This window comes from Pigmentibacter ruber (assembly GCF_009792895.1).
Taxonomy (GTDB): domain Bacteria; phylum Bdellovibrionota_B; class Oligoflexia; order Silvanigrellales; family Silvanigrellaceae; genus Silvanigrella; species Silvanigrella rubra.
The window spans coordinates 57672-173014 of the sequence record NZ_WSSC01000004.1 but is presented as its reverse complement, the minus strand read 5'-3'; the positions used below and the strand labels follow the sequence as shown (position 1 = coordinate 173014).

The following is a 115343-nucleotide window of genomic DNA, read 5'->3' as shown; positions in this document are numbered from 1 at the left end:
AATAGAATCATCGGAAATCTTTCAAAAGGTTACAGACAAAGAGTTGCGTTATGCTCAGCTTTAGTTCATAAACCAAATGTTTTAATATTAGATGAGCCAACAGAAGGTTTGGATCCAAATCAAATTTTACATATTAGAAAGTTAATCAAAAAATTAGCAAAAGAACGCACTGTTATTTTAAGTTCTCATATTCTATCAGAAGTGCAGGCAACATGTGATGAGGTTATAATTATTAATCAAGGTCATATTGCAGCAAAAACTTCAATTCAAAATGATTCAACAAAGCCTGCATATTACCTTTATACATTTGCTTCAAAAGCAGAAAGTGCTTTGCATTGGTTTCAACAACGTAATTATGTAAAATCAGCAAAACCTATGTCACAAAAATTAAATTCTATTTTAGTTGAATTTGGTAATGAGTTTTGGGCTGATAGAAATAATGAAAGCATAGCTAATGTAACAGAGCAAATTGTGCAACAAAATTTTCCTTTAATAGGTATTGAAGAGAAAAAAGAAGGATTAGAAGAATTATTTTTTGAAGTGATTCGTTCACAACCAGGACATCATCAAGTTCAAATTTTACCTTCAGGAGAACTTTTATGAGCGCAACATTATCAATTGCTGAAAGAGATTTTAAAGGATTTTTTGGAACTCCCCTTGGCTGGATTGCTGCCTGTATCATTTTTGTAATTTCAGGAATAGTTTTTTTTATTGTTGTAAATATGTTACTTATCCGAGGACAATCAATAGATCCTGTCGCAGATATTTTTGGACAAGTTCTTGGTTTTTTAAACTATATTAATATATTTATAATTCCTGCATTTACTATGCGGGCAATTAGTGAAGATTTAGGGAGTGGTACTTATCGCTTGCATTCAGCTGCTCCCATCTCTACTTGGGAAATTGTGTTAGGTAAATTTTTAGGAATTATGTTTTATTTTGGTGTATTAATTACTTTAATGTTAATTTATCCACTTTATTCATTTATATTTACCCAACCTGATCTAAAGGTTTTATTTACTGGTTGGCTTGGGTTGGTGTTAAATTCAGCTGCAATTGTCTCCATAGGATTATTTATTAGTTCTTTGACAAAAAATCCTGTCCTAAGTTATCTTGGGTCTACTTTTTTTATCTTAATTTTTATACTTTCAGGCTTTATTACAGGCGTACCAGATTGGTATAGAAAAAATGTTAATTTATTAGAACTTAGTTCAGATTTTACTAGAGGTTTAATTAAAACAGGATCTCTAGCTACTTATTTAGCTATCATTTTTGTTTTCTTAGTTCTTTGTCGTTTTGTAATGGAAAGTAAAAAGTGGAGATTATAAAAAATGAAAAAGCATAAACTTGAATTTTCTATTGGCGCGTTGTTTGTTGCACTATTAGTACTCTTAATGTGGCAATACCTATATTTTATTTCAAAGCCTTTGCCTATTATTTTAGTTTCTATCTCAGTAGCAATAATTGTATATATTATTTTACCAATTGGCGAGAAAAACAGAGAGCACGAAGCATATGCTCCCAAATTTTTTGCTCAAGCAGCTGTTACAAGTTTAATAGCTGTTGCAATTATTATTTTAGCAGCAGTTATTCTTAACAAGACTACATTTTCAAAAACTTTTGATTTAACAAATAATAAAATTAATTCATTGAGTGATGAGTCTGAAAAATTATTAGACTCTTTAAATAAACCAGTACAAATTTATTGTATTCCTGCTTCAAATCCTACCGATAATTACTGTGACAATAGTACAGATTTATTAAATTTATATATGCGTCGTTCTAAAAATTTAATGTATATGGGAGCGTTAAGTTTAACAGATAAAGCTATTTTACAAAAGTTACAACCTTCAGGTTATTCACGCTTGATATTATTAACTGATAATAATAAAAGTGAAGTAGAAGGACAAATAACTGAAAGTAAGTTAACAAATGGAATAATTAATTTAATAAAATATAAGAAAGTTGTTTACTTCTTAACAGGTCATGGAGAACCATCTATAAATACTGAGGGTAATGCAGAAAAAAATTATTCAGATATAGTGATGGCTTTACGCTCTAAAGCATATGATGTTAAAGAATGGAATATTAAGCAAGGAAATTTGCCAAAAGAGGCAAGAGTTTTAGTCGCTGGTGATAACAACCTAACTTATTCTGAGCAGGTAGAAACTCTTCTAGAGAACTTTATTGCACAAGGCGGCCGTTTAGTTTTAATTGTAAATCCATATCGTGAGCAAGGTCTTGAAAAATTATACACAAAGTTAAATTTAAAATTAGATCCAATATTATTGACTTTGAATACTAATACACCTATTGGGCAACAAATAATGAAACAAAATTTGTCTCGTCCTCCAGTTATTGCAAGTAATTTTAGTACAGAATCACCAATTACTAAAGTGATAACTCAGGTATATGGTGCTCAAGGTGTAATGCCTATTGATGGAGCTCGACCAATTACAGTCTTAAATGAAAATGGAAACTCTAACATAAAAACACATTCAATTGTCCTTACATCAGCTTATAATGCAGCTCCTATAACAATAACAACAGAAGCAAGGAATAAAATTGACTTGAATTCTCCATTTCAGTTGATACCTGACAAAAATTTTGATCCAAACAAAGCTTGGCCATTAGCTGTAAGTGTAGATATTAATGGAGCATCAAATTTTTCCTCTGATAAATCTATTTCTAAACCAGCAGATGCAGCAAAAGATAAATCAGAAGTTGTTATATATGGATTTAGTTTAGTAGGACCATATTCAAAATCTGTACCAATAAGTGAAGAATTGTTACCTTTAACAATTGCTCATTTATATCAAGATCAAGAGCTTGTATCTATTCCTACAAAAGATTTCACACCTAAGCAATTTAATTTGACACGAAATCCAGCTTTATGGCTAGTCTTATTTTCTGGTGTGTTACCTATTTCAACAGCATTGGCAGGCTTTTTCATTTGGATGAGGAGGAGATCTGCATGAAGTTTTCTACTACAGTTGGCTTAGGAGTAATTGCAATTGCTGCATTAGTTGGTGTTTATTTTGGTGAAGGATATTACACTGAAAAAAAGGAAGAAAAAGCTAAAGAAGCTTCTTTTGCCCTTTATTTTCAGACAAAAGATATTTTAAAATTTTCAATTCAAAATACTACTGGGAATTTTACTTTTGTCCGTGATGCAAATGATAAACCTTGGCGTCTTGTTACTCCTCTTCAATTGTCAGCAGATCAAGATGCCGTGAATAATATTTTGGCCTCAATTCAACAATTGGGAATACAACAAGAACTAGCAAATACAGAAAAATTGCTAACTGGAGACAAAAAACAGTTGGCACAATTTGGTTTGGAGACACCTAATTTAACAATTTCTGTGGAGTTAAAAAAGAATCAAGAAGGTAAACTATTTATTGGAAGTTCTCTTGAAATAGGTGGGAAAGTATCAGGTAATATTTCTCCCGCTTCTGTTTACGCTATGAACCCAAGCAAAACAAAACTTTTAGTGATAGATCATGGTTTTTCTGAATCTATAAGGAATAAAAAATTAGAAGATTTTAGAAGTAAGCGGGTCAGTACTTTTGCCAAAGAGGATATCCATTCGATTGAAATTACCAATAATGGGACAGTGATTTCAATTGGAAAGCAGAAGAATGGCTGGGAATTGTTGAAACCAAACAAGTGGCCTGCCGACGGTAGCTATGTCTCAGATTATTTGATGAGATTTCAAGGTCTTCTTGCTAAAAAAATATATGAAAAATCTGAAATTAATGAAGCTCTACTGGAAAGACTAAATATGAAAAATCCAGTAGCGCATATTTCTTTTAAGGATTCTTCTGGCAAAGCAATAGATACATTTGATTTAAGTATCACCAAAGAAGGAATTTATACTTATGTTAAAGATGGTTCGATTGCAAAATTAAATTTAGATCTCTGGCCTGAGTTGGTTCCTCTAGAAAAAATGTTCAAAAATAGATTGGTTATGCTAAATGTTGCAATTGATAAAATAAATAAAATTAGTCTAGCAAGCACCCTAGCTTTCGTCAAAAAAGATAATAATTGGTACAAAATAACTTCTCCAAACCAACAACCATCAGTCTCTGAGACTCCAAATCAAGATGCTTTTTCTTTCTTTTCTAATTGGGAATTTATGACAGCTGATGATCTTATTTTAAAACCATCGGAGAGCGAATTAGTCCAATTTGGGATGACAAAACCTTTAAAAGTTTTCTCATTTGAATTTGGAGCAACAGAAAAACTTCAACCAATAAAAATAATTGTTGGGAATAGGGTTCCAAAAAATGAAAAAAATGTGTATTTAAAACGATCAGACTCACCTATCGTTTATATCGTAGATGCAGGGTGGCTCTCTCTACTTGCCCAGCTTTATTCAGTTGGTGATCCTTCAAATGCATCAGTGAAAAAACAGATGGAGTAACCTTTCTTGAAAACAGAACTTTTTTTGATTCCGATTGCAGCCGTAAATGGTAGCCTACGCGTATTGGTAACAAAAGATCAAAACAGCGAAAGACAGACTTTTCCGAGTGTTGTTCTTAGACAGGACATGCATTTACATGGAGGCACTCGCCGGATTCTTAGTGATCTTCTTGCAGGGTCACATCTCGCAGAGCTAGAAACTTGGTTTAATTCAGCACGTTGTAAAGATCGAATTGTAGATGTTTACGATCGTGATCTTTTATTTGAACAAGTCCAAAGCATTGCTATCGTCCGTGCAATTGCCTTGCCGCAAGAGTTTTCTGCGCATGCAAAGGGAATGTGGCTAGATGCAGAAAACTTATTTTCACAAGACTCCATTTTAGCTCCTGATAGCAGACTTTTCTTGCGCGAGTGTTTAAATCAAGTCCCGTTATGGGTAAAAAATACAACTTTTACTTTTGAACTCCTTTCTCAAGTCTTTTCTATTCAAGATTTACGTTTGTTAGTTGGTATGCTTTCAAGTCAGGAAATAGACCCAGGTAATTTTCACAGGCGTCTAAAAAGATTGGATATCTTGCGTCCTCTTGTTTCTGGACAGCAACGGGTGCATAAATGGGAATTTGCTTGGGAAAAGAGCGATATTCTTGGGGTTGAGGGGCTTATTCCCTAGAAATAAGCAATTTTTTGCTCTATTGTGAGCAAAAAAGAAAGGACGAAAAAAATTTTAAAATTTTTTTCAAATCGACTTGACCTCTTTGCATTGATTATGTAGACACACTTCACGAAGAAGTTCCTCAGTAGCTCAGTGGTAGAGCAAGTGACTGTTAATCACTTGGTCGGGTGTTCAATCCACCCCTGGGGAGCCATTCCTTCTTGCCTCTCTAAAGGCTGTGCCTTTGTCTTTCTATTTCCCTATGCGTTTAGCTAAAATTATGTTTTTAACCTAGCACCTTACATGTTTGCTATTTATCAACTTGTTTATGGTAACCATTTTTTTATTTTGCTATTTACCAACTGATTTGTAGTAACCATTTTTTTATTTTGCTATTTACTAACTGATTTGTGGTCATTATTTTTCCTATTTCGTCACATATTTATGCTGTTCGATTCTTCCCTCTCTATCTCCTTTGTTTACATACTATTATCTAAAGAATGCCATTTTTAGTAGCTAGTAAATGCTTTTCAGAAAGCTAAGGGGAGTCTTAGAGTGAAAAAAATATTAATAGCCGATGCCAGCAAAGCTAGTTTGGTAATGACAAGTGAAGTTTTCAAAGATCACTATCCAGGAGTTCAGGTTATCGTTGCAAGAAACTCTTCTGAAGCGATAGAATTGGCAAAAATAAATGAAAACATTGATGCTTTTATCATTGACTATGATTTGCCAGATGCAAATGGGGCACAAACGGCTGCAAAACTAAAAAAACATTATAGCATCCCTGTTTTAATTACTGCTTTCGACACAGCTGAAGTCGCACAAAATATTGAATCTACGTTAAAGCAATATCCTGATTGCCAAAGTTGGCTTAAGAAACCTGTTAATCCTGATGTCGTTATAGCTGTAGCTCAACGTTTTTGTGATGGAAAAATTCGCGCACAAAAAAGAATTACTTGCAATTTACCAGCAATTGCAGAAATTATTTTAGAAAATGAGAGTCTTATAGCATACCAGCAAATGCTGTCCCCTTTCCAAGATAAAAGCACAAAAAATACAAAAAGCGTAGAAAAAGGCAAAATAAAGGCTAAGAAAGAGTTGAAAGCACCAAAAAAAGTGGCAGGAAAAAAAGAAATAATAAAGTCTATTCCTCTGTACTTCTGTGGGATTATAGAAGACTGTTCACTTAGTGGAGTAAAATTAAAGCCAAGTAAAAATAGTAAAATTGGTCTAACTGACTGGAATCAGTTGTTAGCGAGTATGGAATTTATTTCTTCGGGAAGTTCAGTGATTTTGAAAATACCTTCTACAAGTGATATTGAAAATGGTAAAATTCTTGAAATCACTAAAATGATTTCTAATCAAATTGAGAATGGGAAGAAAAAAGTCAATGAGATTAATAATAGCAAAAAAAAGCCTGCATCTAGCAAAGGGCAATCTATTGCTAAGAAATCCGTAGAGGAAAAAATGCCTGCATTAGCTACTTTGAATGAAACTACAAAGGCTAAAGTTGCAACTAATCAGACTTTAGAAGATAGGCTGCAATCTCTTACAGGAAAAGTTGCTTGGACAAGTTCAGAATCTGGGGAATGGTGTGTTGGTGTGGAATTTGAAAGTCCTAGTTTGTCTAAAAAACTATTCGAATCCATTCTTTCATATCAATTAAAACAGCAAAAAAACATTAGTAATCAATCAGTTATGAAAACCTCTCGAGTAAGCTAAAATTCTTTTAACTTATCCAATCGGCATAGCATTGAACCATGAATGGCATCCCTAATATTATGGTGAATCTATTTAGTCAACTTCCAAAAGAAGAAACTTATTATTTGATTGGAATTAAAAATCTCAATTATATAGGATAATACGTCAAAAAATAAACTATCAATTGCAAAAAAGTGGTTACGATCAATCTGAGTATATTGTGCTTAGAAAGGGTAATAAATGTTTTATCTTAAACAAATATATATCTTCTTATTCATGTCTACTATTGCAGCTCACGCTGAAGATTCTTTTGAATGTGGGATGAAGGGGCCATTAAGTTGTGGTTATCCAACATACGAACAAAGCTCAAACTCTACAATTTTTCAGGCTGGTGAGGCTTTTACAATGAAAGAGGGTAGCATTCAGCCAGGTCGTGTTGGAGCGCGAGATTTTTTTCTTGTAGGAAAATTTAAATATATTAACAAATATTTAAAATCAAAGGAAACAGCAATTGTCATAGCTCAATCATATATTAATGAAGGAAAATGGGTTGATGCTACTAAAAGACATGTATTTGTTGTGTTAACTAATAAAATGGTTTCCCCTCCTACTTTAATAATGGATCATATTCGTTCAAGAATATTTGAAGTGGTACACTCAGACTCTCTTGGTTTAGATAAAATAAGCTATATATCTGGAGCATTAGATACAAAATTAGTCCTGCAAAATAAAGAAAATCAGGTTGCAAATAATGTTGATGATGAAACGAAATCAAAAAATTTAGTAGCAACAATTCAAAATATGGGTGCAGTTGAAAAGGTAAATTACTTAAATAGTTACTTTCAAAAAATAGTAGATCAAAAAATTTCAAATGGAGAAAATATATCAAAAAGAGGAGAAGTAATTGTAACTTTAACAGCATATCCGCCACCACAAACCAGCTCTAGATTGGTTTGTGACATTGGAAACGCTAAAGTTACATTCAGGCAAGTCAGAAAAACTGTTGATAGTATGTTAAATAAACGCGGTTGTGTAAAGTTTGAGAATTTTCCTTAATTATCTATTTTCCATTAGCACAGCATTTTTTACGACTTTTTCAGCTATTTCAGCAAAACGAATACGGATAGGATGGTTTACTTGTGTTGTAAGGGGTTCTCCCTCATCTCCAGCGGCTCTGACTTCTGGTAATAAAGGAACGTGGCCTAACAATTCAACTTCAAATTTATTAGCAACTCTTTCAGCTCCGCCAGTTCCAAAAATATGTGATTCGCTTCCACAAGAAGGACAAGTAAAAGTAGACATATTTTCAACAACCCCTAAGATGGGCACCTCAGTTTTCCTAAACATTGCGATGCCTTTAACGGCATCAAGTAATGCAACGTTTTGTGGGGTTGTTACTATAACAGATCCTGTAATAGGAATGCTTTGAACTAGCGTTAGTTGAGCATCACCAGTGCCGGGTGGAAGATCTATAATTAAAAAATCAAGAGTACCCCAATCAACATCCCAGAAAAATTGTTGAAGAGCCTTCATAATCATTGGTCCACGCCAAATAACAGCCGTTTCTTCAGGCGCAAAAAAGCCAAAAGACATAACTTTTAATCCATGGGCTTGTGGTGGAATAATTTTATTGTTTTCATTCACTAAAGGATCTTGATGGAGATTCAGCATAGTAGGAATGCTTGGACCATATATATCGGCATCAAGTATGCCAACTTTGTACCCTTGATTGTGTAAAGCGATTGCTAAATTAACACTAACAGTACTTTTACCAACACCACCTTTACCGCTAGCAACTGCTATAATGCGTTTTACGCCTGAAATAGGCTTTTTGCTGGAAGATGTTTTTTTGTGGGAGTCTTCGGGTGCAGGTTTCTCCTGAGTGTCTGATTTGGGAGCTGCTGTATTTGGATTAGTAGTAGCTTTTTCTTTGCGCTCAAAATAAACAGCAAATTCTTCCTGAAAAGAAGCTAATTGTTCTTTTAGAAATTGTTCAACAAGAGTTTTGCTTGTTAGATTTAATCCGTCAGAATAAAAGCGTATTAAGGTTTTTGAATCTTTATTCTCAACTGAAATGATACGATCTTGCCAATTAAAGGCACCCAAAAGATCATATATTTCTTTTGGTAACTTTGAGCTCAATTCTTTCACAAAATGGAGCGTTATTAAATTTTTAGTATTTTCCATCTTACCAGACCTGTTCTATGCCTTTAACTTCAGGCACTTTATCCATCAACATTTTTTCCACTCCTTGGTATAATGTCATAGCGCTAGAAGGGCAATGAGAACAAGCACCTACAAGGCGAACTTTTACAATTCCGTCTTCAACATCAATCAACTCGATATCTCCTCCGTCTGATTGTAGAGCAGGTCTAATTTGTTGTTCGATGATTTCTTGAATTTTTGCAATCATTTAAATAACCTTTCAAAAATATGCCAACCTTGCTTGGTTGAAGATAATATCTGTATAAACATATTATCTAATCTTGCTCGGTCAAGGGCGACTTGCTTGAGTATTTTGAGTTATATCATAATTTTTTGTAGGATAAATCAATTTGTTTTATATAAGATGCTGTAATAATACTTCTTTATTGAAGTTTTTAAATAAAAAGAAGTATTTTCTTTTGGTTAGTCTTTTTCTTCACTTTCAACAAAATGTAAGTGCCGAAGAAAAATATAAATTTTTAGATGACTGGGCTTTATCGGCAAGTGGTTCATTTCGCGGTAATTTTAATACAGCCCGAGAAACATTTCAAAGCAATGATATTCCTAATCAAAACTTAGAAAATCAAGCAACCAGTGCTGCGGCTTATAGTACTGATTACATTTCTTTAAAACTAGGATTAGAAAAAAATGATGCTTTTTCTTTGGTAAGTTCTGTGCAATATGCTTGGCAAAAAAAATATCATCTAGATTTATTTCCTAAAACTTATTCCGAAAAAGTTGTTCAACTTAGAGATCTTTATTTAAATATTCCATTTGGAAATCATGGATATTCTGTTTGGCTTGGAAGAAGAACATTTGAGTTTGAAGAAATTTATTTATTTCAAGAAACAAATCCTTTTAATCAGTTGGAACTAAATGGCTTTGGGATAGAAACTGATGTTTTTCAAGTTTCATTAGCCATAAATAAAGAAACAGTTTATACAACTGCAAAAGATCAAAACGGAAATGCATTAATAGATAAAAATGGCAATAAAATTTTGTATGAAAATGATGATTATGTTGCAACTTTATTTTTGTCAGGTAAATTTTTATTATTTGAAGGAAAAATGTTTCAACCTATTTTATCAGTGCGAGCATATAATAGCTATGGAAAAGATACATCTGATAATGTTCAAAAAGATAAAGTAAGTTTAGCATCTTCGTTTATTCTTGGAGGTATTTTTTATAGACCATTAACAGATGGAATAAAAGGAACAACTACAATTTGGTTTTCCTCTTTGCCTGCTGATAAAGAGGCAAAGCCAACAAACACAACTGTAAATAGTGCTTTTTATGGTGAAGGAAGAATTCCTCCTAATTATCCTCAAAATACTATTGGAATTGCAGATTCTTCTCAATTTTTATATGAAAAATATGGTGGACTATTAACTAGCATTATAATTTTAAACAATGTATATGCATCTAATTTACCTGTATTACATATCAGTGATGACCAGAAATCTCTGCAAACTGACGGAAAAAGTTATTCAAGAACAACAAATAGACTTAGTATTGGGGTTCAACCAGTTGTTTATTTATCCAAAAATTTTCAGTTTGGATTAGATCTCAATTTTAATTATGTTACGAAAAAATTACTAGCAAATGATGCCAATTCATTTGTTGTAACACCAATTTTAAAATATGCTTTTGATGAGCAGTTAAACACTAAAAAATATTTATTTTTTAGTATGAGTTATGGTTACTATGACTGGAAGATAAAAACTTATTCTGATGGAACAAAAACTAACGAACTTTTTACTACACAGACTGGAGTGGAGTTTAATTTATAATCTAGAACATTATTATGTTTGGTTAGAAGAATAAATATTTAAAAAGCTCTTTCCAATATGTTTTCTAAAACTTGGTAAGCCAGTAAAATCTATAAATTCAGAAACTTCATAAATTCTTTCATACATTCTTGCACCAAGACGTTCTAATAATGTTTGGTTCCAAAAGCTTTCATGTATGGGTATGTTTTGGTTTTTTCCATTATTGATTTCTTGCCCCCAGTAATTGGAAGTTTCACGATTTGGGTTTCTTGGAATTTCCTTTTCTTCATATTTGTACATTGGCGGTAGATAATTTGTTGTTAGAATTGTTACTTTTCTAGCATTGTATCTTGAATTAATTAAATCATCTAATTTTTCTAATTGCCATTCATTTTCATTCCGCCCTTTTCCAAGCTCATCAATTACTAATATATCAACATTTCTTAATTTTTTTAAAATTTCTTCACCCGATTTATTTTGTTCATATTCTGCTTTAAGTTGATTTAATAAAAATTGAAAGTCTACAAATTTTCCACTAAATCCAAAATCAATAATTAACATTTTTAAGGCAGATATTGCTAATAATGTTTTTCCAGAACCTACAGGACCAAATAATGTAACAAAATATTTTAAATCTTTATCGTAAATGTCTAATTTTTTTATTGCTACTTGCTTGCAAAATGAATGAATTTTTTGAATATTTTCTGTAAGTTTTTTTTCTTGGTTAGGATTTAAATGTTCATCTTTAATGTTTATAAAATCAGCATCCATATATTTGCAAGGGATGTCGGCATTATTTAACAAATTGACTAAGTGCTCTGTGTGCATACAGGCGCAAGAGTTTGGTGATAGTTCTTCTACTAAATGTTCTTCAGTTTCTCCATCATCAGTCTCATACACATGAACTTTATTTAAAAATCTGTGTCCTGTTCCTTCACACATTTTGCAATCAATACGCGGATTACAAGCAGGACAAACTGCAAATTTAAAATTCAATTGATTTTTTTGGATATATATAGGTTCTTTTGTTTGATTTGATTCCAAATCTTCATTATCAATAAATTCTTCTGATTGTTGTGAAATCAGATCATTTCTTCCACAAACACATTTTGTTTTTGGATTTCTTCTAAAAAATCCTTCTTCTTGTTCACGCATTTCAGCTAGTTTTTGTAGCGACGAAAATATGTCTTCAAATGATCTATTTTCATTCATTTCTCTCTCTCCTAAGTTTCAGCAGACTGCGCTAAAATAGAATGTAAGCGGCGAGAAATTGGTGCAAGGGTACTAGGAAATTCCCTTGCTTTTAATCGACATTCAGAAGCATATTCAAACATTACCTGCATTATAAATTCTGGTTTTAGATTAGCTTTTTCCCAAGCTAGCAGTATTTCAAGATCTGCAGAGGAAAGGGATACCCCCCTACCTCTGAGATCAATAAATAAGCTTGCTAAAATTGAATAGTCACATATTTCAATATTTTGGATGCTTGTCATATTTATTTCTATTTGTTTAAAGACAATTAGCTTGAGCGACGACCCATTCGCCACGCAAATTGAGCAGTAGTCCCTAATTCTTCTTCAATTCGAATAAGTTGGTTGTACTTCGCAATTCTGTCGGTGCGTGAAGCACTACCAGTTTTAATTTGTCCTGAATTTGTTGCAACTGCTAAATCAGCTATAAATGCATCTTCAGTTTCACCACTACGATGTGAAATAATTGTTGTATAACCATTTACTTTTGCAAGTTCAATCGCTTTTAATGTTTCAGTTACTGTTCCAATTTGATTTAGCTTAATCAAAATAGAATTCCCAACTTTTCTTTCAATTCCTTTTGCAAGTAATTTAGGATTTGTAACAAATAAATCATCACCTACTAATTGAACTTTACTGCCAAGGCGATCTGTTAATAATTTCCAGCCTTCCCAATCATTTTCATCTAAGCCATCTTCAATACTTACTATAGGGTATTTATTGCAAAGCTTTTCATAAAAATCGACCATTTCAGATGATGTTTTCTTAACACCTTCCCCATCAAGGTTATATTTACCATCTTTGAAAAAAGAGCTTGCGGCTACATCTAAAGCAAAACTCACTTGCGTACCAATTTTATATCCAGCTTTTTCTATTGCAGATGTTAATAATTGAAGAGCTTCTTCATTACTTTTTAAGTTTGGAGCAAATCCTCCTTCATCACCAACAGTAGTTGCTAAGTTTTTTTCATTTAAAACTTTTTTCAAGTGATGAAATATTTCTACGCCTGCTCTTAAAGAATCGGAAAAGTTATTAAAACCATGTGGGACAATCATAAATTCTTGAAAATCTATATTGTTATCTGCATGTGCACCACCATTGATCACATTCATTAAAGGAACTGGCAATGTTTTCGCAAATGTTCCGCCTAAATAACGATATAATTGTAATCCAGCTTCTTCTGCAGCAGCCTTAGCACATGCCATAGATACAGCTAAAATTGCGTTTGCTCCAAATTTTGATTTATTTTCTGTGCCATCAGCTTCAATAAGTAAATCATCAATAGCTGCTTGTTCAGATACTTCCATTATACCTTCAAGAAGAGGTGCAATATGTTGTTCAATATTTTCTACTGCTTTTAGTACACTTTTTCCAAGATAAATTGATTTATCACCATCACGAAGTTCACATGCTTCATACTCACCAGTACTTGCACCAGAAGGAACAGAAGCGCGTCCTATATAACCTTCAGAGGTTAAAACTTCAACTTCAACAGTAGGATTACCACGAGAATCAAGAATTTGTCTTGCACGAATAGCGTCGATTAGTGACATATAAACTCCTTTTTGATAAAAAAACAGGCATCAAATTGCCTTTCAATCAACATTGTTATGCTACAATTTCAATTTCACAGCAATAGAGTTGTAAATAGAGGTCACCTAGTGCCGATTATACGCTAGCTTTATTACAATTTTTTCGGTCTGCTATTGACTTATATAATGATTTCCTTATATTTAAGTAACAGGAGCATGCAGAACTTCCATTTTAAAAAAATTACGTGTCAATTTTGACAGTTAAAATGGGCAAAGCATTTGGCTCTTGTTCTTTTTTTCTTATAAAGGAGGCGTACCCTATGGCTAAGCCAGAGACTGTTTCTACTAGTCAAATGATTGCAAATGTTGCTGCTAAATTTGACCAACTTCCAAAAAAAATCACTAAGGAAGTTATTGCTGACTTTTTAAATACTGTCGAAAGTGAGGTTGCTTCTGGCAAAAAACTTCGCATAGATAAAATTGGTATTTTGCAAGTTAAAGAGCGTGCTCCACGTATGGGTCGCAATCCTCAAACAGGAGAAGAAATTAAAATTCCTGCTTCAAAGAAAATTGCTTTCCGTGCAGCTAAATCTTTAAAAGAACAAGTTACTGGTTCCCGCTCACCAGCAAAAGCTAAAAAAGCAGCTGCTGTTGCAAAGAAGAAAAAGTAATTTAAATTTTTTGAAACGGGTTCTTACAGAACCCGTTTTTTTTATAGCTATATAAGCATATTATATTCTATATAAGTTGTAGATTCTAATTTCAGTAATTTAAATATAATTCAAGACTAAAAAATAAACCGCAGTGCCTAATATCATACTGAGAAGTACTGAGCGAATGGTGCAATAGAAAAAAATTGAAGCAAGACAAGCTATCCATCCATTTACAATATAATTAGGATCGAATTCTTTTAATGCATCAATCGAGTGAATAGTTAAAATTGCCATAAAACATACTGGCAAATGAATTCCCGTTTGTTTTATCAAACTATTCTTTATATTTTTTAAGAAAATGAAAGGTACTAGCCTTGTTGAATAGGTGACAAAACTCATTAGTATAATTGCTGTTAAAATATATGCTTGATATTTATCAAGAGACATTTTTTTCCTCGCTATTTTCTGTAAAAAATGTCCAAAAATAAATTATAAAAAAACTGCTAAGCATACTAAAAAATAAAACCTCTTGAACTCCTATAAATTTAAAAAAGATGTAAGTTAAAATTCCAATTGAAATTGAGTAAAAATCTTTATTTATTTTATATGCATCAACTGTTAAGATAGCAAAAAGTGCTACGAGAGAAAAAAATAAAAAATTAATATCAAATTCAGAAATTTCTTTATGCAAAAATATTCCTATTATGGTGCCAATAATCCAATAAATATGACAAAGTATAACTATTGTAGCTTCATATTTTCTATTATATTTCATATTTTTGGCACTAATTATAGAAAAACATTCATCTGTCAATCCAAATATTAAATAGCCTTTTAAAAATTTATTTACCTTAAACTTATCTAGGAATGCTATCCCGTAAAAAATATGTCTTAAATTAACAATAAATGTTGCAATTGCGATACTAAATAAAGAACCATGGGATGCTAGAATTGGAATTGCTATAAATTGTGAAAAGCCAGCATAAACCGTAGCGCTCATCAAAACACCATATATCCAATGGACATTTAAGCTCTGAAATAAAACACCAAATGCAGCACCCAGTAAAAGATAACCAAAAGCTGTAGGTTTACTATCTTTCAAAGCTTCAAAAAACATTTTTATTCCTTCAGTAGTACACAAATATCATGTTGCATGAGAGTATTGGAGAAAATGATAATTGGTGGTTTTATTATTCTATCGATAAAAATTTATACGGAATAACACTTTAAGATTGCTCCATGTTCAGCATAAAAGAAAATATCGGAATTACTAAATATTCCAAATTTCCATATCTTTAAATTTTTTAATCAAATAAGTCAATTTTTTTATATTAAAAATAAAGTGAAAAAGTTGTTTCTTAATTTAGAGATATCATATTTGATTTAATGCATTATAGTCGAAATTATGTTTGTAATCTGATGATAAATAATTTCTTAAAAATTAGCAAAGTAATTCTTATTTGATTTTCTCTTCTTCCTAATATTTTTAGTTTTTCCTATTTTTTTTGCTAACCAATAAAAAAAAAATTACAATAAAGAGTTCCAAAATTTCTGATTTGTAATCTTATTTTATGATGAATATTTAAGCATAAAAAATTCTTTGGCCTACCAGTTTTTTTCTATTTTATATTAAATAACTTTCTTACATAAAATTAGTTAAAATAAGAAAAAATAATACAAAAATTGGTAGTTATTATTTAAAGGAATAAATATTAAAGGTAAGCAAAATATTTGACATTTAGAAAAAATTAGAAGAAAATTTCTTTCAAATTAAATTTAAAAGAAGGTTATTATATGCAGCTAAAAAAAAATAATTTATCAAAAAAAATCTGTATCATTTCTTTTTTTCTACCATTTAATATTTGGGCGCAGGATTATCCAACTATACCTGATTCACAGTTTTTTGTGCCTGAGAAAAGAGAGTTTAAATTAAATGAATTAGTAATGCCATGTAATAATTTTTATAAATTTGTATGTTCGAATGAAATTTCTCAATTTAAAATTCCACAAAGCAAAAGCAGATATGTTTTTAGTTTTAATGATTCTGCTGAGAAAATTACTAAAAAAAGATTGAGTTATATTAACTCTATTTTGGCGAGTAATACACTACCAAAAAAAATAGAAATGCTTAAAAATTTCTATACTTCATGTACAAACATTGAAGCAAGAAAAATAGAGGAAAATAATTTAATAACTTCAGCAGTTGATCAAATATTGAAAATGAATAGACAAATGATTTTGAATGAATTTACTGAAAAAACTTTGAAAGGAGATTCTTCATTAGTCAATATAGAAGAAATGGATAATATAACTAATCCAAAGATCAAGGATCTAATTTTTAGTTATGACTTACCTTTAAAAGTAAAAGAATATTATAATAACTTAGATATGATAAATGATTACAAATCAATTATTACATTCCTTTTAGATGAACTAAATATTGAAAATTCTGAAAGAAAAGCTGATTTTATAATACATTTTGAAAAATCAATAGCTAGTCATTATCCAACAAAAGCAGAAATGCGTGAGCTGGAAACAAAGGATAATACTATTCAACGTAAATATCTTTTATTTAGATATCCTGCTTTAAATTTTGATAAAATTCTTCAAAAAATACCTGCAGATGTGAACTTAAATCTAATCTTGACTGCTGTATATTCTCAAATGAATTCAATGCTACAAAAAGCTAGTTTGGAAGAATTACAAGCATTACTTTTATGGAATACCCTTTCAAATAATATTACAGTAAAATACTCTCACCCGAATTATTATGCAAAATATAGAGAATTTAAACTTAAATATAATGGGATATCAAAAATTGATGAATCAATTGAAAAACAATGTGTGCAAGAAACTGTTTCTGCTTTAGAAAGAAATTTAGATTATGAAGTAGTTAAACAATATTATAGTGATTTTCCATCTGATAGAATAAAAAGTATTGTTGAAAAGGTTCAACATACAACTTTAAATAATATAAAAAATAATAATTGGCTTTCACCAGCGGCTAAAGAAAAAGCAATCTTAAAAATTGAAAAAATAAGATTTCAATTAGTTAAACCAGAGAATTTAAAAGATTGGGATCTTAAACCAGTTTCGTTTTTATATCCCGACAAATTTCAAACAAATAAGCAAATTATTAGAGAAAATGATTTCAATAAATTGCTAAAAAATATTTTGTTACCAGTTAACGAGATGCGTTGGGATATGTCTCCTTTGACTGTAAATGCCTATTACAATCCAACTTCTAATCAATTTGTAATGCCTATGGGCATACTGCAACCACCATTCTTTGATCCAACCAAATCTGATAAAATTAATATGGGATCTGTGGGTATGGTAGTTGCACATGAAATTGGGCATTCTATAGACGATCAAGGTTCCAATTATGATGAAACTGGCCGTTTGAGCCCTTGGATGTCCAGTATAGATTTAAGCAATTTCAAAATAAAAACGCAAAAAATAATTACTTTGTTTGATCATGAAGGAATTGATGGAAAATTAACATTGGGTGAAAATATTGCTGATTTTGTCGGGTTACAAAATTCATTTCAATCAGCATTTTTTGATGGAACATCGTCTTCAAACCAAGAGCAAAAAGAATTTTTTGTTCAATATGCTAAAACTTGGTGTGGTGTCATTCAGCCAAAATATAGAGAATTTATGATAAAAACCGATCCTCACTCACCTATTGATCTACGTGTGAATGGACAAATGAAACTATCTAAACAATTTGAAGAGACATTTATGTGTAAAAAAGGTGATGATATGACTCTTCCTGATTCTGAAAGAGTAACGCTTTGGTAAGTTAGAATACTAAATATATTTTATTGATAATAATTTTAATTGAATAAAAACTGAAATTAATTTGTATTTGTTTTTTTTTAACTTTTTTGCTAGTAGTAGTATGTTTTTTTAGAAAAATGTTTTACTTGCAAAAAGGTTTACAAATGCAGTTATCAAAAAGAATGACTATATCTCTTATCTTTTCAATATTTTCTAGTTCATCATTGTTAGCAAATGAAGTTAAAATTAAAACGATACCAGATGAAAAATTTCAAGTACCTTCTAGTCGTGAATTTCAATTGAATTCTAATATAAATCCTTGTAATAATTTTTATTCTTATGTTTGCTCAATTGAAAATAATAACTTTAAACTTCCTGAAAGCAAAAGTAGATATATTTATAGTTTTAATGACTCAGCTGAAAGAATTAAAAATCAAAGATTACAATATATAAAAGGTTTGGAATCAGTCAGCAATTTAACAAAACAGCAAAAAATGATTCAAAATTTCTATAGTTCTTGTATGAATACTAAAGAAAGATTAAATGAAGAAAAAGAATATTTGACTGAGGTTAAAAAAATATCAGCAATAAAAGATAAAAAACAATTATTGAAAAAATTTGCTGAGAATTCAATAACCGGCGATTTTAATTTTATGCATATTTTTGAGTTTGTAAATCGTTCTAATTCTAAACAAAAGGATATAATGTTTTACTATGCGTTGCCATTTGGTGCTAAGGATTATTATTCGGATAGTAAATTAATGCAAGAATATGAAAAAATTATCGAAAACTTTGCAAAAACAATTAATTTAAGTCAAAAAGAAAGTAAAGCTAAATTTATAGTTAAATTTGAAAAATCGATGGCTAAAATTTATCCCACTAGAGCAGAAATTCGTGAATTTTTTTCAAAAGATAATTCAGTATCTAGAGAAAAATTAATTAAAGAATATCCAGAATTACACTTTGATATTATGCTAAATAAAATACCAAATTCAGTTAAAATAAATGCTATTTATGGAAATATTCTCACTGAACTTAATAACCAACTAAAAACAGCGTCTTTAGAAGAATTAAAATTTCTCTATTTATGGAATTATTTAAGCTATAAAGATTTCAGATATTCAAATCCCGGATATTATAAAATGGTAAAAAAATTTAATAATCAATTTTTTGGTTCATCCGAAATTGATGAACCTCTGGAAAAAGAGTGTGTAAAAGAAACAGTAGATGCTATGGATAGAATATTAGATTTTAATGTAATTCAAGCATTTTATAAAGATTTTCCAGAAGATCGTGTAGAAAGACTTGTTAAAAAAATTCAAGCGACTACTTTAAAAAATATCCAAAAAAATAATTGGCTTTCAAAAAGTGCAAAAGAAAAAGCAGAAGAAAAAATTAGTACAATTCGTTTTCAACTTGTAAAGCCTAAAAATTTAAAAGATTGGGATTTTGAAAGAGAAATTGAATTATCGGCGACAAAATTTTTAAATAATCAAAAAATAATAACTCAAAGCGAATTTCAAAAAACTTTGGATGATATTACCTTGCCAGTAAATCCAAATGAGTGGAAAATGTCACCTTTAACAGTGAATGCTTATTATATGCCGACTGCAAATCAATTTGTTATGCCAATGGGTATATTACAACCGCCATTTTTTGATTCATCTAAATCGGATTTTGTTAATTTAGGAGCAATGGGAATGGTTGTTGCGCATGAAATTGGTCATTCTATTGATGATCAGGGTTCTAAATATGATGAAACTGGAAAAGTGAATCCTTGGATGGATAAAAAAGATTTAGAAATATTTCATCAAAAAACTGAAAGGCTAGTTAAGTTATTTGCAAAAGATGGTGTTGATGGAAAACTTACTTTAGGGGAAAATATAGCGGATTTTGTTGGGTTAAAAAATGCTTTTGAAACTGCATTTCCTGAAAATAATAATTCAGATAAAGAGCAAAAGAAAGAATTTTTCATTCAATTTTCACGTGCATGGTGTGGAGTTATGCAACCTAAAGAAAAAGAGTATTTATTAAAAATTGACCCTCACTCTCCTATTGAATTAAGAGTAAATAATCAAGTTAAACTCTCTAAAGATTTTGAACAGACTTTTTCTTGTAAAAAAACAGACCCTATGGTCTTACCTGATGATCAAAGAATAACTTTGTGGTAACAAATAAAAGCGAAAATTTAGAATAACTATATTTTCGCATTTGTGTGGACTTATGTTTGTCTTGTTTGGCCATTTCCTCTAACAAGCCATTTATAGCTGGTTAGTTCATTTAGAGCCATAGGCCCCCGTGCGTGTAGTTTTTGTGTGCTAATTCCTATTTCAGCTCCCATTTCAAATTGCCCACCATCTGTAAAAGAAGTCGGAGCATTTGCATATACAACAGCAGCATCAACTTTATGTAAAAACTCTTCAAGAACTTCTTTATCTTCTGCAATAATAGCTTCACTATGACTTGAAGTATATTTGTGAATGTGTGCTATGGCATTTTCTAATGAATCAACGGTTTTTATAGACATTTTATAATCTAAAAATTCAATGCCATAGTGCTCATTATGAGCGATATTAAGGAGACTAGCTGGATATTTATTTACTAAAAAAGCATGACTTATTTCATCGGCGTATATTGTCACATTCTTGCTTATAAGTGGTTCAATTAACTTAAATAAATCACTTAATCTATTTTTGTGAATAACTAATGTATCAAGAGCATTGCAAACACTAACTCTTCTTGTTTTAGCATTTTCAATAATACTTATTCCCTTAAGAAGATCACCGCTCTCATCAAAATATGTATGTACAATACCCGCCCCTGTTTCAATCACTGGAATTTTAGAGTTTTGTCTGACATAATCAATTAAACCTTTTCCACCCCTAGGAATACAGACATCAATTAATCCTGTTGCATTAAATAGTTCTTCAGCAGCATTTCTTTCATTAGGTAGAAGAAAAATAATTTTTGAGTTAACTTTATTTTCTTCTAAAGATTTTTTTATAATATCTATTAAAACTTTATTTGAATAATAAGCTTCTTTCCCACCTTTTAATATACAAATATTTCCAGATTTTAAGCACAAAGAAAAAACATCTAAAGTGACATTGGGTCTTGATTCAAAAATAACGCTTACAACTCCTAACGGAACTGAAATTTTTTGGAGTTTAAGCCCGTTTTTAAGATTTCTTTCTTCTAAAATTTTCTTTAATGGTGAAGGTATTTTTATAATATTTAATAAATCATTTGCAATTGTATTAATTCTATTTTCATTTAGCAGTAAGCGATCATACATAGGATTTTGAGGATTTACATTTGCAAGATCTTTTTTATTTTCATCAATAATTAATTCTTTATTTTTGATTAATTTATTAGAAATATCTAGTAAAATATCATTTATCTTTTTTTCATCTAGAGAAAAATTCTTTGATAAGTTTTTCATTTCAGTAAAAATTTTTATCAAATTACTCATAAAATTGACTCACATTAAAATGAAGTTGGTCGTAATGAACTATTTCAGGTTTACCTTTTTGTCCAATAAACTCTTTTAACTTTTCAGAGTGGTATCGTGCAATGCCTACGCCTATTTTTTTTCCTTTAGAGTTACAAATTTCAATTAAATCGCCTTTTTTAAACTCACCAGAAACTTTTTCAATTCCTACAGGTAAAATGCTTAAAATTCTTTGGTTGTCTTGAATTATTTTAAATAAACAATCATTAATATAAATTATTCCAGATGAAACAGGTGTATTGAAAGCAATCCATCTTTTTATATTAGATTTCTTTTTTGTAGGTAGTATTGTTGTTCCTATTTGTTTGTTACTTAATACCGCTAAAATGGCTTGTTCTTCTTGAATACTACAAATATGAGTAGTTATTCCTAAGTCTGACATTCGTTTTGCTATTCCTAATTTAGTAATCATTCCACCTCTTCCATGCTTTGATTTGGTAGTAGAAACTTCGGGCCAGCCATTTTGAGCAGGATCTATAATTGATATTAATTTGGAGTTAGGATCCTCTGGATTTCCATTATATACCCCTTTTACACTCGTTAAAATTATAAGTTTATCTGCATTAAATTGGGAGGCAATGAGTCCTGATAACTCATCATTGTCAGTAAACATAAGTTCTTCAATAGCTACACTATCGTTTTCATTAATTATTGGAACTATATTATTTTGTTGAGTGACTTCTTTTAATAATCTAGAGATATTTAAATAGTGTTGACGAGTATTAAATTCTTGTTTAGTAAGTAGTATTTGAGCGGCTAAAATACCATATTTTTTAAACATAATTGAATATGTGTGGAGTAATTCATGCTGACCAATACTTGCTAACAATTGTTTTTCTGCTGTAGTTGAACCATATTCTTTATCAAGAATATCTTTTGCAACTTTTCTACCCGATCCAACTGCACCAGAACTTACCAAAATGACCTGTATTCCATCTCTTTGTAACTTTGCTATTTGTTTTACAAGGTCTTGCATAGTCTCTTCTAAGACCGTTCCGTCTTTGTCTAAAATAGCTTGAGTACCTACTTTTATAACAATTTTCATTAATAATATCCTTTAATTAGGATGGGGATTGCTGGTGTTTTGGGTATAAAATTCTTAAAAAGAAGTTTGCAAAACTCTACCAATAATTTTATATCGTAAAATGAATTGCATTAGCAATCTTCTTTTTCTTACTTTTTAATATCTTCTTCTAACTAAAAAAGGTTTGTTATGAAAAGTATTTGTGTATTTTGTGGCTCAAATGATGGAGCCAAAGGCATATATATTGAGACGGCTAAAGCTTTAGGAAAATATTTAGCTAATAAAAACATTACCTTAATTTATGGGGGAGGGAATGTTGGTTTAATGGGTTCTATTGCTAATTCTGTTTTGCAAAATGGTGGTAAAGTTATTGGAGTCATGCCAGAATATTTAGTAAAAAAAGAAATTGCACATAAAAATTTAACTGAACTTCATATAGTGGAATCAATGCATGAACGTAAAGCATTAATGGCAAAATTAGCTGATGGTTTTATAGCTTTGCCTGGAGGATTTGGAACATTTGAAGAATTACTAGAAATTGTTACTTGGGCACAATTACTTTACCATAAAAAACCATGTGCTATATTAAACGTTGAGGGATTTTTTGATTATTTAATTAAATTTATAGAGCATGCTGTCAATGAAGAATTTATAAAAAAAGAAAATGGAAAACTTTTAATTTGTGAAAACAATATCGAAAATTTATTTTCAGTAATGTTAAACTGGAATCCTGTCATTGTTGAAAAGTGGATTAAATAAAATTAGGGGCATTTGTTACTTAATTTTGTAATTTTTTGCGCCTCTTTTTTGAATTTTATTTCGTATTTTTTATTTACTTCTTTTATCGATAAAATGTAAATAGAGTCAAAATCATCATCAGGCCAAAGAGGTATTTCATCTTTTATATTATTAGTATCACGTATAAATATTTCAGTCACAATATCAACTATTTTTCTATGTTCCCAAGAAATAAAAATCGTACTATTTTTGTAACCTGGTTTTAATAGCTCTTCTGCTAGTTTATTTACTTCATTGTATCCAATTTGAGTGTTAACTGGCATTGCAAGCTTAATTGCTGTAGGTTCTATAGTTGCGAGAGGTCTTACATATGAATGCTTAATTTCATCTTTCCCTATTTCTACGCTTGGATTAGGTGCAAATATATAGTCAGGTTTTCCAAATTTCTTTATCAAAATGTTTGGTAGTTTTAGTGATCTATTTAATCCTTGGCAATTTAACTGGCCAAGAGAAGAGTCGTTAAGCTTTTCTCCATGCCTGATAAAAACCAATTTTTCCAGATCTTGCCCTACAGCAAAAAAATGAATGGTTAAGAATGCTAGTATTCCAGTGATTTTGAATAGTTTGATCATTTTAGCCTCAAATTTAATGAAATTAAAATTACTTTCTTCATAAATATTCTATCTTTTTAGAATTAATTTTCTAGGTTGTCCCTTAATTGTTTCAGTGGTAATAAATTGAGGTGTATTTTAAATAAAGGAGCTACCCGTGACTAAATTTGAAGCTTTTAGTAAAGCCTTCGAACCATCGCAAACTGAAGATAAATTGCGTAATTTCTGGAGTATTAATAAATTTTATAGTTCAAAGAGAAATCCAGAAAAGAAACCTTATACCATAGTCATGCCTCCTCCTAACGTCACGGGCGATCTCACTATGGGCCACATGATGTTCACCCTTCAAGATATCCTTATTCGCTGGCATAGAGCTCTTGGGCTTGAAGCGTGTTGGATTCCTGGAACAGATCATGCCAGTATTGCTACAGAAGCTAAGGTAACAAAAATGTTAGCCGATCAAGGGATTTCAAAACGTGAATTAGGACGTGAGAAATTCTTAGAACATGCTTGGCAATGGAAAAATAATTATGGAAATAGAATTGAAGAAAACTTAAAAACGTTAGGAATTAGTTGTGATTGGTCTAGAAATACTTTTACAATGGACGAAAAATATTCTGCAGCAGTTACTAAAGCAATTGTAAAACTTTATAAAGATGGCCTTATTTATAAAAGTCATCGTCTTGTAAATTGGTGTCCAGTAAGCCAATCTGTTATTTCTGATGAAGAAGTAAATTTTGAAGAAAAAAATGGTTCGCTTTGGTATATTAGATATGCAATAGAAAATTCAAATAATGAGCATGTGATTGTTGCAACGACACGACCAGAAACAATGTTTGGCGATTTGGCAGTGGCTGTTCATCCAAGCGATGAAAGATACATGCATTTAATTGGAAAAAATGTAATTTTACCAATTACTAATAGAAAAATACCAATTGTAGCAGATCATTTTGTGGAAAAGGAATTTGGTACTGGTATTGTAAAAATTACTCCTGCACATGATATGAATGATTTTGAAGTAGGAAAGAGACATAAATTAGGTTTGTTAAATATTTTTCATCCCGATGCAAGATTAAATGAAAATGTTCCACATGCATATCAAGGTCTTGATAGATTTGTAGCGCGAAAAAAATTAATAGCAGAACTTGAAGAAAATGGTTTCGTTGAAAAAATACTTCCGCATAAGTTAGTTGTCGGTATCTCTGAACGTGGAAATGTTCCAATTGAGTTCTATTTAAGTGAACAATGGTACATAAAAATGGAAAAACTTGCTGAACTTACTTTAGATGCTACACGCTCTGGAAGATTAAAATTAATACCAGCTCATCAAGAAAAAACTTGGGAATATTGGCTCACAAATATCCAGGATTGGTGCATTTCTCGTCAATTATGGTGGGGACATCGCTTGCCTATGTATACTTGTGATCAATGTCAGCATGTGCATTGTGAAGAACATGCTCCTTTGAAATGCAGTAAGTGTGGACATACTTCTCTTACGCAAGATCCCGATGCATTGGATACATGGGCTAGTTCATGGTTGTGGCCATTTGGAGTTCATAATTGGGCTAATCCTTCGGAAGATGAAAAACTGGATTTAGAATATTACTATCCGACAGACGTTATTGTTACTGGAGCTGATATTATTTTCTTTTGGATAGCGCGTATGGTAATGGCAGGCGAATACTTTACAGGAGAAACTCCGTTTAAAGCTTGTTATTTTACCCCAATTGTTCGTGACTCGCGTGGAAGAAAAATGAGTAAGTCTCTTGGCAATTCACCAGATGTTTCTGCTGTAATGGCCAAATATGGTACAGATGCAATGCGTTTTTCTTTAGTAAACCAAATTGTTACGGGTCAAGATATTTTTTGGAGTGATGAATGTTGTGATCTAGGGAAAAATTTTGCTAATAAAATTTGGAATGCAGCTCGTTTTTTAACTATGAACGCTGAAAAATTTGATATTAATCCTGCAAATATTTCTTTTGATCAATTAAAAAATCGTTCAGATGACATAATAATGGGATGGATAACTAGTGAGTTTTTTGATTTAATTCAAAATGTTCATCAGGCGGTTGAAAAATTTGAATTTTCTCAATACACAAGTTCCATGTATGAATTTATTTGGATGACATATTGTGACTGGTTTGTTGAGTTAATAAAACCAAGATTATTTGATGAAACAAATTCTAAATTAGCAAAAGAAACATTAACTTTAGCTTTCCAAATTTTTGATGGTATCTTAAGGCTTATGCATCCAGTTATGCCATTTGTTACTGAAGAAATTTGGCAACAATTAAATCCTGAAAAGAAAAGTAAAACAATTGGATTTGAACAATTACCTTTGCCTAATATAAAATTAATTGACGAAAATTCTATTAGACATATGCGGGAAGTTCAAGCTGTTGTTGTAGCTGTTCGTGCAATTCGAGGTAAATTTAATATTCATCCAGCTACAGATTTACAAGTATATTTGCAAGATAAAAAGAATAAATTTGGAAATCTAGTCCCACAAATGGAAGCATTGGCTAAAGCTCAATTTCATTTTGAAACAACTAAACAAGGATTTTGTGCTCCTAGTTTAGTTAATGGTTCAGAAATTTTTGTTAGTTTGGAAGGTTTAGTTGATAGACAAGCAGAAAAAGAGCGACTAACTAAGAAAATAGAAAAAGTAACTACGACATTACTTGGTATTGAGAAAAAATTAAGTAATGCTGATTTTGTAAAAGGAGCTCCACCACATATTTTAGAAGGTGCCAAAAAGCAACTTCTTGATAATCAAAAAGAACTAGAAATGTTGCAAGAATCCTTAAAGTTACTTTAAGATAAAATTAAATATTTTTCTTAAAACGAAAGTAATGATATGAAATATTTATTTTGGTTAGATATGGAAATGTCAGGATTAGATCATTTAAAAGAGCGAATATTAGAAGTAGCTCTTTTAGTTACTGATCTAAATTATAATACTATCTATGAATATGAAGCTATTGTATATCAAGATCAAAGTATATTACAGGGGATGGATGCTTGGTGCACGGAGCATCATGGAAAAAGTGGTTTAACAGCTAAAGTTCCTAATGGAAAAAAAGAAACTGAGGTAGAAAAAGAACTTCTTGCTATTATTCAAAAGTATTCTCCGGGTGAAAGAGCTATATTAGCTGGAAATTCGATTGGACAAGATAGAAAGTTTATTGATCAGTGGATGCCCAATTTATCAAATGCTCTGCATTATAGAATGCTTGATGTTTCTAGTTTTAAGATTGTATTTGAGGGTATTCATAATAAAAAATATGATAAAAAGCATAAGCACAGAGCCATAGATGATATTAAAGAATCTGTTGAAGAGTTAAAATATTATTTACAGTTTGTTAAAATATCATAGTTAGCTTTAAATATTATCTCTTAACTCTTCTAACATATGGTTTTCACCTACAATCCAGAGAATATCGTTTTCAAATAATTCGCAATTGGCTTTTGGACTTTTAATACGAATATTATTTCTTTCTATTCCAACAATAGTGCAGTGATATTTTTCACTGATATTTGTATCTTTAATTAATTTTCCATTTAAACTTGAGTCATTTTTAACTATAAATTTTTGTAAGCAATAATCCATAATTTCTTTAGCTTTATTTTGTGTATTTGATGAAAATTCAAGATCTTTTTTGAATTTTTCAATTTCTTCATCAGTAGCAAAACAAAGTAAAATGTCTTGCGGAAAAATTGTTTCATTAGGTTGAGGAGATATAAATAAATTTTGATTTCTAAGTAACCCTACTATGTTAATCCCATATTGATCTCTAATATTAGTATCAGAAATTTTTTTTCCAGCCAAAAAAGAATTATAAGGAATTATTATTTCTATTAAATGTGCATCCCATGGAGCTAAACTTGAGTTAACGTGTTCTAAATTACTTGAATTTGATTCTTGATTAAAATTAGATTTAAACTTGTCTTCAAACCAGATATAATAAGCAGAAACTTGTCTTCTAAAAAATTTAAGAAAAATTAGAGAAATTACAATTATAACACTTAATGTGATAATTGAGGGAATAAAATTTAAACTTAAAAAACCAATAATTAGTAAGGTAATAATTCTTACTAAAAACTGTATGATAGCTTTTCCTCGCATAGAACTTTTTGAGTGTATATTTTTAGTATCGCACGTGAAAATATTTAACATTGCCCAAGTACTTGGAGCTCCTAAAATAAAAGCAGTAAGCCAAGAAAAAAAGTTTGCAAGTTTTTCAGACTCAATATATATGTTTATTTGCGGCTCTAAAAATACAGATACTAATGAGTAAATTGTTATTAAAACTATTAAATTTAATAACCATTTGAGAATTTTTAAATTATTTGTTTTTTGTTTTTCTTCAACAATACTAAATTTTTGGAACCAATTTATATAATTGTTAATATAATTCATAAGTTTTTTTGGTATTATATTTTCTACATTACTTGCAGAAGTTAAAGAGTATTTGATTAAATAAGGTGTTGTAAATGTCGTTATTGTTGAAGCTGCTACTATAATTGGATAAAGTTTAGAATCAATCACTTTAAAAGCAGTCCCTAAAGTTGCAATAATAAAAGAAAACTCACCAATTTGCGCAAGGCTGAAACCAGATTGAACCGCAACAGGAATTCTTTGTCCCGTTACTATTGAACCTAAAGTAACAGAAGACATTTTTCCTAAAATAATTACAAAAGAAATTACAAGTATAGTTGATAGATTGTTTATAATTGCACTTGGATCTAACAACATACCAACAGAAACAAAAAATACAGCTCCAAAAAGATCTTTTAATGGCTGGACTAAATGTTCTATATGTTTTGCTTCTGGGCTTTCAGCAATAATTGAGCCCATAATAAATGCACCTAATGCCACTGAGTAGTTAAAATATGAGGCTAATGCAACTAGTCCAAGGCAAAGTGCAATTGCAACAACTACTAACATTTCATTATTTTTTTGCTGCCCAACTTTTTTTACAAATCGTGGAACTAAAAACATTCCAATTAAAAACCATGCACCAACAACTACAGCTAATTTACCACTAGCAATTAATAATTCTAAGCCATTAAAACTTGCTGTCATGGAAATATTTGTCAGAGCTACTAGCATTAATATTGCTGCAAGATCTTCAACAATTAATATTCCAAACACCAATTCAGCAAATCGTTTGTTTTTTAGTCCAAGTTCTTCAAATGCTTTTATAATTATAGTTGTTGAGGAAATTGCAATCATACAGCCGAGGAAAATAGAATCCATATTGGACCAACCAAGAAGTTTGGCAGTTAATAAGCCAATAGAAATCATAAAAATAATTTGTATGATAGCTGTACCAGCAGCAGAAATTCCTACTTTTGCTAAACGGCGAAAACTGAATTCTAAACCTAAAGCAAACATGAGAAAAATAACACCTAATTCAGCTAAGGTTTTTAAAGAATTAACATCTACGATTGAAAAAAAGGGATGAGTATAAGGTCCAACTATAATACCTGCAACAATATAGCCTAAGACAACAGGTTGATTAATTTTCCTAAAAACATATGTGACTACTGCAGCTACACCAAGAATCACCGCTAAATCAATAATTAATTGTGGAATATGGGTCATTTATTATCCTTCATTTAGTAAAAAAATGAATTTACCATTATAACCTAATTCATAATCTAGCATTGAAAAATAATAAAGAATTATAAATAATGTTTTGTTTTTTTAAAAACAAGCATTAAGGAAAGTTTATATGTAAGTATTATCAAAAAAATTAATTAATAATTTATATATTTTATTTAATATATAAATTATATAAATTATTTATTACAGCTTAAAGGACTAAATAAAAGAAACTGACCTTTTTTATAAGTATTTTCAATTGCAAAACTAGAAAGATGTTCATTAGAATTATTTACTGGTATCAGATTGTAAAAAGAAGAATCATCAAGGTTATATTGAATTCCTTTTTTGCACGATTCACTAAGTTTTCCTAAAATCTCAAAAAAATGTTTTTCATTTTTTGAAATGGAAAAGATTTTAGTTTCATTCCCATTACATAGTATAGTTTTAGTTTCTCCTAAAATCTTGATATTTTTATCTTCCAAATAAGAATTTGCGTAATTACTTTCTGATTTACAAAAAATATTTACTTCTTCTAATTGGTTAGCAAGAATAATATTAGAGAATAAACAGGATGTAAAAATGAAACTTATGTTTTTTAGCATATAAAAACTCCCTTTTTTTGCTAACTTTTCTAAAATGTGGATACTAACGGGAAAGGATTTAATAAATTCGTGATCTTATAGATAACAAATTTTGCTTGTAAAGCAAAATAGGATTTACCTTTAAATAAAAATTATTAATATTATGTGGTTATCTAGTAATCTTTTTTTTTGAGTTTTTTGTTTGACAATGCAACTGAATTGCTTTACAAACCTTTTAGTCGGTAGAGTTTTCTCTCCAAAGGAGTTTGAATGAAAAGGCTTGAGGATTTATCTCCTATAGCACATCGCATTATTGATGCCGCTGAACAATTGATTCAGCAAAATGGGTATAATGGTTTTTCTTACGATGATATCTCACGGCAGGTAGGGTTAAAAAAACCAAGTATTCACCATCATTTTGCGACAAAAGCAAATTTGGTTAGTATGGTAGTTGAAAGATATACAAGTCGTTTTGCAGCACTTTTAAGTGAATTAGAACGCAATAATCATACAGCACTGCACAAACTAAATGGATATATCCAGCTTTTTAGTAAAACTTTCGAAACGAATAGAAGGCTCTGTGTTTGTGGAATGTTAGGCGCTGAAGCGGATATTCTTCCTCCTGAAATAACAAAAGCAGTAGGAGAATTTTTTGAACTCAATCAGCAATGGCTAACTAAAGTATTTGAAGAAGGTACAAAAAGTTTGGAATTTAAAAGTAACATTGATTCTAAAAAACAAGCTTTGTACCTGTTGTCTGCTTTAGAAGGAGCTATGATTGTTGGCAGAGGTGTTGGTTCTGATTCTGCGTTATTGGAAGTAGCGCAATCAGCAATTCATTCCCTTGTGAAGTGAATTTTTTTTGAGAACATTACAAACCAACTAGTCGGTTTGTAATACAAGGATGGATCTGTTTCTGTCTTTTGCTACTAAATTTTATGAAATTGGAGTTTTGTCATGGCTAAGAGAATATTAATGGTTTTAACTTCTCACGAAGATATGGGCTTAAGCGGTAAAAAAACTGGTAACTGGTTTGATGAGGTAGCTACTCCTTACTACACTTTCAAACAAGCTGGGCATGAGGTTGTTATTGCTTCTCCAAAAGGTGGAAAAGCACCAATTGATCCTTTCAGTTATGAAGAAATGTTTATGACAGAAAACACTCATAAATTTCTCAAAGATGAAGCTGCTATGCGTGCATTAGCAAATACATCTGTACTTCGGAATATTGATTATCGTGCATTTGATGCAGCCTTTTTCCCTGGTGGTTATGGACAACTTTGGGACTTAGCAAGTGATTCTTTTGCACTTCAAATGATTCAAGACTTTTTATATTCTGAAAGATTTGTTGCTCTAATTTGTCATGCACCAGCTATCTTGCGTGATGCTAAAAAACCAAATGGTGAACCTTTAGTAAAAGGTCTAAACGTTACAGGATTTTCTAACTCAGAAGATGATGAACTTGATTTATCAAGACATCTATTGTTTCAATTAGAAACAGCTTTAAAAGAAAAAGGAGCAATTTATCATCGTTCAGAGAAAAATTGGGTACCTAAAGTTGTTACTGATGGTTTCTTAATTACAGGTCAAAACCCCGCTACTTCTCCATTTATTGCTAAAACTTTAGTTGAGCAAATGGCGAAATAAGTAAACAAAGTTTAGTATTTACTAAACTTTGTTTTTTTTGTTTGTCAAGATCATCACTGTTAAATTCTTTTAAACTTTCTTAATTTAAATTAGAATAAAATCTATTTATAAAATGGGAGGAGTTAAAAGGAATGTTGGCGAAAATTAAAAAAACTTTTTATATTCTTAGTATTATATTCTTTAGTATATCATCCTATGCCAAAAAACCAAAAATTGCAGTTGTAGTTAAATCTTTAAATAATGAATTTTTTAAAGAAATGCGCAATGGTATTGAGCAATACAAAACAATTCACTCGGATAAAGTAGAAGTTATTTTTAAAGGAGTTCAAACGGAAACTGACCATGAAGGACAACTAAAAATTATTAATGAACTTGTTAAAGCAAAAATAGATGCCTTAGTAATAGCTCCCGTTGATTCTTCTAAAGTAGTGCCCACAGTTTTAAAACTCCTTAATCAAAATATAATAGTTATTAATATGGATAATAAAATTGATGATAGAGAATTAGCAAAATATAAAATAAATATTCCATTTGTTGGGCCAAGTAATTTTAATGGAGCAAAGGAAGCTGGAGCTGTACTTGCCCAAGAAAAATTAAAAAATGGGGATAAAGTTGCAATTATTGAGGGCTTATCATCATCTGTAAATGCAAAATCAAGAAGTGAAGGTTTTAGAGAAGCTATGCGTGAAGCTCAAGTAACTGTGGCACAAGTAAAGTCAGCTGATTGGGAAGAAGCTAAGGCGTATGAAGTTACAACTCAATTTTTAAAAGAAATAGATAATTTAAAAGCTATACTCTGCGGAAACGATACAATGGCAATTGGAGCAATTAAAGCAATTGAAAAATTGAATTTTAAAGATAAGGTTTTTGTTGTTGGATATGACAATATTCCAAGTATAAAACAATATTTCAAAACAAAGGAATTGTTTGCAACTGTAGATCAATTTCCGGCTTTACAAGCTACAACTAGTATAGACTTAGCTGTTGAAGCTGTGAATAAAAAGATGAAACAAAGTGATTTACCAAATGTATTAAAAACTAAAACAGGTGTTATTTTAAAAGATTAAACTCGATACGATTTGTATTATAGAATTTTATCATATTATATTTTTGCCAAATTTCTTTTGTTTTACTTGAAAATAATGCTTCGGATAGTGCTTCACGCAATTTTTTTACTAATTGTTGCTTTAAATTATTGTTACAAATTAACCATTTTTCCACTTTAAAAATTTCTAAATTAGGTTTAATTTTTTTTGTATCTTCTTTGTTTAAAAGATCTAAATTAATGTCGCTTATTAAAATATCAAATCTATTTGAAAGTAACATTTTTATTGCTGAATCAGACTTAAATATTAAAGAGTATTGTATTCCATTCAAGGATAAAATGTCTTTAACCTCAGCTATATCTATCACTCCAACTTTATATTTTTTTAAATTTTGAATACTTTTTAAATTTATGTTACTTTTTTTTGCGCTATATGCCCATATCTTTAATTGAGCTAGTTTACTGACATACAAAAGAATTTCCGAAGTTTCTGGTGAATAATTGGCAGAAAATACACAATGATTTGGCGTTTTTTCAATATCTTTAAGACCTCTGCGTGTAGGTGTTTTTTGAAACTCAAATTCTATATCGTGTTCATTTGCTATTATTTGAAATGCTTCAATAAAAGGTCCAGTTAATTTATCGTTTTTTTCAATAATAAATGGTTCCATAGTTTCAGCTAATAAGATAATCTTATTGCTTTGAGAAAATACAGGCAAGTAAATAAGGCAATAGAAAGCAAGAAAGCACTTAAATAGCATTTAGAATTTCCTTATTTGCTGTCATTAGTTTTTTAATTATATCAAACAATTAATTTTTACAAAATACATTTAAATTAAGTTGTTTTAAATAGGAATTGTTACTTTGGAATATAGCCAGTATTAATTAAAAAAAATTCTTGAGATAATTTAATTGAAGTTTTGGAAATAAAAAAGGCTAGCTTTACAGAAAGCTAGCCTTTTTTTCGCGGAAGAAATTATTTCGAATTTCTTGCTTTATTAACAAAAGAATTTAAACGGCTGATACGACGAGCCATATTATTCTTATGAATAGTGCCTTTTTGACGAGTTTTAGCAATTGCTGATTGAGCGTTGCGTAATAATGCATCAATCTGAGAAAAGTCTTTTGCTTGTACAGCTTCAAGAACTTTTTTTACCGCAGTTTTCATAGTGCTCATATTAGCACGGTTGCGGAGACGGCGGACTTCAGTTTGACGTGCGCGTTTTTCGGAAGATACGTGATTTGCCATGATGGACTCCAAAAAATAAATAAGTATGTGCTGCGAAAAAAAAAGGTGTTATTACACATACTTGGCTGAACCAATATAACACCAGAAACACTCACTAGGTGCATTGGATACCTAGTAGATTAAACAATTATCTTTTAGTAAGAGCAGCAAGATCTACTTTTTTGATTTTAAGAAGATTTGCAACGCTATCAGTCGGACGACAACCTACACCATACCAGTGAACTAATCTGTCAGTTTTGAGTTCTACTTCAGATTGTGCTGTCATAGGGTTATAGTAGCCTACTCGCTCAATAAAACGGCCATTACGCGCATTACGAGAGTCAGTAACTACCACGTGGTAAAAAGGACGGCCTTTGTTGCCTAATCTTTGTAATCTAAATTTAAGAGCCATGATTTACTCCTTGAATGACTTTTGCCATGTATTGAGGCACTTGCTGCCAGGGTGTCATGTTTAAAGCGTAATTGCCTTAAACTCAACCAAGCACAGGGTGCGTTGCGAGTGAATAATCGTATGAAGCTAGGTTCAGACGACAACGTAATTGCCTCTGATAGACCCTTCTGCAAGAATTGTCAAGAAAATATAAGGATATCTACAGAAATGAGGGATAGGAGTTATAACTAGAAGAAATTCTGCTTTTTGGTATAATTTCATAAATTTAAGGAGTTCAATGTGCAAACAGATTTTCTTAAACGAGCATTATATATCACTAGCGAAGAAAATTTAGCACAAATTATGGCAGGTGCCTTAAAAAGGTGTGGAGCTCGAGAAATTATTAGAGTCCGAAATGTCGCTGAAGCTATTGATATTATATATAAAAAAAGGGAATTAATTCATTTTGTATTAGAAGATGTCACAATTTTTGAGCATTACCACTTTTTTCCATCTAGGTTTATCAATGCAGGATACAGGTTTAAAGTTCCTCCTCCCTGCATAGCAGTCTGTGAAGTTAATGATAATCTTGATTTAAAACTTCTTAAGGAAGCAAAATATGCAGATTATGTACCCAAGCCACTGAATGAATCTTTTTTAGAGCAACGAATTAGAAATTCATATTTAAAAAGCTATCAATATCAAGAAACGGGTATTCTAGTGGCTGCTATTGAATCATTACTTACCAACAAAGAACCTGAGAAAGCATTGGCAATAGCTCTACCTGCATTTGCAAGAGTAACCCGAAAAAGAGAAAATATTATGGCTTTAGCTAATATATACTATGAATTAAAAGAATATAAATTTTCAGAACTCGCTGTAAAATTTCTTCTTGCGCAGAATAAAAACGATATTGGAGCTAAAAATATGCTTATGAAAATATTGTTAGCTAGTGGTAGAGTTAATGAAGCAAATAAATTAAAATTTTAATGAAAATGAAATATCTGAAATTACAAAGGGGATTATTTCATGCAATTGATAAAAAAAATATTATGTGTCACTGATCTATCTGATGAATCAAAAAATGCAGAAGTTATTGCATTAAGATTTGCTAATGTATTTCAAGCTGAATTAACTATTCTTAGTTGTGGAGAGTATTATGCTCATGTTCCAAATAATTATTTTGATGAGAATGTAATTCAACCACAGCCTGAGTATCCACATACTGAAGATTATATAAGATTTATAGAACAAAAAAAGCTTGAAACTATCGATCATTTTAAAAACTTAAGTAAAATATTTAATTTAAGTCTTCCTGAAAATATTCTTTTTGAAATTAAGCTAGATAATGAAGTAACAGCGACAATCGATGCTGTTGAAGAGAAACATTATAATTATGACTTAGTGATTGTTGTCAAGCAGCAATATAATTTTTGGGAAAGAATTTTATTTGGTTCACCTGCAATAGAAATTTGTGACGAATGCCATATTTCAACTTTGCTTGTTCCTGAGAGTGAAGATTGGATTAATTGGATGCCTAAAATAATTACTTTTGCAAGTTCATTAACTGAAGATAGTTTATTAGCAGAAAAATATGCTACTGAAATAACTGGAAAACTTAAAACAGATTTAACAATTTTACATATTATTGATACATTAAATTTGCATTTTGATTTAAATGTATCACATATTTTTCCAATAGATTATGTCCCTTCACAAGTACAAAAAGAAACTATTGAAGAAATAAAAAAGCAAAAACAAATTCAGTTAAATACTGTCTATGAAAGAGTTAAGCAAGAAATTAAAAATAGTAATATTGTAACTTATATGGATTTTGGTCGGGTTGGAGATGAAATATTGAATTACATTAGTAAAAATTCTGATCGAAATCTGCTTGTCATAGGGGCAAGTGCTGGTAGTGCTTTGAAAAGATTTTTTTTAGGGAGTAAGACAGCAGCAATTGAGGAAGCTTGTCAAATTCCATTATTAATTGCTCAAAAAATACCCACCCATTTTATTGAAAAACAGTAGCATTAAAATACAATTTATGTTAGTCTCCAGCTAGACTTCGTTGAATAAAGGAGTACTTATGCCAATTCAAGTTGCAGCGGATGGTTTTGAATTAACTAATGCATTAAAAGATGCTTGTGAAGCAGAAACAAAAGATAAATTGTATCCTATTGCTTTAAATAATATTACAACTAAATGGACCTTATCAATCCAAAGAGAAGAGCAAATTTCCCATTTAATTTGGTCAGATGGTAGTTTTAATGGTAATGTAACAGTAAAATCATCTGATATGTACAATAGTATTCATCAATGTGCAAAAAAAGCATTAGAACAAATGAAGAAGAGTCATGAAAAAAAGCAAAACCATAAAGCAACTAAATTTTCTCAAAACATTTATGCTGAGGAATAAAATAACTTAACAAATTCAGATTATGAAGTTTAAAAGCAAAGCAGAAGTAAAAATTTACTTCTGCTTTGCTTTTTCCTCTAAATGAACTATCAAAGAAAGTACTTCGTTCATTTTTTTTGTATTGCTAGCTAAATAAAAAGACTCTAAAGATTTTATTGCAAAATTATCTTCAGTGAAATCTAATCCATATGCGCACTCATATAAAGAACCCGATATGTCAAAGTAACCTAAGGTCATAAAAAGTGCAGCGGGTTTTGCACAAATATCTGTAGAAATTTTAGATGTATTCCTAATTTTGTCAGTTAATTCTTTTGGCAGAGGTTTTTTTTCTTTAGCCAAACTCAATGCATTTGTAATAATTTTTTTATTATCTGCATTGCTAAACATTGGAGAGTAAAAATTATTTTCAATCATTAAGATTAAAACTTCATAAATTTTAATAGCAGAAAAAAAGATACTATTACTATGAAGTAAAAACGCATCAAGAAGCATATTTTCTGGATTTGTTTCTTTGTTCTGAATTGCTAATATAAATTCATATTGCTTTAAATCATTGTATTTGAGATAATTAGTATTATTTTTAGCAGTATTTTTTAACGCTTCTCCATAAATTAATTGATAATTTTTTATATTAAAAAAAGAAAGTAGAAATAAAAAGTTTACTAGTATAATTGCTATAAAATAAATATAATAGTTATCAATAAATTTCTTTTTTATTAAAGAGTTACTTTTTTCAGACAATATAATTTTCAAATTCCAATTGTGCTTAGTAGTTAAGGCAAAACCAAATAATACTCCAGCTATTGAGCCGCCTAAATGAGCTGCCCAATCAAATATAGTTGAAAATATTCCAAATCCAATATTCAATATTATATTAACAAGAATAATGTTCCCAAGTTGCATTCCAGTTCTTTGATGTTTTAATTGAGCTGAAATTTTTTCTTCGTACTTTTGGATAACATAAAGACAAAACAAAATGCCAAATATACTGCTCGATGCTCCAGCAGATGTACTTGGTATAAAAGCAAAACTACAAATATTTCCTGTAATACCAGCTACAAAATATAAAATAATTAAATTTTTAGAACCTGCTATATATTCAAAAATTCTGCCAACAGACCACAAACCAAACATATTCACTACAAGGTGAATTAAATTTACATGAAGAAAAATTGGAAAAAAAAACGCTGGATTTCGCCTAAGGCGATAAGACCATTTTCTTTAGCTCCAAATGATATAAGAGAAATTAAGCCAGGTCCTTGAACAATTTTTTCTAAATTAAAAGTATTTTGATAGCTAGTAAAAAAATATATGCTGATGTTTAAAAAAATAAAAAACTTTGTTGCAGGTGCATTGCTTCTTGCTAAAAAGTTAAATCGTTCCTGTTTAGTCATACAATTTACTTCCGAAACTAAAAATTAGTTAGATGAATTGTTAAGGGATATCAATTTTTCGAAAAAAACTTTCACCTTAGAGCTATTCGATAAATAAGATAATTCCTGCAATTTTGCAAGAAAATATTCAATTGGTTTTGTATTGCCATGATACCAAGCATATGAAATGCTATTTATATTTTCTCCCGTAAATTTTATAGTTTGTTCAAAATAAATTTTTATAAATTTAGGTTTTATTTCATTTTTAAGAAATAGATAACTATAATTGACAAAAATATCGTCAAGTAATATGGGAGATATAAGGTTATAAATTTCTTTATTTTTAAGAAGTTTGTTTTTTATGAAAAAACCTAAAATAAAATTAGTAATAAATTTTGCTTTCTCTACATTAAAGATATTTTTTTTATACTTGAATATAAAATATTTTTTGGGAAAAATTTTAACACTTACTTTTTTCCTTGAATTGTAGTAACCGTAATAGATATTTTTTCCTGAAGTGTTTTTGACCAAAATATTATTTTTATTTATTATTCTTACAAATCCTGAAATAACTATACTTCTTATAAAAAATGAATTAAATTTATTTTCGTATTCTGCAAAGTATTGGTAATTAGTAAGGCCATTATTTAAAAATACTACAATTTTTCTTCCATTTAAAGAACAAAACTTATTTCCTAATTCGATTATATATTCTCTAGATTTATCTATTTCTTCAGGAGGTAAGCAAATATAAAAAATTATTGTTTCATAGTTGTTGCTATTTTTTAAATTTTTTAAATCAAAAATATTAATAAAGCTTTTAAAAAGAAAGTGATTACAATGATTATTTAAATCTTCTATAAAAATAGGCTTATTAGGAATGGTTTTTGAAGCAATATATAGAGCTGACTCAGGAAATTCTTGCTGAATCCTATATGCCATAAAAAGTCCTAAAGCTCCTCCACCAATTACTATTCTAAGCACCTGCTTCTTTTTTTGAGTAGGATTATTTAGTGGGGGCAAAAGGGAAAACACTTTTTTTCTCCAATAAAAAAAGGTATGGCTGGTTTGTTGCAACAGGCTCTTAAACTGCCAACTTATGATTCTATACTATAAAAAGAAATCCGGACATAGTTGGTAAATGTTTTAAGATTTAAAACAAAGAAAACTATGAAAGGAAGGAATTTAATGAATAATTCTAATCCTGTATGTTATGAATTAGCAATTTATATTGATGAAGAAAACAAGGATATGCTTGCCTCAGTATTGGAGCAGTTAGGAATAGATGATTTTGTCATCGGTTCAATAGATTGTGATATACCAGCTGAATATAATCCAGACATGCCTAAACCTGATTTTTACACGGATCTTGCAGAAAAAACTCCTGCTTTGATTTATAGTGAAGATTTTGAGTACTTACAATCTATCCAAAACTCTTTGGAGTATGTATTTAAGTCGATTCAGTTTCCATTCGATTCAAATACATTTCAAATTAAACCCATTTCTGATCAAAACTGGCGTGAAAGCTGGAAAGCTTCATTTAAACCTATCCTTTTAGAAGATAAAATTGCAATATTACCTCCATGGGAAAAAATAGAACAATTTACTCAACAACATAAAATAGTCATTAATCCTGGAATGGCATTTGGTACAGGGCAGCATGAAACCACTAAACTATGCTTGAAAGCTATGTTGAATTTTTCAATACCTAAATACGTTCTTGATGTAGGTACGGGTAGTGGAATATTAGCTATTGCCGCAAAAATGCTTGGAGCTGAATATGTTTTAGGTACAGATTTAGATCCAGACTGCTTAAAAATTGCAACTGAAAATGCAAAAGTAAACAATGTAACTGATATAGATTTTATAATTGATCACTTAATAAAAATCGAGAAAAGTGATTTTCAAATGGTGATAGCAAATATTGAAAGTAAACCATTGCAAACAATTATGCAGCCTATTTGTGATCATGCGGGCAGTGATGCTATAATTATTCTATCTGGAATTTTAGTTTCTGAAATGCATGATTTTAAAAATTTTATGCAACAATTTCAGACTAATTTTTTAAATGAATATATCCTTGGAGATTGGTGTTCTTTGGTGTACCAAAAGAAATATTAAGTCTCCATAACAACATTGAGTAGAAAATGGAAACTGAATCCTATGACATAGTCATTGTAGGTGCTGGTCCTTATGCTTGTTTTTCTGCTTTATTTTTAAGTCAACAGAATTTTAAAATTGCAATTATACATCCTGAAAATACTGAACCTTTAGATACATTTATTCATTCATTACAAATTTGCTGGCCTTCTTTAAATGATCCACCAACTCGCGCAAATGTGGCACATGGAAATGATGTGGCAAAATATTTACAGGAATTTTGTGCAAATGGTGCAAATATATTTTTTCAAAATATTTTAAATATTCTTGATGAAAAACAAAATTGGCAACAGCTTCCTTGCTATAGAATTGGGATGCAAGATTTTGAATATCAAGAATTAGAAGAAGCTAGTAAATTAGGATTTAATTTGAGTTCTACCGATGATCCTAAAGTTTTTAAAGAGCTTTTTAATAGTTTACAATGTTTGAATGCGGAAAAATTTAAAAAAACAATGCTTGATTATCTTCAGGGGAATAAAGTTAAGTTTATCAAAAGCCGTGTCAAAGATATTTCTGAAAAAAATGATGGATGTTCAATTATATTAGAAAATAAAATGAAATTAAATGCTGAAGTTATTATTTTAGCAAATGCATTAAAAATTTCTGAAATTCTTAATAAATACAAAGAAATTTTAGTTCCAATGAGTGACTGTTTGTTGGAATATTCTTTTTACTTTAAGAATATTATATTTTCTAATCCAATTTCATTTCGTGCTGCAAACGGACATTTTGCAGGTACTATTTTTCAAAGAGATCAGAACATATTTATGAAGTTTACAGGTCCGAGATTTTTACTTCCATCAGCTGGAGCTGGTATTTATTTAGATGAAAGTAAAATAACTCCAGAAAATTGGGAAAAAATTATAAATTATCATTCGAAAGTAATTCTTCCTTTTTTGAAAACCCATTTTGAATTTCCTTTCTTAAATAATATAGATGAATTAAATATGTATTTAATTAAAAAAAATATTTTGGTTGATTGTTATCCATGTGATGAATTACCATTATTAGGTGAATTTGGTAAATTAGGAAAAATTCTTGGAAACACAGGATGGCTTGCCACTGGTTTTTCAGCAGGTGTTTGGGCAGCTTATATAACTCATGAGTTAATTATGAATGAGAAAAGTTATTTTTTACATAGTAGACTCCATCCAAGAAGATTTTTTACTCGGTTTATTAAATCTTAATAAATAATGCTTTCTTTTAATTTTGTGAGAATTCATGTTTAGATAAAAATTAATTGACTTTTTATAAAAATAATAATAATATTAAAATGATTCTGAAATAATTTAAATATCTTGCTTTAAGCTTCTTAAAAAGAAGAGTAGTTTTTAAGATAAAAATATCATTTAGTACGTAGACAATGTTCTTTTTTTTTATTATTTAATATTTGAATGACTTGTTAAGAATTTTGAATATGGAAAATATTGCAATGAAGTTTAAAAATATTGATTTAAAAAGATTTGCATTAGCAATTTTGATCCCATTTTTTGTTTTTTTTATATTTAATAAGGCAAAACAATTATTTTCAAACCAGGTTTCATTTCCTGCTGAAGAAACAATAACGATTAATCTTTCAGAGATACCACAAATTCCTTGGGATACATCAAAGGCTGTATCACATGTAATTGAAACTTTTACAGCTTCAGTTAATGGATGCTTAATATCAAGAGACGATGCAATAACTACTGATGAATTGAAGCAAAACTCGTTGATAGAGCGCTATTACTGTGAAGATAATATTTGCCAAGCATTTTTAAAAAAGAATGTCTATTTTCATAATAAAAGAGAAGTTACTGCATATGATGTTGAATTTTCAATTTTGAGAGCATTATTACAGAGGAAAAAAAACTATGTAGTGACATCACTCTTAAATGATATAGTTGGTATAGAAGAATTAAAAAATACAAATAATCTTCCTTTTACAGAGGTAAATTCAATAAATTATCCAACCGGCTTAGTAAAAGGAATAGAAGTAGTAGATAATTATAACATCATTTTTAAGCTAAAGTGGCGGAACAAATTTTTTTTAAATAAAATATCTATTGGAAGAATACCTATTGTACCTATAGAAGAACTGGATAAATCTTACACTAACTGGAAAAAATACCCTATAGGTTTTGGAAAATATAAAGTAGAGTATGTTAACTGGGAAAAGTACGAATTTATCTTAAAAAAATTTAATCGCAAAGAAAATATACCAAAATACATAAGATTTATATTTAGTAGCAAAGATGAGGGCGATATAAAAATTTTGCTAGGTGATAGTGGAAGAGGAAAATCAGGCACAGATAGAAAGATTATTTTTCCTAATATTTATTCTAATGGAGGTTTTCTGTTTAATTTTAGAACGGAATTAGGAAAAAATAAGAAATTTAGAGAAGCAATTTCACTTGCTTTAGATAGAGAAAAGATAGCAGATACATCGTTATATAAAGAAATTATTCCAGAAGATCAAATGATACCAGCTTTTAGCGTATTAAAGGAATATAGAATTCAAAAGCCCTTGCAAAAGCAAAATATCGAGAGAGCTAAGCAGCTCTTAAATTCGATACCTCATTCATTGTGGAAAAATAAAGTATTTCATGTCCATACATATTGGGCAAATATTAAAAATATTAATTCGCTTCCTTATATTCAAGAAATAAAAAAGCAACTTGCAGATGTTGGAATTCAAGTAAAATTTTATGATACAGATCTTAACTATCCGAAATTTTCTGACAATGATAGCAATGTTCTTTGGTGGACCGGATTTGGTTTTTCTTCAAATGATCCAAATAAAAATTTCTCATTTTTTAAAACAACTGCATATTACGCAAATGAAGGGCCAAAAGATAGCTCCTTTGATTCTTTGTATGAACTTTCTATAAAAAATATAAATGATACTTCTTATTATGCAAAAAAAATGTCTGAATATTTTTATAATAACAATATTTTTGTTGTTGTCTTGAATCAAAAAATGTCTTTTGCTTATAATTCTGAACGTCTTTCATCCTTAGGCGAACAACATAATGGTGTTTTATTTTATGTCTGGAAATTAAAATTAAGATAGATTATTCAATGATAAATAACTCATTATTTCTTTGCCATTTTAGTATTTGTTCAGTATCTTTTGAAATGATTTCTTCATCATGATGAACTAAATAAACATAGCCTGGATGGCCTAGAGTGTCTTCAGTCTTTTTTACTGCATTGCCTATTTGATTTAATCCTGAGAAACAAAAAAACGAAAACATTCTTTCAATACTATACTTTTTTGGGAAATCTAGTAGTATACCATTTTTCTCGTATATAAAAGAAACTTCATTTAAGTGCTGTTTTTTAGAATACTTTTTATCAGCAAATTCTTGCATGAATAAATCATGATTAGAATAAACTAATGCAAGAAGTTCAGATTGTGTTTTATCTAGTGCTTGTTTAAATGCCTCATCTTCAATTGAAGCTCCCATTAATCTTGCGTTTAATTCAATTAAAATAGGGCCATCTTTTGTAAACATAATTTCATTATGTGCAGCTCCATGCGAAAGTTCCAAAGCATCTAGAACTTTTTTTGTATACTCTATTAATTCTATTTCTATTTTTCCGTCACTATCGCATAATGACATAGATTCAAATAAAAAAGCTCTATCTTTTAATCTTCTTCTATTTTGTTTCCATATATCTGAAATATAATGCTTTCCGTTCCAACTAACAGTATTTACAAAATACTGTGTACCCTCAATATACTCTTGAATTAGCACTTCTTCATTTTTAATGCCTAGCTTATTTTCTTGGTACATAATTCTACTAAAAGCTTGTTCAATTTCATTTGTATTTGCACAAATGGTAACTCCATCACTAGCGGCGCTATTGAGTGGTTTAACAACTACAGGCCATTTTTTATTAATTTCAGCCCAATTCATTATTTCTAAAACATTTTTTGATTTAAATTGTTTAATTGCCTTTAAGTTCCATTCTTTTAATTTTTCATGCATAAAGTATTTATTTCGGCGCAAAGTAGTTGAAAGCGGATTATTACATTTTTGAATATTAAATATTTCACTTAATTTGTCAGCCAGTTCAACACCCATTTCAGAACCTGCAATAATGAATTCAGGATTAAATTTTTTTAATTCATCTTTTAAAGAAAATAAATTTCCTGTATAAGTGAGTTCTTCAATAAATTCATTTCTTTTTAATTCTTCCTCTTCTCTACTTGTACTTTTAATATGAATGCATTTTTTTCCATATTTATTAAATTCATACGCTAATTTTTTCCCAGTTGAATAAGCATCTACAATACAAATAATATCTTGGGATTGGGAATTATACTTTTCCATGTAATACCTCATTTAAAAGCGATAAACTAACCTCATTAGTTGTTTCCATAATCCATGCAAAATTATTTATGAAAGGATGAGTCCCTTCAGCATTGTGACCTATTGCCACTATTTTTTGTTGACATAGTTCATTTATACTTAGTATTTTACCATTTTTTGGGTTTGTTATAATTCCTCCTATGTCAATTTCATTTATAAAGTTCTGTGCACATAGTATATGCAACAATTCTTGCTTTTGATGACATACTTTTCTTAAGGGTCCAGTAGCATTAATAATAAAATCACATTTTAAAATTTCATTATTTGAATGAATTAGAAAGTGCTGATCTTTTTTCTCAATTAGTTGAATATTATTCTTTAAATAAATCTTATTTTTTAATAATAAATCTGCAATTATTTCTGCATTTACTAATGGAATTGCTCCATGTTTCTGATGTATTTTATAATAATAAAGATTCATAAATTTATTAAATTCAGATTTATTTACAAATCTCCAAGTTCTGGCAATTTCAGGTATTATTCCAAGTATAATATTAAATGGAGTAGGACTTTTTTTAGCTAAATGTATTTTATGTAGAAAAGCCTCTTTCTCCTCAACTTTATTTTTTGTAAAAAGAGTATTTCTCCAGTCTAATTGATTTTGAATAAAATCTTTTCTGATAAATTTTAATAGATCTTTTAAAGTTAAATTTTCTTTTTTATATGCAATAAAATTCTTTAATTTGGCAAATTTTGGTTCTTCACTTTTTAAATAAGGGCCTTTTACTTCAGGAAGTTTTCCTCCTCTTGAAAATAAGTAAAAGTTTTTATGTCCGAGTTTATCTAAAGTTATTGCTATATCAATTGCTGTTAAATTGCTACCAATAATACCAATAGTACTTTCTTTTGGAATATTGCTAAGCTTATGCATTGCTGGAAAAGGATTATGAATATAGTTTTCTTTTCCTTTTAGCTGATAAGGGTCATTTAAATCATCATGTCCTTTTGCTAAAACAACAAAATTACATTTTATTTGTTCATCTGTGGATAGTGTTATCATAATTTTATTTTCAATGTCTTCTAAATTAATTTTTTTTGCAAGGGCTTCTTTTTTTATGATATTAATATTTTTATTTTTAAGTTCTTTAATAAAATAATCAAATCTTTCTTTTAAATAAAATCCAAAAACTTTTCTAGGTGCATATTCTTTATTTTCTTTAGAAAGTTCTAGTTTTTCGCAATGAGTTTCTAACCAATTTTTAAAGTCATACTTATCATTTAATATTATAGATAAATCTGTACTAGGAGTATTCATTAATATCCAAGAGTAGTCTTGATTATAGACATTTCCACATCCAAAATTTTCAGATTTATCTATAACAATAATTCTAATTTTTTTATCTATATTTTTATTTACGCTATTTAAATATATTCCAGAAAGAAAAGCAGTAGCTTGCGCTCCTCCACCAATTATTGCAATATCAAAATAGTTATCTCTTTTCATTTCTTATCTCTTGAATGATCTTTTTAAGAAGCGCACATGCTGCTATAATTTCTTCTTCAGTGTTATAAATACTAGGTGTTATTCTTAAACATGTATCTTTATAAGGAGATTGTCCAATAATAACATTGTAATCATACATTTTTTTTACTATTGATGAGGGATCAATTCCTATAAAATTAAAGCAAATAAAACCAGATGATAATTCACTATTTATTGGTGTTATAAGTTCTAAATTTTTTATTTTTTTTAATTCTTTTTTACAAATATCAGTTAAATATTTTATTTTGTTATAGATATTAATCTTACCTATTTTCTCGTGCATTTCAAATGCATGTTTTAAAGCCCAGATATATTCAAAATTTTTAAAACCACCAGGAGTACAGAATTTTGATTTAAGCAATTCTTCTTCTTTAAACTTCTTTTTTTCCCAAGATAAAAAAACATCCCACGCAATTTTTTCAAATGATGGTATAGTAGGTTCTATTCTTTTCCAACCTCTTTCACTCGCCCACAGGATGGCTGTACCTCTTGGGCCAAAAAGCCATTTATGGCAACCAGCAGCAAAAAAATCAACATCTAAATCATGAATTGAATCAAACGCTTCTACACCAAATCCGTGTACACCATCGACGCAAAGAAGAATTTTATCCATTTCATTTCGTGAAAAATTAATTTTTTTTAATTTTTTTGCTATCTCTTTAATTGGCATTTTTAATCCGTATTTTGAATTAACCCATGAAATAGCAATCAGTTTTGTTTTTTCAGTAATATTTTTTAAAATTCCATCAATAATTTGTTCTTTTGTTATTCCTTTTATTAGAGAACTTAATTCAAATTTTTTTATTTTTAAGTTTTGTCTTTTTGCATTATATTCACAAAGTTTTTCTAAAGAATAATGTTCACTATCCGTAGTAATAATTTCATCATCTTTTTTAAAAATAAATCCATTTAATGCTATAGCCATTGCCATAGTTGAACTTTCTGTTAAAGCTATTAAATCTTTACTTGTCTTTAAGTATTTAGCGGCAGCAGCTATGGTTTCTCCAGTGTGTATGTGTCTTTCTTTTCGCATTAAATCAGGGTTTTTATCAATCATTGAACGATATTTATCAATTTCTTTATTTAATTTTATGCTATGTGAAACTTGAATTGCTAAAGAAAGGTGTATAAAATTTCTATCGAGAATAAAGTCTTCCCTAAATTTTTTCCAAAATTTTTCATTGATTTTAGGAAGTAAGTTATAGGCTTCTTTCATAAATTACCTTTATTTAAATTTTGGCACCATTAATATCAATCCGCTAGACCAATGTAATCCTACAGAAGTTACGTTAGTTAAGTTTTTTAAGCTTTCAATAACAGATTTTGCTAAAGGAAAATGATCTTCAGGCCAATCAGGTTGAGGTAACATGTCGTCAACAATATAAATTCCACCTGGTTTCAAAAGATTTAATGTTTCATTAAGTAGTTCATATTTACCAGGAAAAGCGTCTGCAAAAATAATATCAAAAGTATGCGGTTTTTGTTTTTTTAGATAATCAGTTCCATTTTCATTTAATAATTGTAATCGCTTGTCATTTTTTAAAATTTCTTTTGCAACATTTTGGACATTTATATTAGCTTCTATACTTATCAATTTGGAGTTTTCATCCATACCTTCTAGAAGCCATGCTGTTCCGTAACCTGTTCCTGTCCCAATTTCTAGAATATTACTGCTAGGTTTTGAGGCAGCTAAAACTCTTAATAAGGCACCAGTTTCGGGTCGTGAAGCCATATCAAAACCCAATTCTTTTGTTTTATTGTTAATAAAGGTGAATACTTGTGTCTGATTGGTGTTATTAAATACTTCTAAATCAAATTCTTTCATAACAACCCTCATTAAAAAAAATCTTGTGATTTAAGATATCGTTTTATTATTTAGTGAACTTTATTAAAAAATTTACTTTTTTTGATTTTATGCTAAACTACACCTTTTTGAGGCTTATCCTTCTGTTAAAGAAAGTTTTTATGGAAAATAAACAAAAAATTGAAAATTTAGATAATCAGCCAGTAGTCCAACAAAAAGTAAAAGAAAATTTATTTGTCTCAATTATTTTTTATGTTGTTATCCCAGTTTTTATTCTTAATAAACTAAATACAACTTTTGATCCTTTAAAAACTCTAATCATTGCACTAATATTTCCGCTAGGATATGGTGTGTATGATTTTATGAAACGAAAACAAGCAAGTCCTATCGCTGTCTTGGGAATAGTTAGTATATTAATAAAAGGTTTATTTGCTTTTTACAAATTAGATGGATTTTGGTTTGCTATTCAGGAAGCTGCTATTCCAACTTTTTTAGGTATTTTTACAATTGCTTCTGCATGGATTGGCAAGCCATTTGTTAACTACTTAATTTATAATGAGAATGTTTTCAAAACAGAATTGTTAGAAGAAAAACTCGCTGCAAATAACGCGCAAAAGGCTTTTAAAGCTTTAATTTGGCAAATTACCATGGTTTTTGGGGGAGCATTTTTTTTAGGGGGGGTTCTAAATTATATTTTAGCAATAAATATAATAGTAAGCCCGGCTCAAACAGAGGCTTTTAATAAAGAGCTCGCAGAGATGACTTGGAAAGGGCATTTTGTAGTTGCCATTCCAAAAATGGTTATATCTATGCTTGGAATTTGGTGGTTTGTTTACCGCTTGAAAAAACTAACAGGATTAAAAGCTGGTGAAATACTACGGGCTGAATAATGTTCTTTAAAAATAAATCTTAAAATTTATTTTAACTTAAGTTCTTTCTTTTCCCTAAAGTAGCAAATTATTAAGTTTTCGCAATTCTAAATACTTTAGTTTATTTAGAATAGTTTATTATTAAGTTTTTGGGATAAACTCTTCATGTAATGCATTAACAGCTAATGAAACTTTATCGCGTAAAATTAAACAACCTACTTTTATTTCTGAAGTTGTGACTAGTAATATTTCTATTCCATTATTTGCTAAAGTTTTAAACATTCTGGCTGCCACTCCAGCGTGAGTTCTCATTCCTACTCCCACAATTGAAATTTTAGCAACGTCTTCTCTTAGTGTAAGAGAAATATTTGGAAATTCTTTTTTTAATGTTTCCATTGCTAAATTTGAATCGGTTTGGGTAATTGTAAAACTAATTTTTAAACTGCTACTATGTTCCCCTTGATTAATAATATCTACATTAATCCCTTTTTTTGCAAGAAGATCAAAAACATTAGATAGATTAAATTGTGGAGTGTTTGCACAAGTTGCTTGTATCCAGGCTTCATTTTGTGAAGCAGCTATTCCTGATACGATTTCTCCTTCAATTGGTTCATCAATTGTGCTCATTTCGGTTCCTTCATCATTTGAAAAAGTATTTTTAACTACTAAGCGAATACCCCATTTTGCAGCAAGTTGTACACTTCTGATATGTAAAACTTTGCTACCTTGGCTTGCCATTTCCAGCATCTCTTCATAATTAATTTTTCTAATTATTCTAGCCGCAGAGCAAATTCTAGGATCTGTGGTAAACACGCCGTCAACATCAGTATAAATGATACATTCTTTTGCGCCTATTCCGGCTGCAATTGCGACAGCTGAGGTATCAGAACCTCCCCTTCCTAATGAAGTTAATTGTCCGTCCTCAGTCACCCCTTGGAAGCCAGCAATCACAGGCAATAGACCTTTATCTAAGGCTTCTTTGATAGCTTCGCCTTTGACTTGTAAAATATTAGCTCTTGAAAACTGTGCATCAGTTAGGATTCCAGCAGTTGGAGCCAACATTGGCATAGGGGCTATCCCTCTTTTGCGTAAAGCCAAACTCAATAAGGAAACGGAAACTTGTTCTCCGCTGGCAACTAGCATGTCATATTCTGGGACATCAATTCTTTCTAAGATTTTATTTGCTAAAGATATAAGGCGATTGGTCTCTCCTGACATTGCAGAAACAACAATTGCGGAAGGTTTTAATTTTAAACAAAGATCAGCAACATGCTCAATTCTTTCAATAGAGCCCATACTTGTCCCGCCAAATTTAAAAACAGGACCTACGGTTTGATTTTTACTTTGACTAATAATTGGTATTGCTGTGTTTTCTTGCACAATTAACTCCTAATTAATGGGTATAAATTTACTATCACAACTTAGATTAATTGTCAGTATTTTTACCTTCCAATTTCTCATTGACTAGAAATCTTTTCTATGTTTTAAATGGACAGATGCCGATTTGATATACAGCTTGCGGGCATTACTTTTTTTTTCAGCTAAAGCGAGATAAATAAATGAAATTTCTTAACATTTTCCTTCTTATAAAATACCCTCATCAATCTAAAATGCTACGAATGTTTTTTTTACACAATTGTTGTTGTTGTCATTAATTCGTAATATTTTCAGAATTTAATTAAAATCAGATTTATATTTTAGGCTTTATGTATGATAAAATTAATAGGAATTAAAAAATCTTTTAACACAAAAAATGGAATTTCCTATGCATTAAAAGGAATTGATTTAGAAGTCGCAAAAGGTGAAATATTTGGAATTATTGGTAAAAGTGGAGCAGGTAAAAGTACATTACTGCGCACAGTTAACTTACTTGAAAAGCCAACAGGAGGTGAAGTTATTCTAGATAATGTTAATTTAACTTCATTAAAAGAATCAGAATTGAGAGAGCAAAGACGAAATATTGGTATGATATTTCAGCATTTCAATTTACTTTCTTCGGCAAATGTGTTTAAAAATGTTGCATTGCCATTGGAATTTGCAGGAAAAAATAAAAAAGAAATTGAAGCAAGAGTTAAGTATCTTTTAGAAGTAACGGGATTATTAGATAAAATAAATCATTATCCACATCAATTAAGTGGCGGACAAAAACAAAGAGTTGCTATAGCTAGGGCACTTGCATCTAACCCTAAAGTATTATTGTGTGATGAAGCAACTTCTGCGTTAGATCCTGAAACAACTAAATCTATTTTGGCATTATTAAAAGCAATAAATGAGAAATTTGGTGTTACAATTTTATTAATTACACATGAAATGGAAGTTGTAAAAAGTATATGTCATCGTGTTGCAGTTATAGAAAATGGAAATATTATTGAAAACTCTTCTATGGTTGAAATGTTTAGTAATCCCCAAGCTGATGCAACTAAAGCTTTAGTTCGATCTGCATTTCACGTTACTTTGCCACAGCATATTGAAGAAAATCTTTCACTTTCTCCGGATAAATTTTCTTCACCAATCTTAAAATTTACTTTTGTTGGTGATACTGCAAGTGAATCCATTATATCTGGTTTAGTTAAAAAATTTGATTTGAATGTAAATATTTTACAAGCACATATTGATGTGATTAATAATTCTCCACTTGGAATTATGCTTTGTCAAATTTCAGGAGAACAACATAAAATTAAATTAGGAATTGACTATTTAAAAGAATTAAAAATATCCACAGAGGTTTTAGGTTATGTTTCTGGAAACTTTAAATACTCTAGCTGAATCTACATTAGCTACTATATATATGGTCTTAGTTGCAGGAGTTTGTGCTTTTATCATAGGCCTCCCAATTGCGGTAGGTTTGACTGTGACTGCAAAAGGTATGTTTTATGAAAACAAAATTATTCATAAAACATTAAGTAGCATTGTTACTGTAGGAAGATCGGTTCCATTTGTTATCTTAATGGTTGCTATAATTCCTTTTACCAGATTTATTGTTGGCTCATCAATTGGTACGGCAGCGGCAATGGTTCCTTTAAGTGTTGCCGCTATTCCTTTTTTTGCTAGAATTGTAGAAGGTAAATTAGCTAGTGTAAATAAAGGTCTTATAGAAGCAGCACAAGCAATGGGATCTTCTCCTCTACAAATTATATTTAAAGTTTTATTACCTGAAGCTGTTCCCGGTATAGCTAATGCTGTGACAATTCTTTTTGTTAGCTTAACTGAATATTCTGCAATGGCAGGAGCGGTAGGTGGAAGTGGATTAGGTAATATGGCTATTCAATATGGTTATTATCAGTTTGATACTCCTGTAATGTTGCAGGCCTTAGTTACTTTAGTTGCGCTTGTTTTAATCATTCAATTCACTGGTGACTTTATTACAAAAAAAGTTTCTCATTAATTCATTTGAAAGGAATAATTATGAAATTCGCTAAATTATTTTCAGTAATAGGTTTGTCATTTATTTCTACAATTTATTCTATTTCTGCTTTTGCTTCAGATGTTTTAAAAGTTGGAATAACAGCAGGTCCAATGATTCAAGTTTTTGAAGTGGCCAAAAAATTAGCTAAAGAAAAATATGATCTTGAAATTAAAACAGTTACTTTTGCAGACTATCAAATTCCTAATGAAGCCTTAAATTCTGGTGAAATAGATGCAAATATATTTCAAACTGTATCATTTTTAGAACAAGCAAAAGCTAGAAAAGGATATAAATTAGCAATTGTTGGGAATACTTTTATCTATCCAATGGGTGTTTATTCTAGGAAGATTAAAAGTTTATCTGAATTAACAGATAAATCAGTCGTTATTATTCCTAATGATCCAAGCAATCAAGGTAGAGCTTTAAATCTATTAAAAACTGCAGGTATCATTAAAATTAAAGATGGTGTTGGTGAATTGCCAACTCCAAAAGATATAAGTGAAAATCCAAAAAATATAATTATAAAAAGTGTAGATGCAGCCCAAGCTGCGCGTGCAGTTCAAGATGTTGCTGCAGCTGTTTTAAATAATGATTTTGTTAAAAATGCAGGTTTTGTCCCGGCTGATGCATTAGTAAAAGAAGATCCTAAAACTGCTAAACCATATGTAAATGTTATTGTTGTGAAGGAATCTGATAAATCTAAAAAGGTATTTGATAAATTAAAAGCTGTCATGAATTCTAATGAAGTTTTAAAGAAAACACAAGAATTGTTTCCTGGTGCAGTTCCTGCTTGGTAAGCTAAACTTTGTTTGAGTAAAGCCTTAAAATGAAAAGTTCATTTTAAGGCTTTTTTAATTTTATTTTCTTTAATTTTGACAAATAAAGTGAAATAAATAATATTTGCTTTGTGATTAATTGTTTAATTGAGGTATTTATGATGAAATTAAAAATATTTACAAGCATTTTTTTTTCTACATTAATTTCAAATAGTGTAGTTGCTGCAGATCAACTAGGTTCAAGAAATAATCCTTTTAAAATAGCTATTGTTCCTTCTGGGCACGCAACTAAAGCTCTAGATAATGCCAAACCTGTTGCAAAATGTATTGAAGAAAAATCAAAAATTTTTATTAATATCCAAGTCCCAAATAGCTACATAGCGGTTGTAGAAGCTATTGGTGCGCAAAAAGTTGATCTCGCATTTGGTGATATAGTTAGTTTTTTAATTGCTAAAAATAAGTTTGGAGCTGAGCCTTTATTGCAAGTTATTCGTTATGGGACTACTACGTATCAATCTGCAATTTTTGTGAAATCAAGTTCAAATATAAAAGATGTGAAAGATCTTGAAGGTAAAAAATTTGCATATTCCGATGCTAGTTCTGCTTCTAGTTATATATACCCAAAAATTCTAATGAAAAAAAATAATAAAAAATTTGCACAAGAAGTTCCAACTGGAAGCATGGATGCATCGATTATCGCTTTAATGCAAGGTCAAGTGGATGCCACGGCTGCATACTATAACCCTCCAGCTATTTCTGCAGCGAATAAAGATGGAAAAAAGAAGGACGAAGGAAAACCAGAAAAAATAAATGATGCAAGAAGTAAAGTGATTAATATCTATCCTAATATTGCTAAAGAAACAAAAGTATTATGGTTATCGAAACCTATCCCTAATGAACCTGTTTATGCAAGAAAAGGTTTAAGTGATGAACTAAAAGCAAAATTAGTTCCTGCGATTGCTGATTGTATAAAAAAATATCCTAATAGCATAAATAATATGCAAGAAGTCATTCCGCTAAAAAGTAACACTACAGATTATGATGAGTTTGTTAAGGAAGTTGAAACATCAGGATTGGATATAGCTAATATATTTAGCAAAAAGTAACTAATTAACTTTATTTTGTTTTTAGTATGTAGTGTAACCTAAATGATCGCTCTCATAAAAACCTTGAGGAGGCATAGGTTCCGCTTGATTAAATAAATATTTAGTTTCACCATAGAAAGTTTTTGGGTTTGGTAGTTCTAATGGTAAATTTTCTGCAAACTTTTTTACTAAATCAGGATTTGAAATACTTAGTTTTCCAAATGCAACTGCATCAGCGTGCCCATCTAAAATAATCTTTTCAGCAGATTCTTTTGTAAAACCTTCATTTGCTATATAGACTCCATCAAAAAGTTTTCGTAATTTAGAGCCTATACTATCTTGCGCTTGATGCTCTCTAGCACAAATAAATGCAATTTTTCTTTTTGAAAGCTCAGATAATAAAGCGCTAAATGTTTCTAAAGGATTTTCATCTTTCATATCATGAGCATCGCAACGTGGGGCGATATGGTAGCCAACTCGTCCAGAACCCCAAACATCTATTACAGCATCTGTTACTTCTAGAGGAAATTTTAATCTTTTGGATAATGTTCCACCATATTCATCATTTCTTAAATTTGTAGAGGATTGGAGAAATTGATCTAGTAGATACCCATTTGCACCATGTATTTCTACGCCATCAAAACCTGCTTTTTTTGCATTCTGTGCAGCTTTATGAAATGCTTTCACTATATCTTTAATTTCGGTTTGTTTTAATTCTCTTGGTGTATCAAAATATTTTTCAGGGCGAATTAATGAAATTCTGCCATTAGGTTTAACTGCGCTCGGGGCTACAGGTGAAGAATTTGTATAGACACTATCTGATATTCTTCCTACATGCCAAAGTTGTAGAAATATTATTCCACCTTTATTATGAACTGCATCAGTTATTTTACTCCAAGCATTTACTTGCTCATCATTCCAAATTCCTGGGGTTCTGGGATAACCTACACCTTGTAATTCAACAGAAGTAGCTTCAGTAATTAGTAAGCCAAATTGACTACGTTTCGAATAATATTCAGCCATTAATTCATTAGGTACTCTTTCATAATTAGCTCTACATCTTGTTAATGGTGCTAAAATTATTCTATTTCTTAAGGTCAAATCACCAACTTTAATTGGATCAAAAAGATTAGACATGAATTGCTCCAAAATGTTACTTTTTTGAAAATGGATATAAAAATTCAAGTGGAGAAGAAATAAGTCTTTTAAATATAGCTACTCTTATTTGTTTTCTTTCTACACTTTGAACTTTTCTAGCTCTAATAGCAACTGATAAAGCTAAATAAAAACTGACTGACACATTTAAAATACCAATCATAACAATTCCTAAACATGCATTTATAAACTCATATTTATTAACATTTGTAAAGTCCAATGCCGATAAAGCAAAAGCGAAAGATCCTGAAGCTAAAGTTACATGTCTTATATCAAGAAGAATTCCAAAAAAATTACCAAATTGTGGAGTCATACCTAGCATAAAACCTAAAGAAATATTTCCCCCAAATCCAGAGATATTATTTGCAAAAAATTTAGAAAGTTTTTCACTTTTTTCAGTTCCAAGTAAAAATATGAGACGTTTATTTTTTGCTATAGCTTCAGGAAGTCTTCTATATACCGCCCAATTTTCAATCCATCCTGCAGCTAAACTAGATAACCATAAAAGAAAACCTGTAAATATTGCATAAAAAAGACTTGGGCCAAAAATACTAAATGAGTGGATTGTGGAATATGCTTTCTCCGGAGTTATTGCACTATGCCCAGTGACTTTTTTGTACAAAAAATCAATCAATAGTGATATTGGGACAACAAGAATGATGTTACCTAGTATGGCTGAAAACTGCGAACGAGTTAATTTTGTAATTTCGTCAATGAAGTTATTTAAGGAAGAACTTTCTTTTATATCATGCAATTTTCCAGCAAGTGCTGCAGCTGTCATTGAAGGTTGTTTAGTTGCGAGTGTAAAACCACAAAGTTGAATGAAAACAAAACTTGCTGCATAATTTATTGAAGCAAAAAATCCTTCAAAAAAATGTGGTAATTTAGTAGTTACGATAAAAAATTTAATAAATGTTGTAAAAGCTGTAACTATACCACCTCCAGCGGCACATTTAAACATATAAAAATATTCTTTTTTGTTACTTGTAATATAATGTTCACCTGTTTTTCCTGCTCTTTCAGCGATTTTTCTAGATAATTGATTTAAATTTGTTTGAATTAGTGCCTTTAAGCTTTTTTTTGCTAAGCTTTCTTTAATCAGTTTTGAGATAAAATTTTGGATAATATTTGAATTATAAATACTCTCTCTTGAATAAAGAAAAATCAATAAAACCTCTAATCGATCTAAATGAAATGTTAACTTTTCTAATTGATAAACTAAAGTAACGCTAATTCCATAATCTTCTAAATGCTGAAAAACTTCTTGAATTGCATATCTACATAATTTTATATTTTGATTACACTTCAATATAGAATTTATTATTGTCTCTGTTTTTTGGTCTGTGTGATACTTTAAAAACTCATCAATAGATTCATTAAGAAGTAAAAAAGGTGACTCTTTTATAGATTTTAAGTTAGTTCTTTTTCTAACCCCATCAGATAGACCAATTGCTTGAATTTGACTAACAATTATACATATTGCTTCGGTTATTTCAAAATTTATTTTTTCCCAAAGATTTTCATTTTTTGTTTGATATTCAAATAATTCAACAATTTTTACTATTGTTTCTTTACTTAAATTTTTTACCCAAATTGCATCTTCAGTCCGGGGAAATATTTTCAAAAAAAGTTCTGATAATTCTTTATCATCTGGTGGTGTGGGAATTATTTTATTTAAAAATCTGTCTGTTGCTTCTTGCAAAAAACCAACTTCTTTAGGTAAGCCTGTATCACAAAACAGTTGTAATGAATTAGTTTCTTGAATCACAGATCTAAAAGTTTTTGAAACAGCTATTTTCCATTCAACATTTCTATCTAATAATTGTAAAATAAAGCTCACTCGCGCAGTGTGAATTTGTCCTATAGATGAATCAAATTGAAGCGGAATTTTTTCAGTTGAACGGATCCAATACATTAACTTTTGAATCCAAATTATTCTTTCTTCCAAAGATACATCAGGATTGGCACTTGAAAGGATAGAGTTTAAATCGTACTTTAAATTGCCAGCATGTATAAATTTATCTATTCCGCTTGCTATTTGTTTAAATAATTTCAAAATACAACTCCTTTTACATATACTCGCAATTGTGTCAGTGTATGATATACCCTGTTTGACTCTTGTAAATGAGGTTTAAGATTATATGAACAAAGCTAAGCTAATTCAGGAACTCCGATCAATTATTACGATCATATCAGTAATTTTCATATTCCGTTCTACCTTTTTAAATTGGTATGTCATTCCTACAGGTTCTCTATTACCAACTTTGAAAATTGGTGATCATGTTATCGTAAACAAATTATCTTATGGAATTATGCTGCCTTTTATGCAAACCCGTATTTATAGTTGGGCTCAGCCAGAAAGAGGAGATATTGTAGTCTTTCAAGGACCTGAATCAGAAAATAGTTTGACTTTAATTAAAAGAGTAGTGGGAATTCCTGGTGATAAGGTTACCTTTACAAATGGTATTTTAACAATAAATGGTGTTCTTGCAAAACAAGAATTACAGTCTGATAGAACTGCAATGGAGAATCTTGGAGGAGGTGAGTCTGGTGAGGCTTATAATTTATTTCTTGAATCTGGTTTCAGTAAAGAACCGCATTTTATTTTGAAACGCAAATGGAATAGTATTACTGATAGTGAAACGCAGGTTTGGGTAGTTCCTCCAGGAAAATTATTAGTTATTGGTGATAATCGAGACAACTCAGCAGATGGCAGGTTTTGGGGATTTATGGATCAAGATAGAATATATGGTAGAGCATTCAGCATAGCTTACTCTACATTTGATAAGCCTGGAACTATCATACCTGGATTTAGAAATGATAGATGGTTTATGCCAATAAAAAATTAATAATTAAATATTAAGAAACAACAATTAGTTAATTAAAGTGGCTAGCATTATAGCTTTAATACTATGCATTCTATTCTCTGCTAAATCAAAAATAAATTTGTTGTTTTCTTCAAAAACATCACAAGAAATTTCCATATTTTTATATGCTGGTAAACAGTGGAGAACAAAACATTCAGAGTTTTTTGTAGCCAACATCAATTTTTTGTTAACTTGGTAAGGTAAAAGTTGTTTACATTTTTCTTCATTATTTCCTTTGTTTTCATCTCCCATTGAAATCCAAACATCAGTATAAATACAGTCAGCATTTTTTACGGCTTCAAGAGGATTACTTAATACAGATATTGTGCCATTCGTTTTTTTAGCTATTTGTATACTTTGCTGAATAATTTCTTTATCTGGCTGGAAAGAATCTGGGCAACAAATTACTATATGCATTCCCAGCATACAACTAGCTATTATAAGTGAATGAGTTACGTTATTATCCCCATTACCTAAATAAACAATTTTTTTTCTATTTAATTTACCAAGATATTCTTGACAAGTCATAATGTCAGCAAGTGCTTGAGTTGGATGATGTAAATCAGTTAAAGCATTCCATACAGGAACGTTTGCATGTTGAATCAACATTTCAAGAGTTTTATGCTTAAATCCTCGGAACATAATTCCATCAAATATTCTTCCAAGAACTCTAGCTGTATCCTCAATGCTTTCTTTTTCACCCAAATGTATTTCAGTATTTGATAACGCTACAGCGTGAGCGCCTTCATCACTTGCAGCAACAATAAAAGAGCAACGTGTTCTAGTGCTCGGTTTTTCAAAGATCAATGCAATATTCTTATTTTGTAACCTTTTGGGGAAAATATTGTTTTTTTTCTCATTTTTTACCTGATGTGCTAATTCTAAAATATAATTAAATTCTTCAATATTTAAATCAAATAAATTATTTAAAGATCTTCCTTTAAGATTCATATTACTTTCCCTCATTTAAAAATGATAAAGCTTTTAGAGCGGAATAAGTTGAACGAGTAGTTGAAGCAATTGGTACTTTATATTGAACTGCAACTTTCAATAATTGGGGAATAAATTCTAAATCTAAATTTTCACTATCTTTTAGCGAAATTAGAATTACAGATATTTTTTTACTTTTTATCATTTCTATTACATTATTTTTTTCAAAATTTTCATTTAAATGGATTATTTTCGAAGAAAATTTTGAAGTTATAGGAAGTTCGTTCTCAAGAATTTTATAATAAATATCTTTTGTGCAATTTAATATTCCCCCATTTAAATTTAAATTATATCCTGCAGCGATAAATCCTTTAGTATATAATTCTCCTAAACTATCTGCTTGAACCATTATTTCGCCTATGGATCGCATCTCTGGGCCTAGTTTTGGGGTAAAGGAAGGGAATTTATGAAAAGGAAAAACAGGAACTTTTAAAGAGTATTTTTCATTCAGAATGATTTTTAAATCTGACTTTAAAGTTGCTAAATCCATTCCTAAGCAAATTTTTGCCCCAAGTTTAGCCATTGGAATTCCAGTTGCTTTTGAAAGAAATGGGATTGATCTTGAGCTTCTTGGGTTTACTTCTAAAATATATAATTCTTCGGCAAAAAGAGCAAATTGTATATTCATCAAACCTATTACTGCTAATTCTAGTGCAAGAATTTTAGAAGTTTCAAATATTTTAGCTCTTAATTCTCTACTCACATGTAAAGGTGGTATAATGCAACTGCTATCTCCTGAATGAATACCAGCTTCTTCAATGTGTTCCATGATTTCTGGAATAAAAATATCTTTTCCATCACACAATAAATCAATATCAAATTCAATTGCACCATTAAGATATTTATCGATTAAAACAGGTTTTGTGGGATCTAAATCGATGGCTTGATTAAAATATTCAATCAATTCTTTTTCTGTATAAACAATAGCCATTCCTCGGCCACCTAGGACAAAAGAAGGACGAATTAAAACAGGATATTTAATATCTTCTGCAATTTTTAGGGCATCTTCTTTTGTTAAGGCTGTGTTAAACTTTGGAGCAGCAATCCCATTTTTCTTTAGAATAGAACCAAATAATTTTCTGTCTTCTGCTAATTCAATAGATTTAAAAGATGTCCCTAGTATTTTAAATCCAGCTTCTTCTATTTTTTTTGCAAGTTTTAATGGGCTTTGCCCTCCAAATTGTATTAATACTCCAGCAGGATTTTCTGCATATAAAATGTCTAATACATCTTCATTTGTTAAGGGTTCCATATACAATTTATCAGAGATGTAAAAATCAGTACTCACTGTCTCTGGATTGGAATTTATCAATATGGCTTCATAACCAAGTTCTTGCACTGCTTTTACTGCATGAACGCAAGAATAATCAAATTCTACACCTTGACCAATTCGATTAGGCCCACTTCCTAAAATAACAATTTTTTTATTTTTTGAGATCTTATTTTCATCAAAAGATTCATATGTTTTAAAGTAATAGGGTGTTTGAGCTTCAAATTCTCCTGCACAAGTATCAACCATTTTAAAAGTAGGTTTTATTTTATACTGTATTAAGCTATTTTCAATTTCATTTACATTTAACTTTTTTAACTCAGATATTTGTTGATTACTAAAACCATACTTCTTAGCTTTGAAAATCGTTGAATATTCAAGAGGTAAATTTGCATGAATTATTTCCTGCTCGCAGTCAAATAATTCTTTTAATTCATATAAAAACCATTTGCTTATTTTAGTTATGTTATAAATTTCTTCTACAGTTATTTTTAAATAAAAAGCATTTTTAATATAGCTAAACAAACTAGGCGTAGCATTTGATAATAAGTTTTTTATCTCGCTTTCAGAATATAATAATTTTGTCGCTTGCCAGCCATCAATATTTTGTTCCAATGAACGCCATGCCTTTTGAAAAGAATCTTTAAAGCAACGCCCAAAAGCAAGAACTTCTCCAACGGATTTCATCTGAATACCTAAAGTTGGATCAGCGTCTTTATATTTTTCAAAATCCCATCTAGGAATTTTTACAACAACATAATCAATAGCAGGCTCAAATGCAGCACTTGTTGATTTTGTTATTTCATTTTTTATTTCATCTAAAGTAATCCCAACCGCTAATTTAGCTGAAATCCTTGCGATTGGATAACCTGTAGCTTTTGAAACCAATGCAGAGCTACGTGAAACTCTTGGATTCATTTCTATTACAACAACTCTTCCAGTATCAGGATGAATAGCGAATTGAATATTAGCTCCACCTGTTTTCATCCCAATTTTTTCAAATATATTTTTCGCTGAGTCTCTTAAAATTTGATATTCTTTGTCTGTTAAAGTCATACACGGAGCAATAGTAATAGAATCACCTGTGTGTACACCCATAGGATTTATATTTTCAATTCCACAGATAACCGCAAAGTTTCCATTGCAATCTCGCATGACCTCTAATTCATATTCTTTCCAACCAATAATTGATTCTTCAATTAAAACTTCATGATTAGAACTAGCTGAAAATGCTGCTTCTATTAATTGGTCGAATTGTTCTTGATTATAGGCAATTCCTCCCCCAGTGCCTCCCAAAGTAAATGATGCCCGAATAATTAAAGGATAATTTAATTTTTCTGCTAATTTTAAAGCTTCTTCTTTATTTTTAACCAAATCCCCTTTTACAACATCATAACCCAATTCTAAAACTAAATTTTTAAATAGCTTTCTATCTTCTGCTAAGGAAACAGTATGCGGATCAACTCCAATATTTTTAATATTATATTTTGATAAAATACCTTTTTCAGAAAGTTCCATAAATAAATTTAATGCAACTTGTCCACCCATTGTAGGAAGAATTGCATCTGGTAGTTCAGCTTGAATTATTTTTGTAACATATTCAAAAGTAATTGGTTCAATGTAGATGCTATCAGCTGTTTCTTTATCAGTCATTATTGTTGCAGGATTCGAATTTATTAAAACAATTTGATATCCCTCTGCTTTAAGTGCAAGACATGCCTGAGTTCCAGAGTAATCAAATTCACAACCTTGACCTATTTGAATAGGTCCAGATCCAATAATTAATATTTTTTTTATATTTAAGTTCTTAGGCATTATTTTTCTCTTTTTTAAAAGTATTCATCAATTCTATAAAGTAATGAAATATTTCTTCAGCATCTCTTGGTCCAGGATTTGCTTCAGGATGAAATTGAACTGAATAAATAGGCAAATATTTATGCTTCATGCCTGCTAAAGTATTATCATTTAAATGTATATGAGTGACTTCAAATTCGTTTTTTATGTTTTCAATATCTACAACAAAATTATGATTTTGTGAAGTTATCATGACTTTATGAGGTTGGGTAAGAAATGATTTTACTGGATGGTTGATAGCGTGATGACCGCTATTTAGTTTGTTAATTTTAGCTCCAAAACTAAGTCCAATAAGTTGATGTCCTAAACAAATTCCAAAACAAGGATATTTGGAGAATATATTTTGCATATCATTTAATATATTTGTTTCTTCGGCTAAAACACTAGGATCTCCAGATCCATTGCTAAAAAAAATGCCATCCGGTTGGATGGCATCTAAAGCTTCAATAGAATAAGGATACTGGATCAGCGAAATATCGCATCCTAAGTTAGATAAACAATCAAGAATTCCTTGTTTTATTCCAAAATCAAAAACTGCTACTTTATATTTTTTTTGTCCTGTTTTTGCTTTTAAGCTAATAGTATTTTCTGTCTTACTGTAGATAGAAACTGTATTCGCTAAGATTTTTTTCTGTGACTGAATTAATTTCTCTTTTAAGGAATTAATATCATTATCAGTATTTGAAATAATCCCGTAAAGACAGCCAGAGTTACGGATTTTTTGCACTAATAATCTGGTATCAAGATCAAAAATAGCAGATTTTTTTTGATGATATAAAAATTCATGCAGGGATTTTTTAGAGCGATAGTTATCTGCATAAGCTGGTATATTTTTACAAATGAGAGCCTCAGCATACATTTGTTTTGATTCTAAATCTTCAAAGTTAATGCCAGTATTTCCTATATAACTACTAGTAAACAAAACTATTTGTCCTAAATATGAAGGGTCTGAAAGGACTTCCTCATACCCTGTCATAGCAGTATTAAAAACAATTTCACCAGTTGTTTCTGTTGGAAACCCTATACTTTGGCCACGAAAAAAGGAGCCATCTTCTAATAATAAAGATGCCTGCATAAATATTCTCCAATAAAAATAAATTCAGGAATAATATTGACGGCTAAAAGCGAGGCCTCAGCATTTAGCCAAAAATTGGATTATAATTGCACTTAAAATTGTTACTTGTCAATCTTTTTTTTTGAGGAAGAACGTTTTTTTAAAATTGATTCACTTATGAGTTTTAAAACAATTGGAGATATAGCAATGAGTACCATAATAAGGAGAAAGTCTTGCGAAACAAGATCGTTAAAACTTTTAAATTGTTGAATTTGGCTTCCTGCATATGCGTATACTGCTATAATAGGCAATGTCCCTACTTGAGTAGCGAGATAAAAGTGTTTTGTAGGAATTCTAGTGAGACCCATCCCAATATTTATTGCTATTGCTGGAATTACTGCTGCTAGTCTAACTGAAAGTAGATAAACCCAACCATCTTTTTCAAATCCTTTGACTATATATTCAAATTTTTTGTTAAACTTTTTAAGTAAATGAATCTTAATAAAAATAGTTCTAACTATTAAAAAAGATGAAGTATAGGAAATAGAAACTAAAAATGAAAATAATATTGTTGTGAATATAGGCCCTAGTAAAGCACCTGCTAATAGAACAAAAAATGGACCAATAAATGGAATAAATGCAATATTTAATAAATAAAAAATAATAGATAAAAATATTATGAATATAATTTTATTTTGTAGATACAGGACTCTTAAAGTATCTATTTGCTCCTTAAAATAACTAAATGCATTTATTTCTTCCTGGTTATTTGTTGATATATTAAGATATTTTGCAATTAAAAATGCTAAAATAATAATACATATTAAAATTATTTTGTTTTTCACACAATTTCCTTTAAAACTATAACAGAGAGAAGAGACGTTCACTCTATGTTAATAGATTTTGAATTCTTTTTATATCATGACATATTTTATTTTTCAGATACAGGTTTTTAAAATGAAAGAAAGCTTCAATAAAAATGACTATGGATTTTGGGATTCACCTTTTCAAGCTAAGGATTTAGCTAGTAAATCAGTATCATTTACTGATTTGTTTATTGATAACGGTGTTGTGTATTGGGGTGAATCTCGCCCCGATGAAATGGGACGGAATGTAATTGTTTCAGCTCAGCCAGGCGGTTCTCTTTGTGATGAAACGCCATCTGAATTTTCAGTAGGAACTATGGTGCATGGGTATGGAGGAGGGGCTTTTTTTGTAAAAGACAAGCAGCTGTTTTTCGCAAATAGTAAAGATGGTATTGTTTATCGGAAAAATTTGATTACAGAAGAAATCAGTTCAGTTACTTTACCATTCGCTGGAAGATATGCTGACTTTTCTTTAGATAGTAATAAAAATTTTCTCTATTGTTTAAGAAAGAATGATTCTACTAAAGAGCAATTTCCTCCAACAGAAATTGTAAGAATAAACCTAGAAAGTAAAGAAACTGAAGTTTTATTTACTGGCAGTGACTTTTATAGCAATCCTTCGGTTAGTCCTGATGGAAAAATGCTTTGTTGGTTGCAATGGAATCATCCAAATATGCCTTGGGATGAAAATGAATTATTTGTAGCTGATATTAATGCTGAAAATAAAATTGAAAATATTAGAAAAATTTTTGCCTCTAGAAAAGGTGCATGTTATCAGCCAACATGGAGTCCAAAAAATGAACTTTATGTAGCTTTTGATGGAAATAATTATTGGAATATATATAAAATAGTCAATAACTCTTTCCAAATTATATTAGAAAAAAATTGTGATTTTGGTAGACCAATGTGGATCTCTGGAACTAGAACTTTTTGCTTTTTACAAGAAGATATCTTGCTAGTTACTTTTTGTGAAAAAGGGATATGGAAAACTGGAAAGATTTATTTAAAAAATAATGGATTTATTGAAATTAATAATCATTTATCAACAATTTACAATATTGCAGCAGATAAAAATCAAATTGTAATGTTTGCAGGAAACAGTTTATTAGCCTTGGCTGTGGTTTCTGCTAGTAGGAATGAACCCTTCAACTTTAAAATATTAAAAAAATCTTTAGATGATTCTTTTCCTTCAAAATATGTTTCAAAACCAAAGGAAATTGAGTTTAAATCAAGAGATGGTAAATCAGTATTCGCTTTTTATTATCCCCCATTTAATCCAGATCACTTGAATGAAGAAAATAAACTCCCTCCATTAATTGTTAAAATTCATGGAGGCCCAACAGCAAATGTTGATTGTTTAATGAATCCAAAAATTCAATACTATACTAGTAGAGGATTTGCTTATTTAGAAGTAAATTATCGAGGTAGCACTGGTTTTGGAAGATCTTATCGAGAAGAATTAAAAGGACATTGGGGAATTAAAGATGTTGAAGATTGTATAGATGCTGTTACTTATTTAGTTGAGAAAAACTTAATAGATAAAGATAAAGTAATTCTTGCAGGAAGTTCGTCAGGTGGATTTACATTACTATCTGCTTTAGTTAAAAATAATAAATTTGTTTGTGCTTCTTGTACATATGGAATTGCTGATTTAATTGCAATGACAGAACATATTCATAAATTTGAAGCATATTACGATCAAGGTTTAATAGGTGGTTCAGTTTTAAGTAATAGAGAATTGTATTTTAATCGTTCACCAATCAATTCTGCAGATGAAATTAAAACGCCAATTATTTTCTTTCATGGCGATAAAGACCCCGTTGTAAATGTTAGTCAAACTGAAAAAATAGCAGCTGCATTAAAAAATAATAATATCTATCATGAAGTTTATATATTTTCTGGTGAAGGTCATGGATTTAAAAAGGCTGAAAGTATAGTTGAAGTTTTGGAAAAAGAATTAAAATTTTTTCAAAAGTATTTAAGAGATTAAAAGTTATCTATGACTTCCATTTTTTCTTTGGGTAAAGAATATATTCCTCTTACTATATTTAAATTATGAAATTCTTCTTTAGTTGAAAATTCTTTTATCTCTATTACTTTTAAAAAATCAATATTCCTAATTTGGTATAAAAAATCTTCGGTTTTAGTATTACTTGAAATTAACAAAATTTTACAGTTATTTAAATTTTCTATGTCATCTCTAAAGTTATAAAAACTTTTAATTTTATAATCTAAATTATATACATATGGTTTGTTAGATAAATGAAAAGCAAGTTGTGCAGCCCATGTCCAGTTTAATGTAGCAATTATTGTTTCATCTTTTTTGCAACCAGATTCTTTTATTTTTTCAAAATTTACGGAAGATGGAATTTTTAAATTAGCAATACGTTCAATTTTTTCATTTGCTAAAATATCCCAAAAAAACAGTTTATAGCCAATTTTTCCATTTGTAATAGCAATAAAATAATTTCTTATTTCTCTTGAACTTAAAAATGTTGGAATAATTATTGATACTATAATAGATAAAATTAAAACATTTTTTTCGAAAATATTAATTTTTTCAAGATCAAAAATATACAAAGGTATAATTATAATGAATACTGGTGAAAGCCAATAAGGTGGAATTTTATCAAAAAATGCAGCAAATAAAAAGACAATAAGTAAAAAACAAATTGGCATAGTTAAAAGGCATTTTATCTTAAATTCTAAAGTTATAGTTTCTAACGGCCTCCTAATAATCATTGTTTTTCTTATAAAATAGTAAAAAATGATTGGGGTAATATAAAGTGAAGACTCTATGACAAATAGAAATGGATTCCAAAATGAATATTCTTTACTCCCAAAACCATGATTTAATTGAAAGATAAAAGATACCATTCCGTGATTAAAATTCCATATTAGGGTTGGAAGAAATGTTATTATAAAAGATAATAAAAAGAAAAAAATAAAAATATAAAATTTATTTTTTAGAAATTTAAAATAATAAATAGTGATTAAATTTGCAAAGATGATAGGAAGCATGTGATATTTAGAATTGGCTCCCATGCCTGCAGATATTCCTAAAAGAAAACATATATAATAGGAAAATTTATTTTTTATATTCATATAATAAATTATTTTTAGTAATAAATATAAGTAAGCTGAAAGAAATAGCAGGAGACAGAAATCAGGCATTAATATAAAGCTCTGAAAACTAAAAACCGGTATAGTATTAAAAATTAAAATTAAGAAATAAATTTTTTTGATAGAAACTTCTTTTTCTAAAATTTTACAAATTTGTGTGTAAGATAAAATTAAAAAAATACATGTTAGAAAGTTAAAAATTGGTACAAAAAATCTTAAATTACTGCTGTTATTTGTTATATATGTTCCAAGCTTACAAAACCAAGCGACTGCTCCAGGATGATCGTAATATCCTAAAGATAAATCCCTTGACCAATCCCAATAATATGCTTCAATATCCGCAATAGGAATATATTTACTCCAGGTAAAATGGAAAATAAAAAATATGCATAGTAGGGAAAAAATATTGATGTAATGGAAGTTTTCTTTTAAATATTTTTTCATTAATATTATTTTACTTTTGGTCAATTGTGTTTCTCTTTTTTAATATTATCCGTATTACTTTACAGTATATTCTTAAAAAAAGAAACTAGCCAAAATTTAGACTGAAAAGGAATGAAAAAAATTATCCTCTTAGCTCAGCATTAAATTCTTTACTGAGTACTTGGATAACAGTATTTGATATTTTTTGAATATCCTTATCTGTGAAAGTTCTTTCTGTTGGAATTAGAAGAATATTAAATGCGATGGATTTTTTATCTTCTGGGACTCCTTTACCTCTATAAATGTCAAAAATATTTAATTCTTGAAATATTGCAGGTGTTTCTTTTGCAAGAAGATTTTCTAATGAACTTTTAACTTTATCCTGAATTTCTTTTGCAGTTATGCTTTCACTTATTAAAAACGCAAAATCTCTGGAAATAGTAGGAAATTTTTGAGTTAATATAGCATGTTTAATAAAACTTTTTGGGGTATTTAATTGTTTTATTAATAAAGAAACATTTATTTCAAATGCAAGACATGGAACATCTATTTCATAGTTGCGCATTGTTTGAGGGTGGAGTTCTCCACACCAACCAACAGAAATAAATTCATTACTTTGTTGTGACTTTAAAAATATTCCAACTCTTCTACCAGGATGCAAAGCTGCGGCGAACGGGTGAAATTTTAAATCTTCAGATTCTTTGTTTTTGTCATCAATAATTTTAAAGATAAAAGGTTCGCAATCCATACAATTTAATAGAGATGATACATGTGCTAAAATATCATGTAATGACCATTTTATAGCAGAAGTATTTTGCCAATTTTTTTCAACTTTATTTCCAAATACTACACCAGCTAATCTTGGAGTTTCTACTGGTCTTCCTTTTTGAGTTTTTTCTTTTGTATAAGAAAATCCTTGTGCAAAATGATATTCACTTAGAGAAATATTTGCATTCTTTAATTCTGTAGCTATGGATTGATCTAAATTATTATTTTCAAATATTCTATTTCCTTCTATATCACGATTTTGATATGTTCTGCAGATGTGAAATAATTGTCCACTATTATTGCCATAACTTAAATTTTTTGCAACTTTTCTTAGTAAATCTGGAATAAGAGTTGTGTGCAAGAAAGGCTCATCACCTATAATAGGATTTAAAAGAGCAACAGGCTCACCTAATGCATTAATTGATTCTAGTTTTAATTTTTTATATTCATCCGAACGCATAAAATGCAAGCTGATTACTTCATTATAACCAAGTGAAGCACAACGCGAGCTTATTTTTTCAAAGTATTTGAATTGTTTATCATCGTAATTAACGTTCGTAAATGTAATCATAGGAGCAGGGGGAACTAAATCAATCCCCTCTATTCTAATAAATTCTTCTACAAGATCTGCTTGACCATCTATATCTAAACTTCTCCATGTAGGTACACTAATTGTAGCTGATGTATTTGTTATATTTTCAAGTTCAAACCCCAGTGAAGCCAATATTTTTAATTGTTTTTCAAATGAAATAATATTTGTTCCTAGAATTTTTTCCTGGGATGTAGATAAAAAATTTATTTTGTTTATAGGAAATTCAGTTTTGATCTGTGGTTTTTTGGTTTTATCATAAGAATGAACAGTTCCACAATAAACTGGTTTAATATTTTGTAAATTTTCCATTAAAGCAAAATATTCAGCGGCAGCAAAAAATCTTTCAGCAGCATCAATTCCTTTCTCAAACATGAAACTTGCTTCAGTTTGTCTTGCATGTCTTCTTGATGATCTTCTTACTGCAACAGGATGTGGATTGGCAAATTCAATCACTATTTTTTTTGTATCTTTTGTTACTTTAGAGAATTCACCACCAAGTACTCCAAGTAAACCTTGAATTCTTTCAACATCACTAATCACTTGGTCGCTAGGATCTAAAGTTCTTTCTTTGCCATCTAATCCAGTGAATTTTTCATTTTCATGAGCTTGTCTTAAATAAATTTTCTTTTCATTTTGATTTTTTGAAAGCAGCTTTTCTAAATCAAATGCATGACTTGGTTGTCCAAAACCCAATAATAGATAATTTGATATATCTACTATATTATTAATAGAATTTTGCCCAAGATTTTCCAATAAATTTCTCAACCATGCTGGGCTAGGCTTCACTTGCACGGAGTCAACAAGCATAAAAAATGCTGGAGTGTCAATAGTATTTTCAGCAGAAAAACTGATTTGACCACATTTTAATTCAGTATTTTTTATAGCATCATTTTTTATTGTTTCAGATTTAATTAGGCTTTTTAAAGAATATTTGTCAAATGTATTTTTTGTATAAGGAATATTTAAATTATCAAAGGCAGCCGCAATTTCTCTTGCAACTCCAGCATGGAATAACATGTCTGGTCTATTTGGAGTAACACTAATTTCTAATAAAGTATCTGAAATTTCTAAAACTTCAAAAATAGGAAATCCTAAATATTTATTAAGATAATCTTGAGGTTTTCCTCCTTGCTGATCCTCAGAAATTTCCCAAATACCATCGCCATCAACTTCTTTTATAATTGGCAATCCGAGCTCTTCTCGTGAGCATAACATTCCATTACTTTCAACTTCACGAATTTTAGAACTTTTTATTTCTAAATTATTTGGTAATATTGTGGATGGAAGAGCTACAGCAACATATAAACCTTCCCTTGCATTTTTTGCGCCACAAACAATTTGTTTATTTTCTTTGTCTCCAATATTTACTTGACAAATTTGTAATTTATTTGCATTTGGGTGAGGTTCTGCTTTTTCAATTTTTCCTACAACAACTGTTTCTAGACCTTCTCCTTTTTTAATAATACTATCTATCTCAAAGCCTTGTTTTGTTAAATAGGGAGTTATTTTTGGAAGATCATAAGTTTGAGTTTCAATTTCTTTACCATTAATTTTATAATTTTGTTTTACTTTAGGTAGAGTAATAAATCTTTCTATAAATTTTAAACTAGCGAGCATTGTTGTTACCTTCTTTGAGGGAATTATGATAAAGTAAATGAGCTAAGAAACGAAATATCTCCATCTAACATGGAACGCAGGTCTGCTATTGCAAATCTATCTTTTGCCATTCTGTCGATACCAAATCCTAATGCAAAACCGCTATAAATTGAGGAATCTATACCACAGCTTTCTAGGACTTTTCTGTTAACTAAACCGCATCCACCTATTTCAGACCAGCCTACATATTTACAACTGCGACAGCCTTTTCCTAGACATTGTTGGCATTGAACATCTACTTCTGCGCTAGGTTCCGTAAATGGGAAATAGCTAGAGCGAAAACGCAATTGCACAGGTCTTCCAAAAGCTGCATTTAGCATTTCATTTACTGTATGTTTTAAGTGCCCTAAGTGAATTCCTTTATCGACCACTAAACATTCTATTTGTCTGAAACTAGGCAGATGAGTCATGTCATATTCATTTCTATAAACGCAGCCAGGGCAAACGATTTTAAGAGGTAGGTTTCTTTCCATCATGGCGTGACTTTGTACATTACTTGTGTGCGTTCTTAGAACCCATTCGCTTGCCAAAAAGAAAGTATCTTGCATTTCTCGTGCAGGATGATCTTTTACAACATTTAAAGCATCAAAATTATAAAAATTCGTGTCTATTTCTGGACCATCAACGACTGAAAATCCCATTCTTTGAAAAGGTTCGAGTAGTTCGCGCATAACAACAGAAATGGGGTGTCTTGTCCCTAAATTTAATTTAGGGAAAGGTAAGGTAATATCTTCTGTTTCAGATTCGAGTTTTTTTGCTTCTGCTAACAGACGATAATTTTCCAGAAATGTTTTTAAATTAGTTTCAATTTCAAGCTTAAGTTCATTGATAATTGCTCCAGCATTTTTTCTTTCATCAGCAGGAATATTGCGCAAAGACTTTAGCCATTCTTGCAATGGAGAACGTTTCCCTGAAAAGCGAATACGAATCTCTTCAATAATTTCAGAAGAAAAAATTGCCAAATCTGGATTGCGTTTTCCTTCTTGCCCAACAATTTGGATAAAGACAGATTTTTCATTTTGAATAAGTGTCTTTAATTCTTCAATATTTTGATATTGAATAGAATATGAGGCATTTAATATTTGGGTGATTTCTTCTGATTTTGACATATAACCTATTACTCCTGCAAAATCTGACTTAAATGTTGATGAAAATATAAGCAAAAAACAATATTTCCCGGACACGTCAGGCCAAGCTGTTTATATACTGACTCTGTTAAATAGCAAAGAGTCAAGCAAAGTTGAATTAGTTTTCTATTAGTTTTTATTTTTCTGAAATTTATCTGCGCTATGTCTGAGGAAATTCCAATTTTTTTAAGTTTAAACATCATCGTTTCTATTAAAATATTTAAAGGGAGCCATATATGTATCAATTTAAAAAAATATCACTTTTTTGCTTATTAATTGTGTTAAACTCTTGTAAAAAAGACAAAGAAGAAGAAAAAGTAAAAGTGAATCCACCTGAAATTCATATTTTGTCAAACCAGAATTCAAAATTTTTTACAGCACAAATGAATTCCGATGGCAGCTTTTCTCCTTATCAAGGTGAATGGATTGTTCCAGAACATGTTACTTCAGTTAAAGTAATTGGTTGTTCAGGTGGAAATGCTGGAGGGGGTGGTGGTGCAGGTGGAGCAGGTGCTTCTTACTACATGGGAAGTTGGTTTGGTGCTTCTTGGGGTGGAAATGCCAGTGCAGGAGGAGGAGCAAATGGACATCACTCAGGACAACCTGGGCAATTGGGACAATTAGGAAAATATCGCGAAGAAGTTGGTGGGTGGTACTCAGCAGAAAAAACGGCAAATGGATATCCACAAGCAGTTAGTGCAAAAATCTCTGGTACATTAGGCAAGGAAGGAGAAGGTTCAATCTTTGGCCCTTTGACATTTTCAAAAGCATCTGAAAACACAAAAAATATAGATAATACCATGAAAATAAATTCAAAATTTACTGAATATGCTGTTTGTTTAGGCGGATTTGGAGGAAGAGGTGGGAGGGGAGGACACGGAAGCTATTTTGAGTATCCTAACTTTGCTAACGGACAATCGCGTTATTTTCATGGTGGAATTGGGGGCAAAGGAGGAGACGGCTTGAATGGCTATCACAGTATTATCGAAGAACATACTTTAAATGTTACTCCTGGAACAAAATTCACTGTTTATGTTGGTGTTGGAGGTAAAGGTGGAATTGGCAGCAAAGAAAGAGCTCCTCATCAAGGAGGAGATCGTGTAATGGGATCGGCTAGTGGGGATGGTTTTCCAGGGGAAGATGGGCAAAATGGACGTCCTGGAATTATATATATTGAATGGATAGGAAAATAACTTTGCCTTAAGTTATTTTTATTACTTACCGTGAGGAGAAAGCATTTTACTAGGATCAACCCAAGCTTCAAATTGTTCTGCAGTAAGGTAACCTAATTTTATAGCTTCTTCCTTTAGTGTTGTTCCATTATGATGAGCAGTTTTAGCAATTTTTGCTGCTTTATCATAACCAATATGTGTATTTAAAGCTGTAACCAACATTAAAGATTTTTCCATGAGATCTTTAATTCTTTGGGTATTAGCTTGTATGCCACTTGCACAGTGTTCTTCGAAACCAAGAAAACAATCTGTCATTAGGCGAATTGAGTGAAGAACATTATGAATAATTACAGGCTTAAATACGTTTAGTTCAAAATTTCCTTGGCTAGATGCTACAGTAACAGCAACATGATTTCCCATGACTTGGCAACAAGCCATCGTTGCAGCTTCACTTTGAGTTGGATTCACTTTACCTGGCATGATTGAACTTCCTGGTTCATTTTCTGGAATAGAAATTTCGCCTATTCCACAACGAGGACCACTTGCAAGCCATCTAACGTCATTCGCGATTTTCATAAATGCAGTGGCTGTTGTATTTAAGGCACCAGAAAGTGTTGCTAGGGCTTCTTGTCCAGCTAATGCTTGAAATTTATTTGGAGCAGTGATGAAAGGAATTTTCGTAAATTCCGCTAATTTTTTTGCTATCCCAGAAGCGTAGTTTTTATGGGAATTCAAGCCCGTCCCAACCGCAGTTCCTCCTGCGGCTAATTCATAAATCATTTCCATTGCATTTAAGACGGCTTTTTTAGACATTTTTAATTGAACTACCCATCCGCTGATTTCATCGCCAAGTGTCAAAGGAGTTGCATCTTGTAAGTGTGTACGTCCAATTTTAATTATATTTTCAAATTCTTTTGCTTTTTTTTCAAAGGTAGCAATTATTTTATCAATTGCAGGAATGAAATTTTCATGAATAGCAATCGCAGCAGCAACGTGCATTGCAGTTGGAAAACTATCATTCGTACTTTGTCCTCTATTCACGTCATCATTGGGATGAACAGGTTTCTTACTCCCAATTTGTCCTCCAGCGAGTTCAATAGCTCTGTTAGAGATGACTTCATTAAAGTTCATATTAGTCTGTGTACCAGATCCGGTTTGCCAAACGACAAGCGGAAAGTGTTCATCTAATTTTCCAGCAATCACTTCGTCAGCTGCTTGACTGATATATTTTTCTTTCTCAGCATCTAGCTCACCGAGATGGGAATTTACTTGAGCTGCCGCTTTTTTGACTAGACCGTAAGCTCTTATAAATACACGAGGAAATCGCTCTCCGCTGATTTTAAAGTTTTGAAAACTCCGTTGAGTCTGTGCACCCCAATAAGCATTTTGTGGCACTGCAATTTCGCCCATGCTATCTGTTTCTATCCGAGTAGACATAGTAGAATCTCCTAAAAGGTAGAGAAGAAAGAAAAAAGCTTCCTTTCGATAAATAAAAAGCGCCTGGAAAAAGGCTAGCTAGATATTTATAGGTGTGGTCAAAGCTTGGAGCAAGTTTCTGATGAACTAAAGAGGTCAGAATTAAGACCGATATTAATTTAACAAAATATTGTGTACTTTTGGGGTGAAACGGATGGAAGTAGTAGTAAACAATTCAAGCGTTGAGTTTTCAGGGCTACTTAATGAAGAGTCTTCGATTGAAAAAATCAAAAAGGGTTTGGAGCAAGCTTTTGCAAACTCGAAAGATAAAATCATACGCTTAGACTTCTCAAAAGTAAAAAGAGCTAATTCATGCGGAATATTAGCATGGTACAAAATACTTGATGAGTTTAAAGATGGGAAATGTATCTATATAAATGTTCCAAGATGGTTGGTCGAGCAATTTAATATCAGTGATTTTTTAAGCGAGAGAACCTTAGTTGAAAGTATTCAAGCTAATTTTTATTGTCCATCAAATGATACACATGAAACGCTGTTACTTACATTAGGAAAAGAAATTCCAATTCAAGAAAGCTATGATGATTTTAATTTAGTGATGAAGAGTAAAGACGGACTAGACCTAGAAATTGATTTTGAACCAAATGAATATTTTTATTTTATTTCTTCAAATATCAAACGATTTAAGGGGGAAGCGGCTTGAAAGTTGTTTGCTTCTTACCTGATTCCATAGCTTTTCAAAATAAATTGGGAATGTTAACACGTTCGGCTGGAGTTGATTTTCAGCCATGTAAAACAGAAGAAGAAGCAAAAATTTTTGCAGCAAAAGAGAAGCATGAAAGATTTTTTTTGTTTGCAGATGCAAGAAAAGTAGACTTTCTTAAAGAGTTTTCTTTTTCATACCCAGAAAGTAGAATTATAGTTATTTTACAAGAGTCTCTGCAAAAAGTGATTCCTAGTTTAATGGATTGTGCTAATATTCAATGCTTTGTTGCAACAAATAACGGTGAATTTGATGCTAGAGAGTTAATTTTGTTATTAAAAAAGTTTGAAACAAAAGATTATCCAGGTTTAGATAAACACCTCGGATTTCCCTCAATTTTTAATGAAAAAAAAATTAAAAATCAAATTGATAAAAGAGAAGCGCTTACAAATCTCGAAGGCTTTATTATTAAAATTGGTGGAAATACAGAACGTTTTCAACACTATGCACATAGAGTTTGTGAACTTGCAGATGAGCTATTATTAAATGCAGTTTTTGATGCAAATCCTCGGATGAAAAATTGTGCGCGCCATGAAGCATTTGAATTGGAAGATAGTGAAACGGTAAAAATGAAGTGGGGTTTTGACGGAGAAGTATTTGGAATTTCTGTCAGTGATCCTTTTGGTACTTTAAGTAAAAAAACTGTTATGCAGTATATTGATGAAAATCAAAAAACAGAATCTATGGGAAAAAGAGTAAGTGGTGGCTTAGGTATAAAACTTATTTTTGATAGATTGCACCACTTTATAGTGAATGTAAAACCTGGAAAAATGACCGAAGTAGTCTGCCTTATGCGCTTTGAAAAACGCTTTAAAGATTTTGATAGTAGATTAAGAAGTTTTCATTTTTTTGTTGTTGAGGAAAAACATTAGAAATGTCAGCAGCAGAATTTAGCAAGGATCTGGATAAAGATCTTGCGGCCCAAATTCTAAAAAATGTTTCAACTGGTATAGCGCTTTTTAGTCCAGATGATCACTTCATGCGTTGGTGTAATGCCACTTTTAAAAAACAAACATGGTTTGGTGGAGCAGGTAAATCTGCAGCTAAAGTTAATATTAGTGACTTGTTTGATAAAAAAGATCATAAATTAATTTATGACTTATTTAATATAGCAATGAGTTTAGGACAAGCTTATGATTTTCAACGTCAAGTAAGAAGAGGGCCAGTTGGATCATTTCCTGCTGAAGTTAAACTGCATAAAATTATTATTCCGCAGAATGGCAATGAAGAAATTCTGATTTGTATGGAAATTGCAGATTTAAGTTTAACCAAAATGTATGATGAATTACAAAGTACACATGCGCAAATGCGTGAAAAAATGGCTGATCTTATGTCAGCGCAAGCTGAATTACATTATTCCGTTAGAATGAATACAATATCTGAAATAGGTGCAGATATCGCCCATCAGTTGATTAATCCAATAACAATGTGTCGAGGCATTTTACAAACTCAAATCATGCCAGCTTTAGCAGATCCTGCTTCGCAAGATGATATGAAAAAAGCCTTGCAATATATGCAAGACATTCAGGATTTAGCAGTATGGTTTAGAAAATTTTCTAACCCTAAGCTGTCAGAAACTCAAATTACTAAAATTATGAGTATGGTGGATGATGCTCTTATGCTAAATGTGCATCGTTTTACTACACAAGGTGTTACTTATAAAATTAGAAAAGATGATACGTATGATCCTGCAGTATTAGCAAATCCTGTTAACTTTATTATGTGGTTGAATGCCGCTTTTGCTGAATTATGCAATGTTATTCCACAAGGTAACAGCGTTATTTATATTGATATTAATGGCAACGATGAATTTGTTACGATATCAGCACAATGTGCTTGTATTCCAGGTGGAAAACAAAAAATTGCCACAACAACTTTAGAAAAATTTGCCAATAAAATGCCTGGTAGTGCAAAATTTGAAGCTATTTTACAAGATTCACATATTTTGTTCAGCCTTGGATTAAATTGTTTTCAAGAAGCAGAAGAAGCGCATAAAGATGATAGTGAAAAAGTATCTTCAGTTGATAGTAGCAATACAGCAACAGAAAAATTTGCAGGAAAAGACAATCCATTAGTTTTAATTGTTGATGATGAACAAGATATTCGTAGACTTGTGAAACGCGCAATGAAACAGGCAGGTTGGGAATCTATAGAAGCTGGAGATGGTTTGGAAGCTTTAGAATATTTTCAGCAAGAAGATAAAAAACCACTTGCCGAAAGAATTGTTGCTATAGTTTGTGATGTTAGAATGCCAAGGATGACTGGTCCACATTTTTTGGTTGCTTTGCGTGAAGAAAAAATACAAACACCATTCATTTTCTTTAGTAGTAACCTTGTAAATCAAGGCGGAGAAAATGGATTTAAGTATGATAATGTATTTTATATTACAAAAGAAGCTGGCCTTGATGAAGTAAAAAAAGTTGTTAGTAAATTTATGCCTAAATAGTTCTTATAATTAATAAAGAAAATTTATAAGATACCGATTTATTTCATAATACTCTATGCGGAGCTATTATGCGAATAAATAATTTTGGAATAAAAGTAAATATACTAATTTTATTTTTCTTAGTTCTTTCATGTAAAAAAAATATTCCTAACAATCCTAATCAAAGTGCTGCTTTTGATATCAATAAAGTAACGGTTAATAACTCAAAATTAGTAATAGATAAAGAAAAAAAAATAATGATTTATAATTCACCATCTAGTATTAAAGGAAAGTTAATAATTAATATGAATGACAGTTGTCAAGCGAAAATAAAAATTGACGAAAAAGAAATTGATAATAATTCTGACTTGATAGAGTTTGTAAAAAGTGAAAAAATTAACTTAGATTTAGGATGTGGTGGTAATTATGAAAAATATACTTTGTATATTTCATCTATCCCGATTATAAAAATTAAGGATAGTAATATTCAAAATTTTCCTAATATTATTAGTACAGATTTAGATTTAATTGACAATGGAATTGTATCTAAGCATAAAATTAAAGCAAACTTTCGAGGGGCTGGAACTTTATCTCTTTCAAAAAAGTCAATAGCAATTTATAGTGATGGAGTATTTAGTGAAACTTTGAACAGGAGATTTAAAATAAATTCAAATATAAATCATTATGTATTATATGCTTCTGCTCCAGATCCAAGTTTGCTTAAAGATCTATCGGGACAAAAGTTGTTTAATTCTTCTATTAATAATGCTAAACATCATAAAATTAAAGGAATTTATATTGATTTGTTCATAAATAATTCTTACAAAGGAATTTATGTGCTTTATAGCGCATTAAATACAAAGATATTAAAAAATCCTCCAAGTAATAAAAGACATACTATAGAATTTGCGCCAAATAATAAAAGTGTAATATATAGAATTCTTAACAGTGAAGATAATTTAATTGAAAATAGTAGTAATCATAAATTTCATAAAGAAAATTTATATACAGATGAAATGAGAAAACTATTCATGAAATGCGATAGAGAAATTGAAAACACCATTGATAAAGAGTATGCATTTGCTTTCATAAGCACTGTATTGATGCTAAATGCATATGACAATATTATTAATAACTGCTTTGTTTCCTTGGAAAAAGGTACGGTAAAAGAATTCTATAAAAATGGTTTTAAAAATGATCGTGTATACTTTATTATCTGGGATTTAGATACCTCTTTTTTTGGCGAAGGAGCTTTTGGTGAGTTATCAGGTTTTTCCTATGTAAGTACTTTTTCAGATGATGAACTAAAGAGTGATGGTAGTTTATTTGCATGTTTAACTAATAATACAAATAATTTTAGAGTTAAATATGTTGAATATTGGAAAAATAATAAGAATAAATTAAAGAATATATTAGTAAAAAGCTTAGAACAACAATACAATCATTTAAAATCAAACAACGCTTATGAACGAGAGTTACTGTATTGGGAAAATAGACCAGAAAAAAAATTTGAAATAGAAGATTTTGAAAAAATAAAAACATGGCTTGAAAATAGATTTGAATATTTAAACAAAATTCTAAATTAATTTATAATTTAAATAAAATCAATGGAAAGAATAAAATCATAGTAACAGCTTTATTGAAACGTAGTTATGAAATTCTCTTGTTTACTAAAAGTTTGTAAAATTATGATATCTATGCTATAATTTTGCAGCGAACTAGTTAATAGATGTATTATTATTTGAACAAAAATAGTATTGAAAGTTATTAAGACATGGTGATAAATCAATTAGATTTTGAATTGGTAATTCCTGCATATAATGAGTCTAGATCTTTGGCGCCATTAATCTCTAAGGTCGTTTCTTCTGCCAAAAAATCGGGTTTTAATCCGGATAATTTTCAATTAATAATAGTAGAAAATGGAAGTTTAGATGATTCCTGTAAGGTTTTAGAACATCTTATGCAAACTGAATACAAAGATTGGTTTCGTGTGGTTACTGTCAAGTCTAATAATGGATATGGGTTTGGAGTTTGGAAAGGTTTAATAACTACTACCGCAAAATTTGTTGGCTGGTCTCATGCAGATTTGCAATGTGACCCTGACGATGCTTTTCGAGCATATAGCTTAGCAAAAGACTCTTATTCATCTTTAACATTGGTAAAAGGAATAAGAAGTGGAAGGGATTGGAAAAGTGTCTTGGTGAGTAGAATTTTTGAATTCATGGTTTATCTAATTGTGGGATTAAAAATGAATGAGATAAATGCTCAGCCAAAAGTTTTTTCCAGGATGTTATTAAAACTAGTCGCAGATCCGCCTGTTGGTTTTTCATTTGATCTTTATATTTTATATAATGCGATAAAATATGGTTATGAAGTAAAAGAAATACCTGTAAAGTTTCCTGACCGTCAATTTGGTGTCTCTAGTTGGGCATCTAATTTTTTTAGCCGTTATAAGACTATTCTAATAGCAATAAAATATATGTTTGTTCTAGCTCATACTGAAGGTAGAGTAAAGAAATCGATTAAACTTAATAATTAAATCAATTCAATTTTTATTTATAATTGAATTGACGGTTGAGTTTAATTTCGCAGTAATTTGTTTTGAATAAAGGAAGTCTATGAAAGCAGTAGTATTGCATTCTAACAAACAACTAATAATAGAAGATTTTGCTATTAATTCTCCAAATCCCAATGAATGTCAAATAAAAATTGCAGCAACAGGTGTTTGTTCTTCAGATATTTTTAGAAGCTTTGACAATGGTGCTTATTTTTATCCACTTATTATGGGGCACGAATTATCGGGTGAAGTTGTTGCAATAGGAGAAAATGTTAAAAATATTAAAGTGGGAGATAATGTTGCGGTTTATCCTCTTATACCATGCCAAAATTGTAGTTTTTGTTTAAATCGTGCTTTTGTACAATGCAAAAACTATGATTATTATGGTTCACGCCGACATGGTGGTTTTTCAGAGTTTTTAAATGTAAATGAATGGAATTTAATTCCTTTACCTTTTTCAGTTAAATTAGATAGAGCAGCTGCATTAGAGCCTTTATCTGTTTGTATTCACGCAATAAAAAAATGTGGTTTATTTGGGAAAAATATTCAGCAAAGTTACGAAAATAAAATTAATGTTGCAATTCTTGGAGCAGGTTTTTTAGGATTACTATGTGCAAAATTATTGAATTGGATTGATCCGCAAATTTCAGTAACTTTGATTGATAGAAATAAGTTTAAACTTGATCAAAATAAATGTGAATTTCAAAATAATATTTGCTTAGAAAATAGCGAAGAATGGGAAAAATACTTAACGAGAAATTCTAATCAATTTTCGCATGTCATTGAATCTTGTGGATCTCCTGATACATTTCGCTACACGATTCAAATAGCTCAACCAGGAGGAACAATTGTTTGGATGGGTAATATATATTCAGATTTAGAAATCCCAAAGAAAATGGTAAGTTCAATTTTACGTAAAGAATTAGTAATAAAAGGAACATGGAATTCAAATTATGATCCGGAAATACCTGATAATGACTGGTATGATGCAATCAATATTTTAAAAAGTGGATTTGACTTTGAAAATCTAATTTCTGAAAAGATTAGTCTCAATGAATTACCATTAAAATTAAAGCAATTATTTTCTCATAAATCAAGAGAATCTGAGTTTAATACAATTAAAATATTTGTTATTCCATCTATGTCTGAAGAGAGGAGCTGTAATTGAAGGAACAACAATTAGTATGGTCTTTTAGAAAAAAATTATTCTTAAATTTAGATAAAATAATTCTTTTTTTGTCAATAATTCTAATTTTCTTAATTTTTAGTTTATGGGACATTTTAGGTTGTTTAAATGGCTACTGTAACCTATATTCAAGTGCTTCTGTAACTGCAATGAAATTTAGTGAAATTAATAGTTGGCTGCCTTTAAGTTTGCGCGTAGCACAAGGAAATTTATTTCCCATTTTTCCCTCTATTGATCCCTCTGCAAGTGGTTTTGCATTTTTTCCTTACTTTTCTTTATGGTTTCACGGATTATCAATAAAATTATTCGGTCTGAATGGGTCTTACATTTTTGGACATGTTTTTTTTCCAGTATTTGATTTTATATTACTTTATTTAATATTTAGAAAATATGTAAATACATTATGGTCAGTCTCATTATCTTTTATTGCTTTAGTATCGTTTACTGGACTGCCATTTAGGAAATTTTTATTAGAAGTTATTTTAGGAAATACTCAAATTGATATAGCGACTTTGCAATCTTTAAATGTAGCAGGTTTTCCTTTTCCTTCTTTTTCTTTATTTTGTTTTTTAGGTGCATTTATTCTTTCTTTAGCAAAGAAAAAAATTTCTAATAGAAGACTTTTTTTTCTTACAGCTATTTGGGCATTACAGAGTCAAATTTATGTTATTAATTCAATTGTTGGTCTGTTATTTTGGTTTATGTTTTTTCCTATTAGGTTAAAACGTGAAAATCTTATGATGAATTATTCTCTATTAATTAGAAAAATATTATTTCAATTTATAATTGCTATAGTAATAGTTAGTCCAACAGTTTTTGCTTTTTTTAATCATAGCAGTGGCCTGTCATTTTCTGAATTAGGCGTAATTTCAAATACTAAAAGTGTAATATTTTCAGATATATTTGTTTTCTTATATTTTGTTTTTCCTCTTTTATTAACTATTAGTATTGCTTTTATATCTAAATCAGATCCTTATGAATTTTTATATAAATTCTCTCCTATCATAATTTTATTTTTAATTGAGTCTAGTTTTTATATCTTTGGTATAACTTTTAATTTGTCTATTCCAAATACTTTACTTTTTTCAAGACTGTCTATGGTATTTTTTCATTTTTTATATCTTATTCCAGCAATATACTATATTAGTTTTAGGATAACTACTTTTTATTTTAATAAAAATCAATATGTTCAAAATTATTTTAGAAAGATACTTATTTTTTTAAATACTAAATTAAGTTACATATTATTACCTATAATTATTATTTTTCTATTTTTATTTGCTGCCATTTCAGCAAGAAAAAATTATTTTCATATCAAAAATATTAGTTCTATTGAAGAAGTAAAAGCGTATGAAGAACTCACTTTACTTACAAAAGATCTTCCGAAAGGATTAGCAGTTTTAGCAGAAAATCCTTTAGCAAATTTAATGATTCCAATTTCTACAAATAATGCTACTTTATGGATAAATCGTTTTGCAAATAATGTTTCGCAAAAAGAAGTCATAAAAAGATTTGCATTAATTGCAAACATTTTTGGATGGAGTCAAATTGAATTTTTAAAATTTATGCAGAAAGGACAATTTCAGGATTTAACTCAAATTAATAACCCTATCAATATAGATTCAAGTAATATTTTTAATTCAGGAGTAGGTTACTGGTTCACAATGCATAATAGCACATTATCTGAAATAGAACAAAAAAAATATGTAGAAGAGTTAACATATGAATATAAAAATATAAATGTAAAATTAATGATTGATAAATATAAATTATTTCGTATTTTATCGAGCAAAGTTCTTTATAGTTTGCCTGATAATTTTACTGTAACAAAAACTAATATAGGATATTTGTATAGTCGAAAATAATGAGCTAAAATAAATTTTATCTAGTTAAGGATAATACAATGGAAAATATGCAAGCAGCAGTTTTTTTAGGTGAAAAATTGCTTGAACTTCAGACAAGGAAAATCCCTGAAATAAAGGATGGATCTATTCTAATTCGAGTAGAATCATGTGCAATATGTGGCTCTGATTTAAGGATTTTTAAGCATGGAAATGAAAGAGTAATTCCACCTAGAATTATTGGACATGAAGTAGCGGGTGAGATTATTGAAATTGGATCTGGAGTTTCTTCGCAATATAAAATTGGTGATCGAGTTTCTGTTGGAGCTGATGTTCCTTGTGGAAATTGTACTTTTTGCTTATCTGGAAGAGCGAACTGTTGTGATGTAAATTTAGCAATAGGTTACCAATTTGATGGAGGGTTTTCACAATATATGCTTTTAGATCCTCTTGTTGTATCTGGAGGACCATTACAAAAATTTGAAACAAATATAGATTTTGATACAGCAGCGCTTAGCGAACCTTTAGCATGTTGTCTTAATGGTTATGAAGTGGGCTTAATCAAGCCTAATTCAACTGTAGTGGTATTTGGTGCAGGACCTATAGGTATCATGCTTGTAACTCTGGGACTATCTTATTTTGAAGCAGCAAGAATTATTGTTATAGATCCAAATAAAGAGAGATTAGAATTAGCTAAAACGTTTGGAGCAAATCACATATTAAATCCTAATGAAACAGACGTTATTGCAAGTGTACTTGAATTAACTAATGGGATGGGTGCTAATATGATTTTTACAGCATGTCCTGATGTTGGAACTCATGAGCAAGCCATAGCGATGGTAGCTAAGAGGGGTGTTATTAATTTATTTGGTGGACTTCCCAAATCTTGTCGGCCTATTCAATTTTATTCTAATCAATTGCATTACCGTGAAGCTTATTTAACAGGCTCACATGGTTCTACACCAAAACAACATCAGCTTGCTGTTAAGTTAATAACTGATAAAAAAATAAATATCTCTAGTTTAATTAGTCATCGATTTAAATTAGATCAAATTAACGAAGCATTTGCACAAGCTGCATCTGGCCAAAGTATGAAAGTGATTATTAAACCCAATGCATAAAAAAGTTGTTGAAATTTCAGCATCAGTAATGTGTATAAATTGGCTTGAAGCTGGAAAAGATTTATCTGACTTAGAAAGAAATAATATTGATTATCTCCATTGGGATATTATCGATGGTTCTTTTGCACCAGATTTTACAATGGGTTCAAGTATAATTAATACTTTAAAAGAAAAAACAAATATACGTTCTGATTATCATTTAATGGTTGAAGAACCTAGTAGAATATTTGATATGTTAAATATAAAACAAGGTGACATTGTTACTATTCATCAAGAATGTTCAAGAAATCTGCATCGTGATTTAATTTCATTGCGGCGTAGGGGATGCTTAGTTGGAATTGCGATTTGTCCAGGAACTCCACTTGAAACTTTGGAATATGTGATTGAAGATGCTGATGTAATATTAGTTATGACTGTGAATCCAGGTTTTAAAGGACAAAAACTGGTTGCACAGACCCTTCGGAAAATCGAGAAATTAAAAAAACTTATTCTCGATTTAAAGCTTGACACAAAAATTGAAGTAGATGGAAATGTATGCTCGCAATTTATACCAGAAATGGTTTCTGCGGGTGCTGATATTTTAGTTGGAGGATCTTCAGGACTTTTTCGTAAAGATATTGGAATAGATGAGTCAGTTATTGCAATGGAAAAAGATATATTGCAGGGAATAGATGCTCGCAAATTGAAAGGATATTATTAATGGAGTATTGTCTAGCAATTAATACTGGATTTGCGGTTAATAGATATTCTGAACCAGAGATTTGGCCAGAGATTATTGGAAATCAATTAGGAATTAAATATGTACAGTTAACTGCAGATCTATTAAATCCTGATTTACCAGGAAGTATTTTGGCTTCGCATGTAAATCGTATTCAGGCATCTTGTAAAAAGTATAATACTTCTATTAATAGCACGTTTACAGGTGCTTTTACTCGTGTAAATCATCTAGCACACCCAGATCATGAAGTAAGAAAACATTGGATTCTATGGTTCAAAAAATTTGTTCAAATTTCAGTTGATCTAGGTGCAGAATCTATGGGGAGTCATTTTGGTATTTTTACTGCAAATGATGTAAATAATCCTGATCTTCTAAAAGTAAGAATACAACAAAATATTGAAGGATGGCATGAAATAGCTGAATATGCTAAATCACAAGGTTTAAAGTATTTGACTTGGGAACCAATGTCAATAAAACGTGAACAAGGAGAGACAATAGCGGCAACTAAAATATTACAAAAAAATGTTAATTTACAAAGTCCTCTTCCTTTTTTTATATGTTTAGATGTAGATCATGGCGATGTTACTTCTGTAAATCCTGATGATACAAATCCGTATGCTTGGATTAATGAATTTGCTAATGAGTCACCATTAATTCATTTGAAGCAGAGTTCAGCAAATAAACAAGGACATTGGCCGTTTATAGAAGAGTATAATAAATTTGGAAAAATTGTTCCGGAAAAAATAATTGATGCATTAGAAAGAGCAAATAGCAAAGCAAAATTTTCAAAAACATTTCTGACTTTAGAGTTAAGTTTTCGTGAAAGAGAACCAATAGATAGTAATGTTATTTCGGTATTAAAAGAGTCAGTTGCATATTGGCGAAAAACTGTTCTAAATTAATTAAATAAATAAAATTTTTAAACCTCTATATCGGTTAATTATTATGAATATTATTATAACTTTAGCAGGTCATTCAAGGCGTTTTAATTTAGCAGGTTATCAAGTTCCTAAAGCATTTATTGATATTGATGGAAGTCCTATGGTTTCACATGTTGTAGATATGTTTCATCCAAAAGATAATTTTTACTTCATAGTTAATAGTGAACAATTAAGTCAACACCCTGAAAGTATAAAAAAACTTGAAAATTTAGCTGTTAATTCAAAAATTATTGTAATAGAACCCCATGAAGTAGGACCTGTATATTCAATACTTTTTGCAAAAAATCATCTAAAATGTGATGAACCTATTTTAATAACATATTGTGATTTTATTGTTGACTGGGACTATGATAAATTTCTGAAAGAAGTTAGTCATTATCATGGTGCTATTCCAGCTTTTAAAGGATTTCATCCTGCTTCATTTGGAAATACATATTATGCTTATATGCGGACAGAAAATAATGAATTGCTTGAATTACGAGAGAAAAAATCTTTTACAGAAGATAGAACACAAGAATTTGCTTCTGTAGGTATATATTATTTTGATAAATGGGAATTATTTGAGAAATATGCAGTAAATTATTTGGAAGGTAGTTATGAAAAATCTTTGCCAGAAGCTTATGTAAGTTTATTATTTAATCCAATTGTTAAAGATGGTCTATCAGTTAAAATTACTCAAGTAGATAAATTTATATGTTGGGGAACACCAGAAGATCTAGCACAATATTTATTTTGGCTTAAGTATTTTAAATATTTTGCTAATGAATTTCGCCAGAAATCAAACAATCAAACAATATTGGAAAATAAAATAAGTGAAAATCCTAGAACAATAAATTTAATTCCAATGGCAGGAAAAGGATCTAGGTTTAAAAATGATGGATATAGAGTAACTAAACCACTCATTCAAGTTTTAGGAAAACCAATGGCTATTAGTGCAAGTTTGTCTTTTCCAGAAGCGGAACGATGGATTTTTTTATTAAGAGATACAGAACTTGCAAAACATCCTATTAAAAAAGCTTTACTAGATTTTAAACCACATGCATCAATTGTTGGAATTAATCATGATACAGCTGGCCAAGCTTCAACCTGTTTACTTGTAAAAGATCAATTATATCCCGATGCCCATCTTTTTATTGCCTCTTGTGATTATCAAACTATCTATAATAAAAAAGTATGGCAAGAAATTTTAGAAGACGAAGAAATTGATGGAGCAATATGGACATTTAGGATGGGATCCGGAATATTTAAAAATCCAAATGCCTTTGCATATTGTAAAGTGGCAACAGATAATAAAACCATAGTTGAAGTCATTGAAAAAAAGACAATTAGTGACACCCCAGAAAAAGATCCCGCGGTGGTAGGTAGTTTTTGGTTTAGAAAATCATCTGATTTTATATTAGGTGCTGAGACAATGATAAAAAATGATATTCGAGTAAATAATGAATATTATGTTGGAACAAGTATTAATACTTTACTACAATTAGGAAAAAAATTTGTAATTTTCGATGTTGATCAATGGATTTCTTTTGGTGATCCTTTTGAGTTACAAGTGTTTGAATATTGGGAATCACATTTTTATACGAGATTTAAATAATATGCTTATCAAATATGTTTATCATAGAGTAAATAAGGTTGAGGATATAAAAAAAATCAATCCAAGTTGGGGGGTCGAAATTGATTTAAGATCAAATGTAAAAAAGAATGGAACATTACATTTGTCACATGATCCTTGGACTGAAGGAGATGATTTTGAAGATTGGTTAAAAATTTTTGTTAATCATAGAATAGAAGGACCAATTATATTAAATACAAAAGAAGATGGATTAGAGTCGCGTGTTATTGAACTTTTAGATTACTATAAAATTGAAAATTGGTTTTTTTTAGATACAGCTTTTCCCACTCTGGTAAAATATACTCTGCACAAAAATGAAACTCGTTTTGCTGTACGTTATTCTTGTTATGAACCAATAGAGTCCTTAATTCCTTTTATTGGAAAAGCACAATGGGTTTGGGTTGATTGTTTTGGCGGCCTTCCTGTAGATCATGACATTTTAAAAATTATTTCAAAAAATTTTAAAATCTGTTTAGTTTCTCCAGAACTTGTCGGAAAAAATATTACTGATATAAATAATTTTTTTAATTTGTCTAAATATGCTAAATTGATTTGTACTAAAGATCCTAATTTTTGGATGAGAAATTTAAATTATTTTAGATAGTAATTTATATTTTTAAAGAAAAAGGAAAAATTATGCCAATGAATTCTCTAATATTAAGGAAACAATATTTTCCAAAAAAGTCAGAAAACAGGATGACATTTAATGGTGATTTAGTTGCAGCTAGAAATTATTTTATAAAGAATAGATTCAAAAATTTAGATTTTTTATTAAAGTCAAGATATGAATGGATGAATCCTTATCTTGCTAATAAAGAAAAAATAGTTGAAATTGGTTGTGGTGCTGGATTTTCTCATTTATATTTAAATAATAAACCTATCTTGACAGATGCCTTAGAAAACCCTTGGGTTGATAAATTAATTGATGCAACAAATATGGATTTTGAAGATAATTCTATTGATGTAATAATCGCATCTCACACAATTCATCATTTCTATAGTCCATATAAATTCTTTGAAGAAAGCCAAAGAGTTTTAAAAAAAGATGGTGTTATTCTTATTCAAGATGTAAATAGTTCTCTTTTTATGCGTTTTATATTACGAATTATGAGGCATGAAGGTTGGTCTTATCAAGTTAATATTTTTGATCCTCAGACAATTGCAAATGATCCTGCAGATGTTTGGTCAGCAAATTGTGCTATACCTGAGTTACTTTTTCAAGATAAAGTTAAATTTCAAAATTGTTTTCATAATTTATCTATAGAGAAGTATACTAAATGCGAATTTCTTATTTTTCCTTTATCTGGTGGTGTGAATGCTAAAATAAGAATGCCAGAGTTTTCTAATTCAATATTAAAATTCATTTCTTTTATTGATAAAATGTTAGTTAAAATTGCACCAAATATTTTTGCTTTAGGATGTAGTGTTGTAGTAAGAAAGTTTAAATAAGAATGAATAATAATTATATATTTTGGTTTTTTTTTCAAATAATATCATTAGTTCCTATGTATTTTATAGGAATAAAAATTGTTAAGTTACCATTTGTTACTACTTCACTAGTGGGACTTTCTGCAATTGCATTTTTAATGGGTATTTTGGCAAATATTTCTGCTGGTTGTATAAAAATATCTATATTACTAATATATCTATATGGTTTTATAGAGTTTGGATTATATTTTTATAGACATAAATTTTCAATTAAAATTAAACACACTAATATTCTTTTAATTACATTAATAATTTTAATAGTTTTTTTGATTAACAATCCTTATTGGTTTTTTATATCTACAGATAGTAATATGATTTCAATGGTGAGTTATAATAAACATTATTCTTATTACGAAGGATTATCAACAGAAATATTAAGGGCTGAATATTTTTCAAGGCTCAGAATTGCAAACAATTATCCTAATGAATGGATAAATTATCATTTTTTTAATGCTTCAGCACTTTCTTTTGTTCAATACTTGCGATTTGAGTACAACCTGATAACATATTTTATGGCCAAAATATTTATTTTTTCTCTTATGATATTTTCTTTTTTTGAGAATATTTTTCTATATAAGAAAGAAGATAGTAAGATAGTTCTCTCGATAATAACTCTTTTTTGGCTTTTCATAGGTTTTAGCTTTTTTGGTCATAATGTGACTTGGAATATTACTACAACAGGTTTATTTTCGTTTTTTGCTATTCCTTGCTTTATTTTTGCCTTTATAAGGAAAGATTACTATTCTTCTATAATATTCTTAATGATACTAGGTGCAAGTGCATTTAGGTTAATGCCAATAGCATTTATATCATGTGTCTTTATTTTATATTTTTTTATAAGAAAGAATATTATGCAATACTTTAAAGATAATTTAATTTTTAAATTTTATTTTATACTATCTTTTCTTATTTATAATCTGTTAACCTTGATACCCAGTAGGGGAAGTTTTATAAAAATATCAGGAATTGTTCAAAATCCTTTTATTGATGGTTGGTTATTTAACCTTTCTTTTTATAAAATTATAGGTTACATATTATCTTTTTTTAATTTAGATAATTTATTTAAATACTATAATTTTGTTGGGTATTTTTTAAATAATAATTTAGTTTTATTTATTTCTTTTTTTGTTTTAATTTGCTCTTTTCTTTTATTGATATCAAATGTTTTATTTAAAAATTTTAAGTTAATCGAATTTAAATTATTTAATAAAACTTTTTTGTTATTTTTTTTATTAATTTTCTTGATTTTTTCATTTAAAAATAAAAGTTATTTATTGTTTAATATTTTAAGTTTGAGTTATATTTTTGTGACTTCTGTTATTTGTACAATTCTTGTAAACAAAAATAAAGAATACATTAATTTATTAAATTTTTCTTTTTTCATACAATTTTTTTCTTCAATATGTTGTTACTTAGGTACAAATGAAATTTTTGGAACAACTCTGTACGTTACATTCGATCTTCTACTTTGGTCTATACTACTAATTTTTTTAATAGAGTTTAGTTTTAATAAAGTCAAATATTTAGCTATTATTTTGGCCTGTATTTGTATCTACTTCCCACAGCGTTATTATGCTTCGATTTACTTTTCAAAATTTGAAACTTTAGAATTAAATATTGGGAATTTAAGTCAAATTAAATATGCAAACAAAGGGAAAGAATTTTTTCAACTGTCACCTCAGTTTTCTTCCCAATACATTGATATAGTTTCTTCAATTCTTGGAATGCGAGTACAAAACAACGAAAAATACATTTTTGCTACAAATGATTTTATTGACAAAAGAAAAACGTTTGAAAAAGGGTTAGGAGATAAAAAATAAGTCTTTTTTAGTGATTTTTCTGTTAGAATTGAATAGGGTGAAATTTTTGTTGGATTTTGAGTTATATTTTGATTCAAAGAAAATTTATAGGAACTGTACTCATTAAGGTGTGTTTATTTAATGCTAAATTTGAAGAATATCATATATTTTGTAGGTAATAAATCATTATTTTGGTTTATCATAACTTTTTTTGCAGCCATTTTTTTATCGCTTGTTGAACTATTAATAGTAGCTTTTTTGCAACTATTTTTAGTAAGTTTAGGATTGGTTCAGACAAAAGTTAAAGTATTAGGTTTTGACGTGCCCCGGATTGAGCTTTTTTATGTTATATTATTTCTTGTTTTAATTGGTTTTTTTAGAATTATTGGGCAAATATTTTCTAATCATAGTACAGGTTTTTCATTAGAATATGCAAATTGTAGATTAAGAAATTTAGCTATTTTTGATTTATTTAATAAACGTTCTAAGGATGATGGCGTTTCTGATGTGAATTTCAGAATCACAGAAATATTTCCTAAGGCTTCTTTGTTTATATCAAATATTGTTTATTTTTCTTCGTTTTTTCTGCAATGTACAGTTATCACTTTATTGATGTTTACAATTGCATGGAAAGAATCACTTTTGGGATTATTTGGAATTTTTTTTATTGGCTTAATAATTCTTAAAATTACTAAAAATGTTAGAAAAGTTGCTTTAAAAGTTCCAATTGAACAGTATAAGTTAAATTCTGGTATAGAAAGAATTTCTAAAAATATTCTTTTTGTTAAAATTATGCACACTGAGGACTTAGAGCATAAAAAATTAGTTGAGAGTGTTCTTAATTATGGGTTGTCTTCCATAAGAGCTTCATTTTTGGGCATATTGAGCACAACAATATCTCCATTTTTAGGAATATTACTACTAGTTGTTATTATTTTATTTAGCCAAAATTATTTTAACACTGAAGGTATGATTTTAGTTTCTTTTTTATACCTTTTTATAAGATTTGTTCAAAATTTAGCAACATTATTTGGTTATTTTAGTTCATTAAATGTTTACTACCCTCAATTTAAAATAGCTTTGAATTATTTCCTAAGCTTTGAAAAAAAGAGAATTCTTCTACTTAATAAGTCTCTTGATATAATTAATTTTATAGGATCAAATAAAAATTATTTATTGCCAGATAGTTTTTATGAAACCTTGAAAGTGTCTAAAAATATTAATATGGATGTTAAAAATTTAAATATCATTTTTGATGATGTGACGTTTGCCTATGAATACTCAAAAACTCCAATCATAAAAAATTTAAGTTTTGAGATTTTGCAAGGAAGCCATGTAGGAATTATTGGACCAAGTGGATCTGGAAAAAGTACAATTTTATATCTTTTGTTAGGTATTATAAAACCTAATTTGGGAAGTGTATCTATAGCAGGTTATTCTCCAGAAAATACTTTATCCTCTAACGGTATTAAAATTGGTTATGTAGGAGCTGAGCCTTTCTTGATAAAAGGAACAATAAAAGACAATCTTTTATATGGTATGAAAGAAAATGTATCAGAAGAACAAATATGGCAAGCATTAGAATTTGCTAGTATGAAGGATTTCATAGAAAGAAAATCTTTAGAGTATTTAATACCTGAAGATCAGTCTGGTCTATCTGCTGGACAAAAACAAAGGCTTTGTCTTGCAAGAGCTGTTTTGAATAATCCTCAATTATTAGTCCTCGATGAATGTACATCTAATCTTGATGAAGATACTGAAAATGAGATAGCATTATCTCTTGAAAGGTTGAAGGGTACTTGCACTGCAATTATCGTTTCACATAGACCAGGAATTTTGAGGTCGGTAGATAAAATTATAGATTTGAAGGGTAGGAACTTAGAAAAATGATAAATTTACATGAGCCGACATTTGATCTTGAAGATGAAGAATATGTTCTTAAAGCATTGCGTTCTTCCTGGGTTTCGACAGGAGGTCCTTTCGTTAATACATTTGAAAAAGAATTTGCAGAGTTTGTAGGAGCAAAACATGCAATATCAGTTTGTAATGGAACTATAGGGATTCAACTTTCTATAGAAGCTTTAAAATACAAACAACAAACTTTCCAAAGTTTTGATATAATTATCCCTTCTTTGACTTTTATTGCGACAGCAAACGCTATCGTTCATGCTGGAGGCTCTCCGAAGTTCATTGATGTTGAAGAAAATTCATTCCAGTTTTCTATTGAAAACTTTAAAAACTATACTTTAAATAACTATGATTATAGATTTGAACAAAAGTGCTGGGTAAATAAGTTAACAGGAAATAAATTACTAGCTTTTATACCTGTACATGTAATGGGTTGGTCTGCTGCTGAAAGGCAATTATTACAAGAAATTTCTGAAGAATTTAAAATAACTATCTTAGAAGATGCAGCTGAAGCTTTAGGAACTTATAATTTAGATGGCTCGCATATAGGAAATTCTAGTTTAGCAGCAATTTATAGTTTTAATGGAAATAAAGTACTTACTACTGGTGGTGGTGGTATGATTACAACAAATGAAACTGAATTTGCAAAACATTTAAAACATTTATCAACAACTGCTAAAATAGATAATTTAAGATTTATTCATGATGAAGTTGGGTATAATTTTAGACTAGTTAATTTATTAGCTGCTTTAGGCTGTTCGCAATTAAAGAAATTAAAATCCAGATTAGTAAGGAAGAAAGAAATTTTTAATTTATATTCTAAATATTTACAATCACCATTTTTAAGCATATATAGCCAAAAAAATTGCAATTCAAATAATTGGCTAATTTGCACAGTTTTTGAAGATTTTAATTTGAGAGAAAAAGTTTTAACAGTTTTATTGGAAAATAAAATTCAGGTTCGACCTTTGTGGATGCCTTGTCATTTACAGCCAGCTTATCAAACGGAAAATAACTTATTATTGGCAAATACCGAAGATATTTGGAAAAGAACTTTATCTCTTCCGTCAAGTCCTCAAATATTGGATGAAGAAATAAAATATATTTCTGATTTAATTCTTTTCAGTCTTAGTGGTGAATAATGATAAATAAATTTTCTCCAACATTCAATGAAACAATTTTGTCAGAAAATGCGACTTTAAAAGAGTGTTTGGCACATATATCAAAATCAGGACTATTAATTACGTGTATATCTTCTTATCAAAGTAAAAGATTTCTGGGAATTTTATCGGATAGTGACATTCGTAAAGCTCTTTTAAGTGGAGCTTCATTAGATGATTCTTCTAAAAAATGGATTAATACCAATCCTGTTACAGCACATGTGAACAGTTCAGTTGAAGAATTATTTGAACTTGCGCATCGAGTTGGAAAAAGAGAAATCCCGCTTTTAGATGACCATGGTCATCTTGCTGATATCTTTATATTAGGCCTGAATGATATCCGTACTTCAGAGATAAAACAAAAATGTCTTGAAGCAAAAAGTCAAATTTCAAATTATATGTTCATTTTGGCTGGTGGATTGGGCTCCCGGCTAAGGTCTATTGTTAATGATAGACCGAAACCATTAGCAATTGTTGGGGGTAAACCAATCATTGAAACTCTTGTAATGCAAGCAACCTCTCAAGGGTTTAACAATTTTTATGTTTCAACTAATTATCTTGCAGATCAAATTGAAGAATTTTTACGATTAGATAAATTTTCTAATTTAAATATTAATTTTGTAAGAGAAAAAAAGGCACTTGGTACTGCAGGTTCAATAGGATTGGTTAAAAATAAGATTCACGAATCTTTAATAGTTTGCAATGCAGATATTTTAACAAATGTGCAATATGCAAAAATATTAGAAGAACATGAAAAACAAAATGCGGATATAACATGTGCGGTAAGATCTTTTCAATATACAGTTCCATATGGAGTTGTTGAAGTATTAGATAAAAAAATATCAAATATTGTTGAAAAACCTAAGATTGATTTTTTAGTAAATGCTGGTATTTATATATTAAATCCAAGGATTTTAGAATTAATTGAAATTGATCAGTATTTAAATATGACAGATTTTATTACAAAATGTACTCTGAAAGGAAAAAAAATTGTTCCTTATTTGTTACACGAATATTGGATTGATGTCGGTTTACCCGAAGAATATTTAAAAGCTAACAATGAATATCATCTTCATTTTGAAAGTTAATTATATGTCTAAAAGAAATCTTGGAAAAGTATTTGTTACTGGAAGCGATGGGTTTATCGGTAGTCATTTAGTAGAAACCCTTGTTGAAAGAGGATTTGAGGTTACAGCATTATGTCAATATAACTCTTTTGGGAAATATGGTTGGCTTGACGATTATACTCAAAATAAATGTCCTCACAATTTAAATTTAATTTTAGGTGACATACGTGATCCTTTCTATCTAAAAAAAATGATAAAAGGCCATGATACAGTTTTTCATTTAGCTGCTTTAATTGCTATTCCCTACTCCTATGTAGCTCCGCAAAGTTATTTTGAGACAAACGTTTTGGGAACATTAAATGTCATGGAAGCATGTTTAAATTATTCAAATGTCTCTCGCTTTATCCATACTTCAACTAGCGAAGTTTATGGAACTGCACAGTTCGTTCCCATTACTGAAAAACATCCATTGCAAGGCCAATCTCCTTATTCTGCAAGCAAAATTGGGGCAGATATGGCTGTAGAATCTTATTATCGATCAATGTCTCTTCCAGCAGTAACATTAAGACCTTTTAATACTTATGGACCAAGGCAAAGTATGCGCGCAGTTATTCCAACTATCATTTCGCAAGTCTTGTCTGGGAATTCTGAAATTAAATTAGGAAACTTGAGTGCAACTCGTGATTTTAATTATGTAATGGATACAGTTGAAGCTTTTATTGCAGTTGGTGAAAATAATAATGAAAGTATTTTAGGACAAAGTTTTAATACAGGAACTGGACAAGAAATTTCTATTCAAGATATCTGTAAACTTATTGCTAAAATAACAGATAAAAAATTTTCTATTATTACAGAAAATGAAAGAATAAGACCAGAAAAAAGTGAAGTTGAAAGATTACTTTCGGATCCTTCGAAATTATATCAAGCTACTGGTTGGAAAGCAAAATATAGTCTTGAAGAGGGATTGATAGAAGTTCTCAATTGGATGAAAAATCGGAAAGAATATTTGTTGCAGAAAACTATTTACTATGTATGATTTATTCAATAATAAAATAAGAAATATATAAATGAAAAAATTATTATCACAAAAAAACATATGTGTAGTTACTGGTTCAAGATCAGAGTACGGTCTACTTTATTGGATTTTAAAGACATTATTTGAAGATAAAGAAATAAATTTACAAATTATAGTAACAGGTATGCATCTTTCACCAGAGTTTGGTGAGACTTACAAACAGATAGAAGATGATGGATTTAAAATTTCTTATAAAGTTGAAATGCTTTTATCTAGTGATACTAAATCTTCCATAACAAAATCTGTGGGCTTGGGGGTCATTGGGTTTGCTGATGCCTATGAAAATTTAAAACCAGATTTAGTTATTCTTTTAGGAGATAGATTTGAAATTTTAGCAGCGGCACAGTCAGCTTTAATTTTTCAAATACCTATTGCGCATATTCATGGAGGAGAAGTTACTGAAGGATCTATTGATGAATCTTTCCGGCATGCAATAACTAAATTTTCTCAAATACATTTCACAGCTACCGAAGAATATAGAAAAAGAATTATTCAAATGGGTGAAAATCCAGATTTTGTATTTAATTTTGGAGCTCCAGGTTTGGATGCTATTTCTAAAATGGTATATTTTAATCAGTCTGATCTTGAAGAAAGTTTAGGTATTAAATTTGGTAATTTAAATTTTTTAGTAACTTTACATCCAGTAACTATTTTTTCGCAAGAGCAAAATTTAAACTCTGTTAACGAGCTTTTAAACGCTCTGAGAGAGTATCCAGAAGCTAAAATAATTTTTACAAAAACTAATTCTGATGCATTTGGTATAGCTATTAACAAACTCTTAGAAGAATTTGTCCAAAATAATCCTTTAAATTGCGTAATTCATTCCTCGTTGGGACATAAGCGCTATCTTTCTTTACTTAAATTTGTAGATGTTATGATTGGAAATTCTTCAAGTGCGTTCATAGAGGCTCCAATTTTTAACTTACCTTCAATAAATATTGGGTGTCGTCAGAATGGTAGAGTTGCTGCATCATCTGTAATAAATTGCAGTGACAATAAAGACGAAATTATTACTTCAATTAGTAAAGCATTAAGTAAAGAATTCAAAAAATTAATTGAATTTCAAGATTTACCATATGGTAAAGGTGGAGATAACTCTATTAAAATCTGTAAACAAATAAAATATTTTTTGCTTGATTCAGATTTTTCTAAGCATAAATTTATTAAAAAGAAATTTTTTGATATTGCAAATTTTTAGAAAAAGAGAGTAGTTAATGAGAAGTGATAAAGTCATAGTCATAGCTGAAGCAGGTGTAAATCATAACGGATCTGTAGAACAAGCAATGAAATTAATAGATGTTGCTGCAGAAGCAGGAGCCAATATCGTTAAATTTCAAACATTTTCAGCTAAAAACTTAGTAATTAAATCTGCTAAAAAAGCTGATTACCAGATAAGAAATATTGGAAATTCAGATACTCAGTATGAAATGCTAAAGCAATTAGAACTGACTTACAATCAATTTTATATATTAAAACAACATTGTATTGATAGAAATATAGAGTTTTTATCTACTCCATTTGATGATGAAAGTCTTTATTTTCTTGTGCATAATTTAAATATAAATTATATAAAAGTTCCATCCGGTGAAATTACAAATTATCCATTTCTTCTAAAAATGGCAAAAATGGGATTACCTCTAATAGTTTCAACAGGTATGACATCTTTAAGTGAAATTGAATTGGCTTTAGCAGTTATTGCTTTTGGACTATTAGATAAAAAAGAGAAGCCTTCAATAGAAAATTTTATGGATGCCTATTATTCTGAAGAAGGGCAAAATACTCTAATTAAAAATGTTACTTTATTACATTGTACTTCTGAATATCCAGTTCCTTTCGATGAGGTTAATTTAAACACAATTAAAACTTTAAACGCTTCATTTAACTTAAATGTGGGTTTGTCAGATCATTCAGAGGGTATCGCAGTTCCTATAGCAGCTACAGCTTTGGGTGCTACAATTATTGAAAAGCATTTTACCTTAGATAAAAATTTGCCGGGTCCAGATCATAAGGCTTCACTTAATCCTAATGAATTAAAAGAGATGATAAAATGTATTCGCCAAGTTGAAAAATCTCTAGGACATGGAAGAAAAGTCCCTGCTCTATCTGAATTAAAGAATAGGAAAATTGTAAGGAAAGTTCTAGTTGCTTCTAGACAAATAACAAAAGGTGAATCTTTTACAGAACAAAATGTAAGTATGAAAAGAGCTGGTTTCGGAATGTCACCTCTAAAATATTGGGATGTTATTGGTAGTCACGCTAAGAAAGATTTTAATGAAGATGAAATTATTGAATAATCATTATATTAATCATTATATAATAGAGGATTTTAGATGAATTATTCTCAACTACCTGTTGTAATTATTGGGGCGGGAGGCCATGCAAAAGTCGTTGCTGACACTTTGCAAGCAATGCATTGTGAAATTCTTGGATATACAAATACTATAAATGAAAAACCGCTATTAAATTTAGAATATTTAGGCTCTGATGATTTTATTATGAAGCAGAATCCAAAGAACATCTTACTCGTAATTGGTTTTGGAAGCGTAAAATTTGCACTGGAAAGACAAAAAACTTATGAAAAATGGAAGGCTTTAGGTTTTAATTTTAAAACTCTCATTCATCCTTCCGCTTCTATTTCTCGATATGCGACAATAGGTGAAGGTACACAAGTTTTGATGGGAGTGCTTATTCAAGCTTGTGCTTCTATAAAAGACAACTGTATTATTAATACTGGCGCATCTATCGACCATGATTGTTTTATTGATAATCATTGCCATATAGCACCCAGAGTTTCTTTGTCAGGAGGTGTCACAATTTCTACTAATTGTCATATAGGTACAGGTTCAGTTGTGATCCAAAACATCCATATTGAGAATAACGTAACAGTAGGTGCAGGATCTGTAGTAATTAAAAATATTGCATCTAATTCTATGGTTTATGGTGTTCCTGCAAAATGATTAATGAATGGATATATACAAATGGCATTGTCGAATAAAAAAATACTAGGAATAATTACTGCAAGAGGCGGATCTAAAGGTTTAATTAGAAAAAATATTTTACCGTTTGGGAATAAACCATTGCTTGCATGGACTATTGAAGCTGCAAAAAACTCTAAATATATAGATAGAGTTATACTATCTACGGATTGCTCTGAAATTAAAGAAGTTGCCCTTCAATATTCGTGTGAAGTTCCTTTTATAAGACCAGCAGATCTAGCAACTGATACAGCAACTAGTGCTGATGTCATTTCTCATGTATTAAAGAATATTGATGGTTTTGATTATTTTGTTTTATTGCAGCCGACATCACCTTTAAGATCTAGCAATGACATAGATTCTTGTATCGAAAAATGCATAAATGAAAACGCTCCTAGTTGTATCTCAGTTTGTAAATCTGATATTTATCCTCAGTTGATGTATTCTATAGAAGATAAGCAAGTACTAAAACCTTTACTCTCTGGAGAATATCAGACAAGAAGACAAGACATGAAAAATTATTATACTCTTAATGGATCTGTATATGTTGTAAATATATCTTTCTTTAAAAAACATGGAATACTTATAACTAATCACTCAATATGTTTTGAAATGCCAAAAGAAAGATCCATAGATATTGATGATGAGTTTGATTTTTCGATTGCCGAGTTTATTTTGAACAAAAATTTAATGAAAGAGATATAAATGAATCACAGAATAATTGCTCGACTTGATGTGAAAGGACCAAATTTAGTCAAGGGAATACATTTAGAAGGACTGCGAGTACTTGGAGATCCTGTTTGTTTCGCTGAATACTATTATGAACAAGGTGCAGACGAAATAATTTATATGGATGTTGTTGCAAGTCTTTATGAAAGAAATAGCCTACATGAACTTATTTCAAAGACTGCAAAAAAAACTTTTATTCCTATTACAGTTGGTGGTGGGATTCGTTCGATTGAAGATATTAAGTCAATATTAAGATCTGGAGCTGATAAAGTTGCTATAAATACAGCAGCTATTAAGGATCCTAATCTGATAAAAGAAGCATCTAAGAAATTTGGTTCGTCTACTATTGTTGTTGCTATAGAAGTTATTAAACAATCTAATGGAGATTATTTGGCTTTTACAGATAATGGAAGAGAATATACTGGTAAAGAAGCCGTTTCATGGGCAAAACATGTAGAAGAATTAGGAGCTGGAGAAATTTTAATTACTTCTGTTGATAATGAAGGAACTGGAACAGGATATGATAACAATATTATATCCCTTCTTGGTAAGTCTCTTTCAATTCCAGTTATCGCGCATGGTGGAGCTGGTTGTAAACAACATGTTTATGATTGTTTCTCTGAAGGGAATGCGGATGCAATTGCTATTGCAAGTCTAATTCACTATGAGTCTGCTGCAAAATTATTTTCTAAATATACAACCACTTCTGAAGGTAACATTCAATATTTAAAATCTAATTCAGTACCGCAATTTATTTCTCCTGCAAGCATACCTGCTATAAAAGAATTTTTATTGAATAATTCAATTCAATGTAGGCCTTATAAAGGTGAAAATCGATGAGTAAAAAAATAGTAATTTTAGATTATGGTATTGGTAATTTGCAAAGCGTAGCTCAAGTTTTTGCTCATTTAAATAGTCCAGCTTTGATTTCTTCTAATAGAAAAGAAATTATTTCAGCAGATGCTTTAGTTCTGCCTGGTGTTGGTGCTTTTGGTCATGCTATGCATAATTTAAAGGAATTAAATCTTGATAAGACTATTTTAGAATTTGTGCAAACAGGCAGACCTTTAATGGGAATTTGTTTAGGGTTTCAATTACTATTTTCTGAAAGTGAAGAGTTTGGAAATCATAAAGGTCTTGATTTGATTAAAGGTAAAGTTATTAAATTTAAAAAAAATAACGGTTTAAATGCTGAAATGAAGGTACCTCAGGTTGGTTGGAATAAAATTTATAAACCATTAATTGGTAATGATAATTGGCATATATCTCCATTAAAAGAAATAGAAAATATGGACTACATGTATTTTGTTCATTCCTATTATGTTGAACCAGAAGTAACAAATGAGATATTAACTTTAACACAATACGAAGGGATAGAGTATTGTTCTTCAATTTTAAAAAATAATATTTTTGCAGTTCAATTTCATCCTGAAAAAAGCGCTCAGCAAGGAATAAGTATTTATAAAAATTGGATAGAAATGATATAAGGAGTAAAAATGAATACTAATGGTAAATATTCTACTAAATATGGGTTACCAGAAAATGTTGTATTTTGTAAAAAATGCGTTATGTCAAATCAAAGGCCAGCTTCAACTTCTGAATTTCGCCATACAACTGAGAGTAAAAAAGTTACTTTAAATATTGACATAGATGGTGTTTGTGATGCTTGTAGAACTGCTGAGCAAAAAAACATAATTGATTGGGATTTAAGAGAAAAAGAATTACAAATATTATGTGATAAATTTAGAAAAAATGATGGAAGTTATGATTGTGTAGTACCTGGAAGCGGTGGTAAAGATAGTGCTTATGCTGCACATTTATTAAAATATAAATACGGTATGCATCCATTAACAGTGACTTGGCCCCCTATAATGTATACAGAATATGGTTACCAAAATTTTAAAAATTGGATTGAAATAGGTGGTTTTGACAACATAACTTTTAAACAAAATGGTAAAGTTATGCGCTTATTAACTAAGCTTTCTATCGAGAATTTATTACATCCTTTTCAAACATTTATTTTAGGACAAAAAAATTTAGCTCCAAAAATTGCTGCTAAATTTGGAATTCCTCTTGTCTTTTATGGAGAAAATGAAGCAGAATATGGTAATCCTATTGCTGAAAATTCTTCCTCTTTACGAGATAAGTCATATTTTGCCATGAATAATATAGATGAAGTTTTTCTTGGTGGCGTTTCAATTAAAGAATTGAAAGAAAAATATGAAATACCTTTAGCTGATTTAATGGCTTATTTGCCAGCTTCCATTGATGAATTGCAAAATTCTAATATAGAAGTTCATTATTTGGGTTACTATAAAAAATGGGTGCCTCAAGAAGTTTATTACTATGCAGTTGAAAATACAGGATTCAAACCACGCCCTTTCCGCACTCAGGGAACTTATAGTAAATACAATAGTATTGATGATAAAATTGATGATCTTCACTATTATACAACCTTTATCAAGTTTGGAATAGGAAGAGCAACTTATGATGCATCTCAAGAAATTAGAAATTTTCATATCGATAGAAAAGAAGGTTGCGCTCTTGTAAAACGCTTTGATGGTGAATTCCCTGATAAATATATAAAAGAAATATTAAATTATTTAGAGATATCTGAAGATAGGTTTATGTTACTATGTGATCAGGCAAGATCAGAACATTTATGGGGAAAATTGAATGGTGAATGGAAACTGCGCCATACTGTTAACTTTGACGGGATTAATGATTGAAGAAAGATGAAGAAATGTTTAATAATAAAAGTATACTTATTACTGGTGGAACGGGTAGTTTTGGCAAACGTTTTGTAAGAAAAATTTTAAAAGATTATAAGCCTAATAAAGTCATTATTTTTAGTCGGGATGAACTAAAACAGTATGAAATGGCAAAAGTTTTTTCTCAAGATAAATATTCTTGTATGCGATATTTTATTGGTGATGTAAGGGATCATTCAAGATTAAGTAGAGCTTTGGTTGGCGTAGATTATGTTATTCATGCAGCCGCCCTTAAACATGTTCCTGCTGCAGAGTACAATCCATTTGAATATATCAAAACAAATGTAATAGGTGCGCAAAATATAATTGAAGCTTGCATAGATCAAAAAGTAAAAAAAGTAGTTGCTCTATCAACTGATAAAGCTGCTAACCCTATAAATCTTTATGGAGCTACTAAACTTTGTTCTGATAAACTATTTGTCGCAGGTAATTCTTACTCAGGGCATTCAGGAACTCAGTTTTCCGTAGTAAGATACGGTAATGTTATTGGTTCTAGAGGTAGTGTTATCCCATTTTTTCTAAATATTAAGAGTGATGGTATTATTCCAATAACTGATGAAAGAATGACTCGTTTCTGGATAAGTTTAGATCAAGGAATAGATCTTGTTTTAAAAGCTTTTAGTGTTGATTATGGAGGAGGTATTTTTGTACCAAAAATACCAAGCATGAAAGTTATAGATGTCGCCAAAGTTTTAGCTCCAGAATGTGAAATAAAAATCATTGGAATCCGTCCTGGAGAAAAACTTCATGAATGCATGATTGGAGAGGATGACTCTCCGTATACTTTTGAATATGATGATCATTTTATAATTCAACCAGCTATTCATAATTGGTATCTTGAACCTACAAGATTTGGTAATGGTAAGAAAGTTCAAGATGGGTTTAGTTATTCATCTGATAAAAATACTCAACTTTTAAATTCCAAAGAATTACTTAGTATTCTTCAAAAATATACGCTCAATAATTCTGAACTTGTTTTTTTAGATGAAGTTGAAGAGCGTTCAACTGTTCCTTTAAACATGACGAGTATTTTAAAAAATGAAATTCCCCTTCAAATGAAATAATGGTAAAATATGGAAAAAAAATTTCTACCTTATGGTAAACAAAATATTACGCAAGAAGAAATAGAATCTGTTATCTCAGCATTGACAGGAGACTATATAACCCAAGGTCCTTTAGTAGAAAAATTTGAATTATCTTTAGCAAAATACTTAGGTGTCAAACATGCTGTTGTAGTATCAAATGGGACTGCAGCCTTGCATATTGCTAGTCTAGCTTTAGATTTGAAACCGGGAGATGCTGTTATCGTTCCTGCTATTTCATTTGTAGCAACATCAAATGCAGTTTTATATTGTGGAGCTACTCCTATTTTTGCTGATGTTGATGCTAAAACTGGAAATATTTTAATAGAATCAGCGGAAGAAGCTATTTTGCTTGCTTTAAAAAAAGGTTTAATTCCTAAAGCAATTTATCCTGTTCACTATTCTGGTTTACCTTGTTCCATTAAAGATCTAATTGAGCTAGCTAGAAAATATAATATCAAAATTGTTGAAGATTCATGTCACGCATTAGGTGCAATGTATCGATTAAATTCGGAAGAAAATTTTAAAATGGTTGGTTCATATGCTGATATGAGCGTATGGAGTTTTCATCCTGTAAAACATATTACTACCGGTGAAGGAGGAGCTGTTACTACTAACTGTTCTATCCTGGCTTCAAAATTAAAGATGTTAAGATCTCATGGAATTACTAAAAATTCCTTTGATTTTACTAAACAAAATCTTTCACTAGATGAAAAGTCAGCTGAAATAAATCCCTGGTATTATGAAATGCAAATGTTAGGGTACAACTATCGTTTACCAGATATTTTATGTGCTTTAGGAATTGCGCAACTAAAAAGAATTGATTTATTTCTTGAAAAGAGAAGACAATTAGCTGATTATTATTTTAAAAAATTAAGTGGAATTGAAAATATTATACTCCCGTTGAATGATAATGTAACAGCTTTTTCAAGTTTTCATCTATTTCCAGTTAAAATCGATTTTGATAAAGTTGGTAAAACAAGAAAACAAATAATTGATTCACTTAAGAGTTATGGGATAGGGTGTCAAGTTCATTATATACCAATTCCTTGGCAACCTTATTATGAAAAAAATACAGATAAGTTTATGTGTCTAGATATAACAAATGCTGAGAACTTTTATAAAGAAGAACTTTCTTTACCGATGTATTATGATCTTAATTTTGATGATATTGATAGGATAGCTGATGCATTACGTTATTCCTTAGGAAGCTAATTTTAAGGAAATAATTAATGTTTATAATAAAAAAAATAAAGCAGTTTCTTACTTGTATTAATATACTCTTTAATAAGCCAAAATCTTCTCCATGTATTATTTATGGTTGTGAATCAATATATAAAAAGAAAACTATTGAAATTATTTCAACTGTAACCACTCCATTATATTTAGAAGCTGGAAAGTATTACATAAATTTTTATAGAATTTTTTTAGTGATTATTGATTTTATTAATATATCTTTAAAAGAAAAAAAGAAAAATAAGATGGACACTTATTCTTTAGCCTTGAAAACAGCTCTTCTAAGTCAAACAGTTAAAACTTATAATCCGAAAGTTATTTTTACATTTTTAGATAATGATATTATTTTTCAAAATACAGCTTTAAATATGAAAGGAATTAAGTTTTTTTGCATTCAAAATGGAGCCCGTGGATTTTATGATATTAAGACTGTAACTAATTTAAAATTAATTAATTTCTTTTGCTTTGGTCTATATGATATAAAATTTCTATCTGATAATGGCTATTATGCAAATCGCTGGCTTCCAGTTGGAAACTTGTTGACTAGTTATTTTATTAAAAATGTCCAGCAAGATTTCAAAAAAAAATACCATATTTGTCTAATTTCTCAATGGAGAAAATCTTTCTATCAAGATAATTATAATTGTATTTACCAATCATATAGAAAATCTATTGATGGATTAGTATTATCGTTAAATAAATTTAGGCTACTTAATAAAAATTTAAAAATTTGTATTGCTTTATGCTCATATGATTTTGAAGAATATGACTTTTATAATAATATTTTCTCTGAGAACTGCATTATATATAAGAGAGATAATAATTATGAATGGACTTCATATGAGGCGATTGCTATGAGTCATATAACAGTTAGCGTTAGTTCATCTATGCTTTCAGAAGCAATTGCCCTTCAATCTACACCACTTGGTTATAATTCAAGTGGTGATCCATTTTGTAATGCTTCTTTACCTGAATCTTTTATATGTAAAAATGAAGGTGAATTTATTGATAAGTTAAATTATTATTTATCTCCAGAAAATAAAAATAATTCATTAGAAAAGTACATATATGGGAATGGTGATAATTTATCAAAAATTTATGCGTTTGAAGTGATTCAAACTGCTGTTAAAATAGCTGTTGAAGAATCATCGCAAAATTTTGAAGATTATTTGAATAAATTTTCTATTAAGCCAACTGATTTATGTGAGCTTAAACTATGACTTTGAAAATAGTAATCAGAGTAGATGGATCAGATACTATAGGAAGTGGGCATTTTGCACGTTGTTTAGTCCTTGCAAATGAATTTAGAAATAAAGGCTGTAGTGTCGAATTTATATCATTTAAGCATAAAAATAATTTAAATTTTCTTCCAAGTGATGCTTCCTTTAAAGTTCATAATATACAAAGTAATGATAATATTTGGAATTGGAAAGAAGATATTAATTGGATTAAATCAAATTTTTTAAATTTAACATATGATCTATTGATTATAGATCATTATGGTATTGATATTAAATGGGAAGATAATGTAAAATTTTTAGCTAAAAAAATATTTGTGATTGATGATTTAGCCGACAGACAACATATATGTGATTATTTATTAGATCAAAATTTGGTTGAAAATTTTGAAACTAGATATAAAAATATTATACCAAATTACGCCATGCAATTTCTAGGGCCTAAATTTGCATTATTGAGAGATGAATTTTTATCGAGTAATATAGAGATAAAAAGAGAAAGAAATATTGTGAAAAATATTCTTATTACTTTTGGTGGTGGGGATGCTTCATTTGTAATAATTAAGGTATTAAAAGCATTAAATGAATTGAATTATGCTATTGATAGGATTAATTTAGTTATAAGTAAAAATACTTCTAATCTAGATAATATTAAAAATTTATGTAAATTCAATACAGAATTACATATCGATTGTAAAAATATATCATCTCTTATGCAAGAAGCTGATTTGTGTATTGGAGCTGGTGGTATAACAAATTGGGAAAGATGTTATCTATCTTTACCTTCTGTAATTATTTCCTTAGCAGATAATCAAGTTCCAATAGCTCAATATTTGAATGCAAAAGGTATTGTAAAGTATCTTGGTAGTGCTTATAGTATTACAGAAATTGAAATAATAAAATGTTTAGCTGAAATATTTTCATCTGATTGTATTTTATCGAAAATGTCTCTTAATGCTTCCAAAGTAATAAATCCTAAAAATTTTTTAGGCTCGAGATTTATATGTGATAAAATTCTTGAGACAATATAGTGAATTTTTATTAATTAAAAGGCTATTAAATATATGAATCTTAATTCACAAGAATATAAATTAATTCCATTAAGTGAAAATTATCTTGATATTATATTTAAATGGCGAAATTCTCCGCATATTCGAGAAAAAATGTTTGATAATTCTGAAATTAAAATAGAAGCGCATTATGCTTGGTTTAATAAAATACAATCAGAATTAAGTCCTTACTATTATATATTTCTATATAAGAATAATCCTGCTGGTTTTGTATCTTTCAGTACTGTGGATTTAAAAAATAAAAGAGCAAATTGGGGGTTTTATATTGGCGATACCGCTTTGCCTAAAGGAGTGTCTTATATTATGGGATTGTTAGCTTTTGAAAAAGCTTTTAATGAGCATAATTTCAATAAAATATATGGTGAAGTTATTTCTACTAATGAAAAAAGTATACGTTATCATTTACAATTAGGTTTTAAACAGGAAGGTTTTTTGAGTGAGCATTTGTTTAGAAATAATGTTTTTGAAGACATTATTGTCTTTGGCTTTACTTCATCAATGTGGAAAGATAATCTAAATGTTGTTGAGAAAAATCTTCGAGTTATTTTTCCTCAAATTTTTCAAGTTTTGTAATAAATTTATTATTTTTAATAATAATTATTTTAGGTGATTTATGTCAGACTCTTTTTTAATTGAAAATCGTGGTATAGGTTCGAATTATCCTCCATTTATTATAGCTGAATTGTCTGGTAATCATAATCAGTCTCTTGATAGAGCTTTAAAATTAGTTGCTGAGGCGGCAAAAGCTGGAGCTCATGCGATTAAGTTGCAAACTTATACAGCAGATACAATAACTTTAAATTCTGCTAAAAGTGATTTTATGATTAATGATAAAGCAAGTCTTTGGTATGGTAGAAAATTATATGACCTTTATGATGAGGCACATACACCTTGGGAGTGGCATAAAGCAATATTTGAGAAATGCAAAAGTTTAGGTCTTATTGTGTTTAGTACTCCGTTTGATGAAACAGCGGTAGATTTTTTGGAGTCCCTTGGAGCACCTTGTTATAAAATTGCATCTTTTGAATTAGTTGATTTAGAATTAATTAAAAAAGTGGCTCAAACCAAAAAGCCTATTATTATGTCAACAGGAATGGCAAACGTTTCTGAAATAAATGAAGCTATTTCAGTTGCGAGAAAATTTGGTGCAACAGATATTGTTATATTAAAATGTACAAGTAGTTATCCAGCGTCACCTATAAATACTAATATTTTAACAATTCCAAATATGCGAGATACATTTGGAGTACAAGTAGGTCTTTCTGATCATACAATGGGTATTGGAGTTTCAGTGGCTTCTGTAGCACTTGGTGCAACTGTTATCGAAAAGCATTTTACACTCTCCCGTTCTGAAGGAGGTGTTGATTCGGCTTTTTCTTTAGAACCTGATGAGTTACAATCTTTAGTAATAGAAACTAAAAGGGCATGGGAAAGTTTGGGAAAAGTTGCATATGGTCCAACAGAAAGTGAAAAAAACTCTTTGCAGTTTAGACGTTCGCTATATGTTTCTAGTAATATTAAAAAAGGAGAACTTTTCTCAAAAGAAAATATTCGTATAGTGAGACCGGGTTTTGGTCTGGAACCTAAATTTATTCATTTGGTTCTTGGCAAAAAAGCCCCTTCTGATTTAGAAGTTGGCACTGCTGTTACTTGGGATGTTATTTTGGGTTAGTTAACTATTGTAAGAAAGTTTTAATATGTTTGTTTTTCCTAATATAGTTATCATAATTCAGGCTAGAATGACTTCTTCGCGTTTACCTGGTAAGGTGATGTTGAATTTAAATAATGAGACTGTTTTAGCTCATGTTATACGGCGTTGTAAAAAATCACGATTTATTTCAAAAGTTATAGTTGCTTTTCCTGATACAAGTGAAAGCCAGCCAATAGAAGTACTATGTAGAGAATTAAATGTAGATTATTTTGCAGGTTCAGAATTTGATGTTTTAAGCCGATATTATTTTTCTGCAAAAATGCTGACAGCAGACATAGTTATTAGAATTACCTCAGATTGTCCTTTAATTGATTATTCAATTATAGATGCTATGCTTATTCAATTTTTGTCAAAATATAATTCTGAGAATCAATTTGATTATTATTCAAATGTAATTTTTAGAACTTTGCCGCGTGGTTTTGATGTTGAAATTTTTACGTTCAAAGCATTAGAAATTGCATTTAATAAAGCCCACGATCCCATAGATCGTGAACATGTAACTAGATATATATATACAAATAAATTGGAATTTAATATTGGTAATTATTCTGTTGATTCAGATTTCAGTTTATATAGACTAACTCTTGATGAAAAAGCTGATTATTTAATGTTTGAAAAATTATTTCAAGCATTAGATTTTGAAGGAATTAAAGAACCTTTGCTTTATGAAATATTATATATTTTAAATAAATACCCAGATATTTATGAGATTAATAAGCATATAGAACAAAAAGGTAAATAATATATGATCAAATATTGTGCTAAATGTGTAATGCCTGATACAAAACCAGATCTTCATTTTGATGAATATGGGGTTTGTTTTGCTTGTAGAGCTTATGATTCAAGGAAAGAGGTTGATTGGAAAAAAAGAAAAGAAGAATTAATACAGCTTGTGGATAAATATCGTTCAAAAGATGGCTCAAATTATGATTGCTTGGTACCAGTAAGTGGTGGCAAAGATAGTACTTATCAAGTAGTAAAAATGTTGCAATTAGGTTTAAATCCTCTTTGTGTAACTGCAACAACTTGTTCACTAAGTCCTATTGGCAGACGAAATATAGAGAATTTAAAATCTCTTGGTGTTGATTATATTGAAGTTACAGCAAATCCAGTAGTTCGAAAGAAAATTAATAAAATTGCTCTTGAACAAGTTGGTGATATTTCTTGGCCTGAGCACGTTTCCATTTTTACAACTCCTATTAGAATAGCAGTGCAACTTGGAATAAGTTTAGTTATTTGGGGTGAAAATTCTCAAAATGAATATGGTGGACCCGCGGCAGCCTCCGAAAATAACGTTTTAACAAGAAGATGGTTGGAGGAATTTGGTGGATTATTGGGTTTAAGAGTTTCTGATTTAATTGGACAAGAAGGAATTTCAAAAAAAGATTTAATCCAGTACACATATCCTTCTGATGAGGAATTAAAAAGAGTTGGGGTTACTGGTCTTTTTCTTGGACATTACATACCTTGGGATGGTTTTTCAAATGTTTTAATTGCTCAATCTCACGGATTTGAAACATACCATAAACCAGCTGAAGGCTCATTTGTAAATTATGAAAATTTAGATAATAATTTTCATGGTATTCATGATTATTTTAAGTTTTTAAAATACGGATTTGGAAGAGCAACTGATCAAGCTTGTTTGCATGTGAGACGTGGGCGGTTATCTAGAGAAGATGCGATTGAAGCGGTTAAAAAACATGATGGTAAATATCCACATATTTATTTAGGTAAAACATTAGAATCTATGTTAGAAAGTATAGATATGACAGTAGATGAATTTAATAAAATATGTGATCGTTTCACTAATAAAAAACTTTTTAGAATAGACTCTAGAGGTAATTTATTAAGAGATAAAAATTTTAATTTAGTTAAAATAAATTATGATAATGAGTAAAACATGATTGCTATTGTAGACTATGAGATTGGAAATGTATTATCAGTTGCAAGAGCTGTAGAAGTTTGTGGATATACTCCTATAATAACAAAAAATCATCAAGAATTAAAAGAAGCCACGCATATTATATTGCCTGGAGTTGGCAGCTTCTATGAAGGAATGAACAAATTAAAAGAAAATAATTTAATTGATATCCTAAATTATTTAGTAATGGAAAAACAAACCCCTTTTTTAGGAATTTGTTTAGGAATGCAGCTTTTAGCTGATATTGGATATGAGCAACAGGAATGTAAGGGTCTTGGTTGGATTCCGGGTGAAATTTCTCTCATACCTGCATCTAAATATTTATTGCCTTTACCACATGTTGGTTGGAATAATGTCACATTTAAAAAATCTTTAGAATTATTTCAAGGTATAAAAGAAAATTCTGATTTTTATTTTGTGCATAGTTTTTATTTTAACACTAAAAACGAAAGCGATATTCTTGCGACCGTTCATTATGGTGAAGAAATTCCTGTCATTGTAAATAATAGAAATATTTATGGCATGCAATTTCATCCTGAAAAAAGCCAGAAAGTTGGCTTAAAACTTTTAAATAACTTTTTACAGATTTAGGATTGTTACATGTTAAAAACTCGTATTATGCCCACCCTCCTTTATAAAGATACTGGTTTAGTAAAAGGAGTTTCTTTTGATAGTTGGCGGCGAACTGGTAGCTTAATGCAAGCAATTAAAGTTTATAATATGAGAGAAGTAGATGAACTTATTTTTTTAGATATTTCTGCATCAAAATTAAATTCAGAACCAGATTATTCACTTGTTAAAGATTTTTCTTCAGAATGTTTTATGCCATTGACTGTAGGAGGTGGTATTTCATCTGTTGAACATGTTCGAAAACTTCTTAAATCTGGCGCTGACAAGGTGTCTATTAATACTCATGCCGTATTAAACCCAACACTAATTTCAGACATAGCAAGTGTTTTCGGTTCCCAATGTGTAGTTGTTTCTGTTGATGTAAAAAAAGTAAGTGATTCGAATTACAAGATATATACTTATTCTGGTACACAAGAGACAAATTTAGATCTCAAAAAATGGTTGATTCAGGTACAGGAACTTGGTGCAGGTGAAGTTTTGATAACGTCAATAGATAAAGATGGTACAATGAGTGGTTATGATCTCGATTTAATCAAACTTGCAACGGAAACTCTTACTATTCCTGTCATAGCATCTGGAGGAGCCGGTAATTATCAAGATATGCTTAATGCTTTAATGATAGGAAAAGCTTCTGCTCTAGCAGCTTCAAGTATTTATCATTTTACTGAACAAACTCCTTTAGAAGCAAAAAAATATTTGGGTGATCATGGTATTTGTGTCAGAAATTATAATTAAAAAATTTTGAAAGTTTAATGAATGTTTTTAGTGATTACTTCAAATGAAGAATTTTGGGATACAGAACAAGAGATTTTGTTTTTAGGTGAGTATTGTAAATTAAATAAAAGAGAAAATTTTTGGAATAATTTAAATTATAAAACATTAGAAAATATTTGGAATGATCATAATAAAAAACATGATTATGCTATTTATATTAATGAAATACAAGAGCAAGTTCTTTTGTTTTTGTCTTCAAAATTAAATGAAATTCATGGTACTAATTATTCGCAGAGATATTGGAGAATTTTATTAATTCCATTTTTAATGAATTATATCCCAAATTATTTTGACAAATATATGCTTTTAAAAAATGCTTGCGACATGAATTCTAATAATTTAACAACCATTGTTTTAGCTGATTCTTCTTATCAAGAATTTGACTTTACACATAATTTTTTTACTGAAATGGTTTCTGAAAAGTGGAATTTGCAAGTTATTTCTCAAATTATTAAAAGTCTAAAAAATATTAGTATTAAAGAAGAAAAAAATATTCCGAAATCTCATTCTCAAGTTAGTAAAATTACATTTTATAAAATTTTATTTAAAAATATTATTACTTTTATAATTAATTTATTTGCAAGTAAAAATAAAATTTTAAATTTTTCTCAGCATCTATCAAAGAAACAAAAATGGTCACTATTTATAAAATCTTTATTTTTAATTTTTCCGAGTAATAAATTTGTCTTTATAAAAAATAACGTAATTAAAAGGGATTTATTTTTACGAGATTTTTTAGCAAACTATAACGACAAAAATAAAGATCAATTTTGTGAAATTTTAGTGCAAAGCTTATACCAGAACCTGCCTACTCAATTTTTAGAAGATTATAAATTTTATCATAAAAAAACATTGAAGTATTATGGAGCAAAAGCTCCTATAGCAATTTTACAAGACACTTCTATTTATTCTGATTCCTTTTTTGCTATGTGGTTTGCTTATTGTATTGATAAGGGGACTCTTTCAATCGGTTTTCAGCATGGTGGTGGCTATGGTGATAGATTGTTTAATCCAACAGAAAAGTATGAATTAAGTGTTAATGATTATTATATTTCTTGGGGGTGGGGGAAAGATAAAAAAATATTACCTCTGCCTAGTCCAATATTATCAAGCAACAGTAAAACAAAAAAAAATAGATATTCTAATAAAGGATATTTTCTTTTAACAGGTACAGTAGTTCCAAGAGTTTTTTTGAGATATGAAAGCGTACCTATTGAAAACCAATTTTTGGAATATTTAAAATGGCAAACCCATTTTTTTTCTGGATTAATAAATGAAGTCAGCCGAAATTTAGTCATTAGACCACATCCTGTCGATTTTGAATGGAATATTAAAAAAAGACTTAGGGATAAAAATGCTTTGATTGAAAATTCCTTCAAAGATCTTTCTCAAGACTTTCATGAAGTCCTTGCAAACTGTTCCCTATTTATCAGTGATAATTTAAATACAACATTTTTACATAGTTTAGTCATAAATAAACCTACAATTTTGTTTTGGAATAAAAATTTATGGGAAAGTAATCAATTTGCAGAGGATTATTATACTGAGCTTGAAAAAGTAGGAATTTATCATAGAACTCCTGAATCAGCAGCAAAAAAAATAAATGAAATTTATTGTGCTATAGAGACTTGGTGGAATTCTAAGGAAGTGCAAAATGCTAGACTAAGTTTTATTGAAAATTATGCTAAATCATCCATCCTTTGGGAGAAAATTTGGGTTAGAGAACTTAAAAAAATAATTAATTAAAAAATTTGGAAAGAGGTTACTATGAATTTATCGTTAGGAAGTTGGTTGACTGTTTTGCATCCAACAATTGTAGATCTAATGACTGAGCAAAAATTTGATTGGCTATGTGTTGATTTAGAACATTCACCAACATCTTATTTGGATTTACAAAATGCTATTTCAACCATTCAATTAAAAGGAAAAAAAGCATTTGCAAGAGTTGCGCAAAATACTCATTACCATTTAAAGTTTCCTTTAGATGCTGGAGTTGATGGTGTTATAATACCAATGGTAAATTCTGCTGATGAGGCAAAACAAGCTGTTTTGAATTGTTTTTATCCTCCCAAAGGTAACAGAGGAGTAGGGTTAGCTAGAGCACAAAAATATGGTTTTGCTTTTGAAGAACATTTGCAATCAAATCTTAAAAATTTAACTGTTATAGTTCAGATTGAGCATGTTAATGCTGTTGAACAAATAGAAACTATTTTAGATATCGAAGGAATTGCTGGAGTTTTTATTGGTCCATATGATTTGAGTGGATCTATGGGAATTCCAGGACAATTTGAGCATCCACATATGAAAGAAGCTATTAAAAAAGTATCAAATGCTACTATTGCAAGAAAAAAAATACTTGGAGCACACATTATTACTCCAAAATATAATAAAATAGATGAGTATTCTAACCTTGGTTATAATTTTATCGCTTTTAGTATTGATACGCTTTTTTTAGGAACAGCTATGCGAGAAGAATTGACTAAATTAGGGCGGTAGCTTTGTAATATTCTGATATTACAAATTTAATTTGTTTGACATTGTTTTTTTTTAAAGATAAAAATTTAGAAATTTTTGACTTTAAGGGGGAGCGATGGCATTAGAGAAAGTAAGCTGTGATTTTTGTGGTAGTACAAATAATATTATTGTTGCTAGCCAAACAGATCTTTTATATAAAACAACAAATGAATTATTTCATGTTGTAAAATGCGCTGATTGCCAATTAAACTTTACCAATCCAAGGCCAGATAAAGACAGTATTAAAAATTTTTATGTGCAAGATTACTCTTTTCATAATACAAGAAACTATATAAAAAAACTTTTTGATAAAATATTTGATTTAATTGCAAATTCATACTTTGTATTAATTTTTAATCCTTTTTCTATTCTTAATCCCTATTTAATTCAAAGAATAAAACCAAAAGTTTCAGATCCAGTTTTAGAGCGCATTAAAATTTTTAAAAAAATAAAAAAACAAAAAATTTTAGATATTGGTTGCGGGAGTGGAACAAATTCACATTTTTTTGGTGCTAAAGGATGCTTGAAGTATTATAAAAAATTTGCAAATGTTGTAGGCTGTGAATTATCAGAAACTGCGCGAAGTA

At 29.7% G+C, this 115343-nt stretch carries 102 protein-coding genes, 1 tRNA gene and 1 pseudogene (2 of these 104 cut by a window edge); 70 read left to right on the top strand and 34 right to left on the bottom strand.

The window, feature by feature from the left end:
- From GOY08_RS12330 to GOY08_RS12295, 8 genes are all read left to right on the top strand, one after another.
- Positions 1–603 carry the 3' portion of an ABC transporter ATP-binding protein gene (locus GOY08_RS12330; protein WP_158999222.1) on the top strand. 378 nt of this gene lie to the left of the window's left edge, so the window shows 603 of its 981 coding nt (coding positions 379–981); its start codon lies beyond the left edge, outside the window; its stop codon occupies positions 601–603.
- Entirely contained in the window at positions 600–1328 is a 729-nt protein-coding gene (locus tag GOY08_RS12325) for an ABC transporter permease (protein WP_158999221.1), read from the top strand. The genes GOY08_RS12330 and GOY08_RS12325 overlap by 4 nt, the downstream gene beginning before the upstream one ends.
- A gap of 3 nt (positions 1329–1331) precedes the next feature.
- A complete protein-coding gene (locus GOY08_RS12320; protein WP_158999220.1) occupies positions 1332–2978 on the top strand; it encodes a Gldg family protein in 1647 nt (548 codons plus the stop codon).
- Positions 2975–4426, top strand: coding sequence for a DUF4340 domain-containing protein (locus GOY08_RS12315; RefSeq protein WP_158999219.1), 1452 nt, complete (start codon positions 2975–2977; stop codon positions 4424–4426). The genes GOY08_RS12320 and GOY08_RS12315 overlap by 4 nt, the downstream gene beginning before the upstream one ends.
- Before the next feature lie 63 nt (positions 4427–4489).
- Positions 4490–5095: a hypothetical protein gene (locus tag GOY08_RS12310; protein WP_158999218.1), complete on the top strand. Its 606-nt coding sequence runs from the start codon at positions 4490–4492 to the stop codon at positions 5093–5095.
- A gap of 121 nt (positions 5096–5216) precedes the next feature.
- A tRNA-Asn gene (locus GOY08_RS12305) sits at positions 5217–5291 on the top strand.
- 341 nt (positions 5292–5632) lie between these two features.
- Complete coding sequence (locus tag GOY08_RS12300; RefSeq protein WP_158999217.1) at positions 5633–6799, top strand: response regulator; 1167 nt, start codon at positions 5633–5635, stop codon at positions 6797–6799.
- Between the two features lie 219 nt (positions 6800–7018).
- Positions 7019–7834, top strand: coding sequence for a hypothetical protein (locus GOY08_RS12295; protein WP_158999216.1), 816 nt, complete (start codon positions 7019–7021; stop codon positions 7832–7834).
- Here the strand turns inward: GOY08_RS12295 and GOY08_RS12290 are convergent, their stop codons facing one another.
- Positions 7835–8965 (bottom strand): Mrp/NBP35 family ATP-binding protein, encoded by a 1131-nt coding sequence (locus tag GOY08_RS12290; RefSeq protein WP_158999215.1) that lies wholly within the window; start codon positions 8963–8965, stop codon positions 7835–7837.
- Position 8966: 1 nt separating this feature from the next.
- On the bottom strand, positions 8967–9191 hold the full coding sequence (locus GOY08_RS12285; protein ID WP_153421330.1) for a NifU family protein: 225 nt from the start codon (positions 9189–9191) through the stop codon (positions 8967–8969).
- Between the two features lie 211 nt (positions 9192–9402).
- Between GOY08_RS12285 and GOY08_RS12280 the strand changes: the two genes are divergently transcribed.
- A complete protein-coding gene (locus GOY08_RS12280) occupies positions 9403–10773 on the top strand; it encodes a hypothetical protein (protein WP_158999214.1) in 1371 nt (456 codons plus the stop codon).
- A gap of 12 nt (positions 10774–10785) precedes the next feature.
- Here GOY08_RS12280 and GOY08_RS12275 read toward each other — a convergent pair whose 3' ends face one another.
- Genes GOY08_RS12275 through eno form a run of 3 tightly spaced genes read right to left on the bottom strand, consistent with a single transcriptional unit; the run spans position 10786 to position 13555 of the window.
- Positions 10786–11964: an ATP-binding protein gene (locus tag GOY08_RS12275; protein WP_158999213.1), complete on the bottom strand. Its 1179-nt coding sequence runs from the start codon at positions 11962–11964 to the stop codon at positions 10786–10788.
- An 11-nt stretch (positions 11965–11975) separates the two neighbouring features.
- A complete protein-coding gene (locus GOY08_RS12270) occupies positions 11976–12245 on the bottom strand; it encodes a hypothetical protein (protein WP_158999212.1) in 270 nt (89 codons plus the stop codon).
- A gap of 26 nt (positions 12246–12271) precedes the next feature.
- Positions 12272–13555 carry a phosphopyruvate hydratase gene (eno, locus tag GOY08_RS12265; protein ID WP_158999211.1) on the bottom strand — a complete coding sequence of 428 codons (1284 nt, stop codon included), beginning with the start codon at positions 13553–13555 and terminating at the stop codon, positions 12272–12274.
- A 299-nt stretch (positions 13556–13854) separates the two neighbouring features.
- On the opposite strand from eno, the gene GOY08_RS12260 reads away from it, so the two are divergent.
- Positions 13855–14205, top strand: a complete 351-nt coding sequence (locus GOY08_RS12260) for an HU family DNA-binding protein (RefSeq protein ID WP_202914060.1) — start codon at positions 13855–13857, stop codon at positions 14203–14205.
- Between the two features lie 99 nt (positions 14206–14304).
- On the opposite strand, the gene GOY08_RS12255 is transcribed toward GOY08_RS12260, so the two are convergent.
- Both GOY08_RS12255 and GOY08_RS12250 read right to left on the bottom strand, forming a co-directional pair.
- On the bottom strand, positions 14305–14634 hold the full coding sequence (locus GOY08_RS12255) for an AzlD domain-containing protein (RefSeq protein ID WP_158999210.1): 330 nt from the start codon (positions 14632–14634) through the stop codon (positions 14305–14307).
- Positions 14624–15304 (bottom strand): AzlC family ABC transporter permease, encoded by a 681-nt coding sequence (locus tag GOY08_RS12250; RefSeq protein ID WP_158999209.1) that lies wholly within the window; start codon positions 15302–15304, stop codon positions 14624–14626. The genes GOY08_RS12255 and GOY08_RS12250 overlap by 11 nt, the downstream gene beginning before the upstream one ends.
- Before the next feature lie 677 nt (positions 15305–15981).
- On the opposite strand from GOY08_RS12250, the gene GOY08_RS12245 reads away from it, so the two are divergent.
- Both GOY08_RS12245 and GOY08_RS12240 read left to right on the top strand, forming a co-directional pair.
- Positions 15982–17991 carry a M13 family metallopeptidase gene (locus GOY08_RS12245; protein WP_158999208.1) on the top strand — a complete coding sequence of 670 codons (2010 nt, stop codon included), beginning with the start codon at positions 15982–15984 and terminating at the stop codon, positions 17989–17991.
- A gap of 143 nt (positions 17992–18134) precedes the next feature.
- Positions 18135–20141 (top strand): M13 family metallopeptidase, encoded by a 2007-nt coding sequence (locus tag GOY08_RS12240; RefSeq protein WP_158999207.1) that lies wholly within the window; start codon positions 18135–18137, stop codon positions 20139–20141.
- Between the two features lie 50 nt (positions 20142–20191).
- Here GOY08_RS12240 and GOY08_RS12235 read toward each other — a convergent pair whose 3' ends face one another.
- Both GOY08_RS12235 and proB read right to left on the bottom strand, forming a co-directional pair.
- The gene (locus GOY08_RS12235; protein ID WP_158999206.1) at positions 20192–21442 is read right to left on the bottom strand and encodes a glutamate-5-semialdehyde dehydrogenase; all 1251 of its coding nucleotides are present in this window, start codon (positions 21440–21442) and stop codon (positions 20192–20194) included.
- Positions 21435–22526 carry a glutamate 5-kinase gene (gene proB / locus GOY08_RS12230; protein ID WP_158999205.1) on the bottom strand — a complete coding sequence of 364 codons (1092 nt, stop codon included), beginning with the start codon at positions 22524–22526 and terminating at the stop codon, positions 21435–21437. Before proB ends, GOY08_RS12235 begins: the two co-directional genes overlap by 8 nt.
- Positions 22527–22694: 168 nt before the next feature.
- Here proB and GOY08_RS12225 point away from each other — a divergent pair, with 168 nt between their 5' ends.
- Positions 22695–23264 carry an LOG family protein gene (locus GOY08_RS12225; RefSeq protein ID WP_158999204.1) on the top strand — a complete coding sequence of 190 codons (570 nt, stop codon included), beginning with the start codon at positions 22695–22697 and terminating at the stop codon, positions 23262–23264.
- Positions 23265–23266: 2 nt separating this feature from the next.
- Here GOY08_RS12225 and GOY08_RS12220 read toward each other — a convergent pair whose 3' ends face one another.
- Entirely contained in the window at positions 23267–23875 is a 609-nt protein-coding gene (locus GOY08_RS12220; RefSeq protein ID WP_158999203.1) for a hypothetical protein, read from the bottom strand.
- Between the two features lie 136 nt (positions 23876–24011).
- Here GOY08_RS12220 and GOY08_RS12215 point away from each other — a divergent pair, with 136 nt between their 5' ends.
- Together GOY08_RS12215 and orn are read left to right on the top strand one after the other, a co-directional pair.
- Positions 24012–26675: a valine--tRNA ligase gene (locus GOY08_RS12215; RefSeq protein WP_158999202.1), complete on the top strand. Its 2664-nt coding sequence runs from the start codon at positions 24012–24014 to the stop codon at positions 26673–26675.
- 39 nt (positions 26676–26714) lie between these two features.
- A complete protein-coding gene (gene orn / locus GOY08_RS12210; protein ID WP_158999201.1) occupies positions 26715–27233 on the top strand; it encodes an oligoribonuclease in 519 nt (172 codons plus the stop codon).
- 6 nt (positions 27234–27239) lie between these two features.
- Here the strand turns inward: orn and GOY08_RS12205 are convergent, their stop codons facing one another.
- Both GOY08_RS12205 and GOY08_RS12200 read right to left on the bottom strand, forming a co-directional pair.
- The gene (locus tag GOY08_RS12205) at positions 27240–29465 is read right to left on the bottom strand and encodes a cation:proton antiporter (protein ID WP_158999200.1); all 2226 of its coding nucleotides are present in this window, start codon (positions 29463–29465) and stop codon (positions 27240–27242) included.
- Positions 29466–29662: 197 nt separating this feature from the next.
- Positions 29663–30070: a hypothetical protein gene (locus GOY08_RS12200; RefSeq protein ID WP_158999199.1), complete on the bottom strand. Its 408-nt coding sequence runs from the start codon at positions 30068–30070 to the stop codon at positions 29663–29665.
- A gap of 249 nt (positions 30071–30319) precedes the next feature.
- On the opposite strand from GOY08_RS12200, the gene GOY08_RS12195 reads away from it, so the two are divergent.
- The 3 genes from GOY08_RS12195 (at position 30320) to GOY08_RS12185 (ending at position 32763) form a co-directional block, all read left to right on the top strand.
- Positions 30320–30904 carry a TetR/AcrR family transcriptional regulator gene (locus tag GOY08_RS12195; protein ID WP_202914059.1) on the top strand — a complete coding sequence of 195 codons (585 nt, stop codon included), beginning with the start codon at positions 30320–30322 and terminating at the stop codon, positions 30902–30904.
- A gap of 102 nt (positions 30905–31006) precedes the next feature.
- Entirely contained in the window at positions 31007–31696 is a 690-nt protein-coding gene (locus GOY08_RS12190; RefSeq protein WP_158999198.1) for a type 1 glutamine amidotransferase domain-containing protein, read from the top strand.
- A gap of 131 nt (positions 31697–31827) precedes the next feature.
- The gene (locus GOY08_RS12185; protein WP_158999197.1) at positions 31828–32763 is read left to right on the top strand and encodes a substrate-binding domain-containing protein; all 936 of its coding nucleotides are present in this window, start codon (positions 31828–31830) and stop codon (positions 32761–32763) included.
- On the opposite strand, the gene GOY08_RS12180 is transcribed toward GOY08_RS12185, so the two are convergent.
- The 3 genes from GOY08_RS12180 to rpsP all read right to left on the bottom strand — a co-directional run bounded on the left by GOY08_RS12180 (position 32747) and on the right by rpsP (position 34381).
- The gene (locus GOY08_RS12180) at positions 32747–33502 is read right to left on the bottom strand and encodes a substrate-binding periplasmic protein (protein WP_158999196.1); all 756 of its coding nucleotides are present in this window, start codon (positions 33500–33502) and stop codon (positions 32747–32749) included. The genes GOY08_RS12185 and GOY08_RS12180 overlap by 17 nt on opposite strands.
- 215 nt (positions 33503–33717) lie before the next feature.
- Entirely contained in the window at positions 33718–33990 is a 273-nt protein-coding gene (gene rpsT / locus GOY08_RS12175; protein ID WP_158999195.1) for a 30S ribosomal protein S20, read from the bottom strand.
- Between the two features lie 127 nt (positions 33991–34117).
- Positions 34118–34381: a 30S ribosomal protein S16 gene (gene rpsP / locus GOY08_RS12170; protein ID WP_158999194.1), complete on the bottom strand. Its 264-nt coding sequence runs from the start codon at positions 34379–34381 to the stop codon at positions 34118–34120.
- Positions 34382–34660: 279 nt separating this feature from the next.
- On the opposite strand from rpsP, the gene GOY08_RS12165 reads away from it, so the two are divergent.
- Genes GOY08_RS12165 through GOY08_RS12155 form a run of 3 tightly spaced genes read left to right on the top strand, consistent with a single transcriptional unit; the run spans position 34661 to position 36779 of the window.
- Positions 34661–35350 carry a hypothetical protein gene (locus tag GOY08_RS12165; RefSeq protein ID WP_158999193.1) on the top strand — a complete coding sequence of 230 codons (690 nt, stop codon included), beginning with the start codon at positions 34661–34663 and terminating at the stop codon, positions 35348–35350.
- Positions 35351–35389: 39 nt separating this feature from the next.
- A complete protein-coding gene (locus GOY08_RS12160) occupies positions 35390–36391 on the top strand; it encodes a universal stress protein (RefSeq protein WP_158999192.1) in 1002 nt (333 codons plus the stop codon).
- A 58-nt stretch (positions 36392–36449) separates the two neighbouring features.
- Positions 36450–36779 (top strand): HPF/RaiA family ribosome-associated protein, encoded by a 330-nt coding sequence (locus GOY08_RS12155; RefSeq protein WP_158999191.1) that lies wholly within the window; start codon positions 36450–36452, stop codon positions 36777–36779.
- A 54-nt stretch (positions 36780–36833) separates the two neighbouring features.
- Here the strand turns inward: GOY08_RS12155 and GOY08_RS12150 are convergent, their stop codons facing one another.
- The 3 genes from GOY08_RS12150 to GOY08_RS12140 are packed head-to-tail and all read right to left on the bottom strand — an operon-like array spanning position 36834 to position 39187.
- On the bottom strand, positions 36834–37913 hold the full coding sequence (locus GOY08_RS12150) for a rhomboid family intramembrane serine protease (protein ID WP_235899678.1): 1080 nt from the start codon (positions 37911–37913) through the stop codon (positions 36834–36836).
- A gap of 23 nt (positions 37914–37936) precedes the next feature.
- Positions 37937–38173, bottom strand: a complete 237-nt coding sequence (locus GOY08_RS12145) for a hypothetical protein (protein ID WP_158999190.1) — start codon at positions 38171–38173, stop codon at positions 37937–37939.
- Positions 38174–38197: 24 nt separating this feature from the next.
- The gene (locus GOY08_RS12140; protein WP_158999189.1) at positions 38198–39187 is read right to left on the bottom strand and encodes a hypothetical protein; all 990 of its coding nucleotides are present in this window, start codon (positions 39185–39187) and stop codon (positions 38198–38200) included.
- A 153-nt stretch (positions 39188–39340) separates the two neighbouring features.
- Here GOY08_RS12140 and GOY08_RS12135 point away from each other — a divergent pair, with 153 nt between their 5' ends.
- From GOY08_RS12135 to GOY08_RS12125, 3 genes are all read left to right on the top strand, one after another.
- Entirely contained in the window at positions 39341–40273 is a 933-nt protein-coding gene (locus GOY08_RS12135) for a 50S ribosomal protein L11 methyltransferase (protein ID WP_158999188.1), read from the top strand.
- A 26-nt stretch (positions 40274–40299) separates the two neighbouring features.
- Positions 40300–41499, top strand: coding sequence for an FAD-dependent oxidoreductase (locus GOY08_RS12130; protein ID WP_158999187.1), 1200 nt, complete (start codon positions 40300–40302; stop codon positions 41497–41499).
- Between the two features lie 245 nt (positions 41500–41744).
- Positions 41745–43364: an ABC transporter substrate-binding protein gene (locus GOY08_RS12125; RefSeq protein WP_158999186.1), complete on the top strand. Its 1620-nt coding sequence runs from the start codon at positions 41745–41747 to the stop codon at positions 43362–43364.
- A 1-nt stretch (position 43365) separates the two neighbouring features.
- Here the strand turns inward: GOY08_RS12125 and GOY08_RS12120 are convergent, their stop codons facing one another.
- From GOY08_RS12120 to GOY08_RS12105, 4 genes are read right to left on the bottom strand one after another with little or no spacing between them, the layout of a single operon-like run.
- A complete protein-coding gene (locus GOY08_RS12120; RefSeq protein ID WP_158999185.1) occupies positions 43366–44631 on the bottom strand; it encodes an ATP-grasp domain-containing protein in 1266 nt (421 codons plus the stop codon).
- Positions 44618–46114, bottom strand: coding sequence for an FAD/NAD(P)-binding protein (locus tag GOY08_RS12115; RefSeq protein ID WP_158999184.1), 1497 nt, complete (start codon positions 46112–46114; stop codon positions 44618–44620). The genes GOY08_RS12120 and GOY08_RS12115 overlap by 14 nt, the downstream gene beginning before the upstream one ends.
- Positions 46101–47369 (bottom strand): aminotransferase class V-fold PLP-dependent enzyme, encoded by a 1269-nt coding sequence (locus GOY08_RS12110; RefSeq protein ID WP_158999183.1) that lies wholly within the window; start codon positions 47367–47369, stop codon positions 46101–46103. Before GOY08_RS12110 ends, GOY08_RS12115 begins: the two co-directional genes overlap by 14 nt.
- Positions 47370–47378: 9 nt before the next feature.
- Complete coding sequence (locus GOY08_RS12105) at positions 47379–47978, bottom strand: O-methyltransferase (protein ID WP_158999182.1); 600 nt, start codon at positions 47976–47978, stop codon at positions 47379–47381.
- Positions 47979–48118: 140 nt separating this feature from the next.
- Here GOY08_RS12105 and GOY08_RS12100 point away from each other — a divergent pair, with 140 nt between their 5' ends.
- A complete protein-coding gene (locus tag GOY08_RS12100; protein WP_158999181.1) occupies positions 48119–48847 on the top strand; it encodes a VC0807 family protein in 729 nt (242 codons plus the stop codon).
- Positions 48848–48967: 120 nt separating this feature from the next.
- On the opposite strand, the gene GOY08_RS12095 is transcribed toward GOY08_RS12100, so the two are convergent.
- The gene (locus GOY08_RS12095; protein WP_158999180.1) at positions 48968–50206 is read right to left on the bottom strand and encodes an aspartate kinase; all 1239 of its coding nucleotides are present in this window, start codon (positions 50204–50206) and stop codon (positions 48968–48970) included.
- 330 nt (positions 50207–50536) lie between these two features.
- Between GOY08_RS12095 and GOY08_RS12090 the strand changes: the two genes are divergently transcribed.
- From GOY08_RS12090 to phnD, 4 genes are all read left to right on the top strand, one after another.
- Positions 50537–51592: a methionine ABC transporter ATP-binding protein gene (locus tag GOY08_RS12090; protein WP_158999179.1), complete on the top strand. Its 1056-nt coding sequence runs from the start codon at positions 50537–50539 to the stop codon at positions 51590–51592.
- Complete coding sequence (locus GOY08_RS12085) at positions 51561–52211, top strand: methionine ABC transporter permease (protein WP_158999178.1); 651 nt, start codon at positions 51561–51563, stop codon at positions 52209–52211. The genes GOY08_RS12090 and GOY08_RS12085 overlap by 32 nt, the downstream gene beginning before the upstream one ends.
- Positions 52212–52231: 20 nt before the next feature.
- Entirely contained in the window at positions 52232–53029 is a 798-nt protein-coding gene (locus GOY08_RS12080; protein ID WP_158999177.1) for a MetQ/NlpA family ABC transporter substrate-binding protein, read from the top strand.
- A gap of 137 nt (positions 53030–53166) precedes the next feature.
- The gene (gene phnD / locus GOY08_RS12075; protein ID WP_158999176.1) at positions 53167–54114 is read left to right on the top strand and encodes a phosphate/phosphite/phosphonate ABC transporter substrate-binding protein; all 948 of its coding nucleotides are present in this window, start codon (positions 53167–53169) and stop codon (positions 54112–54114) included.
- Between the two features lie 21 nt (positions 54115–54135).
- On the opposite strand, the gene GOY08_RS12070 is transcribed toward phnD, so the two are convergent.
- Positions 54136–55230: an alkene reductase gene (locus GOY08_RS12070; RefSeq protein WP_158999175.1), complete on the bottom strand. Its 1095-nt coding sequence runs from the start codon at positions 55228–55230 to the stop codon at positions 54136–54138.
- A gap of 16 nt (positions 55231–55246) precedes the next feature.
- Complete coding sequence (locus GOY08_RS12065) at positions 55247–57304, bottom strand: site-specific recombinase (protein WP_158999174.1); 2058 nt, start codon at positions 57302–57304, stop codon at positions 55247–55249.
- Between the two features lie 85 nt (positions 57305–57389).
- Between GOY08_RS12065 and lepB the strand changes: the two genes are divergently transcribed.
- Positions 57390–58097, top strand: a complete 708-nt coding sequence (gene lepB, locus GOY08_RS12060; protein WP_158999173.1) for a signal peptidase I — start codon at positions 57390–57392, stop codon at positions 58095–58097.
- 24 nt (positions 58098–58121) lie between these two features.
- Here lepB and argF read toward each other — a convergent pair whose 3' ends face one another.
- The 4 genes from argF to GOY08_RS12040 all read right to left on the bottom strand — a co-directional run bounded on the left by argF (position 58122) and on the right by GOY08_RS12040 (position 64128).
- Positions 58122–59066 carry an ornithine carbamoyltransferase gene (gene argF, locus GOY08_RS12055; RefSeq protein ID WP_158999172.1) on the bottom strand — a complete coding sequence of 315 codons (945 nt, stop codon included), beginning with the start codon at positions 59064–59066 and terminating at the stop codon, positions 58122–58124.
- 1 nt (position 59067) lies between these two features.
- Positions 59068–62190, bottom strand: a complete 3123-nt coding sequence (carB, locus tag GOY08_RS12050; protein ID WP_158999171.1) for a carbamoyl-phosphate synthase large subunit — start codon at positions 62188–62190, stop codon at positions 59068–59070.
- Positions 62183–63304 carry a glutamine-hydrolyzing carbamoyl-phosphate synthase small subunit gene (gene carA / locus GOY08_RS12045; RefSeq protein WP_158999170.1) on the bottom strand — a complete coding sequence of 374 codons (1122 nt, stop codon included), beginning with the start codon at positions 63302–63304 and terminating at the stop codon, positions 62183–62185. Before carA ends, carB begins: the two co-directional genes overlap by 8 nt.
- A gap of 101 nt (positions 63305–63405) precedes the next feature.
- Positions 63406–64128 (bottom strand): TVP38/TMEM64 family protein, encoded by a 723-nt coding sequence (locus GOY08_RS12040; RefSeq protein ID WP_158999169.1) that lies wholly within the window; start codon positions 64126–64128, stop codon positions 63406–63408.
- Between the two features lie 112 nt (positions 64129–64240).
- Between GOY08_RS12040 and GOY08_RS12035 the strand changes: the two genes are divergently transcribed.
- Positions 64241–66139 (top strand): alpha/beta hydrolase family protein, encoded by a 1899-nt coding sequence (locus tag GOY08_RS12035; protein ID WP_158999168.1) that lies wholly within the window; start codon positions 64241–64243, stop codon positions 66137–66139.
- Here GOY08_RS12035 and GOY08_RS15575 read toward each other — a convergent pair.
- The 4 genes and pseudogenes from GOY08_RS15575 to pheS all read right to left on the bottom strand — a co-directional run bounded on the left by GOY08_RS15575 (position 66136) and on the right by pheS (position 71820).
- Positions 66136–67026, bottom strand: a complete 891-nt coding sequence (locus GOY08_RS15575; protein ID WP_235899677.1) for a hypothetical protein — start codon at positions 67024–67026, stop codon at positions 66136–66138. The genes GOY08_RS12035 and GOY08_RS15575 overlap by 4 nt on opposite strands.
- A gap of 27 nt (positions 67027–67053) precedes the next feature.
- Positions 67054–67716 (bottom strand): annotated as a pseudogene (locus tag GOY08_RS15760) (glycosyltransferase family 39 protein); the annotation flags it as partial.
- Between the two features lie 121 nt (positions 67717–67837).
- Entirely contained in the window at positions 67838–70672 is a 2835-nt protein-coding gene (gene pheT / locus GOY08_RS12025) for a phenylalanine--tRNA ligase subunit beta (RefSeq protein ID WP_158999166.1), read from the bottom strand.
- Between the two features lie 23 nt (positions 70673–70695).
- On the bottom strand, positions 70696–71820 hold the full coding sequence (gene pheS / locus GOY08_RS12020; RefSeq protein WP_158999165.1) for a phenylalanine--tRNA ligase subunit alpha: 1125 nt from the start codon (positions 71818–71820) through the stop codon (positions 70696–70698).
- 254 nt (positions 71821–72074) lie between these two features.
- Here pheS and GOY08_RS12015 point away from each other — a divergent pair, with 254 nt between their 5' ends.
- Positions 72075–73031, top strand: a complete 957-nt coding sequence (locus tag GOY08_RS12015) for a hypothetical protein (protein ID WP_158999164.1) — start codon at positions 72075–72077, stop codon at positions 73029–73031.
- A gap of 21 nt (positions 73032–73052) precedes the next feature.
- Here the strand turns inward: GOY08_RS12015 and fumC are convergent, their stop codons facing one another.
- Positions 73053–74447 (bottom strand): class II fumarate hydratase, encoded by a 1395-nt coding sequence (gene fumC / locus GOY08_RS12010; RefSeq protein WP_158999163.1) that lies wholly within the window; start codon positions 74445–74447, stop codon positions 73053–73055.
- Positions 74448–74640: 193 nt separating this feature from the next.
- Between fumC and GOY08_RS12005 the strand changes: the two genes are divergently transcribed.
- The 38 genes from GOY08_RS12005 to GOY08_RS11820 all read left to right on the top strand — a co-directional run.
- The gene (locus tag GOY08_RS12005) at positions 74641–75147 is read left to right on the top strand and encodes a hypothetical protein (RefSeq protein ID WP_158999162.1); all 507 of its coding nucleotides are present in this window, start codon (positions 74641–74643) and stop codon (positions 75145–75147) included.
- The gene (locus tag GOY08_RS12000; protein ID WP_158999161.1) at positions 75144–76079 is read left to right on the top strand and encodes a hypothetical protein; all 936 of its coding nucleotides are present in this window, start codon (positions 75144–75146) and stop codon (positions 76077–76079) included. Before GOY08_RS12005 ends, GOY08_RS12000 begins: the two co-directional genes overlap by 4 nt.
- Positions 76080–76081: 2 nt before the next feature.
- A complete protein-coding gene (locus GOY08_RS11995; RefSeq protein WP_158999160.1) occupies positions 76082–77653 on the top strand; it encodes a response regulator in 1572 nt (523 codons plus the stop codon).
- A gap of 68 nt (positions 77654–77721) precedes the next feature.
- Positions 77722–79218: a CotH family protein gene (locus GOY08_RS11990; protein ID WP_158999159.1), complete on the top strand. Its 1497-nt coding sequence runs from the start codon at positions 77722–77724 to the stop codon at positions 79216–79218.
- Between the two features lie 188 nt (positions 79219–79406).
- Positions 79407–80171, top strand: coding sequence for a glycosyltransferase family 2 protein (locus GOY08_RS11985; protein WP_158999158.1), 765 nt, complete (start codon positions 79407–79409; stop codon positions 80169–80171).
- A 79-nt stretch (positions 80172–80250) separates the two neighbouring features.
- Entirely contained in the window at positions 80251–81357 is a 1107-nt protein-coding gene (locus GOY08_RS11980) for an alcohol dehydrogenase catalytic domain-containing protein (protein ID WP_158999157.1), read from the top strand.
- Complete coding sequence (locus tag GOY08_RS11975; protein WP_158999156.1) at positions 81354–83240, top strand: hypothetical protein; 1887 nt, start codon at positions 81354–81356, stop codon at positions 83238–83240. Before GOY08_RS11980 ends, GOY08_RS11975 begins: the two co-directional genes overlap by 4 nt.
- 38 nt (positions 83241–83278) lie before the next feature.
- Positions 83279–84337 (top strand): alcohol dehydrogenase catalytic domain-containing protein, encoded by a 1059-nt coding sequence (locus GOY08_RS11970; protein WP_158999155.1) that lies wholly within the window; start codon positions 83279–83281, stop codon positions 84335–84337.
- Complete coding sequence (locus tag GOY08_RS11965; protein ID WP_158999154.1) at positions 84330–85037, top strand: ribulose-phosphate 3-epimerase; 708 nt, start codon at positions 84330–84332, stop codon at positions 85035–85037. The genes GOY08_RS11970 and GOY08_RS11965 overlap by 8 nt, the downstream gene beginning before the upstream one ends.
- Positions 85037–85957 carry a sugar phosphate isomerase/epimerase family protein gene (locus tag GOY08_RS11960; RefSeq protein WP_158999153.1) on the top strand — a complete coding sequence of 307 codons (921 nt, stop codon included), beginning with the start codon at positions 85037–85039 and terminating at the stop codon, positions 85955–85957. Before GOY08_RS11965 ends, GOY08_RS11960 begins: the two co-directional genes overlap by 1 nt.
- 43 nt (positions 85958–86000) lie before the next feature.
- Positions 86001–87590 carry an NTP transferase domain-containing protein gene (locus tag GOY08_RS11955; protein WP_158999152.1) on the top strand — a complete coding sequence of 530 codons (1590 nt, stop codon included), beginning with the start codon at positions 86001–86003 and terminating at the stop codon, positions 87588–87590.
- Position 87591: 1 nt separating this feature from the next.
- On the top strand, positions 87592–88212 hold the full coding sequence (locus GOY08_RS11950) for a PI-PLC domain-containing protein (RefSeq protein WP_158999151.1): 621 nt from the start codon (positions 87592–87594) through the stop codon (positions 88210–88212).
- A 32-nt stretch (positions 88213–88244) separates the two neighbouring features.
- Positions 88245–89057: a class I SAM-dependent methyltransferase gene (locus GOY08_RS11945; protein WP_158999150.1), complete on the top strand. Its 813-nt coding sequence runs from the start codon at positions 88245–88247 to the stop codon at positions 89055–89057.
- Between the two features lie 2 nt (positions 89058–89059).
- Positions 89060–90916 carry a hypothetical protein gene (locus GOY08_RS11940; RefSeq protein WP_158999149.1) on the top strand — a complete coding sequence of 619 codons (1857 nt, stop codon included), beginning with the start codon at positions 89060–89062 and terminating at the stop codon, positions 90914–90916.
- Between the two features lie 120 nt (positions 90917–91036).
- Positions 91037–92785: an ATP-binding cassette domain-containing protein gene (locus GOY08_RS11935; protein WP_158999148.1), complete on the top strand. Its 1749-nt coding sequence runs from the start codon at positions 91037–91039 to the stop codon at positions 92783–92785.
- On the top strand, positions 92782–93945 hold the full coding sequence (locus GOY08_RS11930; protein ID WP_158999147.1) for a DegT/DnrJ/EryC1/StrS family aminotransferase: 1164 nt from the start codon (positions 92782–92784) through the stop codon (positions 93943–93945). Before GOY08_RS11935 ends, GOY08_RS11930 begins: the two co-directional genes overlap by 4 nt.
- On the top strand, positions 93945–95051 hold the full coding sequence (locus GOY08_RS11925; RefSeq protein ID WP_158999146.1) for a nucleotidyltransferase family protein: 1107 nt from the start codon (positions 93945–93947) through the stop codon (positions 95049–95051). The genes GOY08_RS11930 and GOY08_RS11925 overlap by 1 nt, the downstream gene beginning before the upstream one ends.
- A 4-nt stretch (positions 95052–95055) precedes the next feature.
- On the top strand, positions 95056–96066 hold the full coding sequence (locus GOY08_RS11920) for a GDP-mannose 4,6-dehydratase (protein WP_158999145.1): 1011 nt from the start codon (positions 95056–95058) through the stop codon (positions 96064–96066).
- A 31-nt stretch (positions 96067–96097) separates the two neighbouring features.
- On the top strand, positions 96098–97303 hold the full coding sequence (gene neuC / locus GOY08_RS11915) for a UDP-N-acetylglucosamine 2-epimerase (protein ID WP_158999144.1): 1206 nt from the start codon (positions 96098–96100) through the stop codon (positions 97301–97303).
- A gap of 16 nt (positions 97304–97319) precedes the next feature.
- The gene (neuB, locus tag GOY08_RS11910; RefSeq protein ID WP_158999143.1) at positions 97320–98399 is read left to right on the top strand and encodes an N-acetylneuraminate synthase; all 1080 of its coding nucleotides are present in this window, start codon (positions 97320–97322) and stop codon (positions 98397–98399) included.
- 36 nt (positions 98400–98435) lie between these two features.
- Complete coding sequence (locus GOY08_RS11905; RefSeq protein WP_158999142.1) at positions 98436–99062, top strand: acetyltransferase; 627 nt, start codon at positions 98436–98438, stop codon at positions 99060–99062.
- A 21-nt stretch (positions 99063–99083) separates the two neighbouring features.
- Positions 99084–99785: an acylneuraminate cytidylyltransferase family protein gene (locus GOY08_RS11900; RefSeq protein ID WP_158999141.1), complete on the top strand. Its 702-nt coding sequence runs from the start codon at positions 99084–99086 to the stop codon at positions 99783–99785.
- Positions 99786–100649, top strand: coding sequence for an imidazole glycerol phosphate synthase subunit HisF (hisF, locus tag GOY08_RS11895; protein ID WP_158999140.1), 864 nt, complete (start codon positions 99786–99788; stop codon positions 100647–100649).
- Positions 100646–101296, top strand: a complete 651-nt coding sequence (gene hisH / locus GOY08_RS11890) for an imidazole glycerol phosphate synthase subunit HisH (RefSeq protein ID WP_158999139.1) — start codon at positions 100646–100648, stop codon at positions 101294–101296. The genes hisF (GOY08_RS11895) and hisH (GOY08_RS11890) overlap by 4 nt, the downstream gene beginning before the upstream one ends.
- 9 nt (positions 101297–101305) lie before the next feature.
- Complete coding sequence (locus GOY08_RS11885; RefSeq protein WP_158999138.1) at positions 101306–102538, top strand: N-acetyl sugar amidotransferase; 1233 nt, start codon at positions 101306–101308, stop codon at positions 102536–102538.
- A gap of 14 nt (positions 102539–102552) precedes the next feature.
- Positions 102553–103644, top strand: a complete 1092-nt coding sequence (gene pseB, locus GOY08_RS11880) for a UDP-N-acetylglucosamine 4,6-dehydratase (inverting) (RefSeq protein ID WP_158999484.1) — start codon at positions 102553–102555, stop codon at positions 103642–103644.
- A 9-nt stretch (positions 103645–103653) separates the two neighbouring features.
- On the top strand, positions 103654–104877 hold the full coding sequence (gene pseC / locus GOY08_RS11875; protein ID WP_158999137.1) for a UDP-4-amino-4,6-dideoxy-N-acetyl-beta-L-altrosamine transaminase: 1224 nt from the start codon (positions 103654–103656) through the stop codon (positions 104875–104877).
- Positions 104878–104894: 17 nt separating this feature from the next.
- Complete coding sequence (locus tag GOY08_RS11870; protein ID WP_158999136.1) at positions 104895–106118, top strand: hypothetical protein; 1224 nt, start codon at positions 104895–104897, stop codon at positions 106116–106118.
- Positions 106115–107167, top strand: a complete 1053-nt coding sequence (pseG, locus tag GOY08_RS11865; RefSeq protein ID WP_158999135.1) for a UDP-2,4-diacetamido-2,4,6-trideoxy-beta-L-altropyranose hydrolase — start codon at positions 106115–106117, stop codon at positions 107165–107167. The genes GOY08_RS11870 and pseG overlap by 4 nt, the downstream gene beginning before the upstream one ends.
- Before the next feature lie 33 nt (positions 107168–107200).
- Positions 107201–107779 carry a UDP-4-amino-4,6-dideoxy-N-acetyl-beta-L-altrosamine N-acetyltransferase gene (gene pseH, locus GOY08_RS11860; protein WP_158999134.1) on the top strand — a complete coding sequence of 193 codons (579 nt, stop codon included), beginning with the start codon at positions 107201–107203 and terminating at the stop codon, positions 107777–107779.
- A 40-nt stretch (positions 107780–107819) separates the two neighbouring features.
- Positions 107820–108878 (top strand): pseudaminic acid synthase, encoded by a 1059-nt coding sequence (gene pseI / locus GOY08_RS11855; protein WP_158999133.1) that lies wholly within the window; start codon positions 107820–107822, stop codon positions 108876–108878.
- A 25-nt stretch (positions 108879–108903) separates the two neighbouring features.
- Positions 108904–109659, top strand: coding sequence for a cytidylyltransferase domain-containing protein (locus tag GOY08_RS11850; protein ID WP_158999132.1), 756 nt, complete (start codon positions 108904–108906; stop codon positions 109657–109659).
- Between the two features lie 3 nt (positions 109660–109662).
- The gene (locus tag GOY08_RS11845) at positions 109663–110814 is read left to right on the top strand and encodes an N-acetyl sugar amidotransferase (RefSeq protein WP_158999131.1); all 1152 of its coding nucleotides are present in this window, start codon (positions 109663–109665) and stop codon (positions 110812–110814) included.
- 3 nt (positions 110815–110817) lie between these two features.
- Positions 110818–111429, top strand: coding sequence for an imidazole glycerol phosphate synthase subunit HisH (hisH, locus tag GOY08_RS11840; protein ID WP_158999130.1), 612 nt, complete (start codon positions 110818–110820; stop codon positions 111427–111429).
- A gap of 9 nt (positions 111430–111438) precedes the next feature.
- Positions 111439–112203 (top strand): imidazole glycerol phosphate synthase subunit HisF, encoded by a 765-nt coding sequence (gene hisF, locus GOY08_RS11835; RefSeq protein ID WP_158999129.1) that lies wholly within the window; start codon positions 111439–111441, stop codon positions 112201–112203.
- A gap of 21 nt (positions 112204–112224) precedes the next feature.
- Positions 112225–113988: an LIC12162 family transferase gene (locus GOY08_RS11830; protein WP_158999128.1), complete on the top strand. Its 1764-nt coding sequence runs from the start codon at positions 112225–112227 to the stop codon at positions 113986–113988.
- Positions 113989–114009: 21 nt separating this feature from the next.
- Positions 114010–114738: an HpcH/HpaI aldolase family protein gene (locus GOY08_RS11825; RefSeq protein WP_158999127.1), complete on the top strand. Its 729-nt coding sequence runs from the start codon at positions 114010–114012 to the stop codon at positions 114736–114738.
- Between the two features lie 94 nt (positions 114739–114832).
- Positions 114833–115343: the 5' portion of a class I SAM-dependent methyltransferase gene (locus GOY08_RS11820; protein ID WP_158999126.1), read on the top strand. Its footprint extends 470 nt past the window's final position; 511 of the gene's 981 nt are visible here — the first part of the coding sequence; its start codon is at positions 114833–114835; the stop codon falls past the right edge of the window.

Bases quoted from the DNA above. Each gene is read 5' to 3' on its own strand.
- GOY08_RS12325 (WP_158999221.1), top strand. From the start codon at position 600: ATGAGCGCAACATTATCAATTGCTGAAAGAGATTTTAAAGGATTTTTT.
- GOY08_RS12320 (WP_158999220.1), top strand. From the start codon at position 1,332: ATGAAAAAGCATAAACTTGAATTTTCTATTGGCGCGTTGTTTGTTGCA.
- GOY08_RS12315 (WP_158999219.1), top strand. From the start codon at position 2,975: ATGAAGTTTTCTACTACAGTTGGCTTAGGAGTAATTGCAATTGCTGCA.
- GOY08_RS12295 (WP_158999216.1), top strand. From the start codon at position 7,019: ATGTTTTATCTTAAACAAATATATATCTTCTTATTCATGTCTACTATT.
- GOY08_RS12290 (WP_158999215.1), bottom strand. From the start codon at position 8,965: ATGGAAAATACTAAAAATTTAATAACGCTCCATTTTGTGAAAGAATTG.
- GOY08_RS12285 (WP_153421330.1), bottom strand. From the start codon at position 9,191: ATGATTGCAAAAATTCAAGAAATCATCGAACAACAAATTAGACCTGCT.
- GOY08_RS12275 (WP_158999213.1), bottom strand. From the start codon at position 11,964: ATGAATGAAAATAGATCATTTGAAGACATATTTTCGTCGCTACAAAAA.
- GOY08_RS12270 (WP_158999212.1), bottom strand. From the start codon at position 12,245: ATGACAAGCATCCAAAATATTGAAATATGTGACTATTCAATTTTAGCA.
- eno (WP_158999211.1), bottom strand. From the start codon at position 13,555: ATGTCACTAATCGACGCTATTCGTGCAAGACAAATTCTTGATTCTCGT.
- GOY08_RS12260 (WP_202914060.1), top strand. From the start codon at position 13,855: ATGGCTAAGCCAGAGACTGTTTCTACTAGTCAAATGATTGCAAATGTT.
- GOY08_RS12255 (WP_158999210.1), bottom strand. From the start codon at position 14,634: ATGTCTCTTGATAAATATCAAGCATATATTTTAACAGCAATTATACTA.
- GOY08_RS12250 (WP_158999209.1), bottom strand. From the start codon at position 15,304: ATGTTTTTTGAAGCTTTGAAAGATAGTAAACCTACAGCTTTTGGTTAT.
- GOY08_RS12245 (WP_158999208.1), top strand. From the start codon at position 15,982: ATGCAGCTAAAAAAAAATAATTTATCAAAAAAAATCTGTATCATTTCT.
- GOY08_RS12240 (WP_158999207.1), top strand. From the start codon at position 18,135: ATGCAGTTATCAAAAAGAATGACTATATCTCTTATCTTTTCAATATTT.
- GOY08_RS12235 (WP_158999206.1), bottom strand. From the start codon at position 21,442: ATGAGTAATTTGATAAAAATTTTTACTGAAATGAAAAACTTATCAAAG.
- proB (WP_158999205.1), bottom strand. From the start codon at position 22,526: ATGAAAATTGTTATAAAAGTAGGTACTCAAGCTATTTTAGACAAAGAC.
- GOY08_RS12225 (WP_158999204.1), top strand. From the start codon at position 22,695: ATGAAAAGTATTTGTGTATTTTGTGGCTCAAATGATGGAGCCAAAGGC.
- GOY08_RS12220 (WP_158999203.1), bottom strand. From the start codon at position 23,875: ATGATCAAACTATTCAAAATCACTGGAATACTAGCATTCTTAACCATT.
- orn (WP_158999201.1), top strand. From the start codon at position 26,715: ATGAAATATTTATTTTGGTTAGATATGGAAATGTCAGGATTAGATCAT.
- GOY08_RS12205 (WP_158999200.1), bottom strand. From the start codon at position 29,465: ATGACCCATATTCCACAATTAATTATTGATTTAGCGGTGATTCTTGGT.
- GOY08_RS12200 (WP_158999199.1), bottom strand. From the start codon at position 30,070: ATGCTAAAAAACATAAGTTTCATTTTTACATCCTGTTTATTCTCTAAT.
- GOY08_RS12195 (WP_202914059.1), top strand. From the start codon at position 30,320: ATGAAAAGGCTTGAGGATTTATCTCCTATAGCACATCGCATTATTGAT.
- GOY08_RS12190 (WP_158999198.1), top strand. From the start codon at position 31,007: ATGGCTAAGAGAATATTAATGGTTTTAACTTCTCACGAAGATATGGGC.
- GOY08_RS12185 (WP_158999197.1), top strand. From the start codon at position 31,828: ATGTTGGCGAAAATTAAAAAAACTTTTTATATTCTTAGTATTATATTC.
- GOY08_RS12180 (WP_158999196.1), bottom strand. From the start codon at position 33,502: ATGCTATTTAAGTGCTTTCTTGCTTTCTATTGCCTTATTTACTTGCCT.
- rpsT (WP_158999195.1), bottom strand. From the start codon at position 33,990: ATGGCAAATCACGTATCTTCCGAAAAACGCGCACGTCAAACTGAAGTC.
- rpsP (WP_158999194.1), bottom strand. From the start codon at position 34,381: ATGGCTCTTAAATTTAGATTACAAAGATTAGGCAACAAAGGCCGTCCT.
- GOY08_RS12160 (WP_158999192.1), top strand. From the start codon at position 35,390: ATGCAATTGATAAAAAAAATATTATGTGTCACTGATCTATCTGATGAA.
- GOY08_RS12155 (WP_158999191.1), top strand. From the start codon at position 36,450: ATGCCAATTCAAGTTGCAGCGGATGGTTTTGAATTAACTAATGCATTA.
- GOY08_RS12150 (WP_235899678.1), bottom strand. From the start codon at position 37,913: ATGTTTGGTTTGTGGTCTGTTGGCAGAATTTTTGAATATATAGCAGGT.
- GOY08_RS12145 (WP_158999190.1), bottom strand. From the start codon at position 38,173: ATGACTAAACAGGAACGATTTAACTTTTTAGCAAGAAGCAATGCACCT.
- GOY08_RS12135 (WP_158999188.1), top strand. From the start codon at position 39,341: ATGAATAATTCTAATCCTGTATGTTATGAATTAGCAATTTATATTGAT.
- GOY08_RS12130 (WP_158999187.1), top strand. From the start codon at position 40,300: ATGGAAACTGAATCCTATGACATAGTCATTGTAGGTGCTGGTCCTTAT.
- GOY08_RS12125 (WP_158999186.1), top strand. From the start codon at position 41,745: ATGAAGTTTAAAAATATTGATTTAAAAAGATTTGCATTAGCAATTTTG.
- GOY08_RS12120 (WP_158999185.1), bottom strand. From the start codon at position 44,631: ATGGAAAAGTATAATTCCCAATCCCAAGATATTATTTGTATTGTAGAT.
- GOY08_RS12115 (WP_158999184.1), bottom strand. From the start codon at position 46,114: ATGAAAAGAGATAACTATTTTGATATTGCAATAATTGGTGGAGGAGCG.
- GOY08_RS12110 (WP_158999183.1), bottom strand. From the start codon at position 47,369: ATGAAAGAAGCCTATAACTTACTTCCTAAAATCAATGAAAAATTTTGG.
- GOY08_RS12105 (WP_158999182.1), bottom strand. From the start codon at position 47,978: ATGAAAGAATTTGATTTAGAAGTATTTAATAACACCAATCAGACACAA.
- GOY08_RS12100 (WP_158999181.1), top strand. From the start codon at position 48,119: ATGGAAAATAAACAAAAAATTGAAAATTTAGATAATCAGCCAGTAGTC.
- GOY08_RS12090 (WP_158999179.1), top strand. From the start codon at position 50,537: ATGATAAAATTAATAGGAATTAAAAAATCTTTTAACACAAAAAATGGA.
- GOY08_RS12085 (WP_158999178.1), top strand. From the start codon at position 51,561: ATGTTTCTGGAAACTTTAAATACTCTAGCTGAATCTACATTAGCTACT.
- GOY08_RS12080 (WP_158999177.1), top strand. From the start codon at position 52,232: ATGAAATTCGCTAAATTATTTTCAGTAATAGGTTTGTCATTTATTTCT.
- phnD (WP_158999176.1), top strand. From the start codon at position 53,167: ATGATGAAATTAAAAATATTTACAAGCATTTTTTTTTCTACATTAATT.
- GOY08_RS12070 (WP_158999175.1), bottom strand. From the start codon at position 55,230: ATGTCTAATCTTTTTGATCCAATTAAAGTTGGTGATTTGACCTTAAGA.
- lepB (WP_158999173.1), top strand. From the start codon at position 57,390: ATGAACAAAGCTAAGCTAATTCAGGAACTCCGATCAATTATTACGATC.
- argF (WP_158999172.1), bottom strand. From the start codon at position 59,066: ATGAATCTTAAAGGAAGATCTTTAAATAATTTATTTGATTTAAATATT.
- carB (WP_158999171.1), bottom strand. From the start codon at position 62,190: ATGCCTAAGAACTTAAATATAAAAAAAATATTAATTATTGGATCTGGA.
- carA (WP_158999170.1), bottom strand. From the start codon at position 63,304: ATGCAGGCATCTTTATTATTAGAAGATGGCTCCTTTTTTCGTGGCCAA.
- GOY08_RS12035 (WP_158999168.1), top strand. From the start codon at position 64,241: ATGAAAGAAAGCTTCAATAAAAATGACTATGGATTTTGGGATTCACCT.
- GOY08_RS15575 (WP_235899677.1), bottom strand. From the start codon at position 67,026: ATGGTATCTTTTATCTTTCAATTAAATCATGGTTTTGGGAGTAAAGAA.
- pheT (WP_158999166.1), bottom strand. From the start codon at position 70,672: ATGCTCGCTAGTTTAAAATTTATAGAAAGATTTATTACTCTACCTAAA.
- pheS (WP_158999165.1), bottom strand. From the start codon at position 71,820: ATGTCAAAATCAGAAGAAATCACCCAAATATTAAATGCCTCATATTCT.
- GOY08_RS12015 (WP_158999164.1), top strand. From the start codon at position 72,075: ATGTATCAATTTAAAAAAATATCACTTTTTTGCTTATTAATTGTGTTA.
- fumC (WP_158999163.1), bottom strand. From the start codon at position 74,447: ATGTCTACTCGGATAGAAACAGATAGCATGGGCGAAATTGCAGTGCCA.
- GOY08_RS12005 (WP_158999162.1), top strand. From the start codon at position 74,641: ATGGAAGTAGTAGTAAACAATTCAAGCGTTGAGTTTTCAGGGCTACTT.
- GOY08_RS11995 (WP_158999160.1), top strand. From the start codon at position 76,082: ATGTCAGCAGCAGAATTTAGCAAGGATCTGGATAAAGATCTTGCGGCC.
- GOY08_RS11990 (WP_158999159.1), top strand. From the start codon at position 77,722: ATGCGAATAAATAATTTTGGAATAAAAGTAAATATACTAATTTTATTT.
- GOY08_RS11985 (WP_158999158.1), top strand. From the start codon at position 79,407: ATGGTGATAAATCAATTAGATTTTGAATTGGTAATTCCTGCATATAAT.
- GOY08_RS11980 (WP_158999157.1), top strand. From the start codon at position 80,251: ATGAAAGCAGTAGTATTGCATTCTAACAAACAACTAATAATAGAAGAT.
- GOY08_RS11970 (WP_158999155.1), top strand. From the start codon at position 83,279: ATGGAAAATATGCAAGCAGCAGTTTTTTTAGGTGAAAAATTGCTTGAA.
- GOY08_RS11965 (WP_158999154.1), top strand. From the start codon at position 84,330: ATGCATAAAAAAGTTGTTGAAATTTCAGCATCAGTAATGTGTATAAAT.
- GOY08_RS11960 (WP_158999153.1), top strand. From the start codon at position 85,037: ATGGAGTATTGTCTAGCAATTAATACTGGATTTGCGGTTAATAGATAT.
- GOY08_RS11955 (WP_158999152.1), top strand. From the start codon at position 86,001: ATGAATATTATTATAACTTTAGCAGGTCATTCAAGGCGTTTTAATTTA.
- GOY08_RS11950 (WP_158999151.1), top strand. From the start codon at position 87,592: ATGCTTATCAAATATGTTTATCATAGAGTAAATAAGGTTGAGGATATA.
- GOY08_RS11945 (WP_158999150.1), top strand. From the start codon at position 88,245: ATGCCAATGAATTCTCTAATATTAAGGAAACAATATTTTCCAAAAAAG.
- GOY08_RS11940 (WP_158999149.1), top strand. From the start codon at position 89,060: ATGAATAATAATTATATATTTTGGTTTTTTTTTCAAATAATATCATTA.
- GOY08_RS11935 (WP_158999148.1), top strand. From the start codon at position 91,037: ATGCTAAATTTGAAGAATATCATATATTTTGTAGGTAATAAATCATTA.
- GOY08_RS11930 (WP_158999147.1), top strand. From the start codon at position 92,782: ATGATAAATTTACATGAGCCGACATTTGATCTTGAAGATGAAGAATAT.
- GOY08_RS11925 (WP_158999146.1), top strand. From the start codon at position 93,945: ATGATAAATAAATTTTCTCCAACATTCAATGAAACAATTTTGTCAGAA.
- GOY08_RS11920 (WP_158999145.1), top strand. From the start codon at position 95,056: ATGTCTAAAAGAAATCTTGGAAAAGTATTTGTTACTGGAAGCGATGGG.
- neuC (WP_158999144.1), top strand. From the start codon at position 96,098: ATGAAAAAATTATTATCACAAAAAAACATATGTGTAGTTACTGGTTCA.
- neuB (WP_158999143.1), top strand. From the start codon at position 97,320: ATGAGAAGTGATAAAGTCATAGTCATAGCTGAAGCAGGTGTAAATCAT.
- GOY08_RS11905 (WP_158999142.1), top strand. From the start codon at position 98,436: ATGAATTATTCTCAACTACCTGTTGTAATTATTGGGGCGGGAGGCCAT.
- GOY08_RS11900 (WP_158999141.1), top strand. From the start codon at position 99,084: ATGGCATTGTCGAATAAAAAAATACTAGGAATAATTACTGCAAGAGGC.
- hisF (WP_158999140.1), top strand. From the start codon at position 99,786: ATGAATCACAGAATAATTGCTCGACTTGATGTGAAAGGACCAAATTTA.
- hisH (WP_158999139.1), top strand. From the start codon at position 100,646: ATGAGTAAAAAAATAGTAATTTTAGATTATGGTATTGGTAATTTGCAA.
- GOY08_RS11885 (WP_158999138.1), top strand. From the start codon at position 101,306: ATGAATACTAATGGTAAATATTCTACTAAATATGGGTTACCAGAAAAT.
- pseB (WP_158999484.1), top strand. From the start codon at position 102,553: ATGTTTAATAATAAAAGTATACTTATTACTGGTGGAACGGGTAGTTTT.
- pseC (WP_158999137.1), top strand. From the start codon at position 103,654: ATGGAAAAAAAATTTCTACCTTATGGTAAACAAAATATTACGCAAGAA.
- GOY08_RS11870 (WP_158999136.1), top strand. From the start codon at position 104,895: ATGTTTATAATAAAAAAAATAAAGCAGTTTCTTACTTGTATTAATATA.
- pseG (WP_158999135.1), top strand. From the start codon at position 106,115: ATGACTTTGAAAATAGTAATCAGAGTAGATGGATCAGATACTATAGGA.
- pseH (WP_158999134.1), top strand. From the start codon at position 107,201: ATGAATCTTAATTCACAAGAATATAAATTAATTCCATTAAGTGAAAAT.
- pseI (WP_158999133.1), top strand. From the start codon at position 107,820: ATGTCAGACTCTTTTTTAATTGAAAATCGTGGTATAGGTTCGAATTAT.
- GOY08_RS11850 (WP_158999132.1), top strand. From the start codon at position 108,904: ATGTTTGTTTTTCCTAATATAGTTATCATAATTCAGGCTAGAATGACT.
- GOY08_RS11845 (WP_158999131.1), top strand. From the start codon at position 109,663: ATGATCAAATATTGTGCTAAATGTGTAATGCCTGATACAAAACCAGAT.
- hisH (WP_158999130.1), top strand. From the start codon at position 110,818: ATGATTGCTATTGTAGACTATGAGATTGGAAATGTATTATCAGTTGCA.
- hisF (WP_158999129.1), top strand. From the start codon at position 111,439: ATGTTAAAAACTCGTATTATGCCCACCCTCCTTTATAAAGATACTGGT.
- GOY08_RS11830 (WP_158999128.1), top strand. From the start codon at position 112,225: ATGTTTTTAGTGATTACTTCAAATGAAGAATTTTGGGATACAGAACAA.
- GOY08_RS11825 (WP_158999127.1), top strand. From the start codon at position 114,010: ATGAATTTATCGTTAGGAAGTTGGTTGACTGTTTTGCATCCAACAATT.